Consider the following 109,587-nt stretch of genomic DNA (forward strand, 5'->3'; position numbering starts at 1 on the left):
TCTCACTTCGACTCGTTGCGTTACGCGAAGTAACCGCCGCGCTGTGGTCGATATCGGAAGTGTGCGAACCGCTGGCTCCCCCTGCCCGAAAGAACAACCGTTAAAAGTCGCCATCGGGTTCGTACGGATATGGCTGGAACTATCGAAGCGCTCGTCCCCGGCGGGCAGGCCAACCCCGGCCCGCCGCTCGGTCCCGAGCTCGGGCCGACGCCGGTGGACGTTCAGGACGTCGTGTCGCAGATCAACGAGGAGACCGCCGCGTTCGACGGCATGGAAGTGCCCGTCACCATCGAGTACGACGACGACGGCTCCTTCACGATCGAGGTCGGCGTCCCGCCGACGGCCGAACTGATCAAGGACGAGGCCGGCTTCGAGACCGGCTCCGGCGAGCCCCAGGAGGACTTCGTCGCGGACATGTCGATCGAACAGGTGAAGAAGGTCGCCGAGCAGAAGTCGACCGACCTGCTCGCGTACGACGTGAAAAACGCCGCCAAGGAGGTCGGCGGCACCTGCGCCTCCCTCGGCGTCACCATCGAGGGCGAGGACGCCCGGACGTTCGACGACCGCGTCGACGCCGGCGACTACGACGACGTCCTCGAAGCGTAACGCCGCGTTCGCGCCTTTTCGCTCCGTTCGTTTCTCACCGTCGCCTACATTACGGCCCCTTCCGCGGGCTCGGTCTCCGCCGTCTCGGTCGCGACCGGCCGCACGTCGGTCCACGTCCAGCCGATGATGGCGGCCGCGGCGACGATCGCGTAGAACTGTACGAAGAACCCGGCGATCGTCCCGACGACCGGAACGACCGAAAGCAGGCCGATCGCTACCGAACCGGCGAACACCACCGCGACGGCGGTGAGCCAGCCGACGGCGTACGCCCGCTTCGTGACGACGCTCCAGAGCGTGCCGACCGCGAAGCCGTCTCCGACGCGCCCCGAGTCGGCGACCGCGGCCAGCGCGGCCGGCGTCACGTAAACTCCGGCGAGCGAAACGACAAGCGCGACGACGACGAGCAGCAGCGCCAGTAACCCGCCGACCAGCCCACCGAAGAGGCCGCCGGCGCCGTTACCGGACCCGACGACGGCCGCGCCGATGCCGAACACGGCGGCGACCGCGAGGACCGCGAGCGGTAGCAGCGAATAGACGAACGTGACGGCGAACGCCTTCACCCCCTCAATGAGGAGGTCACCCCACGCCTCGAAAGCCGGCGGCTCGTCGTCGCCGTCGGCCGTCCCTCGGATAACGCGCGTGAGGTACCCGAGCACCAGGAACGAGGGGATCAGGAGCGGACTCGCGAGCAACAGCACTCCGCCGATCGCGACCGTCACGACGGCGTCCTCGCCGTCGCGCAGGTAGTTTGCTGATTCTGACAACATGGGTGATCCCCTATCACAACGCGCCGAGAGGTCTTAACGTCGTACGGTCGTTTCACCGGGAAACGCAGTCGTCGGTCCTGCTCGAATGTGTGAACGACGCGGACGGCGCCCACGGCGGTTTTATTTCCGAATCTTACTGATGGTCTGCTATGCCCGATCTCAATCCGATCGCCAAGCGCATCCACAACGTCCAACCTCGACCCGTCCGACTCACCCTCGACGACGGCGAGACGGGCGTCTTCGAGTTCTCCTCGACCGAGTTCTTTCAGCGGGAGTTCCGCGGCGAGGGCGTCCGCACCGACGGCGACGGCGACGCCGAGTTCCGGCTGATCACCTCGGACGACTACGAGTCCGTGCTGCTCGGCCGGTCTGGTCCCGACGAGGAGGGGTGGACGGTCGTCGGCGAGGTGGTCGAGGCCGCGCGCGCGGACGGCTGATCGTCGACCTCGCCGCACACCCCCGCTCCTGACCTCCCACTCACCGAACGACGGTAACGGGGACCTCGGCGCGGCGGACCACGCCCTCGGCGACGCTCCCGAGGAGGACCCGAGAGATCCCGGTCCGGCCCTGGCTCGCTAACACGACGTGGTCGAACGGTTCGCCGGAGGCGTCTTCTTCGCCGACCGGCTTCTCGCCGCCAGCCACGGCGAGGATCGTTCCCGTTGGCCGCCCGACCTCCAGTCGCGTCTCCACCTCGCGGTCGACCGCCTCGATCGCTTCGGCCAGGACTCGCTCGCCGCGCTGCTTGGCGCTGTCGTACCACTGGTCGGCGGCGCCGGGGAACCCGCCCTCCGCCCCCGTCGCCGAGTCGGCGGGGTTGATCACGTGTAGTGCCGTCAGCTCCGCGTCAGGCCACTCGGACGCCGCGAACTGGAGTGCCTCTCTCGCCTCCGTCGATCCGTCGATCGCAACGAGGATTCGTTTGGCCATGTGCGCGCTTCTCTCGCTCGGCTTAAAAAGGGCGGCGGCGGCTCCGACGCGGCGGTAATCGGGACCGAGTGCGCTCGCTCAATCCCCGTGTCGCGTCACGCACTCCGAGAGCCCGATCAGCTCCACCGGCTCGGAGTTGTCCGGGGAGTAGACCACCATCTGTCCCTTCTCCATGTACGGCACCTTCCCGGCGAGGTTGGCGGGGATGTTGACGCTGGAGATCGCGTCCTCGTCGCCGAGGTTCAAGACTATCTTGGTGTTGACCTGCTTGAACACGGACTCGGCCACGTCCTGCGGGTCCTGCGTGATGAGGAACAGGCCGAGCCGCTCCTTGCGGCCCTGCTTGGCCGCCTCCGTGAACTTCTGGACGACCTTCCGGGCCTGCACCGTGTCGGCGTCGGCGAGGAAGTTGTGCGCCTCGTCCATCCCGATGAGGAGGGGGGTCTCCTCGATCCGGTCGCTGTCGGGGTCGTTCGAGAGCTTGTCGTCGACGAGCAGCCCCGAGACCGCGAGCACGACTATCTCCTTCTGCCGGGAGGTCGGCAGGTGGTAGGTGGGAACCACGGAGAGCCCGCCGGGCCGGACAAGGGTGTGGTCCAGCTCCGTGATCGGCTTCGCGTCCTGGTCGAACACGCCGCCGGGGACGCCGCGGACCCGCCGTTTGACGGCGTCGAACGTCGCCTCGTGGACGCGACCGCTCTCGTCGAGCTCCTCTTTGAGCGCCGGATCGTCGAGGTACGAGAGGAACTGGCTGTAGGTCCCGTCGTCACCGTAGTCACGGAAGAAGCGGTTCAGCAGGGTCAACAGCGCGGGGTACTGGTTCTCGTTGAGCCCGGAGCCGGCGACGAGCCACGGCATGTCCCGCGCCAGCGAGAAGGGGATCGTGAACTCCACGCGCTCCGCACGGTGCCCCTCGCCGGGGTACGTCGCGTTCGCGGCCCGCGGCACCAGCGCGACGGTGTCGTCGTGGCCGCCGTGGGCGATCCCCTCGCGGTCGAGCCGCCGCGCGAAGTCGGCGTCGAGGTCGGGGTTGTCGTCGTGCATCTGCGCGTACTCGTCCTGCGGGTCGAACTGGACGACCGCCATCCGCGACTCCCGGCCGTCGCCGGTCGGGTAGGTGCGGTCCGAGTCGAGGTACTGCCGGAGCACGTTCTTGGAGGCGTGGGTCTTCCCCGATCCGGTCCCGCCGGCGACGAGGGTGTGCCGGAACGCGAGGGGGTCGCCGTCGGCGTAGTCGTCCTTCACCCGGTAGTCGACGGTGGGCGGCTCCGCGGCCGTCCGCACCTTCTCGCCGCCGACGGAGAGGTGGCCGAGGAAGACGCCGTCCTCGGGGATCTTCAGCCCGGTCTTGATCTCGGCGTCGTCGGAGGCCTCCTCGACGACCGCGCCCGGCTTCGGCACCCGGTCGGTCATCCGCCGCTTCATGTCGTCGCCGGAGCCGTACACGACCGACATCGGCTCCAGCTCGGCCATGAACTTGTAGTCGCGCTCGGCGAAGTCGTCGCGGCGCATCTGCCGGCGGGCGTGGATCTCGGTGGCGTCGTCCGACCGGAACTCCTGTGCGTACTCCAGCCCGGTGATCCGACAGAACAGTCGCTCGCCGTCCGGGTACGGGATCAGGAGGTACTTCCCGAGCCGGACCGCCTCGCGGTTCCCCGTCGTGACGAACGCCTTCAGCGTCGTCTCCTCGGCCTCCTCGGCCACGCGGAGCCCCTGCGAGACCGAGACGACGCCGAGCCCGGTGTCCTCGCCGGTCGGCTCCACGTCGTACGCGGCGAACTCGTCGTCGGACGAGGCCTCGCTGCCCTCGTCGATTGCTCCCCCGCCGTCGGTCGTGCCCGCGCCGCCGCGGTCGGCGTCACCGGGCTCGGCGTCACCGACTCCAGCGGTCGCCGGGGCGGCGTCGTCGGCGTCTCCGCCGCCGTCACCCTCGTCGTCGCCGAACTCGGTGAAGTCCTCCAGCGTCATGGCGGACCCACCGCGTCCCACGCCGAAAGCATTTCGGCCTCGGCGTCCGATTCGGGAGCGTCCTCACGGGCCCCTTTTGAGTCTCCGGACCGTATTGGTGACATGATACTCGTTCGCGGCAGCGGCGGCGGAACGGATCTCACCGGGACGGTGTTCGAGCGCGGTGAGGAGCCCCCCGCCTACAAGGGAGCACCCGACGAGGACGCCCCGTACGTCTGGGTGTGCGACTCCTTCTACGAGGTCGAGAGCGGCGGGTCCGCACTCCTCGTCGACGGCGAGGAGATCCGGGTCGCCTTCGAGGAGCCGATGCCCCGCGGGTTCGACACCCGCGATCAGGCCCTGGACGCGGCCAAAGAGCACGTCCGGACCCAGTTCGCCAGAATCGGCGTCGACCCCGACGGCGTCGAGGTCGAGGTGACGAAGGAAGATCCGGCCTGAGAGCGTCACTTCTCTCGACATCTCTGACTTTTCGTTTTCCCCGATTCCCCCGATTCCCCCGATTTCCCCGTTTTCCCGGTTCTCTTCGCGGCGTGGCTCGTGCGTCTCACGGCGTTCACAGCGACGGGAAGCGGCGTCGTCGCTACCGCGCCGTCGGCGCGCGAAGGGTGACCTGCAGTCGACCGACTACTCGAGGAGTGGAAGCGAAGCGATCGGTCACCGACGCGCGTTCGGCCCGCGCAGTGGCCCGCGACGGCCGAACTCGACGTGCCCGAGGCCCTCGGTACCGAGACGCTGCAGCCAGCGATGCCGCTACTCTTCGCCGCCGAGCGCCTCCTCGTCGTCCGCGTCACACACCCCGAGCGGGAGGCTCTCGGTGTGTGCGGCGTCGGCGTCGAGCCCTTCGTAGGCGTCGTCGATGAGCCGGACCAGTTGCATCTCGGGGCTCACACCGCGGGCGGCCGCGAGCGCGGCGAGCCGCTCGTACTGCTCGTCAGGCACGGACACCGTCCCGTCGTTCATACGCGCCGGTCCGACCCGGAAGTACAAAAACGTTGTTCGGAATTCGGCGCTACTGCCGCGTTTCGGACCGATTTCGCCCGGTAGGCCCCGAAACGTCTCATCCGGGTAGTCCCCACTCCTCGAAGCGGTCGAACAGGGCGCTCATCACCGTCGACTCCGCTCGTGAGAGGTGTTCCCACACGGTCGTCGACCCGAGATCGAGCTCCTCCGCGACGTTCTCGACGCCCACCCCGCCGCCGTGGTCGTAGTACCCCGTCGCGATAGCCGTCGCGAGCACCTCGCGCTGCCTGTCGGTGAGCCCGTCGAGGATGCCCGCAGCGGGCAGTTTCGAGGAGCGGTTAAGCGCGGCGAGTTCGACGTTGCGAGCGAGTTCGACGTCGTTTCCGCCGCGTTCGAGTCCGCGGATCAGCGCCGAGAGGTCGTCGTCATCTCCGAGGTACACCGTCCAGCGCTCGATCCCACCGGAGATGGTCGTACCCATTCGGTAGTGGACGCCGAGGTCCGCAAGCCGCTCGCCGATCCCCTCCCAGCCGTCGGTGTCGACGGTAAGCGCGACGTACGCGTGGCCCCCGGCGACCGGCGAGATCGGCTCCGCGGACACCACGGGGTCGGCGCGGCGGAACTCGGTCAGGAACGACTCGATATCGGCGGTCGGCCCCTGAAACTCCACGATCCGCTTTCGCTCCGTACCCGTACCGGTCATCGAGGAGACCGAGTTGAGCGTCACCTCCGGGTGGCGGGCGCTCACCTCCGACTCGGGGCCGCCGCGGTGGCGGACCCGTAACGTCACTTCACGCATGCGTGACCCGAGACCGCGGACGGTGAAACGAGTTCCGACAGCGCGCCAGCGAGGGGGAGAAACGCCCCGCGCGCTTATTGTACCGCGCTGCCAAGGCCGATCCGGATGCCCGACCGACCCTCCAACGGCGGGAGAGAGACGGAGCCTCCGACGGAGTCGGCGTCGCCGACCGTTGACCCCGAGGTCGACGGTTCCGAGGCCGACGGTTCCGAGGCCGACGGTCCCGAGGTCGACGGTCCCGAGGTCGACGACGAGGTACAGCGTCGCCTCCGGGAGGCGTACCTCAACGACGCGGAGCGCGAGCTGATCGCGACCGGTGTGCGGTCGTCGGACGATGAGGTCGTCGTGGAGTTCCGGACCCCGCACGGCGACGCGACCCATACTGAGCGGTTCCCCGCGCCGCGGAACGGCTCGCTGGCGGAGTCGGAGGCGTTCCTCGCGTTCCTCGAAACCGCCGGGGTCTCGCCGCTCGACGTCGACGAGCTCGTCGGCGCTCGGGTGCCGGCGACGTACGAGGGCGGCGAGTGGCGGCTCGACGAGTCGTACCTGTCCGCCGACGCCGAAAACGACGGCGACGCGGGGATCGACGGCGGCGGAGGAACCTCTCTCTCCGGCCCCCGATCGGCGTGGACGAGGGCGAGAGAGTGGCTCTGGACGTACCGCTACTGGCTGTTCGCGGCGATACTCGTCGGCGGCGAGCTGCTGTTCGTGGCGTTCGTCATCGTCCTGTACGCCTGATCTCGCCCGCCGGATGGGAGCGGCGGACGGCGGAGCCGCGCTACTCCTCTTCGAGGATCTCGCCCGCCTCATCGCGCTCGGCCTCCTCCACGTCGGCGCGCTTCCGGACGTCGACCCGGTAGTCGGTGAGGATGTCGCGGCCGAGGAGGAGCGGGTACTCCATGTGGCCGCGGTCCTCGACGCTCGCGGTGACGGTGTGCTGGTTGCCGCCGATACCGATAACGAGGTCGACGACGGGTCGGGCCTTCCCGCCCTTCATGCTGCCCGACTTGACTCGGGTCATGCTCTTGATCGGGCCGGCGCCGATCTCGGCGGCGAGCTGGGTGTCGATGCTGGTCCGGGTCGCGCCCGTGTCCGACTTCGCGAGCGCCTGCGTGGAGCCGGAGGTACCGGTGACGACGACCTCCTCGATGTAGCCGATCTCCGGCTGTTCGGTCGGGGTCGGCTTCGGCATCGGGGCACAGGAGGGCCGCGAATCGTCGAGCGTCGCCGAGATCCGCTCTACGTCGTCGTCGTCGACCTCGCCGTCGACCCTCTCGATCGCGAGCTTCGCGATGTGCGGCGCGGGGCTCGTACCGGTGGCCTCGTACAGCCCCTTGAACCCGGCCGTCGGGTTCACTTCGAGGACGTACCAGCCGTCGTACCCCTCGACGAGGTCGACGCCGGCGTAGTCGAGGTCCATCACGTCGGCCGCGTACAGCGCGGTCTCGGCCGCCTCCTCGGGCATGTCGTCGGTGGCGTCCTCGACCGCACCGCCGAGCGCGACGTTGGTCCGCCAGTCGCCCTCGGGCGCGTAGCGGTACATGGAGCCGATGATCTCGTCGCCGACGATGTACACGCGCAGGTCGCGGTGCTTCTCGTCGTCGCGGTCGATGAGCCGCTGGAGGAACGCCTGCCGGTTCCCCACCTTCGGGTTCACGCGCTCCGTGAGGTCGACCTTCCACGTCCCGCCGCCGTGCGTGCCGATCGCGGTCTTATAAACGCCGACCTCGCCGAAGCGCTCGCGCCCCTCGTTGAGTCGGTCGTTCGATAACGCGAGCAGCGCGTCTGGCACGCGGATGTTCCAGTCGGCGAGCGTCGCCGCGGTCGCGAACTTGTGGATCGACGCGAGCACGGCGTTCGGCTCGTTCAACATCGGTCGGATGCGCTCGAACGTGGTCGCCAGCCCGAGCAGCTCCGCGGGCTGATCCGTGTTCGAGAGCAGCAGCCGGTTCGCGATCACGTCGACGGCGGGCTCCACCGAGACCTCGCCGTCGTCGACGCTGATGGCGGCGTTCTCCTCGCGGAGCCACACCGGCTCGTGGCCGAGGTCCTCGACCGCGTTGCAGATCGCCTTCGTTTCCTTGCTGTTGTGCAGCGACAGCACTCCCACCCGTACCGGGTCCGAACTCATGGAGACACCTGCGCAGGCATTCGTAAAAGGTCGACCGATCGGTGTCGCTCTTCGGCGCACCGACCGGCGGGGCCGGAGCGCGGCCGACCCGCGGGTCGCCATATATATACCCGACGCCGTGCTCCGATTTGGCATGAGCGACGACCGGGTGTTCACCTATAACGGCGGCGCGGTGCCGCCGGGCGAGACGCAGAACATCCGCTACGGCATCAGCGAGACGTACCTCGGCGACCCGGTCCGGATCCCCGTGACGATCGTCAACGGCGAGCGCGACGGCCCCACCGCGTTCCTCACGGCGGCCGCCCACGGAGACGAGCTCAACGGCATCGAGGTCGTCCGCGAGGTCGCCCACGAGTGGGACCTCTCGCGGCTCGCGGGCACGCTCGTCTGCCTCCCCGTGCTCAACGTTCCCGGCTTCATCGCCCAGCAGCGCTACCTCCCCGTCTACGACCGCGACCTGAACCGGTCGTTTCCCGGGAAGGCGGGCTCGACCAGCTCGAAGCGGATGGCCCACCAGATCTACGAGAACTTCATCGCGCCCTGTGACTTCGGGCTCGACTTCCACACCTCCACCCGCGGCCGGACGAACATGCTCCACGTTCGCGGCGACATGACCGACGACGGGGTCCACCGCCTCGCGCTGGCGTTCGGCTCGAAGGTGGTCATCGACAGCGACGGCCCGAGCGGCACCCTCCGGGGCGAGGCGACCGACGACGGGATCCCGACGATCACGATCGAGATGGGCGAGGCCCACCGGTTCCAGCGCCCGCTCATCGACGACGCGCTCGCCGGCGTGCGCTCCGTCTTCGCCGAGTACGGGCTGCTCGACACCGACACGGTGCGCTGGCCCGGTTGGCGGACGATCGTCGCCGGCGCGGGCGAGAAGACGTGGCTCCGCGCCGACTCCGGCGGGATCGTCGACACGCACTTCGAGAGCGGATCGCTCGTCCGCGAGGGCGAGCGGATCGCGACGATCACCAACCCGTTCAAGGAGGACGCGGTGGGTGTCGAGGCGCCGTTCACCGGGCTGCTGATCGGCCTCTTGGAGAATCCGGTCGTCTACCCCGGAAACCCGCTGTGTCACCTCGTCGAGATCGACGAGTCGACGCGGCGCGCGATCGAGACCGGCGACGCGCCGAAGCCGGTGGGACGGCCGAACGCGGCGGACTGAAGGGGGGATCCGCGCGGTTCGCGACCGCGTCCTCGCGATCACGTCCGGTCGAGCCGTCCCCGAAATCCGAGCGCGGCCGCGGCGAGTACGGCGAAGAAGCCGGCGAGGAACGCGACCGGCTGGACCGCGATCCGCTGGGCGACGACGGCGCCCGGCTCTCGCTCGACGGTCCGGGTCCAGAACTCGTAGCGCTCGCCCTCGTACTCGACCACGAGGAGCCCGTCACCGAGTGAGGGACCCGTCGGGTACGACAGCGAGTCGACGCGCTCGTCCGAGTCCTCGACGCCGAACCCGCCATCCGCGGCGAGCGCGCGGTCGAACGCCGCCTGCGCCTCGGGGTCGAGGTCGGCGTAGTCGACCACGCCGTCGGCGGTCTCGTTCCCCTCGTCGGGCGCGTCGATTCCCGCCACGGGCGACCCGTCCTCGACCGGCTGGACGGTGTGGGTGTAGGCGGGGTCGGGCTCGCCGACCGGCACGGGGAGGTACAGCGGGTTCGCCATCAGGAGGACGCCGACGGCGAGGAGGCCGGCGACCGCGAGCCGGGTGCGCATGGGCGGGCTTCGGCGGGGGAGGATTTGAGGTTTTCCGCGGGGCGGCACCGCACACACGGGTGATTACCGACTACTCGATGTCGGGCGCCTTCTCGCCCGCGGGAACGACGATCTCGAGCCAGTTCTCCTCGGGCGGAAGCGGACAGGAGAACGTCTCGCTGTACGCGCAGAAGGGGCTGTACGCGAGGTTGAAGTCGATCGTCACCGCGTCGCCGTCGGCGAGTTCTCCCTCCGGCTCCAGCTCCATGTACCGCCCGTTGCGGTACGTCTGCTGGCCGGTCGTCTTGTCCCGGAAGGGAACGAAGATCGCGCCGTCGTCGCCCTCCTGCCGGTACCCCGCGAGGGTGTGCTCCCCGCCGCCGACCTCGAACGCGAAGGTGACGACCCGGAGGTACCGAACCGGGTTGCTCGCCGTGGTCTCCATCTCGACCGGCTCGGGGTCGTCGTGGACGGTGACGGTCGCCTCGGCCCGGTAGTCGGGGTCGGGCGCGAAGTAGTCGAGCCCGTCGAACTCGTCGCGGTGCTCGGGCGGGATCGGCGACTGCGGGTGCTCGGCGAAGAACTCGTCCTTCTCGCGGCGGTTCGCGCGGAGCCGCTCGGCGTAGTCGTCGCTCATGTCCGTGGGGAGGGCCGCCGGGGGTTTCAGGGTCGCGGTCCGGGGCGAGCGCCCGCGAAGGCGGCCCTCCTGCGCGACTGCCTCAAAACCGGGGCGAACGCCTCACAGCGCCTGCAGGTCGGCCAAACAGTCGTCGAGGTCGCGGGTCGAGGTCGCCAGCGAGAACCCGTCGACGCGGGCGAGGTCGGCGGCGTGGTCCCACAGGTCGCCGTCCTCGATCCCGTGGAGCACGACCGCGTTCGGCGTCGGACTCACGACTCGCAGCGCGACCAGCGGCGACTCGCCGCGGGTGACGCGGGTGAACACGAGCGCGCGGTTCGTCGACTGGCCGTACAGCCGGTAGAACTCCTCGCTCGACAGGCGGGTGATCGCCTCGATCGAGTTGATGACGGTGTGGCCGTTGACGTGGTCCTGCTCGCCGCGCACGATCTCCGTCGCGCCCATCGCCTCGTAGAACTCCTCTAAGGGGACCGCAGTCGAGTACTCCCGGAGGTCGTGGACGATGTCGCTCTCGAAGCCCGCGGAGAGCACGCGCGCATACTGGCGGAGTCGCCCGCCCCCCCGCCGCTCGTCGATGTCCAAGAGCCCCTCGACGGTCCGCCGGACGACGCCGATCCCCGGGCTCTCGCGGCGCCCGCTCTCGTAGTCCGAGACGACCGATGAGGAGACGTCGAGCTGGTCGGCCAGTTCGGTCTGGGAGACGTCGAAGTCGGTCCGCCACTTCCGCAGCGTCGCTCCGGGATCGTCGCTGAGCGTTATCTCGCCGGCGATCCGGCGGGAGAGCTCCTCGCGTGCGTCGCTCATGACCCGATCCGACGACCGAGCGCCGCAAAAGGCTACCGAAAGCGGGGTTCGTCGAACGTCGACAGCGCGGCGGAAGCGAGGCGCCGGACGACGTTACTCCACCGTTAGCGAGTAGACGATGACGCCGAACCCGATCGAGGTCAGCAGGCTGTTGATCGCGATCCCGACGGCCAGACTCGATCCGATGATCTGGTGGGAGACGCCGCCGATCAGCGCCCCGATGGTGACGATGCCGAAGCCGATACCGAGCGCGCGCAGCGAGGGGTTGCCGGTCCGGCCGTACGCCCGGAGCGCGTAGTAGGTGATGCTGCCACCGAGCGCCAGGATGGCGGTCTTTGCGACGATGATGAACAGGTTGATGTACGTATTCATGTTTCCTCGCGCAGCTCCGACCACAGGTCGGCCAGCCGTTCGTCCCGGGTGCGCTCCGGGCGCGTGAACTCGATGTCGAACTCGCGGGCGTCCCCTTCGTCGTCCTCCTCGTCGATCGAGACGGTCACCGTCTCGAACGAGACCGAGTAGCGGGTCGTGTGTTGCCCGTCGCGGCGGATGTCCGTCGACTCCGACAGCAGGGACGCCTCGGTGAGCAGCTCCAACTTCCGGTAGGTCGTCGACAGCGGGATGTCGCACTCCTCCGAGATGTCGCTGGCGGTCTTCGGTTCGGAGAGTGCCGAGACGATCCGCCGTGCGTCGTCGTCTGCTAGGGCGTTCAGCACGGTATCGACCGACGGCGGAGCTTCCTCGCGCGACGGATCCCGCACCATACGTGTTCGTTCGACCCCCGGTACTTAAACCATCGAGCTTCGGACCGGGCCGCGAGCCAGCGGTCCCCCGGATCTCCCGAACATCTTTTCCCCCTCGGCGTCCTCCGAACGCGTCCCGTTTTTGTGTGCGGATGTCGTATCCGGAGGAGATGGACTCGTGGAAGCGACGCGTCATCGGGTACTCAGCCTTCGTCCTCTCCGTGCTGGTCTTCACTGCGGTCGTCTACCGCTACGGGATGCGGGTGTACGAGGGGGACCCGCGCACGATGGTCGAGGCGCTGCGCTTCTCGATCGAGATGTTCACCACTACCGGGTTCGGCGGGGACTCGCCGTGGGAGAGCCAGCAGCTGAACGCCTTTATCGCCGTGATGGACCTCGTCGGCATGGTGCTCCTGATCGGCGCGCTGCCGGTCGTGGTGACGCCGCTCTTAGAGGAGGCCTTCTCGACGACCGCCCCTCGATCGCTGGACGAGGAGATGACCGATCACGTCGTCGTCTGTTCGGACACCTCTCGGTCGGCGGCGCTCATCGAGGAGTTCGACTCCCACGAGATACCGTACGTGATCGTCGAACCGGACGACGGCCGAGCGGTGCGGCTCCACGAGGCGGGCCGGACGGTGATCCGCGCGGACCCGGAGTCCACGGACGGGCTGGCTGCCGCGAATCTCGCCGACGCGCGGGCGCTGATAACGGACGTCTCCGACCAGGTGGACGCGAGCATCGTGCTCGCCGCGAAGGAGCTGTCGCCGGACGTGCGTGTCATCAGCGTCGTGGAGGACTCGGAGCGCGAGCGGTACCACCGGCTCGCCGGCGCGGACGAGGTGCTCTCCCCGCGGTCGCTGCTCGGAGAGAGCCTCGCCGCGAAGGTGACGACCGCCCTCCAGACCGACCTCGGTGAGGCGGTCGCGATCGGTGACTCCCTCCAACTTGCGGAGGTGTCGATCCCGCACGGGAGTTCGCTCGCCGGAACGACGCTGGCTGACAGCCGGCTCCGCGAGCGCGCCGGCGTCAACGTGATCGGAGCGTGGTTCAACGGCGAGTTCGACGCGGCGCCGCCGCCGGACGCGACGCTGTCGGCTGGAACGGTTCTGCTCGTCTCCGGGCGGCCGGACCAGTTGGAGCGTCTCGTCGAGCTGACGAACTCCGACACGCGGCGGTTCGGTGCCGGTGAGACCGTGGTCATCGGGTACGGACATGTCGGCAAAACCGTTGCCGAGACGGTCGCAGACGCGGACCTTCCCGTCACGGTCGTCGACCGAGAGGACGGCGAGGGCGTTGACGTGGTCGGCGACGCGACCGACCCGGAGACGCTGCGCGCCGCCGGTGTCGAGGCGGCGCAGACGGTCATGCTCGCGCTGCCGGACGACACCACGACGGAGTTCACGACGCTCGTGGTCCGCGATCTGGCGCCGAACACGCAGGTGCTCGCTCGGGTCGAGGAGGCCGCGAGCGTCCGCAAGATGCACCGGGCGGGAGCCGACTACGTGCTCTCGCTCGCGACCGTCACCGGGCGGCTGTCCGCTTCGACCGTCATCAGGGACCGCGACGTGCTCTCGCTTAACCAGCAGATCGAGGTCGTCAGGAGCCGTGTCCCGCGGCTCTCCGGGCGGGAGATCGGCCGAGCGAACGTTCGAGAGACGACAGGCTGCACCGTCATCGCGATCGAGCGGGGCGACGAGACAGTGACCGAGATCGGTCCTGACACCCGGATCGAGTCGGACGACGAACTCGTCGTCGTCGGCACCGATGAGGGGATCCGGGAGTTCGAGAGACGGTTCTCCTAACCGGTCGGCGGCGTGAGTCGGGGCCTCCGGCCGCCTTGTCGCCGGTCTTGACGGCCACATCGCCGACACGAGTCGAACGCTTCAAGTATTCGCTGGGTGTTCGTCCCTGTATGAAAGACCAGGGACGCTCCACGCGCAAGCGGACGGGCGGTCGACTCAAGCACGCCTCGAACAAGAAGCGCCACCAGCTCGGCCGCGAGCCCGCCGAGACGACCGTCGGCGAGACGCGCGTCCAGTACATAGACTCCCGCGGCACCGAGAAGAAGGTCCGCGCCCTCTCGACGAACGTCGCGCAGGTCGCCGCCGACGGCGAGGTAAGCGAGGCCGAGATCGAGAACGTCGTCGACAATCCCTCGAACGTCAACTACGCCCGCCGGAACATCATCACCAAGGGCGCCCTCATCGAGACGTCCGCGGGCCGCGCCCGCGTCACCTCCCGCCCCGGCCAGACCGGACAGGTCAACGCGGTCCTCCTCGACTGAACGGCTCCCGTTCGACGACGCCGATCGCTTTCTGAACCTATTTATCCGTTCGAGACGACGAGCCACGCGTGTACCTCGGCGTCGACGAGGCCGGCAAGGGACCCGTTCTCGGACCGATGGCGGCAGCGGCAGTGCTCGCCGACCCGTCGGACCTCCCGGCCGACGTGGACGACTCGAAGCGTCTCTCCTCGAAACGACGCGAGTCGATCGACGCCGCGATCCGGGGAGCCGACGCCGTCGGCGTCGGCGTCGCGTTCGTCGAACCCGCCGAGATCGACCGCCCGGACACGGACATGAACACGCTCACCGTGCGCGGGCAGGCGCGGGCGGTCCGAGCCGCGGTCGACGGCGGCGTCGACATCGACGAACCGATTCGTGTCGTCGCCGACGCGGGCGACACCAGCGAGGCGCGGTTCGCTCGGCGGCTCGGGGAGTTCATCGCGGACCCCGGCTCTGAGGTCGACGCTCCCCCCGCAGTCGACGTGTCGGCCGCCCACGGCGCCGACGAGGAGGACCCCCTCGTCGGCGCCGCGAGCGTCGTCGCGAAAGTGGCCCGCGACGGGCGGATGACGGACATCGACGCCGACTACCCCGCGTACGACGGCGTCGGGAGCGGCTACCCGAGCGACCCGACAACTCGGTCGTTCCTGCGTGCGTACGTCGACGACCACGGGACCGTCCCGGACTGCGCCCGCCGGTCCTGGGCGACCTGCGACGACGTGTTGGCGGCCGCCGAGCAGTCCGGATTGGACGAGTTTTAGCCGAGGCTCGGGGGCTCTCGACGACTTACACCAGTCCGGCAGCCACCGCGCTCACAGCGTTGATGAACGTCTCCCAGACGGAGAAGCCGGCGACGATGGAGAGCACGGTGTCGGCGCCGAAGAAGGCGAACAGCGCCGCGGACGCGAGGTGCGCCCGCCGCATGTCGAAGCGGTGGGCGAAGGTGTGGAAAAAGTACGCGTTCGCGAGGCTGATCGGGATGATCGCCAGCATCTCGCCGACCCAGATGGCGGAGGTCGCGCCGTACTGGACGGCCAGTCCGATCGTCACCAGCTGCGTTTTGTCGCCGAACTCGCCGGTGGCCATGAGTACGAAGATCGGGAGGAACCCTCCGAACGAGCCGGCGTAGCGGTCGAGCGGTCCCGGAAGCGTCACCGACTCCAGCGCGGCGAGCGTCGCGTCGTTCGGTTCCGGTTCGGCGGCTTCCGAGTCGTCGTCGGTGTCGGCGACTCGCCCCTGTTCCCGGTCCGGCATCGATCGGTACAGCAGGTACGCGAAGACGAAGAACAGCGCCGCGGTTACGGCGTCGAGCACGATCCCCGGCAACGCCGACTGCAGGGCCTGGCCGAAGGCGATCTCCACCGCGGTCCAACCGGCGAACGCCGATCCCGCGGCGGCGACGACCACCTTCGGGTCGTACCGCGTCGACAGCGCGGCGATCATGAACTGGACCTTCTCGCCCGGTAACACGGCCAACTGGGCCACGAACGCGACGATCAGTATCTCCGAGTAGGCGGTCATGCGTTCCCCTCTTCCCTCCGCTCGTCGGTCGGGATCGACCGCCCGAGCGCACTCGCCCACGCGACGGCCGTCGTCCCGGTTCGCGGGTCGGTCGAGCCGCTCAGCTCGAGGCGACCGTCGATCGTCATGGTCGAATTAGAGGAGTCTAAACTAATAATTTGTCGACTTTCAACTACCTGCGGCGAACCGAACGGCGCGGCGTTTCTCCCGCGTCGCCTCACCGGACCGTCAGCAGGCGGCGCAGGATGTCGCCGTACGCGGGGCGGGTGATCAGGACGCCGATCAGGACGCCGAGGATGGTGAAGATCGCGAACCCGGACAGGTCGCCGAGCGACAGCACCATCAGCGGCGACATCGCGATGATCGTGGTCGCCGCGGCCGCGCCGATCACCCAGAACGCGCGGCGGAACCGGGAGTCGAACACCTTTCGGGAGTTCACTTCGCCCTCGCTCATCACCTCGTCGGCGATGATCACGAGGTCGTCGACCCCCGTCCCGACGACGGCGATGAACCCGGCGATCACGGCCAACTCGATCGGATAGCTCAACAGCGCGGCGATACCGAGCAGCGCGTACACCTCCGCGAGCGCCGTGACGATCATCGGCAGCGCCACCGCGGGCTCGCGGTAGCGCAGGAACACCATACCGGCGACCGCGAACACCGCGAGGATTCCGGTCACCAGCGAGTAGTTCTTGTAGTTCTCTCCCTGTGACGCCGAGATGGACCGCGAGGTACCCTGTCCGCTGATGTCGAGGTCGGCCGGGAGCGCGCCGGCACGCAGGTTGATGGCGATCCGCTCGGCCTCGCTGAACTCGCTCGTCGTGAGCCGGAATCCGCCGTCGGTGGCCCACGAGCCGCTCGCCATGCTGTCCGCGAGTTCCGGGTCCATCCCGAAGGAGTTGACGACCTCGCCGTCGACGGTGAGCAGGAGGCACGGCTTGCTCACGTCGTCCGGGTTCTCGCTGTAGTCACACCGATCTCGGTTGGAGTTGTACGCCGAGTCGAACCCGCGGTCCGCGACCGCCTGTTGGAAGCTGTGGGCGGGCGACTGCTGCCCCTCCGGCGCGGTGTTCCGAACCGTCACCGGTACGTACGCTCCGGTTCCCCGATCGCTCTGGGCCGCGGAACCGAGCTCCGCGAAGTCGTCCTGCGTCAGCACCTCCTCTTCGACAGCGGTCCCGTTGTCGGTCGGGTACGCGATGTCGATCTGGACGGTCCCGCGTTCTTCGAGCAGGCTGGTCACGCTGCTTCGGTTCTCTCCGGGCACCTCGACGAGGATGAAGTACTCGCCGGTGAGCGACTGGACCTGCTGGACTGTCCCGCCGGAGAGCCCGGTCTGATCGATTTTGTCCTGGATGATCTCCTGTGCGACGTCGCGAGTCTCCTGAGTTACGCCGGAGCGAATGTCATCGTAGGCGTATCCCGAGGCGTCCATTGCCGCCCGGAACTGCGATTCGGTGACCGACGGCTCCGTGACGTCGACCGCGTTCTCCGCGGGCACCGCAGTGATATCGCTCGCCGAGGCGTTCTCAAGCTCGCCCGCGATTGCGCGAGCGACGTCGTCCGGCTGATCGCCGTCGAAGTCGACCTCGGTGGCGGTGTAGCCGACGAGCGGGGCCCGGACTCGGGTCCCGCCCGCCAAGTCCAGCCCGTACTGGAGGTTCGTGACGCCCTGTTGGGCCTCGGAAACGCTCTCGCCGGGGGCAGTCTGGGGACCGAACTGCGGCGCGAAAAGCGCCACCGTCGCGCCGATCACGACGACGACCAGAAGCAGGATCCGCCAGTTGTTCTTGATGGGTTCGAGCATTACTGTTTCACCCCCTCGAACTTGTACCAGCGAAGGAGCGAGACGTTCAGCAGGTACGTGTTCATCAGGTCGGCACAGAGCCCGACGGAGAGGATGATACCGATGTTTCGAAGGAGGTCGACCCCGAACAGCGCAGCGACGATCGCCATGACGATCATCGCCGCCATCGACGTGAGCGTCATCGTGACACCGGTCCGCATCGCGCGGCTCACCGACTCGTAGAAGTCGCCGGTTCGGCGCAACACGGAGTTGTTCAACAGGATGTCGGAGTCGACGCTGTAGCCGATGATCATCAGGAGCGCCGCGATCGTCCCGAGCGTCATCTGGATCCCGAGAAGGTTCATCACCGCGACGGGGACCACCAGGTCGGAGAACGCCGACGCGACGACCGCGAGCGACGGGACGAACGTCCGGAACAGCGCAAAGACAAGGACACTCATCCCGAGGAAGGCGAGCACGACGCCGAATATCGCGGTCCGAGCCGTGTCGGCCGCGAAGCTGGGTGACACCTGATCGATCGCGTTCGTGGACAGCCCGGCCTCCTCGGCCTGCGCGGACAGGTCGTTGGCCAAGCCTTCCGGGTCCTCGTCGGCCGCCCGGAACGTCACCACGTACACGTCGTCCGCGGGGATCGATCGGATCGAGTCGGGCTGCCGATCAAACGCGGTCTCGATCTGCTGTTCTACGTTGCCGCCGTCGTCGGCGATCCGGAGCTCCACGCCGCCCGTGAACTCCAACCCGAGATTCGCCGGCGCCCCCGTGACGAGGTACCACCCGCCGATGATCGCGAGCGCGAGAACGAGGACCGCGAGCGGGATCGCCACGAGCTGCCGGTTCGAGTACTCGGTGTAATTGACCTCCGGTACCTCGATCGCTACCATAAATACCGCTTCCTGCGCGGGCGCGAATAAGCCTTCTTACTCACCCGCGAGCGCGTTCCACCGGGCAGCCCGCACTCGCCTGCGGCCGGCCGCGAGGCGACAGGTCGCGCCCCAATAGCTTAGCCGACGGACGCCGTACCGCGACGCATGGAACCGACCGCCACTCGCGTCGTCCTCTCGTATCCTGAGGGACTCAGCGACTGGGGACGCGATCAGGTCGAGACGGATCGCTATCGGGGCTACTTCACTCGGGTTCTCGACGGTATCGCCGTCGGGGACACGCGCGAGGAGTTCGTCGACGTCGGCTGTTGCGGCGACAGCCTCGACGTGCCGTTCCGCGTCGAACGGATCGAGGTCGACGGCGACCCGGTCGACGCGGCGACCGTGACCGACGCGACGGCGATCGACTACGAGACGCGGTCCGGCGACGTCGACGGCGGCTGGCGCGTTCAGAGCGCGGCCGGGCCGTCGTGTGCGACCGGCGACCGGGAGTGACCCGGACTCCGTCCCGGACCTACGGCATGTACCGTACGCTGACCACGCCCGGCTCCGACCGGACCTCGACGCGGTTCACGCCGAGTCGGGCCGCCCGCGACAGCGTCGTCTCGCGGTCGTCGATGACGTCCGCGACCGCGTCCGCGGTGTCCGCTTCCGGCGGCGTCAACACGTGAACCTCGCCGACGCCCGCGCGCTCCTCGCGAGCGAGTTCGCCGGTCTCCGTCTCGGCCGCGAGCTCGCGCTCGTGGACGGTCGGGGGCTCCTCGCTCTCCTCGATCGAGAGGGACCGCCGGTCGGCGACCTCGACGACCCGATACGTGACCTCCATCGGCGGGTCGGGGGCGACGGTCGCCTCCACGGCGTCGTCGACCGCGAGCCCGGGGTTCGAGCTCAGCGTGTGTACCTGCCCGTCGCGGACGTCTTTCAGCACCGCGGAGTCGCTCTCGACGTGCGTGACGAGGAACGTGCTCTCCTTCTCGTCGGTCATTACCGGTCGTAGGCGGCCGAGCCTTTTCGGGGTTTCGAGCCGCGCTGCTCGCGGTTTCGGTCCGTCGGGTTCGAGCGCCGCCCCGAAACGGGTACCGGCGCGTCAGTCCCGGACGACCCGCGCGTCTCCGTCCTCGATGACCACGTCCAGCCCGTGTTCGTGAACGAACGCGGCGGTGTAGTCGGGAACGACGCGCTCGGCGGCGAACCGGGCGCGGAGCAGGGGGACGGCGTCGAGCAGGTCGTCGCCGTCGACCATCGAGGGGGACGACTCCAGGAACTCCACGTCGAGGTCGGCGTCGGCGCCGCGCGCCGCGAGCGCGGGGAGGCTCGGGTCCTCGAACGCGCCGTCGAAGTCGATGGGCGCGGTGAAGCCGGCGTAGTAGGTGCGCCCGCGAGTGGAGGGGCCGAGGACGACCTCGTTGGTCCGGAGCTTCATCGCGGCCGAGTCGATCACGGTCCGCGAGAGCAGCGGCGCCTGCGGGGTGACGACCGCGACGGAGTCGGCGTTCTCCTCCCGGAGCAGGTGGGTGACGGTGTTGCCGGCGCGCGAGCCGAACGACGACCCCACCTGCCGCTCGAACCGGACCTCCTCGGTACCGCCGAGGGTGTCGGCGACGAGCGTCCGCAGTTCGGCCTCGGGCGAGGTGTCGGTGCGGTGCTCGTCGGGGAGGTCGTCGTCGACGGGGTAGTTCACGAGGAGTTCGCCGCCGGAGCGGTCGACCGCGAGGACGGCGTCGCGGAACAGCGCCTCGTACAGGTCGGCGGCCTCGGCGGTCGACAGCGGCGTCGACTCCGCGATCCCGGTCGCGACGAGCCCCTCTCGGGGCGGCTTCGCAAGGACGGCGACGACGGTCATGTCTCGAACCGAGTCGCCCGCGCGACTTCAAGTCGCCGTTTCGGTCGCGGACGAAGAGGAGGCGCGGTCAACCGATCCACCGATCGGGAGCCGTTCAGGAGAAGTCGCGCCGCATCGCGATCTCGAACCACGGACACAGGCGGAGCTGCCGGTACAGCTCCGGGTTCTCGTGGAGGTGCTCGTAGTCGACCCACAGCATCCCGCCGATCTCGTCGTCGTCCGGATCGAGCGAGGTGTCGTCGAGGGTCACCTTCAGCACCGAGCAGACCTCCCACTCGACGCCCTCGTTAGGGTAGTAGCGCTTGTACTCGAACTTGTCCGTCACTCGGAGGTCGTCGTACTGGTCCGGGGTGATCCCCAGCTCCTCCTCTAAACGCTGTTCGGTCGCGTCCTCCTGCGACTGTCCCTCGACGGGGTGAGAGGCGACCGTCCCGTCCCAGTGGGCGTTCCAGAGCCGCTTGGTGGGCGCGCGCTGGGCCAGCAGGATCCGGCCGTCGGCGTCGTACACGAGGCAGGTGAACGCCCGGTGGCGGATCCCGTCGCCGGTGTGGGCGTCGAGCCGATTCACCGTCCCCCGCTCCACGTCCTCGGGGTCGACGGCGATCACGTCTTGGAGCGCGTTCTCGTGGTCCGTGTCGGTGCCGGCCTGACCGGCTGAATCGCCGGCCGCGGCCGCGTCCTCGGAGCTCATGCGAAGTAGGTCGGCCACCAGGGCTAATAAGCGTTCGATACGGCGTCCGCGATTCAGATCGGCGTATCCGTCGGCGGATCGGCCGGCGGATCGGCGCCTCGCTCCCCTTCGCCGCCGCCGTTCGCGGCCGCGGTCCGACGCGCTTAACCGCCTCCCGCGGCTACGTCGCGCGGATGAGTGACCCGGCGCTCGACGTCGTCGAGTTCGTGTTGACGACGCACCTCTACACCGAGAACCGCGACCTCGACGAGAACGACCTGCCGCCGCGCTTCCGGCAGGTGTTCTGGTCTGACGACGCCGTCGACGACGCACCGGGCGGCGTCGAGCGGCCGCTCAAGGCGACGAGCGAGACGACCCGCACCGCGACGGGCATCGACCACCCGTGGGACGCCGTCTCCGACCTGCTCTTCACGCAACGGACGGAGTTCTCCGGCGAAATATCGTTGACCCAGCCCGAGATGGCGCTGGAGTGGTACCGCGACCACGCCGACGACGAGCGGATCGCCCAGAATCCGACGATCGTCGCCGCGCTCGAGCTCGCCGAGGACCTCGACGCGCCCGTGACCCACGAGGCGGCGCGCGACGGCGTCCGGCCGATTCAGGCCGACCGCGTCTGGATCGACGCCCTGCTGGAGGAGTACTTCGACGAGGACGAGGACGGCGAGATGCTCGATCTCGTCAACGTGCAGGCCCCCGAGGAGATCGAGACGACGCTCGCGGACCTCGTGCTCACCGGCGACCAGGAGGGCGAGATACAGAAGATCGTGAAGGCGATCGAACACCGCGAGTATCTCGCGAGCATCGGGCTCCGCGAGATCGGGAAGCTCCTGTTCGTCGGGCCGCCGGGGACCGGGAAGACCACCGTCTCGCGGGCGCTCGCCCACGAGCTCGGCATTCCACTCGTCGAGGTGAAGATGTCGATGATCACGAGCCAGTACCTCGGCGAGACGGCCAAGAACGTCGAGAAGACGTTCGAGGTCGCCAAGCGGCTCTCGCCGTGTATCCTCTTCATCGACGAGTTCGACTCGGTGGCGAAGACCCGCCGCTCCGACGAGCACGCCGCCCTGAAGCGCGCGGTCAACACCCTCCTCAAGTCGATCGACGAGGTGTCGCTCGTGCGCGACGAGGTGCTCCTCATCGGCGCGACCAACCACCCGGACCAGCTCGACGCGGCCGCGTGGCGCCGCTTCGACGAGATCGTCAACTTCCCCAAGCCCGACCGCGACATGCGCGCGGACATCCTCCGCGTCGTCACCCGCGAGATGCAGATCGCCGACTTCGACCCCGACGAGGTCGCCGATCGGACGAGCGGGCTTACGGGCTCGGACCTCCGGATGGTGCTGCGTGAAGCGGTCCTCGGCGCGCTCACGGAGGACCGGATGACGATCACGCAGGAGGACGTGATGGAGGCCGTCGAGGACTTCGAGGAGCGGGATAACCTCAAGAACATGGACATGATCGACGGCGAGGGCGCGGAGGTGCTCGGCGAGACGGACTCGGGCGAGCAGGACCACACGCACGACGACGAGGGCGACGGCGCCGCGCACGACGACGAGGGCGACGGCGCCGCGCACGACCACGGCGCTCACAGCCACTCGCACGACTGACGCGCGGCTGAGCGAGCCTTTTTGCGTGGAGATTCGCGGGTGAGTCAGTCGATCCGGTTGCGGTCAGTACAGACGCAGCAGTGATCGATAGCGAGAGTGGGTGTTGCAGCTTGTCAGCAGTAATACAATATTTAAATAATGATGAACGGCTGCGACGATCGCTTATAAAGGACCCTGCGGTGGCGCGTGCCTGCGAGGCCGCTTCGCGGCCGAGCAGCACCGCGCGAGGGAGTCGCTGGCGGCGCCAGCCGCCAGCGACGAGGCTGGGGAGGCGTGAGGCTGCCGTGCTGTGCGGGGCGGGTGGGATTCAAAGGGGCAGCCGCTGAGAACGGCACAGGCGACGTAAGCACCGCAAGGAGCGAGTGAAACGAGCGACTGAGGAGCACAGCGAGCGTGCGCCGTTCTCAGCGGCTGGGGCTTTGGAAGTCGTCACCGCAGCGTCGTCGCCCGCTTATAAACAGCCGACGGCAACACCACTCGTTTACTTATAAACAACCACCGAGACAACTCGATATACGTACTCTCGCACTCGATCAAGAAGCAGTCTTCTTCCGCCCGGCTGTTTCAGTCCACTTCCACCTAAAGAACCGGGCTCAAACGCCCCCGACAGACCGACTTACGCGAACGTGTCGATGATCGTCCCGCTGTCCTCGCCGGTGGTGTAGTAGTAGCCGTTCTCCTCCGAGAGGGTGCCCCAGTCGGCCCAGCTCCCCTCGTAGTTGCGCACGTCCTCGAAGCCGAGCTGATCGAGGACGAACCAGCCGACTGACGCGCGGATCGCGGTCTGACAGTAGGCGACCGCCGTCTCGTCCGGCGAGAGGCCGGCGTCGTCGATCCACAGCGTCTCCAGCTCTTCGGGCGTCCGGAGCCGCCCGGCCTCGCTGTCGATGCTCTGGACGAAGTTGAGGTTGGTCGCGCCGGTGACGTGGCCGAACCGGTCGAGGTCGCCGCGCTCGTCGACGCCCCGATACTCCGCGGGCGAGCGCATGTCGAGGATCGGGACCGCGGCGCCCTCCTCGTCGACGTTGTCGGCGAGGAACTCACGCGTCGCCACCACGCCGGTGTCGACCTCGGCCTCGTACTCGCCTTCTTGGGCCTCGGGCGCCTCCGAGACGGTCTCGCCGCCCGCGGCGTCCCAGACGGAGAATCCGCCGTCGAGCAGGCTGACCCGCCCCTCGTGGCCGAGCGCGTTGAGCGTGTAGACCGCGTACGTCTCCCAGAGGTTCGCCTCCGCGCCGTACACCACCACGTCGTCGCCGCGTTCGATCCCCGCCTCCGAGAGCGTCCACGCGATCGCCTCGGGCGAGACCTCGAACCCGTCCTCGGTCTCCTCGGCGTAGGTGTCCAGCATCTCGGAGTCCGGGAAGTGGTACGCGCCGGGGATCCGGCTCTCGCCGAACGCCTCCTCGTCGCGGGCGTCGAGCAGGTGCACGTCGCCGAGGTTCGATTCGAGCCACTGGCTGTCGACGACGCCGTCGAACTCGGCGGCCGCGGGCGTCGTGTACGCCGCCGGCTCTTCGCCGTCGCCGTCGGTCGAGCCGAGACAGCCGGCCGTCGCCGCGAGCGCCGCGCCTGCCGAAGCCAACACCGATCGCCTGGAGGTCCGCGTGGATCTGTCGTCCATTCGATCGCGAGTTGCGGCGGGACCACGATAACCCTGTTAGTGGAGGCCCGTGTTACCGTCGGCTCCGACGAGGGCCGCGGCGGCGTCCCCGTCACCGGCCAGCCTTGCGACGCCGGACCCCTCACCGACGCCGGAACCCTCAACCGACTCTCACTCCCGCACGCCGGCGACCGTGTAGCCGAACCCGCGGTCGACGACCCGCGGGTCGAGCCCGGCGTCGGCGAACGCGGCGGCGAGGTCGTCCGGCGCCCGGAACCGCGACTCCATGCCGATCGCGTGCTCGCTCGCGACGAGGGCTCGGCCGAGCGGGTGCGTCGGGTCGAACTCCCGGATCACGAGCGCGCCGCCCGGGGCGAGCACGCGCGCCGCCTCCTCGATCGCGGCCGTCTGGTCCGGCAAGTGGTGGAACGCGTCGACGATCGTCGCGGCGTCGACCGACCCGTCGCGGAACGGGAGCCGCCCCGCGTCCCCGGCGACGCCCGAGAGCCCGCGGTGCTCCCGAGCGCGCGCTAACATCCCGAGCGAGGCGTCGACGACGGTGATATCGGGACCGGTCAGCGCGGCCGCGGCGCGCCCGGAGCCCCCGCCGACGTCGAGCAGTCGATCGATCGGACGGGTCGCGTGGGCGAGTCCCGCGGCCAGCGCCTCGCCGTCGGCCGGAGGCATGACGCGGTCGTACAGCGGGGCGATCCGGTCGAAGAAGCGAACGTCGCCGAGGCCGTACATGGCGGCGATCGGCGGCGCCAGTATTTAAAGGCGGGTCTCGACGAGCCCCCGTTCATTTATCCGGGCGAGCCGTACCGGTCGCCATGGAGTACGCGTTCCTCGGCGGCCCGGGATCGGGGGCGACGCTGCGGCTCGACTACCGGGCGTTCGCCTACGCGGGCAAGTTCGTCGTCGGCGCGCCGGGCAAGTCGGCGTTGCGGACCCCCGACGGCTCGCCGGCGGTTCCGGAGTGGGAGCCGGACGAGCCCCTCCCGTCGACCGTCGACGCGAGCGAGTTCGACGGCGACGTGGTCGCGGCGGTCTCCTTCTCGCCGGATCGGACCGAACCCAGTTGCTGCCGGCTCCGGTACGTCACCGTCCACGTGGCGCGCCGCGGCGAGGGGCTCGGGCCGCGGCTGATCGAGCGGACGGTCTCGCGGCTCGCGGCCGACGGGTACGACCGGGCGAAGATCGCGGTCAACAACCCGTTCGCCTACGCGGCTCTTTATAAGTGCGGCTTCGCGTACACGGGCGAGAAGACCGGGATCGCCGAGCTGGAACTTGCGCGCCCGGCGGACGAGCCGGTCGCGGGGAGCGATATCGGGGACGAGCGATACCGCGCGGGCCTGCGAGCCTTCCGCGACGCCGACCGCGACCTCGACCCGGTGGAGCGGGAGTTCATCGCGGCGCGGCTCGGGGAGCGCGGGAAGTAGCCGATCTGTCAGTTCAGCGCCCAGATCCCGTAGTTGAGCGCCGTCGCGAAACAGACCCACGCGAGGTACGGGACGAGCAGGAGGGCGGCCCGCCGGTCGACCCGGTCGAACGCGACCGTCGTCGCGACGACGAGCGGAAGCAGGAGCCCGAGGACGACGAGCCCGAGGTCGGCGCGTTCGAGTCCCCAGAAGACGGGCGACCACGCGACGTTGACGACGAGCTGGACGGCGAACAGCCCGAGCGCGATCCGGGCGTCGCGGGCGAGCCGCGTCGATCCGCCGGTAGGCTTCTCCCCCTCGCGCCCGCCGAGGTAGACGAGCGCGGCCGCGGCGCCGATCAGCGCGTACAGGATCGGCCAGGCGACGCCGAACGCCCAGCCCGGCGGGTAGTAGGCGGGCAGGTCGAGCGCGGCGAACCACGCGCTTTCGGTGGCGGTGAAGGGGACACCGACCGCGCCGATCAGGTTGACCGCGACCGCGGCGGCGACGACGAGCAGGGCGTCGCGGCGGTCGGGGAGGCGAGCGGCGGCGGAGGTGGACATGACCGCACGATACGCGCCCGAACGGTTTAAACCGACCACCGCGTGCCGCTATGGGTCCCTAAATCACGTCGTAGTCCTCCCGGAACGTCTCCAGCGTGGCCGCGAGCACGCCGATGACGATGGGACCGACGAACAGCCCGGTGAACCCGACGGAGTAGATCCCGCCGAACACCCCGAGGAGGATCACCGCCGGGTTCAGGTGGGCCTGTTGGTCGATGACGATCGGGCGGGCGTAGTTGTCCACCATCGCGATGACGAAGACGCCGTACAGCGCGAGCAACACCCCCGCAGTCACCTGATCGATCGCGACGAGGTACACGGCCGCCGGCCCCCAGACGAAGAACGCTCCGACCACCGGCACCAGCGCTAACACCGCCATCACGAACGTCCAGAAGACGACGTTGGGGATCCCGACCGCCCAGAGCCCGACCCCCGCGACCAGCGCCTGCAGCAGTGCCACGACGATGTGCCCGATCACGACTCCGCGGGTCATCGCGTCGACGCGGTCGACGAGGTCCGCGGTGACGTTCGACGGAAGCGGGCTCGTCTGGCGGAGCCACCGCACGAACGCCGGCCCGTCGAGCAGGGTGTAGTAGACTAAGAACAGCGCCAGCGAGAGCCCGACCGAGGCGCGGATCGCGGTGGTGACGATCCCTCCCACCCCGCCGAACAGCGTGTTGGCGAGCACCTGTCCGGCCGTCGCGAGCACCTCGCCGACCTCGACCTGTTCCCCGGTGAGCGCCGCGATCTCCGCCTCGATGGCCGCGACGTCGATGTCGGTGTTCCCCCGCGCGATCTCCGTGAGGTCGCGGACGAACACCCACGAGATGTACGCGAGCGGCAGGATGACGGCGACGATCGACGACAGAATCAGGAAGAGCGCGGAGAGCATGTTCCCCAGCCGGTGCGACACCGATTCGCGAACCCTGTCGGAGAGCGCCCGCCGGAGCCGCCGCGAGAGGCGGACGTGGAACGGGTAGAGGACGTACGCCAGGATCGCGGAGGCGACGACGTACTCGATGAACGGACTGATGACGAAGAGCGTCAGAAGCGCGACCGAGCCGATGAGGAGGAGGAGAAACGATTGCCCGCGGTTCATGTCGGCCAGTCACGCCGGTGAGTTATAAACGTGGGCGGCGGTCCGGCAGTATCGGTTCCGCCGCCGAACCGCGAACTCCCGTTCAGGCGCTCGCTTCGTCGTCGTCGAGTCCCGGCGCGACGGACGGGTCGACCTCGTCCGGCTCCTCCGTCTCGCCGCCGACGACCGTCTCGCCGTCGTCGGTCTCGACGTACACGTCGTCGGCGAAGCCGGCCAGCGCGTTCTCGTACTCCGCCGTCTCTAGCTTCTCGGGCGTCTCGGGGGCGTCGACGACGCCCTCCGCCGGCCGGAACTCGCCGAGCGGGTCGTCGATCGTGATCCCGTGGTCACCGAAGAAGGACTCGTAGCGTCGGTAGTGCGGCTCCAGCTCGTCGCCCGGGATCTCCATCATCTCCGTCCACCCGTGGTTGAAGAAGTCGAAGTTGGCCTGTACGTGGGTGATCTCTCGGGCCTCCGCTTCCGGGAAGCCGGCCTCCAAGGCGGCGACGTAGGTGTCCATCGTCGCGTCGAAAAAGCTGTCGAGGTGGTCGCGACGCTCCTCGCGGCGGTCCTCGTCGGCCTTGTTGAGGAAGATGCTCGTGTGGAGGTCGACGAGCTTGTCGTTGGCCACGTCGCCGACGACCGGCGTCGTCAACGCCTTCTTGGCGGCCCAGTGACGGATGTTCTGCCGGATCTTCATAACTCTCGTTAGAGAGCGACGGCCTTCAATCTGTGGCGAGGGCGATCCGCGTCTCGGCGTCCCGGAGACACCGGCCTCCTCCGACGAAAGCGTTATTGCGCGAACTGCCCAATACACGTGCATGACCGAGGCGACCCCCGACGACGACTGGGCCGCACAGATCGAGGTGCAGCGACGGGCGAAACGCGAGCACTTCCGCGACTCGGGGCGATCCCCGCTCCCGGCGTCGATGCGGGGCGACGCCTTCCCCGGGCTGGCGTACTTCGATCCGGACCCGAAGTACCGGTTCGTCGTCCCCCTTCACGAGCACGACGAGAAAGAGACCGTGACCATCGAAACGACCGCCGACGGCGAGCAGACGTACCGCCGCTGGGGGGAGTTCCGGTTCGAGGTCGACGGCGAGTCCGTGGCACTGCAGGCGTATCGGCCGACCGACGGCAGCGACCGCTTCTGGGTGCCCTTCCGCGACGAGACGAACGGCGAGACCACCTACGGCACGGGTCGGTACATCGACTTGGAGCCGGACCGCGATCGCGTCGACGGCGAGTGGGTGTTGGACCTCAACGTGGCGTACAACCCGACGTGCGCGTACAACCACGCGTACGAGTGCCCGCTCATCCCGACCGAGAACTGGCTGGACGTGGCCGTCGAGGCGGGCGAGAAGGACTTCCCCGCCGAGCCCGCCGGCGCCGACCACTGACGCGGGCCGGTTCCGCGCCGAGCGACTGTCGATCGCCTTTTCGAGCCGGCATTGCGGGAGATTCACAAAGCGGCACGCGCGGATGACAACCCACATTAACCATGAATCCGAACGCCCGCGTATGAGCGATTCGTACGTGATCATCGGTGACGGTATCGCGGGCGCGTCCGCGGCCGAGACGCTCCGCGAGGAAGCGCCCGACGCCGATATCACGGTTCTCACCGACGAGGGGGAGTCCCTCTACAACCGGATCCTGATCAAGGAGTACGCGAAGGGGAAACTCCCCGAGGCTCCGATCTCGATCCACCAGGAGTCGTGGTACGAGGACCACGACGTCGACCTCCGGCTCAACACGGTCGTCGTCGACATCGACGTCGAGAACGACGCGGTCCACACCCACGAGGGCGAGACGTTCGACTACGACTCCCTCCTGCTCGCGGTCGGCGGCACCCCGCAGCAGCTCCCGGTCGGCAACGCCGACGCCGACGGGATCCACCACTTCTGGACGTTCCAAGACGCCCGCAAAATCAAGGAGAGCGTCGAGGACGCCGATCGGGCGGTCATCGTCGGCGCCGGCCTCCTCGGCATCGACTTCGCGGCCATCTGCGGCGCGCAGGACGTCGAGGCGAAGTACCTGATGCGCGGCGACAGCTGGTGGCGCTACGCGCTCTCAGTCGAGGGCGCGGAGATCATGCACGACGCGATGCGCGAGCGCGGCGTCGAGCCCGTCTTCGACTCGGGCGTCGACCACTTCGAGGTCGACGACGACGGCCACGTCGAGGCCGCGGTCGACCCGCACGGCGAGCGCTACGAGTGCGACTTCGCCGGCGTCGCCATCGGGCTGGACTTCAACACCGAGCTCGTCGAAGACACGCCGCTGGAGACCGAGGACGGCATCGTCGTCGACGAGTTCATGCGCACCAACGTCGACAACGTGTACGCCGCGGGCGACATCACAACGTTCAACGACCTGGTCTTAGGCGAGCAGGCGAAGAACGGCTCGTGGGGATCCGCCAAGGAACAGGGGACGATCGCCGCCCGCAACATGGTCGAATACGGCAGCGAGGCGTTCGAGTGGGTCTCCTCGTACTCGATCACCCACTTCGACTTCCCGTTCCTCTCGTTCGGTCACCCGACGCTCGGCGAGGACTCAGTCGAGGCGACCACGGCCGAAGGCGAGTGGCGCCGCGTGGCCCTCAAAGACGGCAAGGTCGTCGGCGGCGTGCTTATCGGTGACCTCTCGCCGCAGTCGGCGTTCAAACAGCTCATGCGCGAGGGTCGTGACGTGAGCAACCAGAAGGGTCTCCTCATGGAGCCCGGCTTCTCCGTCGACGACCTCCCGGCCGCGACCGAACAGCAGTGAGCGACGCCTGAACGGGTCGGGAACCGCCGCTCGACCGGACCCCGCTCGTCCCGCCCGACGCGGCTGCGTCCGACCGGACCCCGCTCGTCCCGCCCGACGCGCCGGTCAGTAGGTTTTCACCGCTCGACGCCGTCCCTGTTTTTATATGACTCTGGAACCCGACGACGACAGCGAGTTCTCGCCGCCGGACGGCGAGTTCTTCGCGTCCGTCGTCGAGGGGAACGCGGACCCGATCGTCTCGATCGACGGGGAGGGATCGATCGTCTACGCCAACCCCGCCGCCGAAAACGCGCTCGGCTGGGACGTCGCGTCTCTCACGGGTCGTCGACTCGCCGACCTGATCTCGGACGAGACCGCCGAGCGGCGGGCCACCTCGCTCCGCGATCGGCTCGGCGACCCGGCGGGGCTCGTCGACGAGGCCGACGTTTCGGTGCCGCTGAAGACGGTCGACGGGGAGACGCGCACCTTTTCGGCGCGGTTCCACGCCCACGAGGTCGGCCGCGAGACCGTGTACTCCGGCGTGTTCCGCGAGCGGACCGCGGGAGACCTGGACCGCGAGCTCCGGACGTTCCGGAACCTCGTCGAACACGCGGGACACGCGATCTACGTCACCGACACCGACGGGACGATCGAGTACGTCAACCCGGCGTTCACTCGCCATACCGGCTACGAGTCCGAGGAGGTGATCGGGAAGACGCCGGCGGTTCTCAACTCGGGCGAGATGTCCGACGAGTACTTCGCGTCGCTGTGGGAGACGCTCCGCGCCGGCGAGGTGTGGAAAGAGAAGATCGTGGACCGGCGGAAGGACGGGAGCCGCTACCACGCCCACCAGACGATCGCGCCCGTGTTCGACGACGCGGGGGGCGTGTCTCGGTTCGTCGCCATCCAGACCGACGTGACGGAACGGAAGGCGGCCGAGGGGAAGTTGAAACAGTACCGCGACATCGTCGAGCGGCTCGACGACCCGATACTGTTGCAGGACCGCGACGGCACGTTCGAGCTGCTCAACGAGGCGGTGAGCGAGTTCGCCGGCGTCGCCCGCGAGGACCTGTACGGGGAGGACGAGACCGCGTTCATGGACGCCGAGACGGCCGCGGAGATCGACGAGCGGCGACGAGAGGTTCTCCGGGCGGAGGAGCCGGCCGGCTACGAGGTGTCGCCGTCGTTCGAGCGGAGCGGCCGCGAGGCGACGTTCAGCACTCGGCGGTACCCGTACTACGACGGCGACGGGGATCTCGCGGGGACGTTCGCGATCTGTCGGGACGTCACCGAGATCAAGGAGCGGGAGCTCGATCTGGAGCGGTTCAAACGCGCGGTCGACGGCGCCACGGATCTGATCGCCGCGGTCGACCGCGACGAGAGGTTCCTGTTCGCGAACGAGCAGTACCGGACGTACCACGGGATCGACGACGCGGACATCGCCGACCTCACGCTGTCCGGCGTCGTCGACGACGACCGCTACCCGGACGTGCAACGGCAGGTGGATCGGGCGCTCGCGGGGGAGTCGGTGGAGTACCGCGCGACGCGGACGCACCCCGGCCGCGGAACCAGAACGTTCGACGTGCGGTACTATCCGCTGAACGGTCCCGACGAGGGGGACGACAGCGTCGTCGGCGTCGTCGGGGTCCTCCGCGACGTGACGGACAGCGAGAACCGCGCGCACCAGCTCCGAGTCGTGGACCGCGTGCTCCAGCACAACCTCCGAAACGCGATGACCGTGATCCGCGGTCGAGCGCGGCAGATCGCCGCCGACGCGGAACCGCGCGAGGAAATCGCGGACGAGGAGCGGGCGACCGGAGGCGGCGACCCGATCGCGACGGCAGCCGACGACATCGTCGCGCGGGCCGAGACGCTGCTGTCGACGAGCGAGAAGGCCCACCAGATCACCGAGGTGTTGAGCGATCCGCCGGGGACCGAGCCGGTCGACATCGCGCGCACGGCCGAGACGCTCGCGGCCGAGGCCGGCGACGAGTTCCCCGAGGCGTCGGTGACCGCGTCGACGCCGGACGGGTCGATCCGCGCGTCGGCGACGGCGTGGATCGACCGAGCGATAGACGAGCTGGTCCGAAACGCGATCGTCCACCACGACCGCGACTCCCCGACCGTCGAGATCGCGGTCGCCGCGACCGATGACGACGTCGCGGTCACCGTCACGGACGACGGCCCGGGGTTGGTCGGGATGAACCGGGACGTGTTGGAGACCGGCGAGGCCGTCGACGCCCTCTACCACGGCAGCGGGCTCGGCCTCTGGCTCGTCTACTGGGTGGTCCAGCAGTCGGGCGGCGAGGCGACGGTCCGCGAGGCGGCGCCCCGCGGGACGGTCGTGGCGGTCACGCTCCCCCGGTCCGACCGGTAACGGGCCGAACAGCACGTGGCGACGGGTGCGTGTCCCGCGGCGGCCCGCGCCACCGATGGGTTTATCACGATTTACCATGTTGTTTGTTACCGTATGCCACTTCGAGAGACGGACAGGCGCATGCGGCTCCGGCGTACCGGAATCATCCCGTCCGACGCGCGGGTCCGCCACTACGACGAGCTCGACGAGGAGACGCAGGTGACCGTCCGGGAGCTTGCGGGGCGGCCCCAGACGGCACCGGAGGCCGACGATCTCGACGACGGCGACGTGGTGAAGTTCACCGACTACTACGAGGTTCGCGCGCGCTGAGCCGGTCGCGCGGTCGATCGTCCCGTCGGTCGTCGCAGTCGGTTCTCGCGAGACGCGAGCGAGCGCGGAAGCGAAGTTGTTTTCGCCCGCCGCGAGAACATCGATCCATGGACAGTGGCGGATCTACCGATATGACGCTGGCGTTCGAGTTGAAGGCGTTGAAGGCCCTCGCGGACCCCAACGACGTGTTCAACAACGCCCGGCAGTGGACGGAGTACGTCGGCGTCGTCAGCGAGAAGCCGACCTACGTCGTCACGAACTTCACCCGCAAGCACCGCGTACGCCAAGACTTCTTCTCGGGACCGCGCGGCGTCGAGGAGAGCTTGGAGAACATCGCCCAGCAGTTCGACACCGATCGACACGTGTTCGTCGGCGTCGACGAGGAGGACGAGGCGCTCGCCGAGGCGACCGGCTGGGAGTTCCTGCACGTCGAGGACGCGGCCGACGCCGCGGGCTGGACGCTCGCGACCGGAGAGTCCGAGACGGAAGCCGCCGAGGAGCCCTCTCGCGACGACTGGCCCTAGCGCGACGATTGGCCCCCTCGCGACGACGACTCCGAGACCGGCCGAACTCGCGGACCGTGTGGTCTCCCGCCACGTGATCGAGACCGCAGGGTGTTTTGACCGCCCCCGTCGAACGATCGGCCATGAGCGACCACGATCACGACGGCCATGACGATCACGACCACCACGACCACGACGCCGAATCGGTGGCGTTCGGTGTTGTGACGGTATCTTCCTCGCGGTCGCTGGACGACGACCCCTCCGGCGAGTACCTCGTCTCGGCGTTCGAGGACGCCGGCCACGAGATCGTCGTCCGCGAGCTAGTCCCCGACGAGTACGACAGCGTGCAGGGGACCGTCGACCGGCTCGCGCGCCGGAAAGACACCGACGCGGTCGTGACCACCGGCGGAACGGGAGTGACGCCCGACGACGTGACCCCGGAGGCCGTGAAGGGGTTGTTCGCCAAGACGCTCCCCGGCTTCGGCGAACTCTTCCGCCGGCTCTCCTACGAGGAGATCGGGACGCGCACGATCGGCTCGCGGGCGATCGCGGGAGTCGTCTCCGCCACCCCCGTTTTCTGTCTTCCCGGCTCGGAGAACGCGGTCCGCCTCGGCGCCGACGAGGTGATCCTCCCCGAGATCGGTCATCTCGTCGGACTCGCCGGACGGGACGTGGAGGACGAGGAGGACGAGATGGGTGACGTCGCGGGGACGGGCGACGAATCGTCCGATAGCGCCGGCTCGGCGGAGGCCGACGACACGGAGTAACGACGGTAACGGGACGGCGCGACTCCTTTTAAACCGACGCGAGGAAGTTCCGGATCAGGTCGTGGCCGGCCGCGGTCAACACGCTTTCGGGGTGGAACTGCACCGCCTCGATCGGGTGGTCGCGGTGCCGGATCCCCATCACGATCTCCTCGCCCTCGTGGTCCGTGGTGGCGGTTATCTCGAAGGCGTCCGGGACCTCGGTGGCGGCCAGCGAGTGGTAGCGACCGGCGCGGAACCCACGATCGAGCCCGGCGAACACCCCCTTACCGTCGTGGTCGACGGGGAACGCCTTGCCGTGGATCGGCTCCGGCGCGTGGCCGACCCTCCCGCCGTACTCGTAGACGGCGGCTTCGAGGCCGAGACAGACGCCGAGCGTCGGGACCTCCGGGGAGAGGTCGCGCAACACCGACATCGTCACGCCCACGTCGCGCTCGTTCTTCGGGTGACCGGGGCCGGGGCTGATGAGGATCGCGTCCGGATCCGCGTCCCGGATCTCCGCCAGCGGCGCGGTGTTCTTGAACACCTCGACGTCGACGGCTTCGCCGTCGAGCGGCTGGTCGGAGACGTACTCGACGAGGTTGTACGTGAACGAGTCGAAGTTGTCGACGACGACGACCTTCATTCGTCGACCTCCGTGCCGGCTGGGAGGGGTTCGTCCGCGGCGTCGGCGGAGGCGGAGTCATCCGTATCGCCGTCTCCGTCGTCCCCGCTGCCCTCTCGGATCCGGTCGATCGCGGTCAACGCGCCGTTCATCTTCTGTTCGGTCTCCTCGTACTCGGCGGCCGGGTCGGAGTCGGCGACGAGCCCGGCGCCGGCTCGGACGGTCACCGCGGTCTCGTCCGGGTCGCTCGCGCCCGCCGGCGACTCGTCGAGCGTCGCGGTCCGGATCACGATGGCGAAGTCGGCGTCGCCGGTCCACGCGTAGTAGCCGACGCCGCCGCCGTACGCCTCCCTGGGGGTCGTCTCCAGCGCCTCGATGATCTCCATCGCGCGCACCTTCGGCGCGCCGGTGAGCGTCCCCGCGGGGAACGTCGCGCGCGTCGCGTCGAAGGCGTCCGAATCGGCCGCCAGCGTCCCCGTCACGGTCGATTCGATGTGCTGGACGTGGCTGTACTTCAACACGTTCATGAACTCCTCGACGCGGACGGAGCCCGCCTCAGAGACGCGCCGCACGTCGTTGCGCGCGAGGTCGACGAGCATCGTGTGCTCGGCGCGCTCCTTCGGGTCTGCGAGCATCTCCCCCGCCAGCCGCCGGTCCTCGACCGGGCTCGTCCCCCGGGGGCAGGTGCCCGCGATCGGGTTCGAGACGATCCGGTCGCCCCGCACCGACACCAGCGTCTCCGGGCTCGCGCCGACGATGCTGCGGTCGTCGTGGCGCAGGACGTACATGTACGGCGAGGGGTTCACCTCGCGCAGCGCCGCGTACAGCCCCAGCGAGTCGACCTCGCCGCGGAGCTCGCGGCTCCGCGAGATCACGCCCTGATAAATGTCGCCGTCGAGAACGTGCCGTTTGGCGGTTCGGACCGCCTCCTCGTACGCCTCACGGGGGTCGGCGGACTCGTCGTCCACGCGGATCCCGTCGGGCGCGGGCGGGGACGCGTCCCGGAGTTCGGCGCCGACCCGCTCCGCCTCGGCGACGAGGTCGTCGTAGACGGCCGCGGGGTCGTCGTCGACGCCGACGACGGGGGTGAAGACGAGGTCGACGGTCCCCTCCTTGTCGTCGAAGACGACGGTCCGGGTCGTCAGCGCGAACTCGGCGTCCGGGAACTCGGTCTCGGGGCGCTCGACGCCGACTTCCTCCAACCAGAGGTCGTAGACCGCCTCGTACGCGAGGAAGCCGACGAAGCCGCCCGAGAGGATCTGCCGGTCGGTGTCCGGGAAGCCGCGCAGGCTCACGTCCGGGAACGCCGCGCGGATCCGGTCGATCGCGTCGCCGGCGTCGGGGCCGAGATCGGGCGCGGCGCCTCCCGTTCCGCCGTCCGCGCCCTCCCCGACGAACTCCGCCGCGGGGCCGAGCCGGGTCACGTCGGTCCGGTCGGGATGGACCGAGACGATCGCCTCGGGGTCGTAGCCGACGAACGAGTAGCGGGCGTGTTTGTCGGCGTCGCCGTCGGCGGTGAACGCCCCGTCGGGGTCGCTGGAGGCGACCTTCTCGCCGGACTCCAGGAGGAATCCGTACGGCCCCTCGCCGACCAGCGTCGCGTACGCCGCCAGCGGGGTCACGTCGGCGTCGAGCGACGCGGACGCGCGGACCACGACCGGCTTCTCGGCGTCGGCAGCGAGGTCGACGAACTCGGCCTTCGAGCGGTCGAGCGAGGGCGCCGGATCGGTCATGCTAGCTCCATCTCCCGGCCGGCGTTCGCCACGAAGCGGGCCACCGCGTTGTGGTCCTTCCGCCCGTCGGTGAGTTCGACGCCCGAGGCCACGTCGACCGCGAACGGATCGGCGGCGCGAACCGCTTCGGCGACGGTGTCGGCCGTGAGCCCGCCGGCGAGGACCACCGGCGAGGTGAGCCGGTCGGCGAGGTCGCCGGTCCGCTCCCAGTCGTGGGTCTCGCCGGTTCCGCCGGCGCCCGACTCGTCGGTCGAGTCGATCACGAGCGCGTCGGCGACCCGATCGAACTCCTCGGCGCGCGCCGGGTCGTCGGCGTCGACCGCGAGCAGCACCTTCCGCTCCGTCTCCGCGCGGATGTACCGGATCTCGTCAGGGGTCCACTCGCCGTGGAGCTGGACGGCGTCCGGGGTGGCCGTCCGCAGGAGTTCGACCGCGCGCTCGGCCGACTCGGGCATCGTGACGAGCGTCGCGGTGACGAACGGCGGCACGTCCGCGAGCAGCTCCGCCGCCGTCGCCGGGTCGACCTCGCGGGGGGAGTCGACCGGGACTTCGGTGATAACGCCGACCGCGTCGGCGCCGGCGTCGACCGCGGCGCGGAGGTCGGCCCCCTGCGTCAGCCCGCAGATCTTCACCCGCGCCATCAGTCGTCGTCCTCCGGGCCCGCTGTGGTCGAGGCGGGTGCGGAGTCGAGGGACGCCGCTTCGTCGTCGCCGCAAAGCGCCGAGAACTTCGCCGCGGCCGCGCCGGAGTCGATCGCCTCGGCCGCGCGCTCGACGCCCGCCGCGAGCGTGTCGGCCTCGCCGGCGACGTAGATCGCCGCGCCCGCGTTCGCCAGAATGAGCTCGCGTTTGGGGCCGGTGACGGAGCCGTCGACGATCCCGCGGAGGTCGGCCGCGTTCTCCTCGGGCGTCCCGCCCGCGACGTCCTCGATCGGGGCGCGGTCGAGGCCGAGGTCCTCCTCCGGAGCGATCGTGAACTCGGTCACCTCGTCGCCGACGACCTCGGCGGCGACCGTCTCGTCGTGGATCCCGATCTCGTCCATCCCGGCGCCGTGAACGACGAGAGCGCGCTCGACCGACATGTGCGCGAGCGATCGGGCGATCGTGGGGACCAGATCCGGGTCGTACACGCCGAGAACCTGCGCGTCGGCGCCGGCGGGGTTCGTGAGCGGGCCGAGCACGTTGAAGATCGTCCGCATCCCGACCTCCTTGCGCGGGCCGATGACGGCCTTCATGGCCGGGTGGAAGACGGGCGCGAGCATGAACCCGATCCCGTCCTGCTCGATCGCCTCCTCGACCGCCGGCGGCTCGGCCTCCACGTCGGCGCCCGCGACCTCCAGCACGTCGGCGCTCCCGGAGGAGGAGGACACCGAGTAGTTACCGTGCTTGGCGATCGGGACGCCGGCGCCCGCCGCGACGATCGCGGCCGTCGTCGAGACGTTGATGGTGTCGTGGTCGTCGCCGCCGGTCCCGCAGGTGTCGACGAGGGGCTCGCGGTCGGGCTCGATCGTGCGCGCGGCGTCGCGCATCCCCTGCGCGAAGCCGGCGATCTCGGCCTCCGTCTCCCCCTTCGCGCGGAGCCCGGCGAGCAGGGCGCCGATCTGCGCCTCCGTGGCCTCCTCGAAGACGAGCCGCGCGGCCTCGCGCGCCTCGTCGACCGTCAGATCCGCCCCGTCCGTCACGCGTTCGACCGTGTCGTTGATATTCATTGTGTACACCGATGTCGTGTTTCGCGTTGTGATGTACAAGTATGTACATCGGTATAACGCTGTCGCCCGGGCGAGAACCGATAGCACTCGACGAGGAGGGCGGGAGCGGGGAGAGGAGGAGAGAAAGAGAGAAGCGGAGCAGAGAGGAAGCGGAGCAGAGGGGAAGCGGAGCAGAGGGGAAGCGGAAGGGAGGGGAGTGGAGGAGGAGGGGCCGCGGGACCGGATCAGTCGTCGGCGACCGCGGGCTCGGGAGCGGCCGGCCGCTCCGGCTCGGTCGCGGGCGGCTCGGAGAGCGGCTGCCACTCCATGTCTCGCTCGTACTCGAACGCGCGGTGGTCCTGCGTGGGGTCGACAACCGTCAGCGAGAGCCAGTCGTTGTCCAGCAGTCGGGTGACCTCCTCCTGGTCGGCCAGGGCGTCGGTGACCTGTTCGACCGGCGCGTGGACCACCGTCGAGAGGCGGAGCGGCTGGTGGTACGGGTCGTCGTCGGCAGCCATCAGCGACTGGAGGGGGAGCCCGGTCATCAGGTCGCCGCCGTTGCCCTGGTAGACGCCGACGTTGCCGACGGGGTTCTGGGTCACCTTCGATCCGCTACCGTAGACCGCGTTATCGACCGTCGAGAAGTAGTACTGGGCGTTGATCCACTGGGTGACGACCATCGGTCCCGCGAAGATCGCTCCGAGCGCGTCGCCGTCGGGGTCGGTCGACCAGTCGTACGAGTGGAGGAAGGCGCGACCGTCGAGGTCGAGGTCGCTCGTCAGCTCTCGGGGGCCGACGACGAAGCCGGCGTTGCCCGCCAGTCCCCACTCGGGACGCGTCTCGGCCCAGTCGGCGGCGCGGCGTTCGGCGTCGTCGACGCCCTCCGACGCGTCGCCGCCCATCGACTCGACGCGCTCGGCGGCCGCGTTCCCGCGGGCCTCGTCGAGGTCCGCGCGCAGCCGGTCGAGGTCGTCCGCGTGGCTCTCGGGCACCTCGCCGTAGAGCTCGATCTCGTCGGTCGTCGTGTTGTGCTCGCCGGCGATGAAGACGGTGTCATCGGGCAGGTCGAAGCCGCGCTCGCGCAGCGCCGCCTTCACGTCGGGATCGGCGCAGATCGCCGCCAGCACGCGGGCGTTCGGCCCGCCGGGGTTGCCGGCGCACGCGCCGCAGTCCAGGCTCGAGTCGTAGGGGTTGTTCGTCGTCTCGCTCGCGTGGCCGACGAAGGCGACGAGCCGACCGAACTCCGTCCACCCCATCAGCTCGAAGGCGGTCGCGGCGTATTCGACCTTCTCCTCGTGGGTCAGCCCCACCGGGAGCCCGTCGGCGTGGGTGTGCTGGTGTTGGACGATCTGGTCGCAGAACTCGTGTGCGTCGGGCACCGCGTCGTCGGCGGTGTCTAACAGGTCGCGGACGCGACCGGGAACGAGCGTGCGAGCCGCGAGCGCCAGTCCGTAGCCGCTCCCGGCGTTCTCGACGAAGCCGAAGGCGCTTGCGGGGTTCGTCTTCAGCTTCTTGACGACTCCGCCCGCGACCTCGCGGACGCTCGACAACCGGTCGTGACGTTCCTGGGTGTCCCGGTCGGTCGGAACCTCGCTGACGCGGTGCTGCGCGTCGAGGATGGGCGGGCAGGCGTCGACCGGTACCTCGGCGTCGTACCCCTGATACTCCATCGGGACGCCGAAGAAGCCGGCGTAACCGTGGGTGTCGTATTCGCCGGTGGCCTCGATGTGACGCCGGATCACCTCCGAGCGGGTGTCGATACAGAAGACCAGCTGCGCGTCGGGGCGCTCGGACGAGCCGCTCTCGCCCCGCTCCCGGCTCTCGCTGGCCACGTGTTCGACGACCTCGGACCGGTAGCTCGCCTCCCACGCGCTCAGGAACGCCTCGGCGATCTCGTCGGTCGGATCGGAGCCGGGCGTGTCGGGACCGGTAGACGGCTCGATGTCGACGTCGAACCCGTCGCAGAGCGCGAGTCGGACCGCGAGGTACTCCGCGAGCGTGATCGGGTGGGCCGACTGCCACGCCCCCTCGTCGCCCGCGCGCTGCTTGATGAGGCCTGTCCATCCCGGGAGCGCCGCCAGCTGCTCCTCGAAGACCGGCACCCACTGGCCCTCCGGGTACGGTTCCAAGACGGCCTCGATGGCCTCGATCGGCGTCTCGGGAAGCGACGCGACGACTCCCGAATCGGGGATCTCGTCGTCGTGCGGGGCCATCTCGCGGAAGGCGGCGTAGAACCCGTCGCCGCGGTTCGGCATCGACCACGCGGCGTGCCCTTCGTCGAGGAAGGCCGACAGCCACTTCGTCAGCACGCGGTCGACTTCCTCGGCGTCGGTGTCGGTCTCGTCGTCCGGCGTCTCCGACTCGCCGTCCGGGACCGCCGACCCGACGCCCGTGTCCACGCGTTCGAGCAGCGTCTCCGGGTCGGCGTCGTAGCCGCGGTCGGCGAGTTCCGATTCGAGCGTCTCCGGGTCGATCCGGCCGTCGTCGAGCGCCGCCCGGAACGTCTCGCGGCTCGGGTACCCGCGGCCGCCGAGCAGGTCGGCCGCCTGCGTCACCGCCTCGCCGAACGGCATGTCTTCGAACCCCGAGAGGGGATTGGCGGTCACGAACGAGTGGATCGGCCAGACCGACCCGACCGTCGCCGCCGCGTCGTCGATACCGTCTTCGATGGTCGCGTCGTCGATACCGTCTTCGATGGTGGATTCGGAACTCATTGGGCTCCTCCGTTGTCGTACTCTTCCGCGTTCGTCAGCAGGGTGTCGGGCGACGGTTGACTCGCGTTCAGGAGCGCGACGTAGAGCCGCCGGCTGCGCTCGTGGACGCCCGCCTCGATCGCGACGTACGCGGCGAGGAAGGCGACGGCCACGAGGACGTGGAGCGCGGTCAGCTCTGTCGGCGCCGTGACGACCGGGAGTCCGGTCAGGAGCGTCGAGATTCCGTTATAAACGAGCGCATACAGGGCGATGGCGGGGAGGAAGACCAGCGGAATCGCCCCGTAGCGGACCGTCGCCGGAAGCGAGGTCTGCCGGACCGCCGAGCGCGCCGCATGGAGGGTGGTAAACACCACGAACAGGGCGAGCAGGAGGCCGCCGTCGGCGCTCGTTCCCTTCCCCGTCAGCAGGACGAAGGCCGCGCCGCCCGCCAGTCCGGTCACCAGCGTCGCGGCGACGTCGACAGCGCCGGAAACGCCCGTCGCGCGCCCAGCCTTTTTGTCCGGGGCCGTCCGCTCGACCCGTGCGCCCGAACTGAGGAACTGATACGCCTTATAAAACCCGTGCAGCACGAGATGGGTGATCGCGGCCCCGAAGAAGCCGAGCCCGGCCTGCATGATCATGAACCCCATCTGTCCCACCGTCGAGCAGGCCAGCTTGCTCTTGACGTCCGCCCGGACGGATTTGAGGAGCTTCCCGAGCAGCGCGCTGGCCGCGCCGACCGCGACGATCGCGAGCATGAGGGAGCCGTCGACGGTGACGACCGGCGCGAAGCGGAGGAGCAGAACGCCGCCCGCGTTGACGAACCCGGCGTGCATCAGCGCCGACGCCGGCGTGGGGGCGGTCATCGAGGAGAGCAGCCAACCGTGGAACGGGACGAGCGCGGACTGGATCATCGCCGCGAGGACGAGCGCGACGGCGGCGACGAGCCAGACCGGACCACCGAGGCCATCGGTGGCCGCGGCGATCCCGGAGACCGTCGTCGCGCCGGTCGCCCACCAGAGCGTCGCCAGCGCGACGCCGAGGAGCCCGCTACTCGCGAGGAAGTAGCGCCGAGCGACCGTCGCGGCCGCCTGCGCCTGCTCCCACCCGCTGACGATGCCGATCAGCCTCGCCATCGCGAGCCCCATCGCCAGCCACAGGGCCCCGAACAGAGCGATGTGGTCGGCCGCGACGAGCGTCATCACGACGGTCACGAACCCGAACACGGCGAGGAAGAACCTCGTCTCGTGGGCGCTCCCCGCCATGTAGCGGCGGGAGTAGCTGTGGACGATGCCGCCGAAGAAGGCGACGACCACCCACATCAGGACGGTGAGCCCGTCGACGGCGACCACGCCTGGGATCTCGGGTGCGAAACCGAATCGGACTCGAGCGACGAAGGCCGCGAGGCTCGTCGCGAACAGCGACCACGCGAGCCACGTGAGTGCGACGGGCACGAGCGACGAGTCCGCCGTCGTGTCCGGGAGCGCTCCGACCGTCGGTTTCGAGGTGCGTCCTGCCATCGTTCAATCCGTTCGACCGCTCTCGGCGGCCGACGCGAGTCGGCGGACCGATACTGGTCGTCTCTACACCCATCTGAGAACAGATTGCCTATTAAATCTACTCGTATTCACAAAACGTTCGTAAGAATGTCGTTAAAGAACATTATAGTTATGGGGGTCGTCGCGTTCGAACCCAAAGCGGCGCTCGTCGTCCTCGGTGGCGCCTCTGTAGGGACTCGCCCTCCCCGGCCTCCCCGGTCGACCCGGAACTGGCGATCGTCCGGCGCGAAACACCGGGGCGCCGAACGGACCTCGTCTACGAGTCGGTCTCGGCGTCGAACTCGCCGAAGGGCGTCGTCTCGTGGCTCCGTACGAGGACCTCGTCGGCGACCGTGAGACCCATGTCGAGGAGTTCCTGCGCGACGGGTGTGATATCGTCGTCCGACTCGCCGACCGCCGTCACGAGGAGGTTCTGTTCGCCGGTGACCAGCTCTTGGACCGAGATGACGCCGTCGATCTCGAGGATCTCCGGGAGCGTGTCGCCGCGCTCGGGTATCGAAGCGGTGCAGTAGAGCAACATCCGGAGCGGATACCCCGACTTCTGGTAATCGACCTCGGCGCTGTATCCCTTGATGACTCCGTCGGACTCGAGGCGCTGGATGCGCTTGCGGACGGTGCTGTCCGACGTACCGGTTCGCTCCGCGATGTCTCCGGACGACATGTTTCGAGCGTCCTCCTGTAACGCGTACAGGATCGCTCTGTCCACGTCGTCGATCGCTTCGTCGGCCATACTGACCGTGCGTGGCATAGCCACTTTATGTTTATATATCGCGTTTAAATCCGAGATCGATGCGGCGCTGACCGGTCTATGCGGTCGACGCGGTCTACGCGACGTCGAGGGCGGCCTCCCCGTCCGCCTCAACGACGACCACCGGGACCTCGGCGTCGTCGACCACGGTGTCGGTCGTGGAGCCGAACACGAAGCGCCCGACGGTCCCCGTCGTGGGGGCGCCGACGACGACGAGGTCGTAGTACGGCGACTGCTCGACGATCGCGCCCGCGGCCGACCGGTCCTCGACGAGCCAGCGGTCGACGCGGTCGAACCCCCCGAGGCGGTCGCGAGCGGCGTCGAGCAGCCGCTCGCCGGTCGCGGCGTACTCGTCGCTTTTGCCGTCCCCTCGCGCCGGAGCGTCGGCGGGGCTCCCGGCGTCGCTCTCGTCCGTCCCCGACGGACCGTCAGCGAGCGCGGCGTCGGTGGGGACGACGTGAAAGAGCTCGAGCCACGCGTCGGTCGCGTCCGCGATCTCCCGGGCCACGTCGACGGTCGCCCCCGAGTGCGGCCCGGGGCCGACCGCGACGAGGACCGAGGAGACGCGATCCGGACGCGCCGCGCGATCGGCCCCTTCGAGCGTCGCGTCGGCCGCGGTCGGCGTCGACGCGGTCGCCTCCGCCACGGTCGATTTGACGATCGGATCGCCGATCCCGGCGTCGATTCCCGCGGTCTCGTCGCTCATGCCGCCCGAACTCGCCTCTCCGTCGATCCCCGGGTCCGCCGCTCCGCCGCCTCCGCCCCCGTTGTCGGCGTCGCTCCCGTTCATACCGTTACCGTCAGACGTGCGTCTGATAAATCCCGTTGGTCGCGAACCAGACGTGTCAGTCGCGGAAGAACTCCTCGCGCTCGAACGGCTCGTCCTCGCCCTCGACGGCGACCACGTCGAGCGCGGTGACCCCGGCACCGACGCCGAGCAGACCCGCGAGGCTCGGCTCCGTCCGTCCCTCGTCGCCGGAGATAAGCTCCTTGATGTAGAGCCCGCCCTCGCCGTGGATCTCGACGGTCGCGTGCCGGGAGCCGTCGCGCTCGGCGGTCGCCTCGTACACGTCGCGCTCGCGCGTGATGCTCGCGCGACGGTGGTCCACCCGGTTCGGGGTGTACTGCTCGACGGTCGTCCCCTCAAGCTCCTCGATCGCGGCCGCGAGCGCGTCGGCGTCGACGTCGGCGTCGAACGCCACCTGCGCGCGGTAGCGCTTCGCGGCGTCGTGTTCCTTCACGCGCTCGACCATGTCGTAGGTCGCGAGCCGGAGGCCTTCGACCTCCACGGCGCCGTCGGCGAAGGCGTTGATGTCCGACTGGAGGCGTTCGACATCGACGCGCCGGCGGCGCGGCTCCTCGACCTCGACCACGAACGGGCGGCCGGTGCCGAGCATCAGGGCGTCCACGTCCTCGCGGCCCGCGCCGTGGAACGTCGCCTCCGTGCCGTCCATCACGTCCTCGACGATCGGCGCGGTGTACTCCTCGACGCTGTCGTCGTAGAGGTAGCCGGAGCCGCCGCAGTGGTCGCAGGGGTCCGCTCCCTGTCGCCCGGAGCCCTTGCACTCACGGCAGGGCCACTCGGTCTGGGGGATGTCCCGCTCCAGCTTTCGATACCGGCCGTACACGAACGTGGAGTTCACCTTCGCGTCGATCTCGTCTTCGGCCAGATCGATCGTGAACTGCACGTCCGGGCGGTCAAAGGAGACCTCCGCCCCCGTGAGCCGGCCGAACCGCTTGCCGACCTCGCGGTTGAATTCCGATTTAAACGGCTCGCCCGCGTCGTCGTCGAGGCCGGCCTCCTCGCGGAGCAGCGCCTCGTTCTCCTCGATCAGCGGCGGGGGGCGGGTGCCGACGTTGTAGGTGGCGAACTCGACGCCCTCGACCGCCTCGGCGGCGCGCTCGGCCCACTCTTCGAACTCGGTACAGCGCCCCTCGCACACCCAGCAGTCCGCCGTGTCGACCGACTCGTGGTCCTCGTCGTCGCGGAGCGCGAGGCCGGTCCGCAGCGCCGACCCCCGCTCGGCGTTCGACAGCCCGAAGCTCCGGTCGGCGACGAGGCGGCCGAGACACGCGTCGCACACCGGTCCCGTCCCGGTCGCTCGCGCCGCGACCTCGAGTACGTCCATACGGTCCCCAGCGTCCCCCGTGGTAATTGTCTTACTACATGGCGGGGCACGCGGTGCCGGCGGTCCCCCCAGCGGCTGCCTCCCGGCTCCCTCCCGGCCGACTTAAGGCGGTCCGCGTCGTTTCGCCGGGCGTGAACGAGTCGGCCTCGCGCGAGGAGAAGCTGGAGCTCGGCGTCGAGCTGTTGGCCCACCTCGAACACGAGGAGCTGGCGCTGCCGGACGCGATCGACCGGATCGAGACGGTGACGACGAGCCCCTCGCTCACCCGCGAGATCCTCGACGCCGCCGAGAAGCGCGGTGTCATCGAGCGCGAGAACGCCCGTCTCAGGGTACGGCGCGGCGGCACGTACGTGAACTACGAGAGCCAAGTGACCCAGCGCGAGGGGGAGTTCGAGTGCCGCCGCTGCGGGACGACGATCACGACCGGCCACTTCGTGCAGCTCGACGCCGGCGAACTCGGTCCCTTCGGCTCCTCGTGCATCCGGAAGGTGACCGGCCGCGACGGTGACGACGACTCCGGAACGGAGTAGCCGTTGCGGGTGATAGAACGGTTCACACGGCTTGTTGACCGAACTCGAATCGCTCGGTACAGCTTGCTCACCGAACGACTTCGAATCCGACCGAGGGGACGAACTGTCGCTACCTATCAACCGTGCGATGAAGAAATTTCGATCACGGTCGGAGAATCGATTACGGTTGAAATCGACCGCTCGCCTGCCGCTATACCTCAGCCACCTAATTCTTCAGGGTGAGAATCGGTCGAAACCCTTCGTTATCGGGACGGAAATCCAAGTGATTAATCCCCTATGCCAGAATAGCATCTCAGATGGAGGGGCTGTTGTTTCTGGGTGTCTTCGCCTGTCTAGCGGGCATCGCAGTCATCTTTCACACCGCTGTCCGGCAGAGGAACGCTCCCGCAGTAGTCAACGCGGGTGTGTCGTTTCTGCTGGTGTTCATTCCGGTTCTCGTCGATGTCCTTGCCTACTGGTTTTACGGAATCCGAGTGGGACTTACCCCGGAACTTCCACTGTGGATTGCCGTCACCGGTCTGTTTCACTCCTACGGTATGCTCGGTCCATACGACGATATCTCTTGGTGGGACCACCTCACCCATACGCTGTCGGCGGCACTAGTGGCAGCGTTGCTATATGCTGGCGTAATAGTCGCCCTCGAGTATACGCCAGTTTCGGCCGGAAACAGTCTGATCTGGGCCACTGTCGTGTTGGTAACGCTTCTGTCCGGAGTGTTCTGGGAGCTGATCGAACTTCTCGCGCGGGATCTCGGAAGGAAGTTTGACCTCCCACCTGTACTCGATCACTATGGCCGCCGGGATACGGTCTTGGACCTGTTCTTCGACGTTGTCGGCGCGGTGCTCGTCCTCGGTACCGACCTGCGGCTGTTCGTCCCGATGGCGGAGGTATCCCCCGAGACGACGGTAGCGGCGCTAGTCGTAGTCCTCGGTGGATTGGTGGTCGGATCACTCGTTATGTCGTTAATCGTCGTCGTCGAGCAAGCCGAGTCTAAAACGGAGACATACTCTGGTAGATCTGACTGATTCGGTGTCCAATTCGAGACTCGGTCTTCTGTAGTTCCTCAGTCTTTTTCGCAGTCATAATCGGAACGATCAGTTCGCAGGCGTATGCTCACGGCTGATTCTCCGAGTGACGAGCGGAACCAAACCCTCCCGAACGGTCTCGTGACACCCGGAGCGTTGTTTATAAGCGTCGTCCGACCCCTTTCTCCTCTATGACCGACGACCTCGACACGCCGGTGCTCGATAACCACCTCCACCTCGACCCGCGTCGCGGCCGCGGGATCGACGCCGTCGAGGACTTCGTCCGGCTCGGCGGCACCCACCTCCTCGTGGTGAACAAGCCGTCGTGGCACCTCGGGGTCGAGCCCGACGAGCCGGCCGACTTCCGGCCCGTCTTCGAGGAGACGCTCGACGCGGTCGCGGCCGCGAACGACGTGCTCCCGGGGCGCGCGTGGCCCGTCCTCGGCGTCCACCCGGGGCTGATCAGCCGGCTCGTCGACGAGCACGGGTTCTCGCCAGAGGCCGCCCGCGACCTGATGCAGGGCGGCTTGGAGGTCGCGAGCGAGTTCGTCGCCGACGGTCGGGCGCTCGCGCTGAAGTCGGGACGCCCGCACTACGACGTGAGCGACGCGGTCTGGGACGCCTCGAACGCGGTCACTCGGCGCGCGTTCGAGTTGGGCGCCGCGCTCGACTGCGCCGTCCAACTGCACACCGAGGCCAGCGAGGACCTCACCGATCTGGCCGCCGTCGCGGAGGAGTCCGGGCTCGATCCGACGAACGTCGTGAAACACTACGCGGAGGGGCGGCTCGCGGGGCCGACCCCGAGCGTGATGAGCGAGAAGGACCGGCTGGAGCGCGCGGCGGCGGCCGGCGAGCCGTTCCTGATGGAGACCGACTTCGTCGACGACCCCGAGAAGCCGGGGATGGTGCTCGGCCCGAAGACGGTCCCGCGCCGCGTCCGCTGGCTGCTGGAGGAGGGGTACGACGACGCGGTCCACGTCGCTCACGTCGAGACTCCCCGCGCCGTGTACGGGATCGACACCGAGGCGACGCTAGATCGAGACGCCTGAACCGCGACGCCCGAATCCCGCCGTCGGGCGGGTGAGACGCCCTCTCTCGCGACGATCGATAGGAAAGGCATTTGAGTAGTCCGGGCGACGTACCGCACATGACCGACGACGACGCCGTTGAAACGTTCTATACCGACGAACGCTGGCAGAACTGGCTCGACCGGCTGGAAGAAGAGGAGTTGGACCCCGAGAACGAGGACTCCGCGCGGCTCCTGTTGAACCTCCAGGACGACGCCGCGATCGCGGTCGTGAAGGTGCTCGCGGCGCTCGACGACGGGCGCATCGACGAGGACCGCGCGGTCGAGGAGATCCGCACCGTCCGCGACATCGTGCTCGCCGACGTGGAGTTCGACGACGAGGACAAGGTCATGCTGATCGACGGCGTCCAGACCTCGCTCGTCCCCGTCTTCTACGCGGCCGAGGAGTACGTCGTCGGCGGCGTCGTCGAGGGCGACGTGAGCGAGTTCGTGCGCGCGGCCGCCGACGCGGAGGCCGAGGACGACCTCGACGCCGCGCTCGGCTACGTCGTGCAGGCCGGCACCCGGGTCATCGACGGCGAGGAACTCGACATCGACCTCGTCGAGGACCTGGAGTACGGGCTCGTCTCCGAGTGGGTCAACGGGCTCGACTCGCTGCAGTCGGCCATCGAGGACCCGGAAGTCGTCGAGGAAGAGGACTGAGCGCGGCGGTCGGTTCGATCTCGCTTCTCTCGTTTCGTTCGTTCCCGGGAGCCGTCGGGCCATCGACCGGCCGCGGCGACGGATCGGGCCCGTCCGAGATGAACTGTTTTGAACTCGCGCGACGTTAGCGTCGTATGGCGTTCCCCGCGGCTGAAACGGCGATCGTACTGCTCGCCGTCTGGACGGCCAGCTCGTTCGTCCCGTTCGTGCCGAGCGGCGTCCTCGCGGCGCTGACCGTCGTCGGATACGCGTACACCACCGGCTTCACCGAGCCGGGCCTCGCCGTCCTGATCGCGCTCGTTCTCGTCTCGCTCCTGGCCTCCGCGGCGGAGCTGTTGGCGGGGACGCTCTCCGGGAGACTCGGTGGCGCATCGTCGCGAAGCGTCGTCGGCGGCGCGCTGGTGGGCATCGCGTTGCTGTTCGTGATGGGACCGATCGGCCTCGTCGTCGGGGTGGGCGGAACCGTCTTTCTCGGTAGCCTCTACGAGAACAGCGCCGAGCCGCGCGTCGCCGTCCGGCAGTCGGTCTACGCGGTGATCGGCGTCTTCGCCGGCCCGTTCGTACAGGCGGTCATACTGGCCGGCGTCACCGTCGGATTCGCGATTTCGATCTTATAAACACCGTCGATCGCTATCGGGACGCCGGCGAGAAACGGTGTCCGCGGGATTCCGATCCGTTACGCCGCCACGGCGAACAGCAGCAGGTTGTGGGCCGCGGGGCCGAGCCCGACGGCGGCCACGAACCCGAGGAGGAGGTAGCCCTCGGCGGGCGTCTCTCGGACGTACTCCGCGAAGAGCCAGACGACGGCGCTCGCGACCGCGAGCTTCACGAGCAGGAACACCCACCCCTCGCCGAGCACTGGGACCGGCGGGATCCAGCCGAACTCCAGCAGGACCCGCGAGACCGGCGTGCGCTCGCCGAAGCCGAGGTGGGTCGTCCCCACCGCGGTCGAGACGCCGTCGAGCGCGTGGCCGAACACCGCCAGGGCGCCGACGCCGCCGGTGATTCCGGTCTCGGGTCGGAGCCGCGTCAGACCGACCCAGGCGGCGCCCGCGATCGGGACCGCGAGCGCGAGCGCGAGCGTCGACCAGCGCGCGCCCGCCGGCGAGAGTCCGGTCGAGACCGCGACCGCGACGACCGGGGCGAGGAGGAGCGCGCCGCTCGCGGCGAGGGCGGCCGCCACCCGGTCCGGGCCGACGGCGTCGGCGACGAGCCACGCCGCGCCCGCCAGCGACCCGACCGTGAGGTAGACGGTCGGCGAGCCGGCAAGGGGGGAGAGGAGGGGCGGGAGCGCGTCGACGACGTAGAGGACGTGGGCCGCCGAGCCGAGCGCCATCCACGGGGCGAGCGCGAGCACGCGGCGACCGGTGACCCGCGGGCGACGTTGCCGGAGCGCGGCGACGACTCCGGCGGTCGCGAGTAGGACGACGACGAGGTAGGGCGCGGGCGGGAGGGTCGTACCCGCCGGGAGGAAGGGGAGACCGCCGGCCATTAGACGGACAGCACGGGCTGGCTGGCGTACAGGAGGACGTACTCGGCGGCCTTCCCGAGCACCTCGCCGGGGTCGCCGGAGACGGGCTCGCGCGGGACGACGATGAAGTCCGACTCGATCTCCTCGGCGGTGTCGAGGACGACGCTGCCGGGGTGGACCGTCTTCACCGTCGTGGAGAAGCCGTAGGCGATGGAGTTGCTGTGGGGGACGCCCGCCGCCTCCGCGCGCCGCGCCACGGAGTCGGTGAACGCCTCGGTGTCGTCGGCCACGTCGCTCTCGTCGACCACGCCGTGATCGATGGCGCGGACCACGTCCTCGTCGAGCACGTACAGGGCGTGGACGCTCGCGTCGTACTCGGCGGCGACGGCGATCGCGTAGTCGACCGCCTCGTGGGACTCCTCGCTGCCGTCCACCGAGACGAGGACGAGGTCGATGTCGAGATCGGTCATACGCGAGTCGTCGGCGGGGGAGGGCAAAAAGCCCGCCCTCTGCGGTCGGTCCCGCGGCCGGTCCCGCGGCTCGGCGAGCGACGGGGGCGGGCGACCGGTCGTCCGCCCGGTCGCCCCGTCCTCAGAACTCCGCGAGGTCGCGCTGTCCCGCCTCGCGCCGCTCGGACGGCGGGACGTTGGTGGCGACGATCTCGTCGACCTCGTCGCGGTTCCCCGCGTCGCTGTTGATCGCGCGGGTCGCGCCCTCGCGATCGACGCGGAACCCCGCCTCCGCGTACGGCTCGTACATCACGCCGCTGTTGCTGAGGACGACCCACACGCCCGCCTCGTCGAGTTCGGCCGCGGCGTCGAGCAGCCGGCGCTGGTCCTCGCGGTCGAACCCCTCGGCGCTGTACTCGTTGAAGCTCGCGGTCGCGCTCATCGGCTCGTAGGGCGGGTCGAAGTAGACCAGATCGCCCGGCTCCGCGGCGTCGAGGACGTACCCGAAGTCGCCGTTCCGGACCGTCGCGTCCGCGAGCGCGTCGCTCGCCCGTCGGATCCGGTCGCGCTGGACCCAGTCGGGGTTCGCGTACCGGCCGACGGGGACGTTGAACCCGCCGTCCGCGTTCTCGCGGTAGAGCCCGTTGTAGCAGGTGCGGTTGAGGTACAACAGCAGCGCGGCCTCCTCGAGCGGGTCGAACTCGCCCTCGTACGGTCGCCTGTTGAACCGCGCGCGCTGCTGGTAGTAGTAGCTCTCCACGTCGCGGCCTCGGGCGGTCTCCTCGGCGTACGGGAGGTCGGGGTCCGGGTCGGCGTCGGGATCGCCGAACGACTCCAGCCGCTCGATCAGCGCCTCGGGGTCGTCGCGCACCCGCTCGTAGAAGTTCACCAGCCGCGGGTTCGCGTCGTTGAGCGTCGCTCCCGGCGGTTCGAGGTCGAAGAACACGGCGCCGCCGCCGAGGAACGGCTCGTGGTAGCGGCCGTACGTCGCCGGAAACCGGGCGTACAACTCGTCGAGGAGCTGCCGCTTCCCGCCGGCCCACTTCAGTATCGGCTCGGCCATGCGATGTCTGGGGTCGCCCGCCGCGGCGTATAAACGTCTCGGGCGCGGCACGCGGGCAGTCCGCCGAGATCAATCGTCGGCGGGCTCTCCGTCCGGATTCGGGAGGTCGGCGACGTGGGCGGCCGCCTCCTCGAAGTTCGGCCCGGGCTTGATCGTTCCCTCCTCTCGGTCCCACTCGATGTACCCGGCCTCCTCCAAGGCGGGGAGGTGACTCTCGCGGAGCTCGGCGGCGATCTCGTCGGCCCGGCCGCGGACCTGTAAGTCCGCGACCGTCTCGACCGTTCCGTCCGCGAGCCCGGCGATAACTCGCTGGCGCGCTGGCGTCGCGACGGGTCTCGTCTGTTCGGAAGGGGCGTTGTGTGTCAGTGACATTGTCTGTTCGTATCTACAGAATGAATCGCGTCGGAATAAAAGTATGGGCCGCGGGAGCGGCGCTCTGGCTCGACGGGTGGCGAACATCGACGATCGGTGAGTACCGCCTATCCGACTCGCAGTCCGCGGTGAAGCGTGTAGCCGGGGACGAGCAGAAACAGGAAGGGAACTCCCGTGAGCGGGTGTGCTAGCAGGGAGCCGGCCGCGAGGATCAGGTACCCCTTGGCCGGCGGCGACCACGCGGTCCGGGTCCGCATCGCGTCGAGCTCCGCGGCGAAGGCGTACAGGAACCCGCCGGTGACCGCGAGCCACAGCGTCCCGGCGACGAGGGTCGCGGGGAGGGTACCGGCCGCATCGGCGAGCGCTCGGGGCACGCCCCGCTGTTCGGTCGCGTACGCCGGATCCACCAGCGCGTGGGCGACGATCGACGCCGGCAGGTACAGCGCGGCGACGACGACCGTCGTCCAGTAGGGGACGTTCTCCCGTCCGCCGGCCGCCGGTGTACGGGTCATGGACGATCCGTGGCGAGCAAACGGGAGAAGCCCTCCGGTCGCCGGCGGCTTCGCCGCCGGCGGTCCGAGGGACCTTCGGTCCCTCGCTACTCGCGCCCGAATGGCGCTCGGACGCGCGCGCCACCGCACCGCCGCGTTCATTTATAAACGATTGTCGCTATCGCTCGCTCTCTTTTAAATATCGTATCGTCACCGACGAACTGCAGTATGTACTCCCGGTATCGATCGCCGCTGTTCTGTAGTACCCGCAACCGGGTCAGAATGCGTCTCCGGTCGAGGGCTTCGAAAAGGCCGTTTTCCTTCCTCGCTCCAACCCCGTTTCAGACCCCGTAGGCGACCCGCTCGCCCACGTCGAGCCCGTTCGCGAGCGCGGCGTGCAGCCGCCCTTCGCCGGCGACCCAATCGCCGAGGACGTACAGCCCCTCCCGACGGGCGGCGTCGATCGGGCCGCGATCGACGCCCCCCTCCGGCTGCGCGTACCGCCATCCCTGATGGTCGGTCCACGCCGGATCCGCGAGCCGTTCGTCACCGATGATATCCGCGGCGTGTTCGGCCAGTTCTGCGACGTTCGCGGCCGGGTCCGCGTCGTAGCGCTCGACCGACCACTCGTGGTTCGCCTGCACGACGAGCAGGCTCTCGCCGTCGGGGACGTGGCCGGGCTTGCACTCCTCGCGGGAGATCCACCCGACCGCGTGTTCCTTGTCGGTGTTGACGAGGCCGTAGTAGGGGGCGTCCAGCGGGAACGGGTAGCGCAGGACCGCGGTCCAGACGGTGCGGTACGCCACGTCACCGACCGCGTCGACGAGCGCCTCGCGGACGGGAGAGTCCCACTCCGCGTCCCGGAGGAGCGCCGCGGTCTGGGGCGCCGGCGGATTCAACAGGAGGGCGTCGAACGGCCCCCGCGTCTCGCCGCCCGCGTCGTCGAGTTCCCACCGATCGCCGACCCGGCGGACCGTTTCGATCCGCGTCCGGCGGTGCACCGTCGCGTCGGTCCGGGCGAACAGCCGCTTCGCGATCTGGGTGAGCCCCCGTCGGTAGCTCCACTTGTGTTCGTCCGCGTCGCGGCCGGGCGAGACCTCGCCGTCGGCGTCGAAGACGTGGATCGGCTCCGCGACGTCCACGAGCCCCTCGCCGTCGAGCGTCTCCGTGATCAGCTCGACGACGCGCTCGTCGTCGGCCTTCAGGTAGTTCGCGCCGTAGTCGTACGTCAGATCGCCGTGTCGGCGGGTCGCCGCGCGGCCGCAGAGCCCGCCGGACTTCTCGAAGACCGTCACGTCCGCGTCCGGGACCGCGCCGTCGACGGTGAATGCGGCGGCGGCCGCCCCCGCGCCCGCGCCGACGATGCCGATGTGTGTCACTGTCGCACGAAGGGGACGCAGTCACTTAATCCGTCGCTCGGGGTCGTCCCGTCGTCGGTGTCGACCCGCTTCAGTCGTCGTCGGGACCGACGACCATCACGGGCGCCGAGGCGCCGCGCTGGACCCGGACCGGGAGCGGCTCGGGGTGGACGAGTCGGTCGAATCCGGTCCGGCGCGCCGAGCCGACGACGATCAGGTCGGCGTCGTGGGCGGCGGCGAAGTCGAGGACCTCCTCGCGGGCGGTGCCGTAGCGGAACCACTTCTCCACGTCGACGCCGGCGTCCGCCCCGCGCGCCTCGGCGTCCTCGACGAGCCGCTCGCCGGTGCGCTCGCGCCGCTCGACGACCATGTCCCACCCCTCGGTGTCGTCGACGACGTACAGCGCGTCGACGGTCGCGCCGTACGCCGCCGCGAGGTCGACGCCGGTCTCGACCGCGGCCCGCCCCGCGTCGTCGTCGCGGGTGACCACGAGGACGCGCTCGAAGCGGCCGGCGGCGGGCGGCTCGCCGGCGGGCGACTCGGGAGCGGACGATTCGATGGCGGGCGACTCGTCGGTCGTGTCGGCGGTGTCTCGGTCGGCGGACATGGGTTCGTGCTCTCGGCGCCCCGGAACGGGGGCGCCGCGGTTCTCGGTTTCACGTTGTACGGGGCGCCTCTTAACGATTTTCGACAGTATAGACGATTATCATTATTCATCCGCCAATACGATCGATCCGTCGAAATTCTCGAACGATAGATCGTCAAACGATTTCTTTCAGAAGGATCTCGTGAACTATCGTGAGGATTACTGTCGTCGAGCGACACAACTCGTTCGGGGGTCCGACGAGGGGGCAAGAACCTCCCCGACGGCGCGTTTTATTCCCGCGTGCCGACAGCGTCCGAACACGAACCGCCGGTCCGTCCGCCGGACCGGTCTCCGAGGCTCCCATGATCCACGACACGACCGGACGCGCGACGGACGGTGACGATGGCTGAGAACGGCGAGGGTCCTCCGTCCGACCCCGACGACGACGGCGTCGACTACGCGGGGCGAGCGTCCGAGATCCTCGGCTTCTCGCGCTGGTGGCAGATCGTCGCCGCGGCGGGGATGATGGCGGCGGTGAGTCCCTACCAGTACGTCTGGTCGTCGATCGAACAGCCGCTGGCCGAGAGCCTCGACATCGCCCTGCCGGCGCTCGGCGCGGTGTTCTCCTTCTACGTCGTCTTCCAGTCGCTCTCGCAGTTCCCCGCCGGGAAGTGGCGCGACAGCCGCGGGCCGGGCGCGCTCACGTTCCTCGCCGCCCTGCTCGCCGGCGGCGGGTACGTCGGGCTCGCGTACGCGACGACGCTCTGGCAGCTGTACCTGCTGTACTCGCTCGGAGCGATCGGCGTGGGGATCGTGTACACGGTCGCGGTCAACACCGCGGTCAAGTGGTTCCCCGACCGGACGGGGCTCACCACCGGCGTCGGGACGATGGCGTTCGCGGGCGGGAGCGCGCTCGTGGTCCCGTACGTCCGGGCGAACGACTCCGTGGCCGCCTACAGCGACGTGCTCCGGAACCTCGGGCTCGCCATCCTCGTCGTGACGCTCGTCGGCTCGTACCTCCTGCGGGACCCGCCGGACGACTGGCTCGGGCTGGAGGACCGGGAGGACGAGGGAGAGAACGGGGAGGGGGACGACGGCGACCTCGCGGCCTCGCTCCGCGGCCGCGCGTACACGACCCGCGAGATGCTCTCGACGTGGCAGTTCTGGCTCTTATACGCGATGTTCGTCGCGATGGCCGGGGCCGACCTGATCGTCATCGCCAACGTCGTGCGCTTCGCCGAGCAGTTCGGGCTGGCGGCGATCGTCGCGACCGCGTCGGCGACCCTCCTGCCCGTCGCCGCCGGCGTCTCGCGGATGATCCTCGGAGAAGTCTCCGACCGCTTCTCTCGCAGGCGCGTGATGGCCGTCTCGTTCGTGCTCGCCGGAGCCTTCCGGCTGGCGCTCATCGTCGCCGGGCGAGCCGAGGCCGGGGTCGCGTTCGTCGGGCTGGTGATGGCGGCGATGTTCTTCTCCTCGCCGCTGTTCGTCTACTTCCCGTCGGTGATCGCGGACTACTACGGGGCGCGGAACTCCTCCGGCAACTACGCGGTCCTCTACACCGCCAAGGTCGGCGGCGGGGTGTTCGCCGGCACCGTGACCGGCTACCTCGTCGCGACGGCCGGCTGGGTCCCGACGTTCGCGCTCGGCGGCGGGCTCGCGATCGCCGCGGGACTGGCGGCGATCCTGCTCCGACCGCCGAGCGGGTCCGGAGCGGCGGCTGACGCGTCGGCCGCGGCCGACTAGGACGCGGTAGACCCACCGCTCGTTCGCCCGCTCACCTACGCGTCAGCCATCGCGCGCTCGATCCGGCGCTTCAGGTCGTCGAGCCGGTCGCCGACGGCGCCGACCGTCGCCAGCACGGGGTACGTCGCGGAGAGGTCCTGATAGAGGTAGGTTGGAACGTCCATGTCCCCGTCGAGCGCGAGGTCGCGCTCGTGGGACGCGAGCTCCCGCTGGCGACGCGCGGCGATCCGGTCGCAGTCGTCGATCAGGGCCTCGGTCCGTGCGCGGTAGGCGTCGAGCGTCCCGAACCCGTCCTCGGAGAACTCCGTCCGCGCGGTCGACGCGACCTCGCTCCGGATCGGGGCGAGCCGGGCGGCGGCCCGATCGACCGATTCCGCCTCCGACTCGACGGCGTCGACGAACCGTTCGCGCCCCTCGATCGCGGTCTCGGCCGCGTCGAGCAGGGACCGCTTGCACTCGGCGTGGAACCGGGACCCCCGGGTGAGCGCGTAGGCGAGCTCGGGGCCGAACTCCTCGGCGACGCTCCGCTCGTAGGTGTCGTCGTACTCGGCCTCGTAGTGCGGGACGGACATCACCGTCTCCCGGTACGCGTCCCGCACCGCGACGAGCCCCGACCCCGCCGGCGGGCCCGACCCGGGGTCGCCGGCGGTCCCGGCGGATCCGATCGGCCCGGCCTCGGACCCTCCGGCGACCCCGATCGGTCCACCGCCGCCCGCGACTCCCCCGGCGCCGCCGTCGGTTCGGATCGGTTCCGACGGGACGGACGCGACGCGCCCGCGGAACGCGCGGAACGCCTCCCGCTCGTCGCAGGTACGACGGCGTTCGACACGGAGCGCCTCCCGCGCGCAGTCCAGCAGTTCCGGGCTCCCGTCCGCCGGCTCGATCGTCGTTGCCATACCGCATCGGTCGCGCACCGCTCCCGTAAACGCTTATAATAGGGGTACGAGCCGCGCGGGACCGGTGTGGAGCGCTCAATAGGGCTCCGGAGGCGAGTCGGCGCGTCGCGTCCGACGGGAAACGCACATCCGTGCGCCGCCCGTATCGCCGATCGATGGAGGTCGCGCTGATCACTGTCGGCGACGAACTGCTCGCGGGCGACACGGTGAACACGAACGCCAACTGGCTCGCCGCGGAGCTGAGCGACCGCGGCGTCGCCGTCGAACGGAGCCTCTCGGTGCCCGACGACCGCGCCGTCATCGCGGAGCGCGTCCGGGCGTACGCCGACGCGTTCGACGCCGTGATCGTCACGGGCGGGCTCGGCGGGACCCCGGACGACGTGACGATGGAGGCGGTCGCCGACGCGTTCGGCCGCGAGCTGTCCCCGACCGACCTGACGCGCGAGGCGGTCGAGCGGCGGCTGGCCGAGATCCGCGAGCGGCTCCCCGACAGCGACGTCGACGTGGACGTCGAGGCCGAGGCGGCGATCCCGACTGGAAGCCGCCCGCTCTTAAACGATCCCGGGCTCGCGCCGGGCTGCGTCGTCGAGGGCGTCTACGTCATGCCGGGGATCCCCGAGGAGCTGAAGGCGATGTTCGCGTCCGTCGCCGACGAGTTCGCGGGCGACCGGCGGTCGCGGTTCCTCTACACGGTCGAGCCCGAGTCGGACATCGTTTCCGCGCTGGAGGCGGCGGGCGAGCGCTTCGACGTCGCCGTCGGCTGTTACCCGGACCGCGAGGCGGAGCACAACCGCCTGAAGGTGACCGCGACCGACGAGAGCGCGCTCGACGAGGCGACCGCGTGGCTGCTGGCGAACGTCGACGCCAGCGAGACGCCGGTGCGGCGCGACTGGGGCGGCGAGTGACAGTGCGGGATTTATGACTCTCGGCGCCGCTACGTTCACGCGAACGGTCTTGGGACCCACAATGTCGGGGACGCACATCACCGGAGCGGCCGGAACCGCAGAGGGCGCGGCGAGTGTACGGCGATGACGGACTCCCTGCGCGGCTTCTTCGACGAGCTCGACGCCCCGAACCGGTCGCTCGTGGTCGTCAACCGGTCCGAACCGGACCCGGTTCGGAAGCTCCTCGACTCCCTCCTCGACGGCCAGTCGGTCGCGGTCAGCGAGCGCGACCTCCCGGACACCGACGCCGACGTCGTCCTCCTCGTCGAGGACGGAGCGGTGATCGCTCGCTCCACGCTCGACGAGCTGCTCGACTCGGTCCTCCTCATCAACTCCGACCTGTACAAGACCGGGGCGATAGACCTCGACGAGACCACGCTCCCGGACGTGCTCTCCGGGCTCGACGAGGTGCCCTTCCGGCTCCGCGGCTATCCGCACTCGGACAAGGAGAAGCTGCTGTTGATCGTCGTGTCCCGCGTCATCGAGCGCCTCGCGGCCGAAACGGGAGCCGGGACGCTTCGCGCGTCCTTCCAGCGCCTCTCCCGGATTCAGGACGAGCGCGGGACCCGCGAGGTGTACGAGACCGTCGGCGACAGCGGCGTCGACGTTCACGTCTACGGGATCGGAGACGCGGATCCAGCGGCATCGCTCCCGGTAACGGTCCACCGGGGCCGGTCACAGCCGTACCGGCGGTCGTGGTTCGTCGTCTTCACGCCGCCGGAGACGGACGCCGGCCGTCACGCCGCGCTCGTCGCCCTCGAAGACGAGCCGAACGTGTGGGACGGGTTCTGGACGTTCCGCCCGGAGCTGGTCTCCAGGATCGACCGCCACATCTCGACCGCGCTTTGAGGAGTCAGCCGAGCCGCCGAGCCGACGCCGTCCCGCCGCCTCACTCGTCCGGCAGCGCCGCCCGCGCGGACCGCCACCCCTCGAAGAAGGCGCCGGCCGGGTGGTAGTCGGGCTCGACGCCCGGCGGATCCTGTGCGACGAGGTCGCCGTCGGCGTCCGCGGGCAGCCGCTTCTCGTACCAGACCCCCGCCGGGCCGCGGAACAGGTCGGTCCGGACGAGGAACCGCCGGTGCCAGTTCCGCAGCCGGTCGGCCCCGTCGGCGTCGCCGCGGGCCGCCGCGCGCTCGGCGAGGGCGGCGGACGCGCCGATCGCCTCCGCGAGCGCCCAGCCGTACCGGTCCTCGACGATCGGCGAGCCGTCGGCAGCGTGGGTGTACACGAACCCGTTCTCCGCCCAACCGTGATCGACGGCGGCGTCGAACAGATCGCGTGCGCGGGCGTACCAGTCGGCGGTCGCGGTCGGGCCGTCCCCAGCTGCCGTTCCGTCGCCCTCCCCGCCCTCGTACCGGTCGAGCAGCGCGAGCAGTTTCGCCCACTCCGCGTGGTGGCCTGGCTGATACCCCGGCGGTCGGAACTGGTGGCGCGGCGCGTCCTCGTTGTACGCGAAGTCGTGCTCCCAGTCGGCGGTGTAATGCTCCCACAGCAGCCCGTCCGTGTGTGCGGCGAGGTCGACCGTGATCGCTTCGGCGATGTGGCGCGCGCGGTCGAGGTGTTCCGAATCGCCCGTCGCCTCGTAGGCGGCGAGGAACGCCTCGCAGGCGTGCATGTTCGCGTTCTGGCCGCGGTACGGCTCCCGCTCGGTCCAGTCGGCGTCGCAGTCGCTCCTGAGGAGCCCCCGGTCGTCGCGGAACCGGTCGTCGATCAGCGCTCGGGTCGCGTCGAGGCCGCGCTCGGCGCCCTCGATCCCGGCGTCGACCGCGCGGGCGTACGCCAGCAGGACGAACGCGTGGCCGTACGCCGACCGCGTCCGATCGACGGGTTCGCCGTCCGCGTCGACGACGAGACGGTACCCCCCGTCGTCGGCGCGGTGCGCCTCCCGGAGGAACCGCAGGCCGTGCTCGGCGGCGTCGAGACACCAGTCGGGGCCGTCGGCGAGCGCGCCGACCGCGAAGTTGGCGACCGACCGGCAGGTCGCGACGAGATGCCGGCGGTCCCCGGCGTATGGGTCGCCGGTGGTCGGGTGGAGCAGACGGTAGCCGCGGTCGGCCAGCGCGTCGGGGTACTGCACGCGAAGGACCGAGAGCAGCCGCGCCCGGTGCGATCGCGCCCGCGTTCGGACCGCCTCGCGTGTCGTCTCGTCCATCGGAGGCCGGTTGGGCCGCGACCGGGTAAAACCGGTGCGTTCCGCGCGCCGGTCGCGACGAGTCACCACTCGACGTACGCGAGGTACGCCGCGCCCTCGTACTCCAGCAGCCACGTCCCGTAGAAGTCGTCCTCCCGGATTCCGTCGTGCTCTCGGATCCGCTCGACCACCGACCGGAAGGCCTCGTCGTCCTCGAAGTAGGCGCCGTCGATCGACTCCTCGACGACATCGCGCTCGGCGTCCGAGAGCCCGGAGAGCACGAACAGGTACCGATCCCGGACCCGCTCGGCGAACGTCTCCACGTCGGGCGCTACCTCGGTCGCCTCGTACCGGTACTCGGCCTCCGGGGCGGTGCGCGAGTCGACCGCGACCCGGTACCGCTCCCCCTCGTGAACGAGCACGTCGTACTGCCGCTCCGGGACGAACACCGAGTCGTTCCCGACCTCTTCGGCGCTTCCGTAACCGACGCCGACGTCGTAGCCGTCCCCTCGGGGCGGATCCTCCTCGGAGAGGATCGGTTCGAGCCGGCGTCGGTCCGTCTCCGGGAGGTCCTCGAACGCGATCTCGCCCAGCTCCGGCGTCGCGTCTTCCGGGTCGAAGTCGACGAGCACCTCGTACACCGTCACCTCGCTGCTCGCGACCCGCGTCTCCGTGACCTCGTAGAAGGCCCCGTCGACCCGGACGGTGTCGGTGCGGTCGAACAGCTCGTACCGCCCGCGGCGCGTGGCCGACCCGTTTTCGATCGCCGACGTGACGAGTTCGTGCTCCTCCGAGTCGGGATCGGCGTTCATCGACACCTCGTCGGCGACATCGTCCGCGGTCGCCTCGTTCAGATCGAGGACGACGGAGGGGTGGCCGCAGCCGGCGAGACCGACGGAGAGGAGGGCGGTTCCGCTCGCGAGGAATCGGCGGCGTCGCATGCCGTACCTGACAGCAAGTCTGAACGAAAGCGTTGCGGTTCCGTGAGGTGTCGTGGCATCCGGGAAGTCGGCGGAGCACCGATCGGAACGCCGACCGATCCGTTATTTAAAAACTACCGGATGGATCCGGCAGTATCTCCTCATGGGTCGCCCCCGTCCTTCGATACGATGACGGCACAGGCGGCTCCCGCGTCGGGTCGGTCGTCGACGAGAGACGGCGTACAGTTCGCGACGGTCGAGGGGAGGGATGACCGCCGGCTCGCGTACGCGGAGTACGGAACGGAAGCCGGCTCCCCGGTGGTCTTCCTCCACGGAACGCCGGGCTCTCGACGGCTCGGGGAGCTGTTCGAGCCGACGGCGCGGGCCAACGACGTCCGGCTACTCGCGCCGGACCGCCCCGGATACGGGCGATCGGACCCGTGGCCCGACCGATCGATACGAGACGGCGAACGGATCGTCCGCGCCGTGCTCGACCGCGCTGGAATCGCCGCCGCGCGTCTCGTCGCGTTCTCGGGCGGCGCCCCGTACGCGTTCGCGGCCGCGGCGGGGCTACCGAGCCGAATCGACCGAGTGGACGTAGTCGCCGGCGCGACCCCACCGGAGTACGTTCACGAGCGTCCCGCGGTCCAGCGGGTGCTGAGCGGGATCGGATCGACGGCGCCCCCGGTGCTCGCCGCGCTGTTCCGCGTTCAGCGCTGGGTCGCACGGCGCCGCGATCCGTCGTTCGTCGCCGCCCAGTACACCACAGGAGACCCGACCGACGCCGTCTCCGACCGCGCGGCGGAGATCGTCCGGGCGGACTTCCTCGAGGCGCTCTCGCGACACCGCAGCGGGGCAGTCACTGAGTTCCGACAGGCCGCGGCGGAGTGGAACGTCGACTTCGGCGAGATCGACGCGCCGGTGCGGTTCCGGCACGGCGACGACGACGCGAACGTCCCGATCGCCGCCGTTCGGCGGTTCGCGGCGACGATTCCGACCGCCCGGCTGGAGGTGCTCGACGGGGCGGACCACCTCCAGACGCTGCTTCGTTCCGTCCCCGAGATTCTGACCGACCCTCGGTGACTCTCGCGAGCACGCGGGAAGCGGAGGGCGAAACACCGGATTTGAAGCGTCGACGCCAGAAATCGCGCGACGAGGAAATGAAACGCGTCCAGTTCGCGGCGACGTATCCGGAGCGCCTCGTCCATCCGCTTCACCGGCGGGTGATCGAGCCCGGGCCGGTCACCCGAGCCGAACTGTTGACGTGGAGCCCCACGGCGGACGCGACGACGCTGTTCTGGTGTGACGGCGACGCTGAGGCGACGGCGGCGGTCGTCGGGGCCGTCGACTCGCTCGTCGACAGCGAACTCGTCGAGGACGGGGACGGGACGTACGCCTTCCTCCGACAGGACGGCTACGAGTTCGCGCCGGCGGTGCTGGACGCGATCGCGGCCGCACGGGTGGTCTTCCTTCCGCCGGTCGCCTTTCTGGAGACCGGCGACGTGCGGTTCGAGGCGGTCGGAGAGGCGGCGGCGCTCGGCGCGTTCCGCGAGGCGCTCGCCGACCTCGGCGACGTCGCCATCGAGCGGGTCCACGAGTTCGAGCGGGCGGCGTCGCCGTCGCGGCTCACCGACCGGCAGCGGGCCGCGCTGGAGGCGGCGGTCGCGGCGGGGTACTACGAGATCCCCCGCGACGGGACGATCGCTGACGTCGCCGCGGCCCTCGACTGCTCGACGAGCACGGCCGGCGAACTGGTGCGGAAGGCCGAGGCAGCAGTGCTTCGAGAGTTCGTCGCGGCCGGCGACCGGGGCTGACGGGCGGCTCGTCGCTCTCCCACTTCCCCGTCGGAGACGCGCTTGTCTCGGAGGCGAACCGCAGCAGGTGCTCGATCAGTCCGCCCGGAGCGCGTCAGCGAGGTCGTCGGCCACGTCGGCGATCGCCTCGGTCGCCCGATCGACCTCGCGGAGCGTCATGAACCCGTGCACCTGGTCCGCGTAGTTCTCGTAGCGCGTCGGCACCCCGTCCCGGACCAGCTGCTCGGCGTACGCCCGCCCGCCGTCGCGGAGCGGGTCGAACCCGGCGGTGACGACCGTAGCTGGGGCGACGCCGGACACGTCGCCCGCGTTGGTCGGGTCGGCGTAGGGGTTGCGTCGGTGGAGCTCGTGGTCGTAGTAGCACTCCAGGAACCACTCCAGATCCGCCTCGTCGAGGACGATCCCGGCGTGCTCCTCGACCGACGGCTGGCCGGGCTCGACGCCGACGCCGGGGTACAGAAGCGCCTGATACGCGATCTCGGGGCCGTCGCGCTCGGCGGCCATGAGCGCGGCGGCGGCGGCGAGCGCGCCCCCTGCCGAGTCGCCGGCGACGGCCACCCGCCCGGTTCCCGCGATCGCGTCCGGGTTGGCGGCCGCCCACTCGACCGCCGCGTACGCGTCCGCGACCGCCGCGGGGAAGGGGTGTTCGGGCGCGAGCCGGTAGTCGACCGAGAGGACCGCGCAGCCGCTCTCCCGCGTGAGCTGGCGACAGAGCCAGTCGTGGGTCGCGACGCTCCCCAGCACGAATCCGCCGCCGTGGAAGAACGCGACCGTCGGAAACGGACCGTCGCCGTCGGGGAGGTAGAGCCGGACATCGAGGTCCCCCGCCGGTCCGGGGACCGTCCCGTCCGCGGTCTCCCCGACTGCGGGCGGATCCCGGTTCTGGACCCGCATCGCCGGTCCCGTGAGCAGCCGCGCGAGCTTCAGCCCCCACCGGCTGTGCGGGAGCGGGAACCGCTCCTGGCGCTCGATCGCCGCCTTCGCCTGCGGGTCGATCTCGTCCGCGTGCATGGTCGACCCTGTGGCGAGCCGAGAGTAAGCCTTGGGGACGCCGATCGGGTGAGAACCTATTTGGCGACGTGAGAGAACACACGGACACGAAGGGTCGACCCCGATTTCCCCCACGATGAGCAAGGACCAAGCGACCGCCGGTCCGGAGGAGACGAGCCCGCTAGAGGCGTTCCGGCAGTTCTTCGCCTTGGAGCGGGACGTGCTGGTGGTCTCGCTGGCGATGTTCGCGTTCAGTCTCGGCTTCCAGATGACGAACCGGTTCCTCCCGGAGTACATGGTGGCGCTGGGAGCGTCCGGGTTCGTCGTCGGGCTGTTCGGGACGTTCGGCAACGTCATCTCCGCGCTGTACCCGTATCCGGGCGGCGCGATATCCGACCGGATCGGGTCGCGGTACGCGCTGACGCTCTTCGGGCTGGTCTCGACCGTCGGCTTCGCCGTCTGGCTGGTCGCCCCGAACGTCGGGGCGGTCACCGTCGCGGGCGTGAGGATCGAACCGTGGGTCTGGATCTTCGTCGGGCTGGTGCTCGCGCAGGCGTGGAAGTCGTTCGGCCTCGGCGCGACGTTCGCCGTGGTCAAGCAGGCGACCGACCCGTCCCGGCTGGCGGCCGGGTTCGCGAGCACCGAGACGTTCCGACGCACCGCGTTCCTGATCGGCCCCGTCCTCGCCGCGGTCCTCATCGGCCTTCATCCGGCGTTCACCGTGAGCTTCCGGTACGTGCTCGCGGTGGCGGTCGTCTTCGGCGTCGTCGGGACGGTCGCACAACACGTCCTCTACGACGCGAGCGGTGACTCCGTCGGCGGCGGGCGGTTCGAGGGCGTCGATCAGATCCGGCGGGACCTCCGCGAGATGCCCGACTCGCTCCGACCGCTGCTGATCGGCGACACCCTCGTCCGGTTCGCGAACGGGATGGTGTACGTCTTCTTCGTGCTCGTCGTCACGCGGATCTTCTCGGTCGGGCTGGAGACGACGGTCGCGGTCGGCGGGTTCGCCTACGCCGTGGACCTCTCGCCGCAGGCGTTCTTCGGCTACCTGCTGGGCGTCGAGATGGTCGTCGCGCTGCTCACGATGGCCCCCGCGGCGAAGCTGGCCGAGCGCGTCGGGCTCAAGCCGGTCGTCGCGCTCGGCTTCTTCGTGTACGGCGCGTTCCCCGTCGTCCTCGTCTACGGCCCCGACCTCCTCTCGCCGGTCGTCTCGACCCAGGCGGCGCTGGTCCTCGTGTTCGCCTTCTCCGGGCTCCGGTTCGCCGGTCTCCCCTCGCATAAGGCGCTGATCGTCGGCCCCGCCGAACGGGGCGCCGGCGGCCGGGTCACCGGGACCTACTACCTGCTCCGGAACACGATCGTCATCCCGAGCGCCGCGATCGGCGGCTACCTCTGGGACTTCGTCAGCCCGGAGGTCGCCTTCACCGTCGCCGCCGTGATCGGCATCATCGGGACCGGCTACTTCCTCGTCTTCGGCGAGGAGTTCGAGGCGTACGCGTGATATTGCGAGGGTCCCGGGCGATAGCGAGAGTGGGTGTTGCAGATCACCGGTCGCGGTTCAGTATTTAAATAGGCGTGAGCGACGGCGACGATCGCTTATAAATGTACCCGGCTGTGCGGTGGCGCGCGCCTCCGAGCGGCCGCCAGCGGCGGCCACGAGGAGCGCGTGCGAGGTCGCCGGCGGCTTCGCCGCCGGCTGCCAGAGGGACCGAAGGTCCCTCGCTGGAGTCAGTCGCCCGGAGCGAAGCGGAGGGCGACTGACGAGGCTGGGGAGGCGTGAGGCTGCGGTGCTGTGCGGTGTAGGGTGGGACTCAAAGGGGCAGCCGGTGAGACGGGCGCACGGTCGCTGCGCTCCTCGGTCGCTCGCGTTGCTCGCTCCCTGCGGTGCTTACATCGCCTGTGCCCGCCTCACCGGCTAGGGCTTTGGAGGTATTCGCCGAGTTAGCAGCTACCTATAAGCGATCGTCGAGAACGTCACCGCCACGAAAACCGAAGTCAACGCCCGGGTATTACGCGTTCACGTGCGGTTCCCACCCCTCCCAGCGCAACAGCGTCTCGGCGCGGTCCGCGTCCGCCAACAGCACGTTCCGTCGGTCCGGGAGGGTGTCGTCCGCGATCTCTCGGGGAATCGCGAGCGTCCCGCTCGGCACGTCGTCGTCGCCGGCGACCGGGATGTGACCGCTGTCGACCTTCATCACGAGGGGGGCGTCGAGTCGCTCGACGCCCTCGCCGTCGGCGTACAGCTGCTCGTTGACGTGCTCGTGGTCGACCCGCTGAATGACGGCGCGCTCGCCGTCGTGGGGTTCCACGTACAGTTCCCCCAGGTAGTACCCGCTTGAGAATCGCTCGAACATTCTGTGCATGGTAATCTCTGGCACGACCATACATAAGTGTTTCTCGGACGGAATTAACCGCGATAATTAGGAGCAGTAACCGTCGGCGTCGCTGCAGAACCGATCGATCGCCCGCGCCAGTCACCCCCGCCGGAACCTCACTCCCCGTCCGATCGCCGCGCGACCTCGTGGCGTCCGAACCCGTACCGCAGCCGGTTCGCGAGCCGCCGCGAGAAGCGTCCCTCGTTCCGGGAGTCGAACCGCTCCGCGAGCGCCTGATAGATGATCGGCACGGGGACCTCCTGTTCGAGCGCCTCCTGCACCGTCCACGTGCCGGTCGAGCCGCCGGCGACGTGGTCCGCCACGTCGCCCAGATCCGACCCCTCCTCGCGGAACGCCTCCTCGCAGAGTTCGAGGAGCCACGAGCGGATCACGGCGCCGTTGTTCCACGTGCGCGCGACCGACTCCATGTCGAGGTCGTAGCGACCCTCGGTGAGCAGCTCGAACCCCTCGCCGTACGCCTGCATCAGCGCGTACTCCACGCCGTTGTGGACCATCTTCACGTAGTGGCCCGACCCCGACTCCCCCATGCGGTCGTGGCCGTCCGGCCCCGTTGCCACCGCGTCGAACACCGGCACGAGCGCCTCGTAGGCCCACTCGGGGCCGCCGACCATCAGCGAGAAGCCCTCCTCGGCGCTGGCGGGGCCGCCCGACGTGCCGCAGTCGAGGTACGCGGCGTCGGTCTCCTCGGCGCGCCGGACCGACGCCTGATACTGCGAGTTCCCGCCGTCGACGACCACGTCGTCGGCGTCGAGGTGCGGCCCCAAGTCCGCGAGCGTGGCGTCGACCGCGTCGCCCGCGGGGACCATGAGCCAGACGCGCTTTTCCTCCCCCAACCGGTCGCACAGGTCCGCGACCGAGTCCGCTGCCGTCGCGCCCGCCTCCGCCGCGGTCGCCGTCGCCTCCGCCGAGAGGTCGAACGCGACCACGTCGTGGCCCGCGTCGAGCGAGCGATTCACCACGATCTGCCCCATCCGCCCGAGTCCGATGACGCCGAGTTCCATGCGCGAGGGGTGGCGACCGGCCGCCGTAGTGGTTCCGGTTCGGTGGCCGACGCGGGACCCGCCCGCCGACCGGCGGGCCGACCCCCGGAACCGTTTTTGCGACGCTCCGCGACCGCGGCCTATGACACACGTTAACGAAGGAGACCTCGACTGGACCGACACGGATCGCGGAGAGGTCCGGTTCCGCCGGAAGCGGCTCGCCGAGGCCGCCGACGGCGACCGGATCGGCTGTAGCCTCTACGACCTCCCGCCCGGCGCGAAGTCGTGGCCGTACCACTACCACGCCGCCAACGAGGAGGCGATCTACGTCCTGTCCGGGAGCGCCACGCTGCGACACGACGGGGAGACGACCCGGATCGAGGCCGGTGATTACGTCGCGTTCCCGGCGGGCGAGTCGGGTGCCCACCGCGTCGTCAACGAGGGCGACCACTCCGTCCGGTACCTCGCGATGTCGACGATGACCGAGCCGGACGTGACGATCTATCCGGACTCGGACACCTTCGGCGTGTACGTCGGATCCCCGCCCGGCGGACGCGAGGAGCGGTCGCTGTCGGGCTACTACGAGATCGACGACGACGTCGACTACTGGGACATGTAGCCGTCGGCTTTCGGCCTCACTCGTTGACCTCGCCCTCGGCCGCGACCTCCCGCTCGCCGAGGTGCGCGCGCAGCGCGTCGACGTCCTTGTTGCCCGCACCGGTGTTCAGGAGGACGACGGTGTCGTCGGGGCCGAACTCGCCCGACTCCGCCAGCGCGAACGCCCCCGAGACGGCGGCCGCGCAGGTCGCGCCGACCTCCAGCCCCTCGGCCCGGGCGACCTCGATCGCGGCGTCGAATATCTCGCGGTCGGTCGTCGCCACCGCGCCCCCGTCCGACTCCCGGAGCGCGTCGAGGATGAGCGGGCTCGCGCCCGGGTCCGGGATCGCGATCCCGTTGCAGGCCGTGTCGATCTCGTCGTCCGGGACGGGCTCGTGGCGGTCGGCGCCCGACTCGGAGGCGTCGACGACGGGCGCACAGCCGGCCGCCTGCGCGGCGTACATCGGGACGAGCTCGTCGGTCCACCCCAGCTCTCGGACCTCTCGGGCGGCCTTGTGCATCCCGACGAGCCCGACGCCCCCGCCGGTGGGGTAGACGACGCCGTCGGGCGCCTCCCAGTCGAGCTGCTCGAGCAGCTCCAACGCCATCGTCTTCTTCCCCTCGTGGCGGTACGGCGTCACGAACGTCTTCGTCGAGTACCAGTCGGGGTGGTCCGCCATCGCCGCCGCGTACGCGCGCCCGGCGTCGCCGATCTGCGAGTCGCCGTCGACCGGGTCCGTCACGGTCAGGTCGGCGCCGTGGACCTCCGTCATGGCCTTCTGGGTGAACCCCGCCCGCGAGGGGAGGAACACGTGCGCGTCCAGATCCGCGCGGGCCGCGTACGCGGCCGCCGCCTGTCCCGCGTTGCCGGCGCTGTTCAGCGCGACCTCCTCCGCGCCGTGCTGGCGCGCGGCCGTCGTCGCCAGCGACTGCCCTCGGTCCTTGAACGTCCCCGTCGGGTTCGCCCCCTCGTCTTTCAGGAGGACCCGCCCCACGTCCATCGCGTCCGCGAGGGCCGGACACTCGACGAGCGGCGTCGCGCCCTCGCCGAGCGACACAGCCGCGTCTCGCGCGAACGGCAGCAGCTCCGCGTACCGCCACATCGACTCGAACGGGCGGTCGGCGAGGTCCTCGGGGGCGAGGTCGATCCGATCGAGGTCGTACGCCGGGTCGAGGATCCCGTCGCAGTCGGGACAGCGGTGCGTCGCGGTCTCCGGATCGAACGCCTCGCCGCAGTCGACACACGAGAGGCCTGTGAACGCGTCCGTCGTTTCCATGGGGTCGCAGTCGGCCGCCCGCGACTTCGGTCCACCGGTCCCGAGACCGAGTTCCGGTTCCGACGGACGGTTTCCCCGCCCGCTCTGACCGCCGAGCGCCGACCGATCGAGGTGTCCGTTTTAAACCCGAAACGAATGAAGGGATAAGGGGAGGGACCGACGGGTGCTACCTCCGCGTATGACACGACTGACGCTGCGGCTCGACTTCCCGAGCGGTTCGTGGCTCGGCGGCGCCTCCCGTGCCCATCCCGACGCGACGCTCCGCGCGACCGAGACGGTCGCCGCCGCGGAGGGCGAGGTGACCGCGCTCGCCGTCGCCGGGACCGACCGCGCGGCGACGGTGGAGGCGCTGCGCGAGCACGACCGCGTGGACCGGGTCGACGTCGTCGACCGGGCCGGGCCGGCGACGCGGCTCCGAATCGTCGCGCCCGCGCCGCCGTCGCACGTCGCGGCCGCGCGGGAGGTCGGGCTCCCGGTCGAGGTGCCCGTCGCGGTGACGGACGGGCGCGCGATCGTCGACGTCGTCGGCGACCGGTCCCGGCTCACCGCCTTCAGCCGGCGACTTACGGGCGAGGGCGTCACCGTGGGGATCGAGGCGAGCGACGCCGGCGGGGAGCCCGTCCTCACCGACGCCCAGCGGGCCCTCGTTCTCGACGCCGTCGCGGCCGGCTACTACGACACCCCGCGAGAGTGCACGCTCACGGAGCTCGCCGAGTCGCGCGACCTCGCCAAGTCGACGTGCAGCGAGACGCTCCACCGCGCGGAGGGACGGGTGTTACACCGGTTCGTGGACGGCGAGTTCGGCGGCGAGGCCCGCGGGGAAGGGGCCGGGAAAGCGACCGGTGACGAATCCGATCGGAGACGCGAGCGAGACCGAGCGGAGCCGGCCGGGATCGCCGCCTCGGAGCCGTGACGGCACTCGGCGGGTGACAGGGCGCGCGTCTTTTCGCCTCCGTCGAACTCCTCCGCAGAGACCATCGTCAGACCCGGTGTCAGACGATACAGGCATCGTGGCGGCCGATTACGGGAGCGAGTGTTGCGGTTCGGTGGTGACGAGACAGTGTTTAAAAGGGAGCGAGCGATGGCGACGATCGTTTATAAATAAACGCGGCGGTGCGGCGGCGCGCGCCTCCGCGTACTGCCGCGTGAGCGTTGCGTCGACGGCCCCTGATACATTCCGCCGCCCGGAGTCGTCGGTCCGACCGCGACCGCCCTCAGCAGGCGCAGTAGTAGTCGCGGTCGACGAACTCCGTCTCGAACAGCTTCGCGGCCGGTCCGGGGTCGGACGGGCGGTAGACCCCGGTCGTCAAGTTCCCCTCGCGCTCGAAGTCGCCGGCGACGAGGCGTCGCCAGTCGTCGGCCGACAGCTGGTCCCAGAACGCGTCGTCGCCGGCGAGCAGCGCGAGGTAGTCGCGGAGGTACACCCACCGCGTCGGCTCGGTCCCCGTCGACTCGTACTCGGCGTCGGTGACGGCGGCGTACGCCGCCATCGGGAGGTTCGCGCCCGCGGCGACCGGCATCCCGATCCACTTCCACGGTCGGGTGTTGACGTCGAGCAGGAGGAACTCCTCGCGCTCGTCGTCGTACACGAACTCCGCCTCGCTGATCCCGTGGTAGCCGGCGTCGTCGAGCACCGCCAGAGCGCGCGCCTCGATCTCCGGCTCGTCGGCCGTCTCCACCAGACAGGAGGTGCCGAACTGCTGGGGGTACCGCACCGCGGCGTTGCCGACGACCGCGAGCGCGTCGTCGACGCCCGAGGGGGGGACGTACGACGCGAGCGAGTGGTCCCGGCCGGTCGCGATGTCGACGCGCTTCTGGGCCATCACCGCGATCCCCTCCTCGCGGGCGGCCGAGACCGCGTCCGCGAACTCCTCGCGGTCGGCGACCTCCAGCACGTTGGTGCCGAACGCCTCCTCGAAGTCGCGCTTGAGCTCGGGTTTCACGACGAGGGGGAACCCGAGCGCCTCGGCTGCCTCGTCGAGGGTGGCGTCCGCCTCCGGCGCGCCCGTCGCCGCGTCCGCCGTCTCGGCGAGCCGGTACGTCTCGGGGTACGGCACGCCGAGCGACTCGCAGGTCGCGTACAGCTCGGACTTGTTCAACACGTCGTCGAGCGTGTCGATCCCGGCGAAGGGGAGCCGGACGCCCTCGGGGTCGGCCCGCGCGTACGCCAGGGCCCACTCGTCCATACAGCCGAACGCGACCGCCTCGCGGCCGATCGCGTCGACGACCGCCTCCACGTCCTCGCGGAACCCGTCGAGGTCGTCGAGCGGGTACGTCACCGCACCCGCGAAATCGACCGCGTCCGAGGGGGGCGCGAGCCCGTCGTGGCGGCGGGTGCCGTCGTTACCGTCGCTTGCGCCCCCGCTCGCGGCGTCGCTGGGGCGGTCGAGCGCGATCACGGGCACGTCGTAGGCGTCGAGCGCGCGGGCGACGGCGAGTCCGGTCGCGTGTGCATTGCTGACGAGGGCCGGCGGTCGGTCGAAGGAAACGTCCGCGAGCGCGTCGATCAGCGCCTCTGTCGAGCGGAACTGCTCTGCCATACCCCCCATCATCGGTCCGGGTACAAAGGCCCACCAGTACCGGCCCGGCGTGCCACTACCGGTGACGCGGGCGCTCGTCGCTGTCGGCGGCGGGCCGGGATCGCTCGGAGGAGACGAACCGGCGATATCCCCGACACAACGCGCTTTTACTCGCGTGTCGCCTCCGATCCGGTATGAGCGAGCGCGAGACCGAAGCCGACAGCGATGGCGGAGCCGAGGGAGGGCGAGGGATCGACGGCGAGAGCGAGACCGACGGCGACCTCCCCGACCGCGTCCGCCGCGCGTTCGCGGACCACGGCTCCTTCGAGCCCGCGGGCGACGGGGTCTGGACCGCGGAGACGACCCCCTTCGACGCCGAGGTGCGCGCCGAACCCGCGGCGGACGGCCGGGTCCGCTTCGCGGTGACCGTCCGGGTGCCGACCCTCTCCGCGACGGCGGCCGACGAGGTCGCCGACGTGGTCGAGGAGGGGTGGATCGAGACGTTCGAGCTTCGCGTCGTCGACGTGGGCGGGGTCACCCGCGGCGATCGCGAGTTCGACCCGACCGTCGAGGTCGGCGACGACGAGATCGAGATCGGCTTCGAGCTGACCGACATCAACGAGCGTCGCGGCGTCGACGATTCCGGCGCGCTGATCGACTTCGTCGAGGGGACCTACGTACAGGGCGTCATCCCCGGCTACGAGTACGCGGAGCCGCTCGACGCGCTGCTCTCCGCGGCGCGCCAGCAGGGGAACAGCGGCGGGTTCTAGGTCGCGGAACGAGCGGGCCTCGGGCCCGCCGACCGACGGGGACGCCGCGCGCCGGGCGATAGGGGCAAATGCCGGGAGCCCCTAGGTCGAGTATGCTCGCGCTGTTCGGGTTCGTCAGCCTCGTCGCCCTCGTGGCCTTCCACACGCTTATCGCCGGGGTGGCGACCCGTTTCTTTCGGCTCCGACTGAACACCTCGTGGGGGTCCGTCGTGTACACCCTCGTGTTGACCCCGATGCTGCTTTTGATCTCGATGCTGGTGTTCACCGGCGTCCTCAACGTCGGCATCGGGATCAACCTCGGCAGTCCGACGCTGGTTATCGCGCTGCTCGTCGCGCTTCCGGTCGTGCTCGGGGCCGCGATCGACTACCTCTACGTCCCCTCTCCGGACGACGTCGAACTGCCGGACACGGACGGGCGATAGCTCCGCGGGCTACTCGCCGACGAGCTCCGCCAGAGCCTCCTCGACCCGCGCGATGACCGCCTCGGGCGACCGCGAGGCGTCGACGCGGACGAATCTGTCCGGCTCGGCGTCGATCAGCCGCTCGTAGTTCTTCCGGACCGCGGCGAGGTAGCCGTCCTGCTCGAACTTGTTGGTCCGGCCCGCGCGCTCGGCGGCCTCGCGCGCGTCCAGGTCGAGGTAGACCGTCGCGTCGGGCGGCCGAGAGAAGGCCGCGTGGATCCCTTTTATATACTCCAGCGGGCGGTCGATGTCGACGTCGCTGGCGGCGAGCGTCGCCGCCTGATAGGCGAACCGGGAGTCGGAGTACCGGTCGGAGACCACGAGGTCGCCGTCGGCGAGGGCGGGCTCGATCGTCCCCGAGAGGTGGTCCGCGTGGTCGGCCGTCAGCAGGAACAGCTCCGCGAGCGGGTCGGCGTCGTCGGCCGCGATCGACCGGTCGACCGCCTCGCCGTACCAGCTGTCGGTGGGCTCGCGGGTGAACGTCGCGTCGGGGTAGACGTCGTGGAGCGCCTCCCAGACGGTGGTCTTCCCGCTGCCGTCGAGTCCCTCCAGCGTGATCAGCATGGTCGCGCTCCGGTACGACGAGAAATAAACGCGCGGGTTCCGACGGACTCCCTTTTTAGTGGCTCCGCGTGGAACCGCCGGCATGGCCGATACTCTTCGTCACACGTGTCACGTCCGCCCGCCGCGGAGGCGCCGATGGTAGACGTCGCGATCTCCGTCACGCGGGTGGTCGCGGCGCTCGTGTTGGTCGCCCTGAACGGCTTCTTCGTCGCCTCCGAGTTCGCGTTCGTCCGCGTCCGCTCCACCTCGGTCGAGCAGCTGGTCGAGGAGGGCCGCCCCGGTTCGGGGGCCCTGCAGGACGTAATGGGGAGCCTCGACGACTACCTCGCGGCGACGCAGCTCGGGATCACGCTCGCGTCGCTCGCGCTCGGGTGGGTCGGCGAACCGGCGATCGTGGCGCTGATCGAGCCGGCGCTCGGACCGCTGCTCCCCGCGAACCTCGTCCACCTCGTCGCGTTCGCGATCGGGTTCAGCATCATCACGTTCCTCCACGTCGTGTTCGGGGAGCTGGCGCCGAAGACGATCGCCATCGCGCAGGCGGAGCGCGTCGCGATGTTCTTAGCGCCCCCGATGAAGGTCTCCTACTACCTGTTCTCCCCCGGTATCGTCGTGTTCAACGGGGCGGCCAACGCCTTCACGCGCATGCTCGGCGTCCCGCCGGCCTCGGAGACGGACGAGACGATGGAGGAACGCGAGATCCGCCGCGTGCTCGCGCGCTCCGGCGAGGCGGGGCACGTCGCCGACGCCGAGGTCGAGATGATCGACGCCGTCTTCGAGCTCGACGACACCGTGGTCCGAGAGGCGATGGTCCCCCGACCGGACGTGACCAGCGTTCCGGCCGACGCGGACCTCGCGGCGATCCGCGCGACCGTGCTGGACGCGGGTCACACCCGGTATCCGGTGGTGGCGGCCGACGACGCGGACCGCGTGGTCGGCTTCGTCGACGTGAAGGACGTGTTGCGCGCGGGCGAGGAGGGCGACGAGTCGGTCACGGCCGCCGACCTCGCGCGCGATCTCGTGGTCGTCCCGGAGACCACGTCGCTGAGCGACCTCCTCGTGCAGTTCCGCGACGAGCACCGTCAGATGGCCGCGGTCGTCGACGAGTGGGGGGCCTTCGAGGGGATCGCCACCGTCGAGGACACGGTCGAGGCGCTCGTCGGCGAGCTCCGCGACGGGTTCGACGCCGCGGGCGGCGAGCACGCGGTCCGGAAGACCGGAGCGGGAGCCTACGAGGCCGACGGCTCGGTCTCGCTGTCCGTCGTCAACGACGCGCTCGGCACCGACTTCGACGGCGACGGGTTCGAGACGCTCGGCGGGCTCGTCCTCGACCGGCTCGGTCGCACCCCGGAGGCCGGGGATACGGTCTCGGCCGACGACTACGCCTTCGAGGTCACGGCCGTCGACGGCGCCCGCATCTCGACGGTCCGGATCGAGGAGGCCGGCGAGGCCGGTGACGGTGGCAACGACAGCGAGCGCAAGGGCGGCGAGTAAACTACCCCGCCCTACTCGCTCGCTTCGCTCGCTCCTTGAGGTCGGAGGCTCCACCTCGTATTATGCTGAGGCCGGTCGGCCCCCTACCGACCGCTTCCCCTCCGGCGCGAACCGCCGCGGCCCTTTTTATCCGCAGGCCGCGACTGTGGGCGTATGTTCGACCGCATTCTGTTCCCGACCGACGGCAGCGACGGGGCGAGCGCCGCGCTCGACCACGTCCTCGATCTGGCGGCCGACTACGACGCCACCGTCCACGTCCTCAACGTCGCCGACACGACCCACGACAGCGTCACGCGGATCGGCGGCGAGGTCGTGGACGTGCTCGAACGGGAGGGCGAAGAGGTCGTGGAGGCGGCCGCGGAGCGCGCCGCCGACAGCGGGGTCGAGGCGGTGACCGAGGTGCTGCAGGGCGGCGTCGCCGAGACGATCGTCACGTACGCCGAGGAGTACGGGATCGACCTCGTCGTCATGCCGACCCGCGGTCGCACGGGGTTCGACCGCCTGCTCCTCGGGAGCACCACCGAGCGCGTCGTCCGAGAGTCGACGGTGCCGGTACTCAGCGTCCGCCCCGACGGCGAGGTGATGCGGTATCCCTACCGGAACGTCCTCGTGCCGACCGACGGGAGCGCGCGCGCCGGCGACGCCCTCGATCGGGCGCTGGCGCTCGCCGACCGCGCGGGCGCGACGGTCCACGTCCTCTCCGTCGTCGACGTCGGGACCGTCGGGAGGGAGGGTTACTCGGGCGTGGACACGCTTGTCGAGGGCGCCGAGCGGACGGTCGCGGAGGCGGCGGCGACCGCAGAGGAGGCCGGCGTCGAGGCGGTCGAGGCGGTCGAGGTCGGGTCCTCCGCGGCGCGGGGGATCCAGTCGTACGTCGACGAGAACGACATCGATCTGGTCGTCATGGGGACGCAGGGGCGGACCGGCGTCGAGCGGTACCTCCTCGGGAGCGTCGCCGAACGCACCGTCCGCACGTCCCCGGTACCGGTGTTGACGGTCCCGGACCCGGACGACGAGGCGGGTGGCGAGGACTGATTCGGCCCCCGATCTCCACCTCGCGGTTCCGCCGATCCCGCTCCCCTCCATCACCGCCGCGTCTGACGCCGCGGTAGGTTTACGGGCGTTCCGTCCGACGGACTGTGCATGAGAGTGCTGGTTGCCGGCGGAACCGGATTCATCGGGTCGTACCTCTGTCGCGCGCTCGCGGACGCAGGTCACGAGGTGACGGCCCTCTCGCGATCGCCGAGCGACACTCCGGAAGGGGTCGTCTCCGCGACGGGCGACGTCACCGATTACGACTCGATCGCCGGGGCGGTCGAGGGACAGGACGCGGTGGTGAACCTCGTCGCGCTCTCGCCGCTGTTCGAGCCGAAGGGCGGGAACGTCATGCACGACCGGATCCACCGCGGCGGCACGGAGAGCCTCGTGCGCGCCGCCGAGGAGAGCGACGCCCAGCGGTTCGTCCAGCTGAGCGCGCTCGGCGCCGACCCCGACGGCGACACCGCCTACATCCGCGCGAAGGGCGAGGCCGAGGAGATCGTCCGCGAGAGCGGCCTCGACTGGACGGTCTTCCGTCCCTCGGTCGTCTTCGGCGAGGGCGGCGAGTTCGTCTCTTTCACCAAGCGGCTGAAGGGGATGTTTGCGCCCGGTGTCCCCCTGTACCCGCTGCCCGGCGGCGGGAAGACCCGCTTCCAGCCGATCCACGTCGAGGACCTCGTCCCGATGCTTGTCGCGGCGCTCGAAGGCGACGAGCACGTCGGCGAGACGTACGAGGTCGGCGGGCCGGAGGTCCTGACCCTGCGCGAGGTGACCGACCTCGTGTACGAGGCGGAGCAGAAGGGCGTCACGATCATCCCACTACCGATGCCGCTCGCCCGGATCGGGCTCGGCGTGCTCGGCGCCGTCCCGGGGTTCCCGATGGGGCCCGACCAGTACCGATCGCTGAAGTTCGACAACACGACCGCCGACAACGACGTCGGGGCGTTCGGCGTCGCCCCCGCAGAACTGACCACCCTCGGGGAGCATCTCGGGGTGGAGTGATGGCGGCGACCACCGCGGCGCCGCGAGCCCGATTCGGGGGACAGCGGCGCCCCGCGAGCGCCGACGCGAGCGCCGCCCGGGCGTTCGTGTCAGCGAGCGGAATATCAGGGGTAATAACGGCAACCGAAGGTTTAAATACGCGATCACGTTCTGTTCATTTCAAACGCGGAGGGAGCACACGATGAAACTTGCAATGATCGGATTCGGACAGGCGGGGGGGAAAGTTGTCGACAAATTCCTGGAGTACGACAAGCGGACGGGGTCGGAGATCGTCCGCGCGGCCGCGGCCGTCAACACGGCCAAGGCCGATCTCATGGGCCTCGAGCACATCTCCGAGGACCAGCGCGTGCTCATCGGCCAGTCCCGGGTGAAGGGGCACGGCGTCGGCGCGGACAACGAACTCGGCGCGGAGATCGCCGAGGAGGACATCGACGAGGTGCAGGGCGCCATCGACTCGATCCCGGTCCACGAGGTCGACGCGTTCCTCGTCGTCTCCGGCCTCGGCGGCGGCACCGGCTCCGGCGGCGCGCCGGTGCTCGCGAAACACCTCAAGCGGATCTACACCGAGCCCGTCTACGGGCTCGGCATCCTGCCGGGCAGCGACGAGGGCGGTATCTACACCCTCAACGCGGCCCGCTCGTTCCAGACGTTCGTCCGCGAGGTGGACAACCTGATGGTGTTCGACAACGACGCCTGGCGGAAGACCGGCGAGTCCGTGCAGGGCGGCTACGAGGAGATCAACGAGGAGATCGTTCGGCGGTTCGGCATTCTCTTCGGCGCCGGCGAGGTCCAGCAGGGCCAAGAGGTCGCCGAGAGCGTCGTCGACTCCTCCGAGATCATCAACACGCTCTCCGGCGGCGGCGTCTCCACGGTCGGCTACGCCGAAGAGGAGGTCGAAGAGCGCACCTCCGGCGGGCTGCTCTCGCGGCTCCGCGACGACAGCGGCGGTGACGAACTCGACAGCGCCCACACCACGAACCGGATCACCAGCCTCGTCCGGAAGGCGGCGCTGGGGCGTCTCACGCTCCCCTGTGAGATCGAAGGGGCCGAGCGCGCCCTGCTCGTACTCGCGGGGCCGCCGGAGTACCTCAACCGGAAAGGTATCGAGCGCGGCCGGAAGTGGCTCGAAGAGCAGACCGGCTCGATGGAAGTCCGCGGCGGGGACTACCCCTACCGCGGCGCCGGCTTCGTCGCGACCGTCATCCTGCTCGCGGGCGTCACCAACGTCCCGCGGATCAAGGAACTCCAGCAGGTCGCCATCGAGGCGCAGGACAACCTCGACGAGATCCGCGAGGAGAGCGACGAGAACCTCGACGACCTCGTCAGCGACGACGGCGACGAGCTCGAATCGCTGTTCTGAGGCGCTCCCTCCCGATGGAGGTCCTCGTTCCGTTTTCGACCGACCGCCCGAAGTCCCGACTCTCCACAGTCCTCACGCCCGACGAGCGCGCTCGGTTCGCGCGGGCGATGCTCCGGGACGTGCTCGATGCGATCGACGAGGCGGGCGGCGAACCGCGGGTGCTGGCGACCGGCGCGGTCGACGCCGATCTCCCCTGCCCGGCGACCGTCGACGACCGCTCCCTGACTGACGCGGTCAACGCGGCGCTGGACGAGAGACTCGGGGGCGGCGGGGAAGCGGGCGACGCCGCCGAGCGCGTCGCGGTCGTCATGGCCGACCTCGCGCTCGCCACGCCGGACGCCCTGCGAGACCTGTTCGCGGCCGGCCGCGAGGCCGAGATCGCGATCGCCCCCGGCCGCGGCGGCGGGACGAACGCCTTCGTCGCTAGCCACCCGGCGTTCCGAGTCGACTACCACGGCGCCTCCTACCTCGATCACCGCCGGATCGCCGACGATGTCGGCGCGAGCGTCCGCGTCGTCGACTCCCACCGGCTCGCGACGGACGTGGATGAACCGGCCGATCTCGCGGAGCTGCTGATCCACGCCGAGGCGGACGACGGCGACAGCAAGAGTCAGAGAGCGGCGCGCTGGCTCCGCGACGCCGGCTTCGCGCTCGACACGACGGACGGGCGGGTCGGCGTCGAGCGGGAGTAGCCGGGGAGTCGGGTCGGGCGCGAAGCCGGCGCGGTCAGATCCGCGACCGCGATCCTTTTTGAGTTCCCACCGAGAGTGACGAACGTGTTCGCGGCCGCCGAGGAGTACGGGATCGAGATCGAGCCCGACGCGGAGCGCGTCGAGCGGCTGCTCTCGGTCACCCCCGACGACGTCGAGCCCGCCGATCGGCTCACGTTCGCCCGGAACGTCTTCGTCCCGCTGACGACCGCGTGCCGGTACACCTGCACGTACTGCACCTACTACGACGTACCCGGGGAGGCGTCGCTGCTGTCGCCCGAGGAGGTCAGGCGGCGCTGTCGCGTCGGGGCCGACGCCGGCTGCACGGAGGCGCTGTTCACCTTCGGGGACGAGCCGGACGACCGGTACACCGCGGTCCACGACCAGCTCGACGAGTGGGGGTACGACTCGATCCTGGAGTACCTCTACCGAGCCTGCGAGATCGCCTTGGAGGAGGGGCTCTTACCCCACTCGAACCCCGGCGATCTCACGGAGGCGGCGTTCGCCGACCTCCGCGAGGTGAACGCCTCGATGGGCGTCATGCTGGAGACGACCGCCGACGTCGACGCGCACGGCGGCGGCCGCCGGAAGACCCCCGGCCAGCGGCTCAACACGATCCGCGCCGCGGGGCGGCGGGGCGTCCCCTTCACGACCGGTATCCTCGTCGGCATCGGCGAGGACTGGCGCGACCGCGCGGAGAGCCTGCTCGCGATCCGCGAGCTTCACGAGCGGCACGGCCACGTCCAGGAGGTGATCGTCCAGAACGTCGTCCCGAACGAGCGGTCGGACTTCGAGAGGCCCGATCTGGCGACGATGCGCCGGGTCGTCGCGATGGCGCGGGCCGCGCTCCCGTCCGAGGTGTCGGTGCAGGTGCCCCCGAACCTCTCGCCCGCGGCCGACCTCGTCGACTGCGGCATCGACGACCTCGGCGGCGTCTCCCCCGTCACCGACGACTACGTCAACCCGGACTACGCGTGGCCCGACCTCGACGGGCTCCGGGCGGTCGCCGACGCGGGCGGGATGCCCCTGCGCGAGCGGCTCCCGACCTACGCTCGGTTCCTTCCCGACGGTCTCAGGCCGGCCGGCGCCGCTCCCGCCCCGGGACCGTCGAACCGCGACGCGTGGCTCCCGCCGGCGGTCCGCGACCGGATCCGCGCGGACGACCCGCACGGGCGGCGGCTCCGGGGCGTCGCCCGGGGCGACGGCCCCCTCGATCCTCGGCCGGCGCGCGGCGACTGAAGTGAGGGGCGCGCGGCGACTGTGCCCGCCACTCTGCGCCGATCGAGCGCGGTGCCGAACGGAGCGATCGGTCCCGCAGAAACAACTGCGCTGCCAGTACCTTCTTTAAATACCCCTCCGAATGGGTGGACGATGCTACCACTACAGTTCGGACTGTCGGGACTGGCGGCGACGGCCGCCGGATTCCTGCTCACCGTGCTCCTGTTCGTCGTCGGGTTCACCGCCACCCTGTTGATCGGGAAAGCGGTCTTCGTGCCCGGCGTGGAGCGGGCGATCGAATCGAGAGGGTTAGAGGAGGCGGTCCGCAGTCTCGCGTCGAGCGTCGCGAACGCGGTCGTCTGGGTCGCCGCGGTCGCGATCGGGTTCACGATCGCCGGCTACGGCGCGTTCCTCTCGGCGTTCGCCGTCTTCGGCGGCGCCATCGCGCTCGCGGTCGGCTTCGCCGCACAGGACCTGCTCGGGAACTTCGTCGCCGGGATCTTCATCCTGAAGGACAAGCCGTTCGAGGTCGGCGACTGGATCGAGTGGGACGGCAACGCGGGCCGCGTCGAGGACATCGACCTGCGGGTCTCGCGCGTCCGCACCTTCGACAACGAGCGGATCACGGTACCGAACGGCGATCTGGCGAACAACGCCGTCACCAACCCGGTCGCCTACGAGACGCTCCGCCAGAAGTTCGTCTTCGGGATCGGCTACGAGGACGACATCGCCGAGGCCACCGACATCATCGTCGAGAAGGCCGAGGCGCACGAGGCGATCCTCGACGACCCCGCGCCCTCGGTGCGGGTGGTCGAGCTGGGCGATTCGGCTGTGGGACTGCAGTCGCGCTGGTGGATCGACGAGCCCGATCGCGGGGACTTCGTCCGCGTGCGCTCCGAGTACGTCACGGACGTGAAGGAGGCGTTCGACGACGCCGGCATCGACATGCCGTACGTCCACCGGCAGCTCACCGGCAGCGTCGAGGTCATCGAGTCGGTCGCGGCCGACGAGTAACGCGCGAGCGGGCGCCCGGTTCCGCTTTTTAAGTGCCGTCGCCGACGACCGCGCACTCATTCATGGGCGATCATCGGGACAGACGGAACCACTTTTCACTCACCACCCGAAGGTACCACTAATGAATCCCAGCGATTGGCGGGCGTACCTCGTGACGCAGGAGAGCCGATCGGCGGGTCGGGAGACGGCCGAGATCGTCGAGGCGGCGCTCGACGGCGGCGTCGACGCCGTCCAGATCCGCGAGAAGGGCCGGTCGGCACGGGAGCGCTACGACCTCGGTCGCCGGCTCCGCGGACTCACCGCCGACGCCGACGTTCCCCTCATCGTCAACGACCGGGTCGATCTGGCCGCCGCGGTCGACGCCGACGGCGTCCACCTCGGGCAGTCCGACCTGCCGGTCGCGGTCGCCCGCGACCGCCTCGGCGACGAGGCGTTCGTGGGCGTCTCGGCGTCGACGGTCTCGGAGGCGCGGGCGGCCGCCGACGCGGGCGCGGACTACCTCGGCGTCGGCGCGGTGTACGGGACCGACACGAAGGACGTGCCGGCGGAGACGAACGGGGTGGGCCCCGAGCGCGTCGCGGCGATCGCCGACGCAGTCGACCTCCCCGTGATCGGGATCGGCGGGATCGACGCCGACAACGCGGGCGCGGTCGCGGAGGCGGGCGCGGCCGGCGTGGCGGTCGTCTCTGCGATCACGGCTGCAGGCGATCCGCGCGCCGCGGCCGCGGAGATCCGGGAGGTGATCGGAGATGAGCGGTGAGCCGACCGACGGTTCGAACGACGCCCCGATCGGCGGCGCGCTCGTCGCCGGTTCCCTGTCCGCGGTCGAGACGGCCGCGCCGCTGGTGCACCACCTGACCAACGACGTGACGACGAGCGAGACCGCGAACGTCACGCTCCACTGGGGCGGGCTCCCGGTGATGGCCGACGCCCCGGCGGAGGCGGGCGACATGGCCGCCGGCGCGGACGCGGTCGTGATCAACACCGGGACGGCGTCGACGACCGACGTCGACGCCATGGTCGACGCGGGCCGACGCGCGAACGAGGCGGGCGTCCCGGTCGTGCTCGATCCGGTGGGGTACGGGGCCACGCCGCACCGCGTCGAGTCGGTCGGGAGGCTGCTGGACGCGGTAGCGTTCGACATCATAAAAGGGAACGCCGGAGAGGTCCGCGGGCTCGCCGGCGAGGAGGCGACGGTTCGCGGGGTCGAGTCCGTGGGTGGGAGCGACGCCGGCGTCCCGGAGGCGGCGCGGGCGCTCGCCGCGGAGACCGGGGCGGTCGTCGTCGCGTCCGGCCCGACGGACGTCGTCGCCGACGGCGAACGGGCGTACGAGCTGTCGGTCGGCCACGAGCGCATGGGCTCGTTCGTCGGGTCGGGCTGTATGCTCGCGAGCACGCTCGGCACGTTCTCGGCGGTCGTCGGGGGAGACGATGGAGGGGCGGACGCGACGACCGAGGCCGCGCTCGCCGCGTGCGCCGCGTACGGGTTCGCCGGGGAGCGCGCCGCGGCGGGCGACCCCGCGGGACCGGCGAGCTACCGGACGTCGTTCATGGACGCGGTGGCCGCGCTGGCGTCGGAACGACCGGCGCTCGACGTGGCGTCGCGGATCGAACGGGTCTGAACCTGACAGGAGTAGTCGGTCGTTTCGAGGGCCGCTTACCGCGTCGCCGCCTTCCACTCGCGGAGCCCGAGCCGCTCGCCGTTTAAGTCCTCGGCGGGCGCTTCGGTGGCGGCCCAGACGAACAGCGGCGCGACGCTCTCGGGGGCGCGGGCGCGCTCCTTCCCGGTGAGGTCGGTCGCGACCAGCCCGGGGTCGACGACGCCGACCGTCGCGTCGAGGTCGGCCGCGAACCCCCGCGCGACCCCCTCGGCGGCCGCCTTCGAGGCGGCGTACGCGCCCATCCCCGAGCGGGACTCGTGGGCGACGGCGCCGGAGGGGACGATAATTCGCGCCTCCTCGGCGAGGTGCGGGACCGCCTCCGTGATCGTCGCAAAGACCCCCCGGGCGTTGGTCCGCATCGTGTCGTCGTAGTCGGCGTAGCTCGCCTCGTCGATCGGGCTCTCGCCCGGTTCGCCGTGGAAGACCGCCGCGTTCGCGAACACCGCGTCGATCGGGCCGGCCTCTCGGGCGACGCCCTCGAAGAACCGCTCTAGGTCGAACTCGTCGCGCGCGTCGACGCGGGCGCCCCACGCGGCGCCGGCGTTCTCGTCCCCGTTCTCGTCCCCGCTCTCGCCCTCCTCACTCCCGCCCTCGTTCAGCGCCGCGACCGCCCGGTCGACCGCGTCGCCGTCGCGTCCGGAGACGGCGACGAACGCTCCCTCGTCGACGAACGCCTCGGCGACGGCCCGCCCGATCCCGCTCGTTGCGCCGGTGATCGCGACCGTGGGATCCATGTGGCGATCGGTAGGGCCGTCGCCGACTTAGGCGTACCCACTCGCCGCGTCTGGCCGGTATTTATACCGTTTCCGACCCTACGATCCGCCATGGACGTGGCCCCTGACATCGACGCCGTGGCCGGCGAGTCCGTCGTCGTGATCGGCGGCGGGTTCGGCGGCCTCTCGACCGCGTGTTACCTCGCGGACGCCGGCGCGGACGTGACCCTCTTGGAGAAGAACGAGCAGCTCGGCGGACGCGCGAGCCGACTGGAGGCCGACGGCTTCCGGTTCGACATGGGGCCGTCGTGGTACCTCATGCCGGACGTGTTCGAGCGGTTCTTCGGCCACTTCGGACGCGAGCCGTCCGACTTCTACGAGCTGGAGCGGCTCGATCCCCACTACCGGGTGTTCTGGAAGGACGGGGACAAGGTGGACGTGCTCCCCGACCGCGAGGCGAACAAGGCCCTCTTCGAGGAGTACGAACCCGGCGCGGGCGAGGCGTTCGAGGACTACCTGGAGGAGTCCGAGCGCACTTACGAGATCGGGATGGAGCATTTCGTGTACGAGGACCGCCCGCGGCTCCGCGACTACGTCGACACGGACGTGCTCCGGTACTCGTGGGGGCTCTCGCTGCTCGGCAAGATGCAGGGCCACGTGGAGAACTACTTCGATCACCCGAAGCTCCAGCAGCTGATGCAGTACACGCTCGTCTTCCTGGGCGGCTCGCCGACGAACACCCCCGCGCTGTACAACCTGATGAGCCACGTCGACTACAACATGGGCGTCTACTACCCCGAGGGCGGGATCGGCGCCGTCGTCGACGGGATCGCCGACCTCGGCGACGACCTCGGCGTGGAGTACGTCACCGACGCCGAGGTGACGGCCATCGAAGGGCGCCGCGGGGGATTTGCGGTCGACACGGTCGACGGCGAGCGCTACCTCTCGGATCTGGTCGTCTCCGACGCCGACTACGCCCACACGGAGCGGGAGCTGCTCCCGAAACACAAGCGGCAGTACAGCGACGAGTACTGGGAGTCGCGGACGTACGCGCCATCCGCGTTCCTGCTGTACCTCGGCGTCGAGGGCGACGTGCCGAACCTCGAACACCACACGCTGGTGTTGCCGACGGGGTGGGACCGCCACTTCGAACAGATATTCGACGACCCGTCGTGGCCCGACGACCCCGCGTACTACCTCTGTGTCCCCTCCGAGACCGACGACACGGTGGCGCCCGAGGGACACAGCAACCTGTTCGCCTTAGTCCCCATCGCGCCCGGACTGGAGGACACTCCCGAACTGCGCGCGGAGTACCGCGACCTCGTGTTGGACGACATCGCCGAGAACACCGGCACGGAGCTGCGCGACCGGATCGTCTTCGAGGAGACGTTCTGCGTCGACGACTTCGCCGACCGCTACAACAGCTATCGGGGGAGCGCGCTCGGGCTGGCGCACACCCTCCGACAGACCTCGCTGCTCCGACCGCCCCACCGCTCGGAGGCGCTCGACGGGCTCTACTTCACGGGGTCGACGACGACCCCCGGTATCGGCGTCCCGATGTGTCTCATCAGCGGACAGCTGACCGCCGAGGAGCTGTCGAAGACGGCGTGATCGGAGCCGTGAGCGACACCGACCGATCCGCGGGTTCCGGCCGACGCTCGATCGGCGACCTCCTCCGGTACCTGCTGGTGCTGTCGCGGCCGCGGTTCTGGTTATACCTCGCCGGCCCCGTCGCCGTCGGCGTCACCTACGGGATCGCCGACGTGGACGGGCTGTTCACGCCGGTCACGGTCGGGCTCGCGGCGTACTTCCTCGTGCCGGCGAACGTCTTCCTCTACGGCGTCAACGACGCCTTCGACGCCGACGTCGACGAACTGAACCCGAAGAAGGAGGGACGGGAGGCGCGCTGGCGGGGCGACCGTCTCGTCGCGCTCGGGGTGATCGCCTCGGGCGCCCTCGGGCTCGCCGCCTTCGCGATTACGCCGCGCGTCGCGTGGCCGTACCTCGCCGGCTTCCTGACGCTCGGCGCCGGCTACAGCGCCCCGCCGGTCCGGTTTAAAACGACGCCGCTCCTCGACTCCGTCTCGAACGGGCTGTACGTCCTGCCGGGCGCGGCCGCGTACGCCGCCGTTGCCGGGACGCATCCGCCGGCCGCGGCGCTCGCGGGCGCGTGGCTCTGGGCGATGGGGATGCACACCTTCTCCGCGATCCCCGACATCGAACCGGACCGCGCCGCCGGGATCCGGACCACGGCGACGCTGCTCGGGGAGCGTCGGACGTACGCGTACTGTCTCGCTTGCTGGGTCGCCGCTGCGGTCGCGTTCGCCGCGGTCGACCTCCGGCTCGGCGCGCTGCTGGGCGTCTACCCCGTCTTCGTCGCGTGGGTTGCTCGGTCTCCGATCGCGGTCGACCGCGCGTACTGGTGGTTCCCGGCGCTGAACACCGCCGTCGGCACCCTGCTGGCGATGGGCGGGCTCTGGCGCGTCTACCCGATCACGGAGGCGCTCGCGTGAGCGACCCGAATGGGTCGACCGGCTCGGCCGAAGGCGCCGCGGACCCGACCGCCTCGACGCCGGAACGACTCGACGCGCTCCGCGCCCGCCTCCCCGACACGCGCCGCGAGGCGGAGCGCCTGCTCGACCGGATCGTCCGCGAAAACCGATTCACCATCGCCGTGGTGTTCCCCCTCGTCGGTGCGGTCGCGCTCGTCGGCAGCGCGGAGGGGTGGGTGCCGGAGCCGCTCGCCTTCAACCCCTGGTTCGTGCTGTTCGGGGTGCTGGTGATGCGCTCGCCGCTCGCCGTCGGCGTGTTGCCCGTGGTCGACCGGCGGGCGGTCGGGTGGATCGGGGTCCTCGTCGCGTACACCTACGCGATCGAGCTGGTAGGCGTCGCCACGGGGTGGCCGTACGGGAGCTTCGAGTACACCGTGAGTCTCGGACCGATGCTCGGCGGGGTGCCGCTGGCGCTCCCCGTCTTCTTCATCCCGCTCGTGGTGAACGCCTACCTGCTCTGTCTCCTGCTTCTCGGTTCGCGGGCCTCGAACGGCTGGCTCCGGCTCGCGACCGTGATCGCCGCGGTGGTCGCGATGGACGTGGTGCTCGATCCCGGCGCGGTCGCGCTCGGATTCTGGAGCTTCGGCGGCGGCGCCTTCTTCGGCGTCCCCCTCTCGAACTACGCCGGCTGGGTGGTGTCGGCGACGGTCGCGGTGGTCACGCTCGACCGCGCGTTCGCGGGGACGACGCTCCGGGACCGGCTGCGCGACTGCGAGTTCATGCTCGACGACATGGTGAGCTTCGTGATCCTCTGGGGCGGCATCAACCTCTGGTACGGGAATCTGCTCCCCGCAGTCGTCGCGGTCGCGTTCGGCGTCGGACTCGTTCGCGCCGACCGGTTCGACGCGAGTCTGTTCACGCAGTGGCGGTGAGGCGGCGCGACTCGGGACCCCTTATATACGTCCCGCTCGTTCACGTACGTATGAGCGTTCGTGTCACAGATCACCGAGCGGAGGAGACCGAATGAGCGGGCTCGCGATCGAGTACGGCACCCACGAGCGGGTCCGGGAGATCGTCGACCGCCTGACCTACTGCGCCGAGCACGTCAGCCTCGCGTTCGACGGTTGGGACGAGCCGCACGTCAAGGGGCCGGGGATCTACTTCGCGGTCGTCGCCGACCGCGACTACGGCGACTACGCCGACCCGATGGGCGAGAACCGATGGCCCCGCGAGAGCTGCCCGACCGCGTTCGCGGAGGGCGAGTTCGTCGAGGCGGTCGAGTCGGTGAGCCGCCAGCAGGACGGCGGTATCGTCGTCGCGGTCGACGGCGAGATCGAGGCGCAGATGGTGCGCTTCCGGGACCTGGGCACCCGAAGCGAAGAGGCCGACCTGGTCGACGACGTGAGCTACGAGCCGTGGATGGGCTCGCGACACATGAGCGCGATCGAGACCTCGGTCCGGCCGGAGGTCGTGGCGACCGTGACGCTGAGCGAGGAGACGGGGCGAGTGAGCGTGTTCCGCGACGGCGACGCGACGTCGATGGAGCGCGACGACCTCGGCGGGCAGTGGCGCGCGGAGTGACCGACCCTCAGTCGTCGTCGATGATCCCCTCCGCCACGGCCATGTCGTCGACGCTCGGGTCCTCCGCGGAGCTCCGCAGGACGAACCGCTTGCGGATCAGGTCCGCGAAGTAGACGACGGTCCCCAGGATGAGCAGGGTGTCGCCGGGCATCCGCGCCCAGAACAGCGACTGGACGAGCGGCCGCTCGTAGAACGCGAGGGTGCGCGCCGCGGCGTAGCCCTCCGTGAACGCGACCTCCAGCTGGAGGAAGCCGACGGGGAGCACGGAGACGAACACCATCAGCGCGAGGCCGACGTTCCACAGCCAGAACGACGCCCGGAGCCACGAGCCGTCCCAGCGCTCGGGGTCGATCGACAGCTGGAGCATGTACGCCACCATCCCGAGCGCGAGGAAGCCGAACGCGCCGAACATCGCGGCGTGGGCGTGACCCACCGTGAGGTAGGTGCCGTGCTCGTAGTAGTTGATGAGCGGGAGGTTGATGAAGAAGCCGAGCACCCCGGCGCCGACGAAGTTCCACACCCCGCTGGCGACGATGAACATGAAGGGGAGCTTGTAGGGGAACCCGCCGGTCTCGGTCATCGCCCGGTACTGCCCGATCGCCTCGTACAGGATGAAGATCAGCGGGAGCAGCTCCAGCGTCGAGAAGACGCTCCCGATCGGCACCCAGTAGTCCGGCATCCCGATCCACCAGTAGTGGTGCGAGACGCCGATGACGCCGGTCCCCATAACGAGGAGCGCCTGCAGCATGACGGCCTTCTCGGCGCTGCGCCGCGTGAGGAGGTTCATCGAGACCAGGGTGAGCCCGATGATCGCGACGATGAAGAACTCGAAGGCGCCCTCGACCCACATGTGGACGACCCACCACCGCCAGAACTCGGTGACGGCCATGTTCGTCGTCGGCGTGAACATGAAGCCGGCGACGAACAGCAGGGTGATCGAGCCGCCCGCGTAGAGGATCATGTGCGCGAGCCCGTAGATCGGTTCCCGGTCGAGCAGCGGCTTGAGCCCCCGGATCGCGAGTATCGCCCAGAGGACGAACCCGACGAGCAGGCCGCCCTGCCACACCTTCCCGACTTCGAGGTACTCCAGCCCCTCGTTACCGAGGAGCCACCACAGCTGGCCGTCGAAGTAGCCGTTCGCGCCGAGCCAGATGCCGCCCATCCCGCCGACGACGACGGTCACTAACGCGCCGAGCAGGACGTTGACGTACGTCGACTGGCGCTTGGGCTCGTGACCGGTGAGGAGGGGCGGGAGGAACAGGCCGGCGCCGAGCCACGTCGACGCGATCCAGAGGATTCCCAGATCGATGTGCCACGTCTTCGCGATCGAGAAGGGGAGCAGCTGGAGGATGTGAATCCCGAACACCTCCTCGATCCCGAAGAACCCGGCCCGTTCGATGTAGAAGTGGGCCAACAGGCCCCCGAGCAACACCTGTGCCAAGAACAACCCGGCGGCGATCGGAATGAACCGGAGGGCGGCGCGCTGACTCGGGAAGACGCTCACGTCGCCCGGCTTCGGCACGGAGATACCCTCGGCGGACGGCTCGGGGAGCTTCACCGACTGGTAGAGGAGGATCGCCGCGCCCGCCGCGCCGACGAGGAGCACCATCGCGATCACGCTCCACGTCATCGCGGCGCCGGTCGCGTCGTTGCCGGCGGCCGGCGAGGGGGGCCACTCGTTCGTGAAGGAGTTGTCGCCGTCTGGCCGGTCGGTGTGGGAGAACCACGCCGTCCACAGCGCGAAGTCGGCGAAGTCCTCGGCCTCCTCCGTCGAGTCGATCATCTCGACCGGGACGCCGCGGTCGTGGTCGCCCTCGTGGTAGCGCTCGACGTACGTCTCGCGCACCTGCTCGTGGGCGTACGCCTCCGCGGCGGAGTACTGGACGGTGTCGCTCCCGTCGTGCGCGCTGTCGAGGTCGTCGCGGACGGTCTGGTCGACGGCCGCGCGCTCCGAGGAGCCGAGCGAGTCGTAACCGGCGCCGTACTCTTCCTGCGCGTAGTACTCGCGCATGTGCTCGGCCTTCAGATCGAGCGTCTCGGCGGTGTAGTCCTCGCCGTAGTACGCGCCGTTGCCGAGTATCGACCCGTGGTTCATCAGCCCGTACTGCTGGAACGCCGCCTTCCCGTCTTGGACCGTCTCCCCGGTGGCGATCGTCTCGCCGTCGGGTCCGACGACTTCCTCGGGGATCGGCGGCGCCTCCTGATACGCGAACCACGCCCCGGCGCCCATCACGACCAGATTGAGCAGGAACGCCGCGACGATGACCTTCGCGATCGTCTTGCGCGTGAGTTCCATCAGGTGGGCGTTACCCCCACACGGACTATCAGTTTGGCGGCAACATGTTCGGACGCTGTTCCCAGCGATTGACACCGCCCGCCGTCGCGGACGCTGCGGTCCCCGAGCGGCCGCGCGAGCCGACGCCGCGAACATGTTCGTGGCGTGGCTTACCGGGAAACGCGGCGTACGCGGAGATATGCCAACGACCAGCGAGGCGGCGGCGCCGGAATCGGAGAGCGCGCCGGAGTCCGCGAGCGCGCCGGAGACGAAAGCCGAGACCACGGTCACGGTGCGGTGTACCGGCCACGTCCGGACGGAGCTCGGGGAGTACGAGTTCGAGTACACGTTCGAGGGGGACACCCTCAGAGAGTTCCTCGACGAGCTGTTCGAGGAGTACCCGGAGCTACAGGAGATGCTGATCGCGGAGAGCGAGGAGGAGGCGACCCACAGCGGCTGGGCGCCGACGCCCGAGGAGCTGCCGGGGACGTGGACGAAGAACCCGGCCGGCGAGCAGACGATCGCGTACGCCCGGATCCTCGTGAACGGTCACTTCAACGAGAACGAGAAGGGGTTCGACACCGAGATCGAGGAGGGCGACCGGGTCGCGCTGGTGTACCCGTTCATGTTCTGCTGTTAGCCGGCGTCGACCGGGTGATGTGGAGTCGGAACTGAACTTTTGAGACGAGAGCGGCCGTCTTAGGCCTCGTAGCCCGCCATATCCATCACGGAGGAGAACTGCTCGGAGTCCGTGACGCTCTCGTAGACCATTCCGCCGATCATCCCGCCGGGGTAGGCGTTCCCGTTCATCGCGTGGTTCACCTTGTGGCAGTGGAGCGCGTAGACGCCCGGGTCGGCGCCGGCGGTGAACTCGATCGTCTTGCGCTCGGCGGGGGCGATCGGAATCACGTCCTCGCGGTGCCGGGCGGCCTCGGGGATGACCCCGCCGTCCTTCTCGACGACGGTGAAGCCGTGGTTGTGGGTGTGCATCGCGTGCGACTCGTAGCCGGCGTTGACGTAGTGGATCCGCACGCGATCGCCCTCCTCGACGATCAAGGGGGAGCCCTGTTCGGGGTGGAAGGTGTACGGCGCGGAGCGCCCGTCGACCGTGAACGCGTCCGGGTTGCGGTCGCGGTGGCTGAAGTCCACGTCGCCGCCGGCCATCGAGGCAGAGAGACGGGTGTCCCAGTCTTTGATCGTCATGAACGCCTCCTTGTCGGGGGCCTCGTACCCCTCCGGATCGACGCGGAGGATCCCGTACATCCCCATATCGAGGTGGTTCTGCGTCTGGTAGTGACAGTGGTAGAGGTGGGTTCCGGGCTGGTTCGCGGTGATCTCGTAGGTGTGCTCCTCGCCCGGCGCGACCTGCTGACCGGTCGTCGTCGGGACGCCGTCGTCCATCCAGCTCTTCGAGAGCCCGTGGACGTGGAAGGTGTGCGGGCGGTTGTGCTCGGAGTTGTCGTAGGTGATCTCCAGCTCGGTCCCCTCCGTGACCCGGAGCAGGGGTCCGGGAACGCTCGGGTCCGTGTCCGGCGTCTGCCACGCCCAGACCTCGGGCAGCTCCCACGGGCCGCCGCGCGTGTCCTCGCCGAGCAACTGGTGGCGACACGGGGTCGTGGACATCGTGATCGCCCCGTCCCGCTCGTCGAGGTCGATCGTCGTCCGCGGGGACGTGTACGGGTGGTCCGTCTCGACGCCCGTGGAGTCGCTCCCGGACCACTCCTCCGCCTGTTCGGCCACCGCTCCGGTGCCGGCCGCGTTCTCAGCGCCCGCCCCGGCGTCCGCGCGCGGGGCTCCACACCCCGCGATCCCGACGGTTCCGAGCGCCGCGGCCGCCGAGAGGAATCCGCGTCTGGAAGCCGTGCGCCGCCCGGTGTTGTCGCCGTCTCTCGTCATGCCCGAACATGAACGGGGGGAGTATATAAACCGGAATCCGGATCCACGGCCCGTGAGAACGCGGTCGGCGGTCGGTCGGTTTATATACTCGCGGTTCCGGCCGACGACCGCCTTTTATACCCGTGCGGCGCGATCCCCCGAAACGACCATGCGGATCGGCATCGTCTCCGACACCCACGACGACCTCGACGCCGTCGAGGCGGCCGTAGCGCTGTTCGAACGCGAGGGCGTCGACGCCGTCGTCCACTGCGGTGACTTCGTCGCCCCCTTTTCAGTGACCCCGTTCGACGTCGGTCAGGGCCCCGACGCCGGCGACGACCCTAAAGCCGACGCCGGCTTCGACTTCTACGCCGTCCGCGGCAACAACGACGGGGAGTGGGCGGTCGAGTCGACCGTCGACGCCTTCGGCACGTACCTCGGCGAGGCGGGGACGCTCTCGCTCGGCGCCGGCGACGCTGGCGACGGCGCCGTCGACGTCGCCGTGACCCACGGCACGAGCGGGGTCGTCGTCGACGCGCTCGTCGACTGCGGCGACTACGACTACGTGTTCCACGGACACACCCACGCGCACGGCGTCGAGGACCGCGACGGCACGGTGCGGGTGAACCCCGGCGGACTCCCGATCCCCGTCGACGGCGCGGACGACGCGTTCCGGGTCGCGGTCCTCGACACCGACGCCGATGGCGGATCCGCGGACCCCGACGCGGTGACGCACTACGAACTCGACGTGTAGGACCCCGGACGATCGAGCCGGGAGGCGAGCGAGCGGACCCGACACACGGAACGCACAAACGCGTGTTTGTTCCTCCGTTGACCTTTTGAGGAGTCCACGCGGAGTCTCCGTATGGACAGACGCGCGTTCCTCCTTCGGGCGGCCGGGTCGGCCGAGGCCTGCGGCGGGCTCGCCGGCTGTGCCGACCTCGTCGATGCCGGCGGCGAGGGAGGGGTCGCGGAGCGTGACCCGCCGGAGCGCCCCGACGACCTCGGGCCGGAGTCGGTCGCGGAGTACGTCGCCGCGTACGAGGAGGTCCACGCGCACAACCGTCACGCGGCAGCGGGAGCGACCGAGGTGGCCGTCGACGCCGCCGCGACCTTCGATCACGCCTCCGGTGACGACCACTACGCGACCGCACAGCACGCCGGGTCGGTGTACCACGAGAACGACGAGGGGACCCGCTCCGTGGGCGACCTGTACGCCGACCCGGTCCCGTACTTAGTGACCCCGGACCGGACTCTGCGGCTGGACGTGCGGCGGCGAGCGGTCGAGACCGACGACCGAGGCGACGACGACACCGCCTCCGACGCCGAGCGCGCCTCGCCTCCGCTCGGCGTCCGCCTCCTCAACGTCACCGATGAGGCGCGCGAGCTCGCGCTGACCGCGACACGGCGGGCGACCGCCGACGGCGACACGGAACCCGACGAGACGGTCGCCGGCTTCGACGTCGCGATCGACCCGGAGACCGCCGTCGAGGTGCGATCGATCACGGACGTGCGCGGCGGCTACCGCGTCACCGCTCGCATGGAGGACGACGGTGTGACCGGGCAAAGTCGGATCGGGGTCGGACTCCCGAGCGCGGACCGAGGCCCGAACGTCGACGTGGTGGTCGACGGGGACGGGGTCTCGACGCGGCACCTCCCCTCGTTCGAAGGGATCTGAGTCGGCGGTACGCAGAGACGACTCCCTCAGGCGTCGGAGTCCGCGGGCTCGACCCCGCGGAACTCGAACCGCGCGCCGCCGTTTGCGGCGTCGACGAGGTCGAGGGTCCACCCGTGCGCGTCGGCCACCTCGGCGACGATCTTCAGGCCGAAGCCGGTCCCTTCCGGGTCGGTCGAGACGCCGGCGTCGAACACCTCGTCGCGGCGGTCGTCGGGAATTCCGGGGCCGTCGTCTTCGACGTAGAAGCCCTCGCCGTCGGGGAGGGAGCCGACTTCGATCCGCACCGATTCGCCGACGTGAGCGACCGCGTTGGCGAACAGATTCTCGAGGGCCTGTCGCAGCCGGCTCCGGTCGGCGCGGAGCCGGGTGTCGTCGGCGACGACGAGCTCGGCGGCCGCGGTGTCGACGCCGTCCCAGCACTCCTCCGCCAACGCCGCGAGCGACACCGCTTCGGTCTCATCGATGGCGGCGCCCTGTCGCGCGAGCGTGAGCATATCCCCCACCAGCGACTCCATTCGGTCGAGCGAGCGGGCGACGGTGTCGATCTCGGTCAGGTCCTCGTGCTCCTCTCGGAGGCGCTCGCGTATCACTTCGAGATTCCCCGTCGCGACGTTGAGCGGGCTTCGGAGGTCGTGAGAGACGAGGCTGGCGAACTCCTCCAGCCGGTCGCGCTCGCGGGCGATCTCCCGTTCCCGGACCCGGAGCTGACGCTCCCGCTCGATCCGAACGAACACCATCGTGACGGTGGCGGCCCAGAGGCGCGCGACGGCGAGGTCGGACTCGTCGAACGCGTTCCGCTCCGTGGCCCCGATGTTGATGACCCCGTACCGGCCGAGGGGGAGGATCAGTTCGCTCCGGATCGGTGAGTCCGGGTTGTGGCGCTCCGGTTCGGCGTGCGTGTCCGCCACGTAGGCCGGGTCGCCGGAGTCGAACACCCTCCACGAGATGCTAGACGAGCCGGGACCGAAGGTCGGGTGGTCGCCGACGGTCTCGTCGGCCGCGTCGGTCCAGACGACGGGATCGAGTACGCCGCGGTCCTCGTCGTACAGCCAGATCGCCGCGATCGGGTGGCCGAGGACCTCCTCGACGTACTCGACCGCCGCCTCCGCGGCGAACTCCCGATCGGTCGTCTTCAGCAGGTCCTGCGTCGCCTCGTGGAGCGCCTCCAGCGTCCGCGTCCGGCGGTGGAGATCGGCCTGCTGAGCGCGCTCCTCCTTGACGTCGACGATCGTGGCGACGAGGTACGTCTCGCCGTCGTGGTCGAACGGACCGAGGCTGAGCGTCACGGGCACCTCGCTCCCGTCCGCGCGCCGCGCGTGCAGGTCCAAGCTCGCCGCCATCGAGCACGGCTTGGGGTCGACGACGTAGCGGTGAAGCTCCTCGCCCGCCGCGCCACCGCTGGGGTCGTACAGCAGCGCTTCGAAGTCGGTCCCTTCGATCTCGGCCGGGGCGTACCCGAGGACGGCCTCGACCCGCTCGTTGCCGGCCCGGACGACACCGTCACCGTCGACGATCACGACCGCGTCCGGAATGCCGTCGAGAGCCTCCGGGAATCGATCCATCGCTACTCCTCTGTCGGCTCGTGAACGTGCCCGCACTCGGGACACCGGACCTCCTCGCCTCGGAGGTCGGCCGAGGAGGCGCGCACCTCGCGCATCACCTCGCTGATCCGGTCCTCCGCCTCAAGCTCGTCAGCGACGGCGAGGTCGACGCCCTCGACCTCCAGCAGGAACTTGGCGACCTCCGTCACCTCGTACATCATCTCGTCTAAGTCCTCCGCGGTGAAGAAGCCGGACATCGCGCCGTAGAGGAACGTCGCCCCGGCCTTCGTCACCTTCTCCTCGAAGGAGTACCGCGCCTGATTGACCGCCTGCGGCGTGTACGTGTCGGTCATGAAGGGGACCAGCTCGGGGAGGTTCTCGCCGATCTTCGTCATCTCGACGCCGGTCTCGGTGCGGAAGTCGGCACAGAGCCGCGCGATCGCCCACTCCCGGGCCGTGATGTACGTCCGGTCGCGGAGGAACTCGTTGACGCGCTCGTAGCGCGCCCCGTCCATCTTCTTGAACCGCTCGTACTTGCGGACCTCCGGCGGTACGTCGCCGTCGGTCTCGTCGGCCGTCGCGTTCGTCCCCTGTTCGTCGGACGATACCTCCCGGGCCGTCTCGTCGCTCGACCGGGGATCCGACGCGCCGTCCCCGTCTGCGTCACCGGCCTCCGGAGGGGATCGGTCCGCGGCGGACTCGTCGGTTCCGTCGGCCGAGTCGGCCGCGGGACCGGTGTGATCGCTCATACGTCTGAAACTCCGCGGGCGGGCAAAAGTGTTGTCGGTGGTCGCTGCGGTCGCGTCCGGGACCAGTACGCCGTCGTCGAACGCGGCCGGGATCGAGTCGTCCATTCGTCGGCGGAGGACCGTACGACGGAGCGAACGCGGCCGGCCTCACGATCGGTCGACGCGGAGACGGCCCGACCGCCGACCCGAACACCGTCGGGCGTCCCGGAGATCCATTTTTATATCGTCGCGTGGAGGGATGCCACATGAAGGTGCTTTGCGGGATCGGCGGCAGCGACGACTCGTTCCGCGCGCTCGACCGGACCGTCGAGCGGGCGGCGGTCGCGAACGACGACCTCACGGTCGCGGTGGTCGAGAACCCGGACTCGTCGATCGACCCGAACGAGATCGTGAGGCGTGCCGAGTCGGCGGTCGAGGAGGCGGGGATCGACGCCGAGGTCCGGTTGGTTGATGGCGATCCGGGGAGCCGGCTCGTGGAGATCGCGGAGACGGAGGAGTTCGAGGAGATCGTCCTCGGCGGCGGACACACGAGCCCGATGGGGAAGATCACGATCGGGTCGATCGCCGAGTTCGTACTGTTGAACGCCAAAACGTCCGTCACGCTGGTCAGATGAGCGATCGAGGATACCCCGAGGCGGTGGCCGACGAGTTCCTCGCTCCTCCCACCGAGTTCACGGATCGGGAGGGGCGAACCGTCGAGATCCGTCCCTACGAGGGCACCGAGGAGGGGTACGAGGCGCTCGTCGAGATGTACGACGACTTCGATCCGTCCGACCGCGCGCAGGGGATTCCGCCGGGCGGCGAAGAGCGGATCCGCGAGTGGTTAGACGCGATCCTCGACGACGACTGCCGCAACGTGATCGCGTGGTGCGGCGACGAGGTCGCCGGACACGCGACGCTGGTGCCCGACGGCGACGCCTACGAGTTAGCGATATTCGTCCATCAGGAGTACCAGCGCGCCGGCATCGGCACGCACCTGATCCGCGGGCTGCTCGGCCACGGACAGGCCGAAGGGGTTCAGAAGGTGTGGCTCACCGTCGAGCGCTGGAACCGCGCGGCCGTCTCGCTGTACAAGAAAATCGGGTTCGAGACCTCCAACGCCGAGAGCTTCGAACTGGAGATGGGGCTCCGGCTGAATCCGGATGCGGATTCGGAGGCCGCCTCGGACGAGAACGAGGGGGACGAATAGGGGTACAGGAGTCGTCCGCGGCGTTGCCGGGAGTCTGCGCGGCGGTACGGGGAGTCCGCGCGGCGGTACGGGGAATCGCGTAGCGTTGGCCGGGATCTTCAAGCCTTTACGTGCGGCGGGCGAGCGCTCCGGTATGAGTCATCGGATCCTTCTGTTAGGGGCGCCGGGCGCCGGAAAGGGCACGCAGAGCGCGAAGCTCGCCGAGGAGTACGGCGTCGAGCACGTCACCACCGGCGACGCGCTCCGCGCGAACAAGGACATGGAGACCGAGTACGGCACGCCGCGCTCGTTCATGGAGGCCGGCGAACTCGTCCCGGACCCGGTCGTCAACGAGATCGTCGAGGCCGCGCTGGCGGACGCCGACGGCTTCGTGCTCGACGGCTACCCGCGCAACCTCGACCAGGCGGAGTACCTCTCGGAGATCACCGACCTCGACGCCGTGATCTACCTCGCCGTCGACGCGGAGGTGCTCGTCGACCGACTCACCGGTCGTCGGGTCTGCGACGACTGCGGCGCGAACTTCCACGTCGACTTCCAGCCGCCCGAGGAGCCGGGGGTCTGCGACGAGTGCGGCGGCGAGCTGATCCAGCGCGACGACGACACCGAGGAGACCGCCCGCGAACGGCTCGACGTGTTCTACGAGAACACCGAGCCCGTCATCGAGCACTTCCGCGACGAGGGCGACCTCGTCGAGGTCGACGGCGAGGCGACCCCCGACGAGGTCTTCGAGCGTATCAGCGACGTTCTCGACGAGTAGGGGTCGAACGGTCGCTACCGGGTCGGGTCGTCGCGACCGAGATCGCGCCGGCGACCGGGTCGCCGGCGATCCTGCAAGGTTCTTAACCGTCCGCCGACAACCGGGCGGTAATGAGCAAGGTCGAACGGAGAGTCCGCTCGCTGGTCAGCGGGGACGGCGAGATGCGAGACGCGGTCGAGGTCGTCCTCGATAACGCCACTGACGGCGAGGTCCAGTGGGTCGACGTCCGCGATGAGATCACGAGCGGGCAGTGGGGCCGGCTCATCGAGAAGGAGATCCTCGTCGACGGCGACACCGGCTTCGCGCTGGCGGACCGCGACGCCATCGAGGAGGGGCTGGAGGACGACGACGACCCGACCGGCAGCGACGTCGACACGCCCGAGACGACCACTTGGACCAAGTGGGACAAGATCGCCGCGGTCGCGACGCTGGGCGCGTTCGTCGGCTACGCCGTCAACCCGGTCCGCAACGCGATCGCCGGCGCCTTCGACGTCGTGTTGGGACCGCTCCTCAACCTCGTTCCCTTCTACGTCGTGGTCATGGTGATCGCGCTCGCGACGGGGCTGTACTCGACGCTGCTGCGCGCGGGGCTCATGGACATGGAGAAGATGAGCGCGTACCAGGACCGGATGAAGGACATCCAGGACCGCCGGAAGGAGGCCAAGGAGCGCGACGACCAGGAGGCGCTCGACGCCATCCAAGAGGAGCAGATGGACGCGATGGGCGACCAGCTCGGCATGTTCAAAGAGCAGTTCCGCCCGATGGTGTGGATCATGTTCCTCACGATCCCGGCGTTCCTGTGGATGTTCTGGGTGATCGGCTACCGCGGTTCCACCGCCGCGTACCCCGACATCGCCGCACAGGAGCTCGTGGTCCCGCTCGCCGGCACCGTCACGTGGGACACGGGGATCGTCGGCCCGATCCAGATGTGGATCGTCTGGTACTTCCTGTGCTCGATGGCGTTCACCCAGCTCGTCCAGAAGAGCCTCAACATCGAGATGTCGCCGTCGACGTCGTAAGGCGCGCTCGAACCTCGTTCGACCGTTTTTCTCGCAGTCCGATGCGTCGGTACAGTGAAAACTGGTTGATGCCGGGAGTAGGTATATCGGTGCGGTTGATTGGTCGTTTATAAGTCGGGTCGCGGTGTTGCCGTCGGCTGTTTATAAGTGGTCGACGACGTTGCGGTGAACGCATCCAAAGCCCCAGCCTCGTCGGCCGGCCTCCGCTTCGCTCCGGCCGCCCGACTCCAGCGCGGGATCGAAGGTCCCACTGGCAGCCGGCGCGCAGCGCCGGCGACCTCGCGCGTGCGACTCGCGCCCTGCGGGCGCTCGTCGGCACGCGCCACCGTCGTTCATTTATAAGCGAGTGCGTTAGGGAGCAGCTACAGACGCACCTTTTAGGTCGCGGGGGGTCGGCGTTCGGGTATGATCGACAGGCTGCTCGGGCGCGCCGAGCTGAAAGAGCGGATCGAGGAGCTGGAGGAGGAGAAGCGCCACCTCGAACGCCGCGCCGAGGCCGAGGAGGAGCGCCGGTCCGACGCCGTCGCCGACCGCCAGCGCGCCGAGGAGCGCGTCAACGAGCTCGAACACCGAATCGAGTCGCTGGAGGAACGCCTCGATCGCACCGAAGGCGAGGAGGAAGAGTCGATCGAGTTCCGGCGCGTCAGCGACCTTCGTAGCTCCCGGTTGACCGACGCGCTCGGGCGCTTCCGGGCGGTCGAAAGCGACGACCCCGAGGGGCTCCTCACCGCGTTCGTCCCGGACGAGGACGCGGTGCCGTCGAGCGTCGCGGAGTGGTTCGGCGACCGCACGGCGCTCGTCCGGCGGGCGGCTCCCGCGGTGGTCATCGCCGACGACACCGGGGCGGTGAGCGCGGCGCTGACGCCCCCGATCGAGCCGGCGCCGTTCGACCGGTGGGACGACGAGTTCCGGCTCGACGACTCGTGGTTCCGCCCGACCGGACGGGTCGCCTTCGCGCTCGTCCGGTCCGACACCTTCGCGCTCGGCGTCTACGAGGGCGACGAGCGGGTCGAGTTCGAGGGGTTCACCTCCGACGTGAAGGAGGCCCACTCGAAGGGCGGCTTCTCGCAGGGCCGGTTCGAACGCCGGCGCGAGGGCCAGATCGACGACCACCTGAAGAAGGCGACCGCGGCGCTGGCGGGTCTCGACGACCGCGACCCCGACGCCGCCCCCCCGATCGACCGGACGATCGTCGTCGGCGAGCGCAGCGTGCTCGGCGAGGTCCGCGAACACGCCGACGTCACCGACGTCTCCGACGCGACCGGGAAGCCGCGGGACGCGCTCGACGACGCGTTCCGCGACTTCTGGATGACCCGGATCCGCGCGATCTGAGGCTCGGGGTCGCGAACGGGCCGACGAGTCGGGATCGATGACACTTCAAGGAGCGTATAACTAACCCCTCTCACCGGTATTCGTCGCACGGAGGGACCTGTCACACGCTCCCTCCCCCCTAATTCTCGAAGCGTCCGGCGTCGCGTCGAAAGCCCCGACGCGACGCCGGATTCGTGTCAACGTGTCCACGAACAGCTCTATGTTCGGCGCGCGCGGTACGATACGTATGAATCGGCCCGAGTCGTCGACCGGCGTTCGAGCCGCCGTCGGCGCGTTCTCGCTCGTCGCGCTTCTGCTCGTCGCGCTTCTGCTCGTCTCACCGACGGCGGCCGGGGTCGCTTCCGTCTCCCTCGGCGAGGCGAACCCCTCCGTCGAGTCGTTCTCGGGGAGCACCGACGCGGGTCCGGCGGCACAGACTACCGGAGACGACGCCGACGTGATCCGACTGCGAAGCGAACTGGCTCAGACCGACGAGCGCGGGACGGTCGGCGTCACGACGCGGGCCGAGATCCCCGATCGGGTCACGGAGCTCGAAGTGGCGCTGCTCAGCGTCGACGCCGACGCCGACGTCGAGGCCGACGGATTCGTCCCGGCCGACGACGCCGGGGCCGGCGAGTCGGTCTGGACGTGGGACGGCGAGACCGCCGACCCCTCGCTCGCCTACGCGATCGACGCGAACGACACGGTCGAGGGGAAGGGGCCCCTCGCGGCCGACGGCACCTACCGCTTCGTCGACGCGGGCGAGTGGGCGCTCGTGCGGACGCCCCGCGTCCGCGCCGCGTGGTCGTACACGGGGCAGTACGAGGGGCAGGTCCGACTCGATCGCGAGACCGTCGTTCCCGGCGAGGGCGTCGCCTCGCGGTCGATGGCGTTCCTCGGGCCGCACGAGGAGTACGTCCGCGAGGCCGCGGGCCAGCGGTTCCGGCTGATCGTCCCCGACGCCGCGGACCCGGTCGCGTCGCCCGACGAGGTGTTCGATGTCTTCGCGGACGCGTCGACCGCGCTGCAGGTCGGCGCCCGCGACGAGACGGTGGCCGCGTTCGCGGCCCCCACGGGCGAGGTGTCGTGGGCGGTTCGCGGGCTCCAGACCGGCGACGCGGACCTGTGGGTCAGAGACGAGGAGCCCGCGGGTACGGCGGCGGACGTCTGGACCCACGAGTACGTCCACACCCGGCAGGCGTACCGCACCGAGGCGAGCGGTCGGTGGATCACGGAGGCGAGCGCGACCCACTACGCCGCGCTGTTCGCGCTCGAACGCGGCGCCGCCGACTTCGGCGAGTTCGAGGCCACGTTAGCGCGCGGCGAACGTGAGCCCGACGCCTCGGCGGTGCTCTCCGACCCGGACACGTGGGAGGGGAACCCCGACTACACGAAGGGCGCGCTCGTCGCCGGCGAGATCGACCGTCGCCTCCGCGCCGAGACCGACGGCGCCGCGTCGCTGGCGACGGTCCTCCGCGAGCTGAACGAGGCCGACGGGCCGGTCACCAACGGGGACGTCCTCGACGCGGTCGAGGCCGCGGCCGCCGAGGGCGTCGACGACGCGACCGCGGCCGAGGTCCGCGCCGACGCCGAGCGCCTGACGACGACGCGGGCGACCGCCGAGACGTGGGACCGGGACGCCCACGCGGCGGCGTTCGGCGAAACTCCCGCGCAGGTGGGATTCGAACTCGCGGACGACGGGGTCCGGGCGACAGGCGAGTACCGGGACCGGACCGTCGCCCGCGACCCCGTCGAGTTGGTGGCCGGCGAGTCGCTCGAAACGGCGGTCGTCGCGTCCAACACCGGCGGCGCCGCCGGGAGCTACGACCTGTCGCTCTCGGTCGACGGCGAGCCGGTCGAAAACAGGTCGGGGACGCTCGACGCCGGCGCCGAGACGGTCGAGCGCTTCGAGCACCGCTTCGAATCCGCCGGGGAGTACGAGGTCCGGATCGGTAGCGAGCGCCTGATCGTCGCCGTCTCAGAGGCCGCGCGACCGAGCGTCCGCGGCGTCTCGACCGACCGCGACCGCGTCGCCGCCGGCGAGACGATCGTCGCGACCGCGACCGTCGACAACGACGCGAGCGTGCCCGCAGGCGGGGAGATCGAGTTTCGAATCGACGGCGAGACGGCCGCGACCGCGCCGGTCCGACTGGACGCCGGCGAGGAGGCGACGGTCGAACGCGAGATCGAACTCGGCGGCGGTGGGTCGCTCGGCGGCGACGAAGACGTGACCGTGAGCGTGGTCGGCCCGGTCGACGAGGCGTCGACGACGGTGGCCGTCGAGGGCGACGTCCCGATCTCGGTCGACGGCGCGCCCGGATTCGGTCCGGCGGTCGCCCTCGTCTCGGTAGTCGTCGCGACTGTGGCGCTCACGCGTCGCGGTCAGCGGGGGGAATAAGCGGATGAGGGAGGTGGTTTAAAAAGGCGCGTCGGGTCCCTCGTCGGCGTCTTCTGTCGGGTCCGTCTCGCCGTCTGCTCCGTCGGTCGCCGTCGGGACCAACTCGCCGGCGTCGCGCTCCCACGCCTCGATGCCGCCGCGGAGGCTCTCGACGCGCGCGTCCTGCGTTCCCGCGTAGCTCCCGATCAGCTGGGCCGCCTGCCGGCTGGCGACCCCGTGGGGACAGACGGTGACGATCCGCGCGGCGCCCTCAAGCTCCGCGACGCGGGTCGTCAACTCCGGGAAGGGGATACACTCGCTGCCGGGGACGTGTCCGCGGTCGAACGCGCGCCGATCGCGGATGTCGACGATCCGGAGGGTCTCGTCGGCGTCAGCGTCGGCGTCGGTTCCTCCGCTGTCATCGAGCAGGACCGCCAGCTCGTCGGGATCGATCTCGCCGTCCATCAGGGGAGCGGGCAGAGGCTCGCCGTGATGACGGCGCGCTCGTCGGTGTCGTTCCTGGCGCCGTGGACGGTCCCGCGCTCGTTCAGGACGACCGCGGGCGCCGCGAGCGACTCCTCTTCCCCCCCGCGAACGAGGGTCGGCTCGCCTTCGAGGACGTGGAAGACGTTGGTGGCGTCGCCGTGCTCGTGCGGCTCGACGGTCGCGCCCGGCCCGAGCGCGAACGCCTTGACGAGCACGTCGTCGGTGACTGCCAGTTCCGCCGTCTCGACCTCTCCGGCGCCGGGTGCGAGCCCGTCGACGGCGTCCGCGTATCGATCGATCGTCATACCGGTTCGTCGCCGGCGTCGATATAAAAGGCGTTTGGCGGGACTGCGGGCGCGGGTGCGGGCGGACGCGCCACCGGCGACCTACTCCCGCGCGCCCGGCGGCAGCGGGTCGGCGTGGTCGGCGATCGCCTCGGCGACGCGGTGCGGCTCCTCGTGGACGGCCCAGTGGGTCGCCGTGTCGAGGACGAGGAGCCGCCCGTCGGTACAGCGCTCGACGCTCTCGCCGGCCAGTCGCTTCGCGAGGAAGCGGTCCTTCGCTCCCCATATCACGAGCGTCGGGACCTCGACCGTCTCGGTCGCCGGCGTCGGGCGGTCGCGGACGACCGCCCGGTACCAGTTCACCATCGCCTCGAACGCCCCGTCGCGGCTCCACGCCCGGCGATAGCGCCTGAAGTCCTCGTCGCCGAACGTCCCCGGATCGCTCGACGCCCGGAGCCCCCGGACGGCGAGGCGCCAGTCCCCGGCGCTGGCGACCGCCTCGGGGAGCTTGGGGAGTTGGAACGCGAGCACGTACCAGCTCTTGAGCCGCTGGTCCCACGAGTTCCGGAGGGCGCGCTCGAAGACGGTCGGGTGCGGCACGTTGACCGCGACGAACTCCGAGACGCGGTCGACGTGGTGGAGCGCGAGCCACCACCCCACCGCGGCGCCCCAGTCATGGCCCGCGACGGCGGCGGTCTCGCGGTCGTACGCGTCGATCAGTCCCACCACGTCCCGCGCCAGCGCGTCGATCCGGTAGTCGCTCACGGCGGGCGGCTTCTCGGAGAGGTTGTAGCCGCGCTGGTCGGGGACGACGACGCGGTAGCCCGCGTTGGCGAGCGGTGCGATCGCCTCGTGCCAGCCGTACCAGAACTCCGGGAAGCCGTGGAGCAAGACCAGCAGCTTCCCGTCTTCCGGGCCCGCCTCGACGACGTGGAGCCGAACGTCGCCGGTGTCGACCGCCCGCGACTCCCCCGGCACTCCTTCGGGGACCTCGTCCGACGGAACGATCTCGTCGAGCGCTCCGACCCCGAGGCGTCTGGCCTCGGCCGGCTCTCCCTCGCGGCTCGCTTCAGTCGGCGCGTCGCTCATAGTCCCTCTCGGATCGCGAGCGCCAAATACCTACGTTCCGTCGAGAGAGTCGTCGAATCCCCCGTCGCCTCCGGAACCGAAATCCTCAAGCCGCTGGCAGTCCGCTGTCGGGTATACTAGTGATCCTGACGTTCGGCCCGACGAGTCGGCGGGCTCTCGCCGGCCCTTCGACTCTGCGGGCGCCCGCATCTCGTTCCGTTCGGGAGCGGGATCCGACGCGACCGGTCGGGCCGAGCCGCGGTTCGGCGACGTCAGAACCCGCTTTCGCATAATATGGTATCGGACACGTCGACCTCGGACACAACTGCATCGACCTCGTCGTCGGATTCGACCGATTCGGACTCGACCGATTCGGATTCGGCCGGACCGGACTCGACCGATTCAAATTCGACAGGCTCGTCCTCGGCGTCGGATGGATCGGTCTCTAACGTGCTCCTCGTCACGATCGACTCGCTCCGGGCGGACGCGATCGCCCCCTACGACGGCGATCGGTACTCGCCGGTACTCTCGGAGCTGGCCGACGACGGGACCGTCTTCGACCGGTCGTTCGCGACCGGCAACTGGACGCCCTTCTCGTTCCCCTCGATCCTCGCCTCAGAGCCCGTCTTCGCTCGGAGCGGCGATATCGGCGTGAAAGGCTCTCGGACGCTCGCGTCGGTGCTCTCCGAGGCCGGGATCGCCACCGGCGGCTTCAACGCGGCCAACGGCTTCCTCACCTCCCACTGGGGGTATCCGGAGGGGTTCGACGAGTTCGAACCGTTCGTCACAAGCGTGGGGTCGAGCCGGTACAGCCGGTACCTCGCGGCGCACCCGACGGTCGAGGCGTGGATCCAGCTCGTCACCTCGCCGTTCCGCCGTCTCGGCTCCAAGATCCGAGGGAACAGCGACGACCGACCGTTTCTCGACGCGTCGCGGATGTTCGACGTCGAGGACGCCGCCACCGACTTCGTCGACGACGCCGACGACCCGTTCTTCCTGTGGGTCCACTACATGGACACGCACACCCCGTACGTCCCCGCGCCGCGGTACATCCGCGAGGTCTCGGACGGGCTGGTCGGCACCCACCGGATGCTCCACGCCCACACGCGCACGAGCCTCGGTTGGGAGGTCGGCGAGCGGACCCTCCGCGAGCTCCGGACCCTGTATCAGGCGACGGTGCGACAGGTCGACGCCAGCGTCGGACGGCTCCTCGACAACCTCGAGGCGGCCGGGATCGCCGACGAGACCGCGATCGTCGTCGCCGGCGACCACGGCGAGGAGTTCCAGGAGCACGGCCACCTCGCGCACTACCCGAAGCTGTACGACGAGCTGATTCGAGTGCCGCTCATCGTCAACGTCCCCGGCGAGGACGGCGGCCGTCGCGTCTCCGAACACGTCGGGCTCGACGCGATTCCACCGACCGTCGCCGACCTGCTCGGCGTCGAGTCGCCTCCGGAGTGGCGCGGCGAGTCCCTCGCGTCGACGGTCAGGGACGGCGAGTCGCCCGATCATGACCCGGTCGTCTCCGTCACCGTTCGGGGTGAGGAGGTGACCGAACAGCCGATCCCGCGGTCGCTCTCCGACGGCGACCTCCTCGTGAGCGTCCGCGACGCCGAGTGGACGTACATCGAGAACGCGGACACGGGGGAGACGGAGCTGTATCACCGGTCGTCGGACCCGACCCAGCAGGAGGACCTGTCGGCGGATCCGTCCGCCGAGGCGCTCGCGGTCGTCGAGCGGTTCGCGCCGGTCGCCGCGGACCGTGTCGCGGAGCTCCGCGACAGACAGGCGGACGCGGAGGCGGCCGGCGACGGCGAGGGCGGGGACGACGAGGTCGACGAAGACCTCGAGGCCCGCCTCGAAGCGCTCGGCTATCGGTGATGATCCGAGCCGTTCTCAGGAACCTCACGACCGGGCCGATCGCGGTCCAGATGCGCCGGTTCGTCGTCGTCGGCGCGTCGACCGCGGCGATACAGATGGGGCTGTTGTGGCTGTTCGTCGATTTCGCCGGACTGAACTACCTGATCGGCGCCACCATCGCGATCGAGATCACGATCGTCCTCTCGTACGTGCTCAACAACGCGTGGACGTTCCAAGCGAGTCAGAACACGGGCACCGCCGAGTACCTCGGCGGCCTGCTCAGGACGAACCTCGTCCGCGGGACGGCGATCCCGATCCAGCTCGGCGTCCTCTACGCGCTCGTGGAGTGGGCGAGCGTCATGTACCTCGTCGCCAACGCGGTCGCCATCTTCCTCAGCGGGCTCTATCGGTTCGTCCTCGATCGACATTGGACGTGGGGGTGACCGCGGACCCACCGGGACACGACAGACCGTTCAAAAGGGGAGCCGCGGCTCGATGCGAGCGACGAGATCCCTGACCGCCTCCTGTTTGTAGTACCCGACGATCGACGCGAGGACGACCACGGCGATGAGCGCGAGCCCGGAGAGGAACCGTCCGCCTGCGATCTCGTTACCGGCGTAGACGGTGAACACGTACGCCGGCAGCCGGCCGACGCTGATCACGGCGATGAAGGTGGGGAGCTTCCACTTCGTGAGGCCGCTCAGGAAGCAGATGGCATCGTCCGGGAGGCCGGGAATGATGACGAACGCGAACAGCCCCGGGACGCCGACGGTGTCGACGAAGTCGTCGAAGCGTGCGACCACGTCCTCGTGGATCACGTCCTCGACGAACGACCGGCCGTACCGCTTCGCGAGCGAGAAGGCGACCGCGCTGCCGATTAACACGCCCGCGAGGCTGTAGACGGTGCCCCAAAAGGAGCCGAACAGGTAGCCCGCGACGAGGGCGACGACCTGTCCGGGGATCGGGGCGACGACGACCTGGAGGGCCTGAATGGCGATGAACACGAGGGGGGCGAGGACGCCGAACTGCCGGAGCCACACGCGCAGGGCCTCCGCGTTCGTGATGAAGCCCGCGTACTCGCGGACGAGGAAGTAGAGGGCGGCGAACGCGACGGCGGCGGCGACGAGTGCGAGGATCCCTCGCCGCCGGTCCGACGCCGAGGCGAAGAGTTTCATTCGTGTTACACCCGGCCAGCGGTGGACTTGAAGCTTGTCAATGTCGTAGTCGCCGAGATCGACGCCTCGGTTCCCCTCACGTCGCTCGCAGGAGCCGGGGGCGGTCAGTCGACGACCGCCGCTAGCCGATCGAAAGTTCGAGAGCGCTGGACTGGCGCTGAGCGATCCCGGTCGCAGCCTCCATTCGCCTCGCCACGTAAGACTGCCTTAACTGACACCGGGCAAATCTAAGACTGTCTTAAGCCACATTGGGGAGATATAACAATTGCTCTCGGTCGGGTTGAGTACCCATGTCCGGCCGCAAGACCGCCGTCATCTGGGTTTGTGCTGTCACCGTCTTCGCAGCGGTGACCCTCCCGGGAGGAGTCGGCATCGGGATCTCCGCTGCCGCGGCCAACGCCGAGTTTCAAGTCCTGGATGCCGACCTCGCCGAGGAAGCGATCGCTGAAGGCGAAACCGTCACGGTCACGGCGAATATCGAGAACGTCGGCGATGAGACGGGAACGTTCACGGCCGATCTCGAGGAGGGGGACGAGGTCATCAACACCAAGGACGTCGATATCGGACCGAACAAGACGGAAACGGTCGAATTCACCGAGCAGTTCGATACGGCGGGAACGTACGATCTCAGCGTCGACGGCGAGCCGGCTGGAACCCTCACGGTCTCCGAACCTGCGGCGTTCGAGGTGTCGGACGCGGGGTTGGACGACGACACCATCTTGGCGGGCGACACCGCAGTCGTGTCCGCCGAGGTGGCAAACGTCGGCGGCGGCGAGGGGACGTTTACAGCCGGGCTCCGCGCGACGAGCCAAGACGGCACCACCGAGACCGTCGACACGCGGTCGGTGACGCTTGCGGGCGGTGACTCGCGATCGATCGAGCTACGCGGAACCTTCGAGCAGCCCGGCGAGTACGACGTACAGGTCAACGAGACGGCTGCCGGCACGCTGACGGTCGGGTCGCCGGCCGATCCGACCGTCACGGACGCGACGCTCGAGGAGGACGTGGTGTCCGAGGGTAGCGGGGTCACGGTCACCGCCACGATAGAGAACACCGGCGATCGCGAGGGGAGTCTGTCAGTGACGGTGGCGGCCGACGGGGCGGACAAAGCCACCGAAGAGCTGACGGTCGGCCCCGGAGAGCGGCGCACGGAACGGTTCACCTACACCGCGACCGCGGACGGTGAGTACGAGATCACTGTTAACGGCGCGTCTGCCGGGACGCTCACCGTGACCCAACCGGCGACGTTCCGAACGACGAATGCGGACGTCGAGCCGGACACGATGTTCGAGGGCGAGTCAGCCGAGGTGACCGCGACCATCGTGAACGTCGGGACCGAGACGGGGACACACACCGCGACCCTGGTCGTCGACGGCGAATCGGTCGAGAGCCAGGAGCTCGTCATCGGTCCCGGCGACGGCGACACGGCCGCGTTCTCGCCGACGTTCGAGACGGCGGACGAATACGCGATCGCCGTTAACGACGAACCGGCGGGGACGCTCAGCGTGCTCGAGCCCGCGGACATCTCGGTCCGCGACACCGCCCTGGAACCAGAGGAGATCACCACTGGCGAGTCCGCCGCGGTGACCGTCGAGATCGGGAACGACGGCGACGTGGACGGCGAGTTCACGACGCGACTTCGGAACGGCAACGACACGCTCGATACCGACACTCGGACTGTCGGTCCCGATGCGAGCGAGACCGTCCGGTTTAATCGGACGTTCGAGACGACCGGCGACTACGATCTCACCGTCAACGGCGACCCCGTGGGCACGCTTACTGTGCTCGAACCGGCCGACGTCTCGCTCGGAGAGACGGGTCTCGCTCCCGAGTCAGTCGAGGTGAACGAGTCGGTGGAACTCACCGTCGAACTGCGAAACGACGGCGAGGCGACGGGTCAACGAGACGTCGACATCGCACTCGGTGACGGCACCGTCATCCAGCGAACGGTGGCCGTGCCCGAAAACGGGACGACGCTGACGATCAGCCACGCGTACAACGCCACCGGCGAGTACACAGTCGCGGTCGACGACACGGCCGTTGCCAACGCAACCGTTGTCGAACCGCGGGACAACACCGGCTCTGGTGGCGGCGGAGGACCGTCCGGATCCTCGGGCTCGTCGGGCTCTTCAGGGTCGGGCTCGTCGGGCTCTTCAGGGTCGGGCACGACGGGCGGTGTGGAGCCGACCGTGGTCCGGTCTGAATCGGACGAGGCCGTCACCGCCGTCGTCGACGGCGCGGGCGACGGGCGATACGATATCGCGGTGGATCTTGCCGGCCCGTCGGACTCACGGCCCGCCGTGTCGGTCTCCTCGGCCGCGGTGGACCCGGCTGGTGACCGAGCGGCGTTCGAGACGACGATCGGACGCCCGACGGCCGAACCTGACGGTC

Annotated in this window: 114 protein-coding genes (1 of these 114 running past the window's edge); 57 read left to right on the forward strand and 57 right to left on the reverse strand. The window is 69.7% G+C overall.

From position 1 onward, the window contains the following. Positions 1-129: 129 nt before the first annotated feature. The gene (locus FGL94_RS07020; protein WP_099255597.1) at positions 130-606 is read left to right on the forward strand and encodes a 50S ribosomal protein L11; all 477 of its coding nucleotides are present in this window, start codon (positions 130-132) and stop codon (positions 604-606) included. Between the two features lie 44 nt (positions 607-650). On the opposite strand, the gene FGL94_RS07025 is transcribed toward FGL94_RS07020, so the two are convergent. Then, a complete protein-coding gene (locus tag FGL94_RS07025) occupies positions 651-1,373 on the reverse strand; it encodes a DUF4013 domain-containing protein (RefSeq protein ID WP_144922634.1) in 723 nt (240 codons plus the stop codon). A gap of 149 nt (positions 1,374-1,522) precedes the next feature. Here FGL94_RS07025 and FGL94_RS07030 point away from each other — a divergent pair, with 149 nt between their 5' ends. Beyond that, positions 1,523-1,810 (forward strand): transcriptional regulator, encoded by a 288-nt coding sequence (locus tag FGL94_RS07030; RefSeq protein WP_144922637.1) that lies wholly within the window; start codon positions 1,523-1,525, stop codon positions 1,808-1,810. 40 nt (positions 1,811-1,850) lie between these two features. Here FGL94_RS07030 and FGL94_RS07035 read toward each other — a convergent pair whose 3' ends face one another. Together FGL94_RS07035 and FGL94_RS07040 are read right to left on the reverse strand one after the other, a co-directional pair. Continuing rightward, the gene (locus tag FGL94_RS07035; protein ID WP_144922639.1) at positions 1,851-2,303 is read right to left on the reverse strand and encodes a universal stress protein; all 453 of its coding nucleotides are present in this window, start codon (positions 2,301-2,303) and stop codon (positions 1,851-1,853) included. A gap of 78 nt (positions 2,304-2,381) precedes the next feature. Further along, positions 2,382-4,271, reverse strand: coding sequence for an ATP-binding protein (locus FGL94_RS07040; protein WP_144922641.1), 1,890 nt, complete (start codon positions 4,269-4,271; stop codon positions 2,382-2,384). 102 nt (positions 4,272-4,373) lie between these two features. On the opposite strand from FGL94_RS07040, the gene FGL94_RS07045 reads away from it, so the two are divergent. Next, positions 4,374-4,709 (forward strand): DUF7113 family protein, encoded by a 336-nt coding sequence (locus FGL94_RS07045; RefSeq protein WP_144922644.1) that lies wholly within the window; start codon positions 4,374-4,376, stop codon positions 4,707-4,709. A gap of 312 nt (positions 4,710-5,021) precedes the next feature. Here FGL94_RS07045 and FGL94_RS07050 read toward each other — a convergent pair whose 3' ends face one another. Beyond that, positions 5,022-5,231 (reverse strand): hypothetical protein, encoded by a 210-nt coding sequence (locus FGL94_RS07050; RefSeq protein ID WP_144922647.1) that lies wholly within the window; start codon positions 5,229-5,231, stop codon positions 5,022-5,024. Between the two features lie 97 nt (positions 5,232-5,328). After that, positions 5,329-6,030 carry a helix-turn-helix domain-containing protein gene (locus tag FGL94_RS07055; protein ID WP_144922650.1) on the reverse strand — a complete coding sequence of 234 codons (702 nt, stop codon included), beginning with the start codon at positions 6,028-6,030 and terminating at the stop codon, positions 5,329-5,331. A 105-nt stretch (positions 6,031-6,135) separates the two neighbouring features. On the opposite strand from FGL94_RS07055, the gene FGL94_RS07060 reads away from it, so the two are divergent. Then, on the forward strand, positions 6,136-6,768 hold the full coding sequence (locus FGL94_RS07060) for a hypothetical protein (RefSeq protein WP_144922653.1): 633 nt from the start codon (positions 6,136-6,138) through the stop codon (positions 6,766-6,768). Between the two features lie 40 nt (positions 6,769-6,808). Here FGL94_RS07060 and FGL94_RS07065 read toward each other — a convergent pair whose 3' ends face one another. After that, a complete protein-coding gene (locus tag FGL94_RS07065) occupies positions 6,809-8,161 on the reverse strand; it encodes a putative ATP-dependent zinc protease (protein ID WP_186313355.1) in 1,353 nt (450 codons plus the stop codon). A gap of 133 nt (positions 8,162-8,294) precedes the next feature. On the opposite strand from FGL94_RS07065, the gene FGL94_RS07070 reads away from it, so the two are divergent. Then, on the forward strand, positions 8,295-9,332 hold the full coding sequence (locus FGL94_RS07070) for a succinylglutamate desuccinylase/aspartoacylase family protein (protein WP_144922656.1): 1,038 nt from the start codon (positions 8,295-8,297) through the stop codon (positions 9,330-9,332). A gap of 38 nt (positions 9,333-9,370) precedes the next feature. Here the strand turns inward: FGL94_RS07070 and FGL94_RS07075 are convergent, their stop codons facing one another. The 5 genes from FGL94_RS07075 to FGL94_RS07095 all read right to left on the reverse strand — a co-directional run bounded on the left by FGL94_RS07075 (position 9,371) and on the right by FGL94_RS07095 (position 12,067). Then, positions 9,371-9,883 carry a hypothetical protein gene (locus FGL94_RS07075; protein WP_144922659.1) on the reverse strand — a complete coding sequence of 171 codons (513 nt, stop codon included), beginning with the start codon at positions 9,881-9,883 and terminating at the stop codon, positions 9,371-9,373. 70 nt (positions 9,884-9,953) lie between these two features. Next, the gene (locus FGL94_RS07080) at positions 9,954-10,499 is read right to left on the reverse strand and encodes a DUF1684 domain-containing protein (RefSeq protein WP_144922661.1); all 546 of its coding nucleotides are present in this window, start codon (positions 10,497-10,499) and stop codon (positions 9,954-9,956) included. 102 nt (positions 10,500-10,601) lie between these two features. After that, positions 10,602-11,303, reverse strand: coding sequence for a helix-turn-helix domain-containing protein (locus FGL94_RS07085; protein ID WP_004046634.1), 702 nt, complete (start codon positions 11,301-11,303; stop codon positions 10,602-10,604). Between the two features lie 93 nt (positions 11,304-11,396). After that, positions 11,397-11,675, reverse strand: coding sequence for a DUF7521 family protein (locus FGL94_RS07090; RefSeq protein ID WP_144922664.1), 279 nt, complete (start codon positions 11,673-11,675; stop codon positions 11,397-11,399). Next, positions 11,672-12,067 carry a winged helix-turn-helix domain-containing protein gene (locus FGL94_RS07095; protein ID WP_144922668.1) on the reverse strand — a complete coding sequence of 132 codons (396 nt, stop codon included), beginning with the start codon at positions 12,065-12,067 and terminating at the stop codon, positions 11,672-11,674. The genes FGL94_RS07090 and FGL94_RS07095 overlap by 4 nt, the downstream gene beginning before the upstream one ends. Before the next feature lie 149 nt (positions 12,068-12,216). Here FGL94_RS07095 and FGL94_RS07100 point away from each other — a divergent pair, with 149 nt between their 5' ends. From FGL94_RS07100 to rnhB, 3 genes are all read left to right on the forward strand, one after another. Then, on the forward strand, positions 12,217-13,851 hold the full coding sequence (locus tag FGL94_RS07100; RefSeq protein ID WP_144922671.1) for a potassium channel family protein: 1,635 nt from the start codon (positions 12,217-12,219) through the stop codon (positions 13,849-13,851). A gap of 110 nt (positions 13,852-13,961) precedes the next feature. Beyond that, positions 13,962-14,333, forward strand: coding sequence for a 30S ribosomal protein S8e (locus tag FGL94_RS07105; protein WP_144922674.1), 372 nt, complete (start codon positions 13,962-13,964; stop codon positions 14,331-14,333). A 68-nt stretch (positions 14,334-14,401) separates the two neighbouring features. Continuing rightward, positions 14,402-15,094, forward strand: coding sequence for a ribonuclease HII (rnhB, locus tag FGL94_RS07110; protein ID WP_144922677.1), 693 nt, complete (start codon positions 14,402-14,404; stop codon positions 15,092-15,094). Positions 15,095-15,119: 25 nt separating this feature from the next. Here the strand turns inward: rnhB and FGL94_RS07115 are convergent, their stop codons facing one another. From FGL94_RS07115 to secF, 4 genes are all read right to left on the reverse strand, one after another. After that, positions 15,120-15,854 (reverse strand): TMEM165/GDT1 family protein, encoded by a 735-nt coding sequence (locus FGL94_RS07115; RefSeq protein ID WP_144922680.1) that lies wholly within the window; start codon positions 15,852-15,854, stop codon positions 15,120-15,122. Continuing rightward, complete coding sequence (locus FGL94_RS18780) at positions 15,851-15,982, reverse strand: hypothetical protein (protein ID WP_277752610.1); 132 nt, start codon at positions 15,980-15,982, stop codon at positions 15,851-15,853. Before FGL94_RS18780 ends, FGL94_RS07115 begins: the two co-directional genes overlap by 4 nt. Positions 15,983-16,071: 89 nt before the next feature. Further along, complete coding sequence (locus FGL94_RS07120) at positions 16,072-17,661, reverse strand: preprotein translocase subunit SecD (RefSeq protein ID WP_144922683.1); 1,590 nt, start codon at positions 17,659-17,661, stop codon at positions 16,072-16,074. Further along, on the reverse strand, positions 17,661-18,542 hold the full coding sequence (secF, locus tag FGL94_RS07125) for a protein translocase subunit SecF (RefSeq protein WP_144922686.1): 882 nt from the start codon (positions 18,540-18,542) through the stop codon (positions 17,661-17,663). Before secF ends, FGL94_RS07120 begins: the two co-directional genes overlap by 1 nt. A gap of 147 nt (positions 18,543-18,689) precedes the next feature. Here secF and FGL94_RS07130 point away from each other — a divergent pair, with 147 nt between their 5' ends. Next, positions 18,690-19,037 (forward strand): hypothetical protein, encoded by a 348-nt coding sequence (locus tag FGL94_RS07130; protein WP_144922689.1) that lies wholly within the window; start codon positions 18,690-18,692, stop codon positions 19,035-19,037. Between the two features lie 19 nt (positions 19,038-19,056). On the opposite strand, the gene FGL94_RS07135 is transcribed toward FGL94_RS07130, so the two are convergent. The 3 genes from FGL94_RS07135 to FGL94_RS07145 all read right to left on the reverse strand — a co-directional run bounded on the left by FGL94_RS07135 (position 19,057) and on the right by FGL94_RS07145 (position 21,076). Further along, positions 19,057-19,527: a DUF5812 family protein gene (locus FGL94_RS07135; RefSeq protein WP_144922692.1), complete on the reverse strand. Its 471-nt coding sequence runs from the start codon at positions 19,525-19,527 to the stop codon at positions 19,057-19,059. A 102-nt stretch (positions 19,528-19,629) separates the two neighbouring features. Beyond that, on the reverse strand, positions 19,630-20,385 hold the full coding sequence (locus FGL94_RS07140) for a DUF2064 domain-containing protein (protein ID WP_144922694.1): 756 nt from the start codon (positions 20,383-20,385) through the stop codon (positions 19,630-19,632). A 94-nt stretch (positions 20,386-20,479) separates the two neighbouring features. Beyond that, positions 20,480-21,076, reverse strand: a complete 597-nt coding sequence (locus tag FGL94_RS07145) for an NUDIX hydrolase (protein WP_144922697.1) — start codon at positions 21,074-21,076, stop codon at positions 20,480-20,482. Positions 21,077-21,249: 173 nt separating this feature from the next. Here FGL94_RS07145 and FGL94_RS07150 point away from each other — a divergent pair, with 173 nt between their 5' ends. Further along, positions 21,250-22,683: an ATP-binding protein gene (locus FGL94_RS07150; protein ID WP_144922700.1), complete on the forward strand. Its 1,434-nt coding sequence runs from the start codon at positions 21,250-21,252 to the stop codon at positions 22,681-22,683. Positions 22,684-23,299: 616 nt separating this feature from the next. On the opposite strand, the gene FGL94_RS07155 is transcribed toward FGL94_RS07150, so the two are convergent. Then, on the reverse strand, positions 23,300-24,307 hold the full coding sequence (locus FGL94_RS07155) for a sulfurtransferase (RefSeq protein ID WP_186313356.1): 1,008 nt from the start codon (positions 24,305-24,307) through the stop codon (positions 23,300-23,302). 150 nt (positions 24,308-24,457) lie between these two features. Beyond that, positions 24,458-25,033: a class I SAM-dependent methyltransferase gene (locus FGL94_RS07160; RefSeq protein WP_144922703.1), complete on the reverse strand. Its 576-nt coding sequence runs from the start codon at positions 25,031-25,033 to the stop codon at positions 24,458-24,460. An 83-nt stretch (positions 25,034-25,116) separates the two neighbouring features. On the opposite strand from FGL94_RS07160, the gene FGL94_RS07165 reads away from it, so the two are divergent. After that, positions 25,117-25,725, forward strand: a complete 609-nt coding sequence (locus FGL94_RS07165) for a GNAT family N-acetyltransferase (RefSeq protein WP_144922706.1) — start codon at positions 25,117-25,119, stop codon at positions 25,723-25,725. A gap of 8 nt (positions 25,726-25,733) precedes the next feature. On the opposite strand, the gene FGL94_RS07170 is transcribed toward FGL94_RS07165, so the two are convergent. The 3 genes from FGL94_RS07170 to FGL94_RS07180 all read right to left on the reverse strand — a co-directional run bounded on the left by FGL94_RS07170 (position 25,734) and on the right by FGL94_RS07180 (position 28,045). Next, positions 25,734-26,267 (reverse strand): TspO/MBR family protein, encoded by a 534-nt coding sequence (locus FGL94_RS07170; protein ID WP_144922709.1) that lies wholly within the window; start codon positions 26,265-26,267, stop codon positions 25,734-25,736. A 58-nt stretch (positions 26,268-26,325) separates the two neighbouring features. Then, positions 26,326-27,366 carry an AI-2E family transporter gene (locus FGL94_RS07175; RefSeq protein ID WP_144922712.1) on the reverse strand — a complete coding sequence of 347 codons (1,041 nt, stop codon included), beginning with the start codon at positions 27,364-27,366 and terminating at the stop codon, positions 26,326-26,328. A gap of 82 nt (positions 27,367-27,448) precedes the next feature. Then, a complete protein-coding gene (locus FGL94_RS07180) occupies positions 27,449-28,045 on the reverse strand; it encodes a DUF6149 family protein (protein ID WP_144922715.1) in 597 nt (198 codons plus the stop codon). Positions 28,046-28,166: 121 nt separating this feature from the next. Here FGL94_RS07180 and FGL94_RS07185 point away from each other — a divergent pair, with 121 nt between their 5' ends. The 6 genes from FGL94_RS07185 to FGL94_RS07210 all read left to right on the forward strand — a co-directional run bounded on the left by FGL94_RS07185 (position 28,167) and on the right by FGL94_RS07210 (position 34,043). Next, positions 28,167-28,745 carry a DUF1684 domain-containing protein gene (locus FGL94_RS07185; protein WP_144922718.1) on the forward strand — a complete coding sequence of 193 codons (579 nt, stop codon included), beginning with the start codon at positions 28,167-28,169 and terminating at the stop codon, positions 28,743-28,745. A 121-nt stretch (positions 28,746-28,866) separates the two neighbouring features. Continuing rightward, positions 28,867-30,108 (forward strand): NAD(P)/FAD-dependent oxidoreductase, encoded by a 1,242-nt coding sequence (locus FGL94_RS07190; protein ID WP_144922721.1) that lies wholly within the window; start codon positions 28,867-28,869, stop codon positions 30,106-30,108. A gap of 145 nt (positions 30,109-30,253) precedes the next feature. Then, positions 30,254-32,464, forward strand: a complete 2,211-nt coding sequence (locus FGL94_RS07195; RefSeq protein WP_144922724.1) for a PAS domain S-box protein — start codon at positions 30,254-30,256, stop codon at positions 32,462-32,464. A 93-nt stretch (positions 32,465-32,557) separates the two neighbouring features. Then, the gene (locus tag FGL94_RS07200; protein ID WP_241659143.1) at positions 32,558-32,773 is read left to right on the forward strand and encodes a hypothetical protein; all 216 of its coding nucleotides are present in this window, start codon (positions 32,558-32,560) and stop codon (positions 32,771-32,773) included. A gap of 107 nt (positions 32,774-32,880) precedes the next feature. Continuing rightward, the gene (locus FGL94_RS07205) at positions 32,881-33,297 is read left to right on the forward strand and encodes a DUF7124 domain-containing protein (RefSeq protein ID WP_144922727.1); all 417 of its coding nucleotides are present in this window, start codon (positions 32,881-32,883) and stop codon (positions 33,295-33,297) included. Between the two features lie 122 nt (positions 33,298-33,419). Continuing rightward, positions 33,420-34,043, forward strand: a complete 624-nt coding sequence (locus FGL94_RS07210; RefSeq protein ID WP_144922729.1) for a MogA/MoaB family molybdenum cofactor biosynthesis protein — start codon at positions 33,420-33,422, stop codon at positions 34,041-34,043. Positions 34,044-34,071: 28 nt separating this feature from the next. On the opposite strand, the gene trpG is transcribed toward FGL94_RS07210, so the two are convergent. The 9 genes from trpG to FGL94_RS07255 form a co-directional block, all read right to left on the reverse strand. Further along, the gene (gene trpG / locus FGL94_RS07215) at positions 34,072-34,665 is read right to left on the reverse strand and encodes an anthranilate synthase component II (protein WP_144922732.1); all 594 of its coding nucleotides are present in this window, start codon (positions 34,663-34,665) and stop codon (positions 34,072-34,074) included. Next, positions 34,662-36,377: an anthranilate synthase component I gene (trpE, locus tag FGL94_RS07220; protein ID WP_144922735.1), complete on the reverse strand. Its 1,716-nt coding sequence runs from the start codon at positions 36,375-36,377 to the stop codon at positions 34,662-34,664. The genes trpG and trpE overlap by 4 nt, the downstream gene beginning before the upstream one ends. After that, entirely contained in the window at positions 36,374-37,018 is a 645-nt protein-coding gene (locus tag FGL94_RS07225) for a phosphoribosylanthranilate isomerase (protein WP_144922738.1), read from the reverse strand. The genes trpE and FGL94_RS07225 overlap by 4 nt, the downstream gene beginning before the upstream one ends. Continuing rightward, complete coding sequence (trpD, locus tag FGL94_RS07230) at positions 37,018-38,085, reverse strand: anthranilate phosphoribosyltransferase (RefSeq protein ID WP_144922741.1); 1,068 nt, start codon at positions 38,083-38,085, stop codon at positions 37,018-37,020. Before trpD ends, FGL94_RS07225 begins: the two co-directional genes overlap by 1 nt. A 224-nt stretch (positions 38,086-38,309) precedes the next feature. Continuing rightward, entirely contained in the window at positions 38,310-40,778 is a 2,469-nt protein-coding gene (locus FGL94_RS07235) for a DUF2309 domain-containing protein (RefSeq protein ID WP_144922744.1), read from the reverse strand. Further along, complete coding sequence (locus tag FGL94_RS07240; protein WP_144922747.1) at positions 40,775-42,277, reverse strand: proton-conducting transporter transmembrane domain-containing protein; 1,503 nt, start codon at positions 42,275-42,277, stop codon at positions 40,775-40,777. The genes FGL94_RS07235 and FGL94_RS07240 overlap by 4 nt, the downstream gene beginning before the upstream one ends. A gap of 295 nt (positions 42,278-42,572) precedes the next feature. Continuing rightward, complete coding sequence (locus FGL94_RS07245; RefSeq protein ID WP_144922751.1) at positions 42,573-43,046, reverse strand: Lrp/AsnC family transcriptional regulator; 474 nt, start codon at positions 43,044-43,046, stop codon at positions 42,573-42,575. A 94-nt stretch (positions 43,047-43,140) separates the two neighbouring features. Continuing rightward, on the reverse strand, positions 43,141-43,854 hold the full coding sequence (locus tag FGL94_RS07250) for a universal stress protein (RefSeq protein ID WP_144922754.1): 714 nt from the start codon (positions 43,852-43,854) through the stop codon (positions 43,141-43,143). Between the two features lie 55 nt (positions 43,855-43,909). Further along, the gene (locus tag FGL94_RS07255) at positions 43,910-45,193 is read right to left on the reverse strand and encodes a tRNA pseudouridine(54/55) synthase Pus10 (protein WP_144922757.1); all 1,284 of its coding nucleotides are present in this window, start codon (positions 45,191-45,193) and stop codon (positions 43,910-43,912) included. Positions 45,194-45,324: 131 nt separating this feature from the next. On the opposite strand from FGL94_RS07255, the gene FGL94_RS07260 reads away from it, so the two are divergent. The 5 genes from FGL94_RS07260 to FGL94_RS07280 all read left to right on the forward strand — a co-directional run bounded on the left by FGL94_RS07260 (position 45,325) and on the right by FGL94_RS07280 (position 49,094). Further along, positions 45,325-45,723: a DUF5830 family protein gene (locus tag FGL94_RS07260; protein ID WP_144922760.1), complete on the forward strand. Its 399-nt coding sequence runs from the start codon at positions 45,325-45,327 to the stop codon at positions 45,721-45,723. Between the two features lie 296 nt (positions 45,724-46,019). After that, entirely contained in the window at positions 46,020-46,748 is a 729-nt protein-coding gene (locus FGL94_RS07265; protein ID WP_144922763.1) for a hypothetical protein, read from the forward strand. 191 nt (positions 46,749-46,939) lie between these two features. Beyond that, the gene (locus FGL94_RS07270; RefSeq protein WP_144922765.1) at positions 46,940-47,797 is read left to right on the forward strand and encodes a TatD family hydrolase; all 858 of its coding nucleotides are present in this window, start codon (positions 46,940-46,942) and stop codon (positions 47,795-47,797) included. Between the two features lie 98 nt (positions 47,798-47,895). Then, entirely contained in the window at positions 47,896-48,477 is a 582-nt protein-coding gene (locus FGL94_RS07275; protein WP_144922768.1) for a DUF2150 family protein, read from the forward strand. A gap of 134 nt (positions 48,478-48,611) precedes the next feature. Next, the gene (locus FGL94_RS07280; RefSeq protein WP_144922771.1) at positions 48,612-49,094 is read left to right on the forward strand and encodes a DUF456 domain-containing protein; all 483 of its coding nucleotides are present in this window, start codon (positions 48,612-48,614) and stop codon (positions 49,092-49,094) included. 59 nt (positions 49,095-49,153) lie between these two features. Here FGL94_RS07280 and FGL94_RS07285 read toward each other — a convergent pair whose 3' ends face one another. The 7 genes from FGL94_RS07285 to FGL94_RS07315 form a co-directional block, all read right to left on the reverse strand. Continuing rightward, a complete protein-coding gene (locus tag FGL94_RS07285) occupies positions 49,154-49,969 on the reverse strand; it encodes a DUF63 family protein (RefSeq protein ID WP_144922774.1) in 816 nt (271 codons plus the stop codon). After that, on the reverse strand, positions 49,969-50,418 hold the full coding sequence (locus FGL94_RS07290; RefSeq protein ID WP_144922776.1) for a universal stress protein: 450 nt from the start codon (positions 50,416-50,418) through the stop codon (positions 49,969-49,971). Before FGL94_RS07290 ends, FGL94_RS07285 begins: the two co-directional genes overlap by 1 nt. Positions 50,419-50,539: 121 nt before the next feature. Further along, the gene (locus FGL94_RS07295) at positions 50,540-51,460 is read right to left on the reverse strand and encodes a DNA adenine methylase (protein WP_144922780.1); all 921 of its coding nucleotides are present in this window, start codon (positions 51,458-51,460) and stop codon (positions 50,540-50,542) included. A 69-nt stretch (positions 51,461-51,529) separates the two neighbouring features. Further along, positions 51,530-51,832 carry a hypothetical protein gene (locus tag FGL94_RS07300; protein ID WP_144922783.1) on the reverse strand — a complete coding sequence of 101 codons (303 nt, stop codon included), beginning with the start codon at positions 51,830-51,832 and terminating at the stop codon, positions 51,530-51,532. 107 nt (positions 51,833-51,939) lie between these two features. After that, positions 51,940-52,344 (reverse strand): abortive infection protein, encoded by a 405-nt coding sequence (locus tag FGL94_RS07305; RefSeq protein WP_144922786.1) that lies wholly within the window; start codon positions 52,342-52,344, stop codon positions 51,940-51,942. A gap of 320 nt (positions 52,345-52,664) precedes the next feature. Continuing rightward, a complete protein-coding gene (locus tag FGL94_RS07310) occupies positions 52,665-53,702 on the reverse strand; it encodes an NAD(P)/FAD-dependent oxidoreductase (protein WP_144922789.1) in 1,038 nt (345 codons plus the stop codon). A gap of 70 nt (positions 53,703-53,772) precedes the next feature. Next, positions 53,773-54,288 (reverse strand): universal stress protein, encoded by a 516-nt coding sequence (locus FGL94_RS07315; protein WP_144922792.1) that lies wholly within the window; start codon positions 54,286-54,288, stop codon positions 53,773-53,775. A 381-nt stretch (positions 54,289-54,669) separates the two neighbouring features. Between FGL94_RS07315 and FGL94_RS07320 the strand changes: the two genes are divergently transcribed. Next, the gene (locus tag FGL94_RS07320) at positions 54,670-56,010 is read left to right on the forward strand and encodes an MFS transporter (protein WP_144922795.1); all 1,341 of its coding nucleotides are present in this window, start codon (positions 54,670-54,672) and stop codon (positions 56,008-56,010) included. Between the two features lie 35 nt (positions 56,011-56,045). Here FGL94_RS07320 and FGL94_RS07325 read toward each other — a convergent pair whose 3' ends face one another. Then, positions 56,046-56,906: a DUF7260 family protein gene (locus FGL94_RS07325; protein WP_144922798.1), complete on the reverse strand. Its 861-nt coding sequence runs from the start codon at positions 56,904-56,906 to the stop codon at positions 56,046-56,048. A 155-nt stretch (positions 56,907-57,061) separates the two neighbouring features. Here FGL94_RS07325 and FGL94_RS07330 point away from each other — a divergent pair, with 155 nt between their 5' ends. Next, positions 57,062-57,811, forward strand: a complete 750-nt coding sequence (locus FGL94_RS07330; protein WP_144922801.1) for a competence/damage-inducible protein A — start codon at positions 57,062-57,064, stop codon at positions 57,809-57,811. Positions 57,812-57,934: 123 nt separating this feature from the next. After that, positions 57,935-58,699, forward strand: a complete 765-nt coding sequence (locus FGL94_RS07335) for a DICT sensory domain-containing protein (protein ID WP_144922804.1) — start codon at positions 57,935-57,937, stop codon at positions 58,697-58,699. 40 nt (positions 58,700-58,739) lie between these two features. On the opposite strand, the gene FGL94_RS07340 is transcribed toward FGL94_RS07335, so the two are convergent. Both FGL94_RS07340 and FGL94_RS07345 read right to left on the reverse strand, forming a co-directional pair. Continuing rightward, the gene (locus FGL94_RS07340; protein WP_144922807.1) at positions 58,740-60,002 is read right to left on the reverse strand and encodes an AGE family epimerase/isomerase; all 1,263 of its coding nucleotides are present in this window, start codon (positions 60,000-60,002) and stop codon (positions 58,740-58,742) included. Positions 60,003-60,064: 62 nt separating this feature from the next. Further along, entirely contained in the window at positions 60,065-60,922 is an 858-nt protein-coding gene (locus FGL94_RS07345) for a hypothetical protein (protein WP_144922810.1), read from the reverse strand. A 168-nt stretch (positions 60,923-61,090) separates the two neighbouring features. Here FGL94_RS07345 and FGL94_RS07350 point away from each other — a divergent pair, with 168 nt between their 5' ends. Continuing rightward, positions 61,091-61,984, forward strand: a complete 894-nt coding sequence (locus FGL94_RS07350) for an alpha/beta fold hydrolase (protein ID WP_144922813.1) — start codon at positions 61,091-61,093, stop codon at positions 61,982-61,984. A gap of 77 nt (positions 61,985-62,061) precedes the next feature. After that, positions 62,062-62,715 (forward strand): helix-turn-helix domain-containing protein, encoded by a 654-nt coding sequence (locus tag FGL94_RS07355; protein ID WP_144922816.1) that lies wholly within the window; start codon positions 62,062-62,064, stop codon positions 62,713-62,715. A 75-nt stretch (positions 62,716-62,790) separates the two neighbouring features. Here the strand turns inward: FGL94_RS07355 and FGL94_RS07360 are convergent, their stop codons facing one another. Then, on the reverse strand, positions 62,791-63,726 hold the full coding sequence (locus FGL94_RS07360) for an alpha/beta hydrolase (protein WP_144922819.1): 936 nt from the start codon (positions 63,724-63,726) through the stop codon (positions 62,791-62,793). A 115-nt stretch (positions 63,727-63,841) separates the two neighbouring features. On the opposite strand from FGL94_RS07360, the gene FGL94_RS07365 reads away from it, so the two are divergent. Then, a complete protein-coding gene (locus FGL94_RS07365) occupies positions 63,842-65,209 on the forward strand; it encodes an MFS transporter (protein WP_144922822.1) in 1,368 nt (455 codons plus the stop codon). 508 nt (positions 65,210-65,717) lie between these two features. On the opposite strand, the gene FGL94_RS07370 is transcribed toward FGL94_RS07365, so the two are convergent. Further along, on the reverse strand, positions 65,718-66,062 hold the full coding sequence (locus FGL94_RS07370) for a DUF5802 family protein (RefSeq protein WP_144923751.1): 345 nt from the start codon (positions 66,060-66,062) through the stop codon (positions 65,718-65,720). Positions 66,063-66,199: 137 nt separating this feature from the next. Further along, positions 66,200-67,105, reverse strand: coding sequence for a phosphogluconate dehydrogenase (NAD(+)-dependent, decarboxylating) (gene gnd / locus FGL94_RS07375; RefSeq protein ID WP_144922825.1), 906 nt, complete (start codon positions 67,103-67,105; stop codon positions 66,200-66,202). A 121-nt stretch (positions 67,106-67,226) separates the two neighbouring features. Between gnd and FGL94_RS07380 the strand changes: the two genes are divergently transcribed. After that, complete coding sequence (locus tag FGL94_RS07380) at positions 67,227-67,703, forward strand: cupin domain-containing protein (RefSeq protein ID WP_144922828.1); 477 nt, start codon at positions 67,227-67,229, stop codon at positions 67,701-67,703. Between the two features lie 16 nt (positions 67,704-67,719). Here FGL94_RS07380 and FGL94_RS07385 read toward each other — a convergent pair whose 3' ends face one another. Next, entirely contained in the window at positions 67,720-68,958 is a 1,239-nt protein-coding gene (locus FGL94_RS07385; protein ID WP_144922831.1) for a threonine synthase, read from the reverse strand. A 178-nt stretch (positions 68,959-69,136) separates the two neighbouring features. Here FGL94_RS07385 and FGL94_RS07390 point away from each other — a divergent pair, with 178 nt between their 5' ends. Then, positions 69,137-69,871: a helix-turn-helix domain-containing protein gene (locus FGL94_RS07390; protein ID WP_144922834.1), complete on the forward strand. Its 735-nt coding sequence runs from the start codon at positions 69,137-69,139 to the stop codon at positions 69,869-69,871. A gap of 301 nt (positions 69,872-70,172) precedes the next feature. Here FGL94_RS07390 and FGL94_RS07395 read toward each other — a convergent pair whose 3' ends face one another. After that, positions 70,173-71,498 carry a carboxylate--amine ligase gene (locus FGL94_RS07395; RefSeq protein WP_144922837.1) on the reverse strand — a complete coding sequence of 442 codons (1,326 nt, stop codon included), beginning with the start codon at positions 71,496-71,498 and terminating at the stop codon, positions 70,173-70,175. A gap of 173 nt (positions 71,499-71,671) precedes the next feature. Between FGL94_RS07395 and FGL94_RS07400 the strand changes: the two genes are divergently transcribed. Both FGL94_RS07400 and FGL94_RS07405 read left to right on the forward strand, forming a co-directional pair. Beyond that, complete coding sequence (locus tag FGL94_RS07400) at positions 71,672-72,247, forward strand: DUF5813 family protein (RefSeq protein ID WP_144922840.1); 576 nt, start codon at positions 71,672-71,674, stop codon at positions 72,245-72,247. Between the two features lie 92 nt (positions 72,248-72,339). Further along, positions 72,340-72,669, forward strand: a complete 330-nt coding sequence (locus tag FGL94_RS07405; protein WP_144922844.1) for a hypothetical protein — start codon at positions 72,340-72,342, stop codon at positions 72,667-72,669. A gap of 9 nt (positions 72,670-72,678) precedes the next feature. Here FGL94_RS07405 and tmk read toward each other — a convergent pair whose 3' ends face one another. Next, a complete protein-coding gene (gene tmk / locus FGL94_RS07410; protein ID WP_144922847.1) occupies positions 72,679-73,272 on the reverse strand; it encodes a dTMP kinase in 594 nt (197 codons plus the stop codon). A 135-nt stretch (positions 73,273-73,407) separates the two neighbouring features. Here tmk and FGL94_RS07415 point away from each other — a divergent pair, with 135 nt between their 5' ends. From FGL94_RS07415 to thiM, 9 genes are all read left to right on the forward strand, one after another. Then, complete coding sequence (locus tag FGL94_RS07415) at positions 73,408-74,763, forward strand: hemolysin family protein (protein WP_144922851.1); 1,356 nt, start codon at positions 73,408-73,410, stop codon at positions 74,761-74,763. A gap of 153 nt (positions 74,764-74,916) precedes the next feature. Next, positions 74,917-75,798, forward strand: a complete 882-nt coding sequence (locus FGL94_RS07420; protein WP_144922854.1) for a universal stress protein — start codon at positions 74,917-74,919, stop codon at positions 75,796-75,798. 108 nt (positions 75,799-75,906) lie between these two features. Then, entirely contained in the window at positions 75,907-76,803 is an 897-nt protein-coding gene (locus FGL94_RS07425; protein WP_144922857.1) for a complex I NDUFA9 subunit family protein, read from the forward strand. A 181-nt stretch (positions 76,804-76,984) separates the two neighbouring features. Then, positions 76,985-78,163, forward strand: a complete 1,179-nt coding sequence (locus tag FGL94_RS07430) for a tubulin/FtsZ family protein (protein WP_186313357.1) — start codon at positions 76,985-76,987, stop codon at positions 78,161-78,163. Between the two features lie 14 nt (positions 78,164-78,177). Next, positions 78,178-78,855: a 2-phospho-L-lactate guanylyltransferase gene (gene cofC / locus FGL94_RS07435; protein ID WP_144922859.1), complete on the forward strand. Its 678-nt coding sequence runs from the start codon at positions 78,178-78,180 to the stop codon at positions 78,853-78,855. Positions 78,856-78,939: 84 nt separating this feature from the next. Further along, on the forward strand, positions 78,940-80,112 hold the full coding sequence (cofG, locus tag FGL94_RS07440) for a 7,8-didemethyl-8-hydroxy-5-deazariboflavin synthase subunit CofG (protein ID WP_144922862.1): 1,173 nt from the start codon (positions 78,940-78,942) through the stop codon (positions 80,110-80,112). 132 nt (positions 80,113-80,244) lie between these two features. After that, positions 80,245-81,105 carry a mechanosensitive ion channel family protein gene (locus FGL94_RS07445; protein WP_144922865.1) on the forward strand — a complete coding sequence of 287 codons (861 nt, stop codon included), beginning with the start codon at positions 80,245-80,247 and terminating at the stop codon, positions 81,103-81,105. A gap of 121 nt (positions 81,106-81,226) precedes the next feature. Further along, positions 81,227-81,865 carry a thiamine phosphate synthase gene (gene thiE, locus FGL94_RS07450; RefSeq protein ID WP_144922868.1) on the forward strand — a complete coding sequence of 213 codons (639 nt, stop codon included), beginning with the start codon at positions 81,227-81,229 and terminating at the stop codon, positions 81,863-81,865. Further along, positions 81,855-82,727, forward strand: a complete 873-nt coding sequence (thiM, locus tag FGL94_RS07455; RefSeq protein ID WP_144922871.1) for a hydroxyethylthiazole kinase — start codon at positions 81,855-81,857, stop codon at positions 82,725-82,727. The genes thiE and thiM overlap by 11 nt, the downstream gene beginning before the upstream one ends. 35 nt (positions 82,728-82,762) lie before the next feature. Here thiM and FGL94_RS07460 read toward each other — a convergent pair whose 3' ends face one another. Beyond that, entirely contained in the window at positions 82,763-83,500 is a 738-nt protein-coding gene (locus FGL94_RS07460; protein ID WP_144922874.1) for an SDR family oxidoreductase, read from the reverse strand. A gap of 90 nt (positions 83,501-83,590) precedes the next feature. Between FGL94_RS07460 and FGL94_RS07465 the strand changes: the two genes are divergently transcribed. The 4 genes from FGL94_RS07465 to FGL94_RS07480 all read left to right on the forward strand — a co-directional run bounded on the left by FGL94_RS07465 (position 83,591) and on the right by FGL94_RS07480 (position 87,552). Beyond that, positions 83,591-85,090: a phytoene desaturase family protein gene (locus FGL94_RS07465; RefSeq protein ID WP_144922877.1), complete on the forward strand. Its 1,500-nt coding sequence runs from the start codon at positions 83,591-83,593 to the stop codon at positions 85,088-85,090. Beyond that, positions 85,087-85,992: a prenyltransferase gene (locus FGL94_RS07470; RefSeq protein ID WP_144922880.1), complete on the forward strand. Its 906-nt coding sequence runs from the start codon at positions 85,087-85,089 to the stop codon at positions 85,990-85,992. Before FGL94_RS07465 ends, FGL94_RS07470 begins: the two co-directional genes overlap by 4 nt. Then, complete coding sequence (gene cruF / locus FGL94_RS07475; protein WP_144922883.1) at positions 85,989-86,903, forward strand: bisanhydrobacterioruberin hydratase; 915 nt, start codon at positions 85,989-85,991, stop codon at positions 86,901-86,903. Before FGL94_RS07470 ends, cruF begins: the two co-directional genes overlap by 4 nt. A 91-nt stretch (positions 86,904-86,994) precedes the next feature. Next, positions 86,995-87,552 (forward strand): diadenylate cyclase, encoded by a 558-nt coding sequence (locus FGL94_RS07480; RefSeq protein WP_144922886.1) that lies wholly within the window; start codon positions 86,995-86,997, stop codon positions 87,550-87,552. Positions 87,553-87,559: 7 nt separating this feature from the next. Here FGL94_RS07480 and FGL94_RS07485 read toward each other — a convergent pair whose 3' ends face one another. Continuing rightward, the gene (locus tag FGL94_RS07485; RefSeq protein WP_144922889.1) at positions 87,560-89,848 is read right to left on the reverse strand and encodes a nitric-oxide reductase large subunit; all 2,289 of its coding nucleotides are present in this window, start codon (positions 89,846-89,848) and stop codon (positions 87,560-87,562) included. 178 nt (positions 89,849-90,026) lie between these two features. Here FGL94_RS07485 and FGL94_RS07490 point away from each other — a divergent pair, with 178 nt between their 5' ends. Next, positions 90,027-90,467: a MoaD/ThiS family protein gene (locus FGL94_RS07490; RefSeq protein WP_144922892.1), complete on the forward strand. Its 441-nt coding sequence runs from the start codon at positions 90,027-90,029 to the stop codon at positions 90,465-90,467. A 59-nt stretch (positions 90,468-90,526) separates the two neighbouring features. Here the strand turns inward: FGL94_RS07490 and FGL94_RS07495 are convergent, their stop codons facing one another. Then, positions 90,527-91,723: a multicopper oxidase domain-containing protein gene (locus FGL94_RS07495; protein ID WP_144922895.1), complete on the reverse strand. Its 1,197-nt coding sequence runs from the start codon at positions 91,721-91,723 to the stop codon at positions 90,527-90,529. 148 nt (positions 91,724-91,871) lie between these two features. On the opposite strand from FGL94_RS07495, the gene FGL94_RS07500 reads away from it, so the two are divergent. Next, positions 91,872-92,456: a metallophosphoesterase gene (locus FGL94_RS07500; RefSeq protein ID WP_144922898.1), complete on the forward strand. Its 585-nt coding sequence runs from the start codon at positions 91,872-91,874 to the stop codon at positions 92,454-92,456. Positions 92,457-92,567: 111 nt separating this feature from the next. Then, complete coding sequence (locus tag FGL94_RS07505) at positions 92,568-93,380, forward strand: hypothetical protein (RefSeq protein ID WP_144922901.1); 813 nt, start codon at positions 92,568-92,570, stop codon at positions 93,378-93,380. Between the two features lie 26 nt (positions 93,381-93,406). On the opposite strand, the gene FGL94_RS07510 is transcribed toward FGL94_RS07505, so the two are convergent. Then, positions 93,407-94,942, reverse strand: a complete 1,536-nt coding sequence (locus FGL94_RS07510; RefSeq protein ID WP_144922904.1) for a PAS domain-containing sensor histidine kinase — start codon at positions 94,940-94,942, stop codon at positions 93,407-93,409. A 2-nt stretch (positions 94,943-94,944) separates the two neighbouring features. Continuing rightward, positions 94,945-95,670: a DUF5806 family protein gene (locus FGL94_RS07515; protein ID WP_144922908.1), complete on the reverse strand. Its 726-nt coding sequence runs from the start codon at positions 95,668-95,670 to the stop codon at positions 94,945-94,947. Positions 95,671-95,915: 245 nt separating this feature from the next. On the opposite strand from FGL94_RS07515, the gene FGL94_RS07520 reads away from it, so the two are divergent. The 6 genes from FGL94_RS07520 (at position 95,916) to FGL94_RS07545 (ending at position 102,344) form a co-directional block, all read left to right on the forward strand. Beyond that, entirely contained in the window at positions 95,916-96,284 is a 369-nt protein-coding gene (locus tag FGL94_RS07520; RefSeq protein WP_144922910.1) for a universal stress protein, read from the forward strand. Then, on the forward strand, positions 96,281-96,859 hold the full coding sequence (locus FGL94_RS07525) for a GNAT family N-acetyltransferase (RefSeq protein WP_144922913.1): 579 nt from the start codon (positions 96,281-96,283) through the stop codon (positions 96,857-96,859). The genes FGL94_RS07520 and FGL94_RS07525 overlap by 4 nt, the downstream gene beginning before the upstream one ends. Before the next feature lie 133 nt (positions 96,860-96,992). Next, positions 96,993-97,616: an adenylate kinase gene (locus tag FGL94_RS07530; RefSeq protein ID WP_144922915.1), complete on the forward strand. Its 624-nt coding sequence runs from the start codon at positions 96,993-96,995 to the stop codon at positions 97,614-97,616. A 110-nt stretch (positions 97,617-97,726) separates the two neighbouring features. Further along, positions 97,727-98,635: a DUF106 domain-containing protein gene (locus FGL94_RS07535; RefSeq protein WP_144922918.1), complete on the forward strand. Its 909-nt coding sequence runs from the start codon at positions 97,727-97,729 to the stop codon at positions 98,633-98,635. A gap of 405 nt (positions 98,636-99,040) precedes the next feature. Then, positions 99,041-99,967 carry a Vms1/Ankzf1 family peptidyl-tRNA hydrolase gene (locus FGL94_RS07540; protein WP_144922921.1) on the forward strand — a complete coding sequence of 309 codons (927 nt, stop codon included), beginning with the start codon at positions 99,041-99,043 and terminating at the stop codon, positions 99,965-99,967. Between the two features lie 226 nt (positions 99,968-100,193). Continuing rightward, entirely contained in the window at positions 100,194-102,344 is a 2,151-nt protein-coding gene (locus FGL94_RS07545) for a hypothetical protein (RefSeq protein ID WP_144922924.1), read from the forward strand. 18 nt (positions 102,345-102,362) lie between these two features. On the opposite strand, the gene FGL94_RS07550 is transcribed toward FGL94_RS07545, so the two are convergent. The 3 genes from FGL94_RS07550 to FGL94_RS07560 all read right to left on the reverse strand — a co-directional run bounded on the left by FGL94_RS07550 (position 102,363) and on the right by FGL94_RS07560 (position 104,182). Next, positions 102,363-102,788: a rhodanese-like domain-containing protein gene (locus tag FGL94_RS07550; RefSeq protein WP_144922926.1), complete on the reverse strand. Its 426-nt coding sequence runs from the start codon at positions 102,786-102,788 to the stop codon at positions 102,363-102,365. Further along, entirely contained in the window at positions 102,788-103,114 is a 327-nt protein-coding gene (locus tag FGL94_RS07555; protein WP_144922929.1) for a cupin domain-containing protein, read from the reverse strand. The genes FGL94_RS07550 and FGL94_RS07555 overlap by 1 nt, the downstream gene beginning before the upstream one ends. A gap of 81 nt (positions 103,115-103,195) precedes the next feature. Further along, a complete protein-coding gene (locus FGL94_RS07560; RefSeq protein WP_144922931.1) occupies positions 103,196-104,182 on the reverse strand; it encodes an alpha/beta fold hydrolase in 987 nt (328 codons plus the stop codon). 273 nt (positions 104,183-104,455) lie between these two features. On the opposite strand from FGL94_RS07560, the gene FGL94_RS07565 reads away from it, so the two are divergent. Both FGL94_RS07565 and FGL94_RS07570 read left to right on the forward strand, forming a co-directional pair. Beyond that, positions 104,456-106,042, forward strand: coding sequence for a sulfatase (locus tag FGL94_RS07565; RefSeq protein WP_144922934.1), 1,587 nt, complete (start codon positions 104,456-104,458; stop codon positions 106,040-106,042). Next, positions 106,042-106,464 carry a GtrA family protein gene (locus FGL94_RS07570; RefSeq protein ID WP_144922937.1) on the forward strand — a complete coding sequence of 141 codons (423 nt, stop codon included), beginning with the start codon at positions 106,042-106,044 and terminating at the stop codon, positions 106,462-106,464. The genes FGL94_RS07565 and FGL94_RS07570 overlap by 1 nt, the downstream gene beginning before the upstream one ends. Positions 106,465-106,494: 30 nt before the next feature. Here FGL94_RS07570 and FGL94_RS07575 read toward each other — a convergent pair whose 3' ends face one another. Next, on the reverse strand, positions 106,495-107,196 hold the full coding sequence (locus FGL94_RS07575; protein ID WP_144922940.1) for a TVP38/TMEM64 family protein: 702 nt from the start codon (positions 107,194-107,196) through the stop codon (positions 106,495-106,497). Between the two features lie 290 nt (positions 107,197-107,486). Here FGL94_RS07575 and FGL94_RS07580 point away from each other — a divergent pair, with 290 nt between their 5' ends. Next, positions 107,487-109,587: the 5' portion of a CARDB domain-containing protein gene (locus FGL94_RS07580; RefSeq protein WP_144922943.1), read on the forward strand. The gene runs 653 nt beyond the window's last position; only the first 2,101 of its 2,754 coding nucleotides appear in the window; its start codon is at positions 107,487-107,489; its stop codon lies beyond the right edge, outside the window.

This window comes from Halorubrum salsamenti, from assembly GCF_007671685.1.
In the GTDB taxonomy this organism is placed as follows: Archaea; Halobacteriota; Halobacteria; order Halobacteriales; family Haloferacaceae; genus Halorubrum; species Halorubrum salsamenti.

Bases quoted from the DNA above. Each gene is read 5' to 3' on its own strand.
- FGL94_RS07020 (WP_099255597.1), top strand. From the start codon at position 130: ATGGCTGGAACTATCGAAGCGCTCGTCCCCGGCGGGCAGGCCAACCCC.
- FGL94_RS07025 (WP_144922634.1), bottom strand. From the start codon at position 1,373: ATGTTGTCAGAATCAGCAAACTACCTGCGCGACGGCGAGGACGCCGTC.
- FGL94_RS07030 (WP_144922637.1), top strand. From the start codon at position 1,523: ATGCCCGATCTCAATCCGATCGCCAAGCGCATCCACAACGTCCAACCT.
- FGL94_RS07035 (WP_144922639.1), bottom strand. From the start codon at position 2,303: ATGGCCAAACGAATCCTCGTTGCGATCGACGGATCGACGGAGGCGAGA.
- FGL94_RS07040 (WP_144922641.1), bottom strand. From the start codon at position 4,271: ATGACGCTGGAGGACTTCACCGAGTTCGGCGACGACGAGGGTGACGGC.
- FGL94_RS07045 (WP_144922644.1), top strand. From the start codon at position 4,374: ATGATACTCGTTCGCGGCAGCGGCGGCGGAACGGATCTCACCGGGACG.
- FGL94_RS07050 (WP_144922647.1), bottom strand. From the start codon at position 5,231: ATGAACGACGGGACGGTGTCCGTGCCTGACGAGCAGTACGAGCGGCTC.
- FGL94_RS07055 (WP_144922650.1), bottom strand. From the start codon at position 6,030: ATGCGTGAAGTGACGTTACGGGTCCGCCACCGCGGCGGCCCCGAGTCG.
- FGL94_RS07060 (WP_144922653.1), top strand. From the start codon at position 6,136: ATGCCCGACCGACCCTCCAACGGCGGGAGAGAGACGGAGCCTCCGACG.
- FGL94_RS07065 (WP_186313355.1), bottom strand. From the start codon at position 8,161: ATGAGTTCGGACCCGGTACGGGTGGGAGTGCTGTCGCTGCACAACAGC.
- FGL94_RS07070 (WP_144922656.1), top strand. From the start codon at position 8,295: ATGAGCGACGACCGGGTGTTCACCTATAACGGCGGCGCGGTGCCGCCG.
- FGL94_RS07075 (WP_144922659.1), bottom strand. From the start codon at position 9,883: ATGCGCACCCGGCTCGCGGTCGCCGGCCTCCTCGCCGTCGGCGTCCTC.
- FGL94_RS07080 (WP_144922661.1), bottom strand. From the start codon at position 10,499: ATGAGCGACGACTACGCCGAGCGGCTCCGCGCGAACCGCCGCGAGAAG.
- FGL94_RS07085 (WP_004046634.1), bottom strand. From the start codon at position 11,303: ATGAGCGACGCACGCGAGGAGCTCTCCCGCCGGATCGCCGGCGAGATA.
- FGL94_RS07090 (WP_144922664.1), bottom strand. From the start codon at position 11,675: ATGAATACGTACATCAACCTGTTCATCATCGTCGCAAAGACCGCCATC.
- FGL94_RS07095 (WP_144922668.1), bottom strand. From the start codon at position 12,067: ATGGTGCGGGATCCGTCGCGCGAGGAAGCTCCGCCGTCGGTCGATACC.
- FGL94_RS07100 (WP_144922671.1), top strand. From the start codon at position 12,217: ATGGACTCGTGGAAGCGACGCGTCATCGGGTACTCAGCCTTCGTCCTC.
- FGL94_RS07105 (WP_144922674.1), top strand. From the start codon at position 13,962: ATGAAAGACCAGGGACGCTCCACGCGCAAGCGGACGGGCGGTCGACTC.
- FGL94_RS07115 (WP_144922680.1), bottom strand. From the start codon at position 15,854: ATGACCGCCTACTCGGAGATACTGATCGTCGCGTTCGTGGCCCAGTTG.
- FGL94_RS18780 (WP_277752610.1), bottom strand. From the start codon at position 15,982: ATGACGATCGACGGTCGCCTCGAGCTGAGCGGCTCGACCGACCCGCGA.
- FGL94_RS07120 (WP_144922683.1), bottom strand. From the start codon at position 17,661: ATGCTCGAACCCATCAAGAACAACTGGCGGATCCTGCTTCTGGTCGTC.
- secF (WP_144922686.1), bottom strand. From the start codon at position 18,542: ATGGTAGCGATCGAGGTACCGGAGGTCAATTACACCGAGTACTCGAAC.
- FGL94_RS07130 (WP_144922689.1), top strand. From the start codon at position 18,690: ATGGAACCGACCGCCACTCGCGTCGTCCTCTCGTATCCTGAGGGACTC.
- FGL94_RS07135 (WP_144922692.1), bottom strand. From the start codon at position 19,527: ATGACCGACGAGAAGGAGAGCACGTTCCTCGTCACGCACGTCGAGAGC.
- FGL94_RS07140 (WP_144922694.1), bottom strand. From the start codon at position 20,385: ATGACCGTCGTCGCCGTCCTTGCGAAGCCGCCCCGAGAGGGGCTCGTC.
- FGL94_RS07145 (WP_144922697.1), bottom strand. From the start codon at position 21,076: ATGAGCTCCGAGGACGCGGCCGCGGCCGGCGATTCAGCCGGTCAGGCC.
- FGL94_RS07150 (WP_144922700.1), top strand. From the start codon at position 21,250: ATGAGTGACCCGGCGCTCGACGTCGTCGAGTTCGTGTTGACGACGCAC.
- FGL94_RS07155 (WP_186313356.1), bottom strand. From the start codon at position 24,307: ATGGACGACAGATCCACGCGGACCTCCAGGCGATCGGTGTTGGCTTCG.
- FGL94_RS07160 (WP_144922703.1), bottom strand. From the start codon at position 25,033: ATGTACGGCCTCGGCGACGTTCGCTTCTTCGACCGGATCGCCCCGCTG.
- FGL94_RS07165 (WP_144922706.1), top strand. From the start codon at position 25,117: ATGGAGTACGCGTTCCTCGGCGGCCCGGGATCGGGGGCGACGCTGCGG.
- FGL94_RS07170 (WP_144922709.1), bottom strand. From the start codon at position 26,267: ATGTCCACCTCCGCCGCCGCTCGCCTCCCCGACCGCCGCGACGCCCTG.
- FGL94_RS07175 (WP_144922712.1), bottom strand. From the start codon at position 27,366: ATGAACCGCGGGCAATCGTTTCTCCTCCTCCTCATCGGCTCGGTCGCG.
- FGL94_RS07180 (WP_144922715.1), bottom strand. From the start codon at position 28,045: ATGAAGATCCGGCAGAACATCCGTCACTGGGCCGCCAAGAAGGCGTTG.
- FGL94_RS07185 (WP_144922718.1), top strand. From the start codon at position 28,167: ATGACCGAGGCGACCCCCGACGACGACTGGGCCGCACAGATCGAGGTG.
- FGL94_RS07190 (WP_144922721.1), top strand. From the start codon at position 28,867: ATGAGCGATTCGTACGTGATCATCGGTGACGGTATCGCGGGCGCGTCC.
- FGL94_RS07195 (WP_144922724.1), top strand. From the start codon at position 30,254: ATGACTCTGGAACCCGACGACGACAGCGAGTTCTCGCCGCCGGACGGC.
- FGL94_RS07200 (WP_241659143.1), top strand. From the start codon at position 32,558: ATGCCACTTCGAGAGACGGACAGGCGCATGCGGCTCCGGCGTACCGGA.
- FGL94_RS07205 (WP_144922727.1), top strand. From the start codon at position 32,881: ATGGACAGTGGCGGATCTACCGATATGACGCTGGCGTTCGAGTTGAAG.
- FGL94_RS07210 (WP_144922729.1), top strand. From the start codon at position 33,420: ATGAGCGACCACGATCACGACGGCCATGACGATCACGACCACCACGAC.
- trpG (WP_144922732.1), bottom strand. From the start codon at position 34,665: ATGAAGGTCGTCGTCGTCGACAACTTCGACTCGTTCACGTACAACCTC.
- trpE (WP_144922735.1), bottom strand. From the start codon at position 36,377: ATGACCGATCCGGCGCCCTCGCTCGACCGCTCGAAGGCCGAGTTCGTC.
- FGL94_RS07225 (WP_144922738.1), bottom strand. From the start codon at position 37,018: ATGGCGCGGGTGAAGATCTGCGGGCTGACGCAGGGGGCCGACCTCCGC.
- trpD (WP_144922741.1), bottom strand. From the start codon at position 38,085: ATGAATATCAACGACACGGTCGAACGCGTGACGGACGGGGCGGATCTG.
- FGL94_RS07235 (WP_144922744.1), bottom strand. From the start codon at position 40,778: ATGAGTTCCGAATCCACCATCGAAGACGGTATCGACGACGCGACCATC.
- FGL94_RS07240 (WP_144922747.1), bottom strand. From the start codon at position 42,277: ATGGCAGGACGCACCTCGAAACCGACGGTCGGAGCGCTCCCGGACACG.
- FGL94_RS07245 (WP_144922751.1), bottom strand. From the start codon at position 43,046: ATGGCCGACGAAGCGATCGACGACGTGGACAGAGCGATCCTGTACGCG.
- FGL94_RS07250 (WP_144922754.1), bottom strand. From the start codon at position 43,854: ATGAACGGGAGCGACGCCGACAACGGGGGCGGAGGCGGCGGAGCGGCG.
- FGL94_RS07255 (WP_144922757.1), bottom strand. From the start codon at position 45,193: ATGGACGTACTCGAGGTCGCGGCGCGAGCGACCGGGACGGGACCGGTG.
- FGL94_RS07265 (WP_144922763.1), top strand. From the start codon at position 46,020: ATGGAGGGGCTGTTGTTTCTGGGTGTCTTCGCCTGTCTAGCGGGCATC.
- FGL94_RS07270 (WP_144922765.1), top strand. From the start codon at position 46,940: ATGACCGACGACCTCGACACGCCGGTGCTCGATAACCACCTCCACCTC.
- FGL94_RS07275 (WP_144922768.1), top strand. From the start codon at position 47,896: ATGACCGACGACGACGCCGTTGAAACGTTCTATACCGACGAACGCTGG.
- FGL94_RS07280 (WP_144922771.1), top strand. From the start codon at position 48,612: ATGGCGTTCCCCGCGGCTGAAACGGCGATCGTACTGCTCGCCGTCTGG.
- FGL94_RS07285 (WP_144922774.1), bottom strand. From the start codon at position 49,969: ATGGCCGGCGGTCTCCCCTTCCTCCCGGCGGGTACGACCCTCCCGCCC.
- FGL94_RS07290 (WP_144922776.1), bottom strand. From the start codon at position 50,418: ATGACCGATCTCGACATCGACCTCGTCCTCGTCTCGGTGGACGGCAGC.
- FGL94_RS07295 (WP_144922780.1), bottom strand. From the start codon at position 51,460: ATGGCCGAGCCGATACTGAAGTGGGCCGGCGGGAAGCGGCAGCTCCTC.
- FGL94_RS07300 (WP_144922783.1), bottom strand. From the start codon at position 51,832: ATGTCACTGACACACAACGCCCCTTCCGAACAGACGAGACCCGTCGCG.
- FGL94_RS07305 (WP_144922786.1), bottom strand. From the start codon at position 52,344: ATGACCCGTACACCGGCGGCCGGCGGACGGGAGAACGTCCCCTACTGG.
- FGL94_RS07315 (WP_144922792.1), bottom strand. From the start codon at position 54,288: ATGTCCGCCGACCGAGACACCGCCGACACGACCGACGAGTCGCCCGCC.
- FGL94_RS07320 (WP_144922795.1), top strand. From the start codon at position 54,670: ATGGCTGAGAACGGCGAGGGTCCTCCGTCCGACCCCGACGACGACGGC.
- FGL94_RS07325 (WP_144922798.1), bottom strand. From the start codon at position 56,906: ATGGCAACGACGATCGAGCCGGCGGACGGGAGCCCGGAACTGCTGGAC.
- FGL94_RS07330 (WP_144922801.1), top strand. From the start codon at position 57,062: ATGGAGGTCGCGCTGATCACTGTCGGCGACGAACTGCTCGCGGGCGAC.
- FGL94_RS07335 (WP_144922804.1), top strand. From the start codon at position 57,935: ATGACGGACTCCCTGCGCGGCTTCTTCGACGAGCTCGACGCCCCGAAC.
- FGL94_RS07340 (WP_144922807.1), bottom strand. From the start codon at position 60,002: ATGGACGAGACGACACGCGAGGCGGTCCGAACGCGGGCGCGATCGCAC.
- FGL94_RS07345 (WP_144922810.1), bottom strand. From the start codon at position 60,922: ATGCGACGCCGCCGATTCCTCGCGAGCGGAACCGCCCTCCTCTCCGTC.
- FGL94_RS07350 (WP_144922813.1), top strand. From the start codon at position 61,091: ATGACGGCACAGGCGGCTCCCGCGTCGGGTCGGTCGTCGACGAGAGAC.
- FGL94_RS07355 (WP_144922816.1), top strand. From the start codon at position 62,062: ATGAAACGCGTCCAGTTCGCGGCGACGTATCCGGAGCGCCTCGTCCAT.
- FGL94_RS07360 (WP_144922819.1), bottom strand. From the start codon at position 63,726: ATGCACGCGGACGAGATCGACCCGCAGGCGAAGGCGGCGATCGAGCGC.
- FGL94_RS07365 (WP_144922822.1), top strand. From the start codon at position 63,842: ATGAGCAAGGACCAAGCGACCGCCGGTCCGGAGGAGACGAGCCCGCTA.
- FGL94_RS07370 (WP_144923751.1), bottom strand. From the start codon at position 66,062: ATGTTCGAGCGATTCTCAAGCGGGTACTACCTGGGGGAACTGTACGTG.
- gnd (WP_144922825.1), bottom strand. From the start codon at position 67,105: ATGGAACTCGGCGTCATCGGACTCGGGCGGATGGGGCAGATCGTGGTG.
- FGL94_RS07380 (WP_144922828.1), top strand. From the start codon at position 67,227: ATGACACACGTTAACGAAGGAGACCTCGACTGGACCGACACGGATCGC.
- FGL94_RS07385 (WP_144922831.1), bottom strand. From the start codon at position 68,958: ATGGAAACGACGGACGCGTTCACAGGCCTCTCGTGTGTCGACTGCGGC.
- FGL94_RS07390 (WP_144922834.1), top strand. From the start codon at position 69,137: ATGACACGACTGACGCTGCGGCTCGACTTCCCGAGCGGTTCGTGGCTC.
- FGL94_RS07395 (WP_144922837.1), bottom strand. From the start codon at position 71,498: ATGGCAGAGCAGTTCCGCTCGACAGAGGCGCTGATCGACGCGCTCGCG.
- FGL94_RS07400 (WP_144922840.1), top strand. From the start codon at position 71,672: ATGAGCGAGCGCGAGACCGAAGCCGACAGCGATGGCGGAGCCGAGGGA.
- FGL94_RS07405 (WP_144922844.1), top strand. From the start codon at position 72,340: ATGCTCGCGCTGTTCGGGTTCGTCAGCCTCGTCGCCCTCGTGGCCTTC.
- tmk (WP_144922847.1), bottom strand. From the start codon at position 73,272: ATGCTGATCACGCTGGAGGGACTCGACGGCAGCGGGAAGACCACCGTC.
- FGL94_RS07415 (WP_144922851.1), top strand. From the start codon at position 73,408: ATGGTAGACGTCGCGATCTCCGTCACGCGGGTGGTCGCGGCGCTCGTG.
- FGL94_RS07420 (WP_144922854.1), top strand. From the start codon at position 74,917: ATGTTCGACCGCATTCTGTTCCCGACCGACGGCAGCGACGGGGCGAGC.
- FGL94_RS07425 (WP_144922857.1), top strand. From the start codon at position 75,907: ATGAGAGTGCTGGTTGCCGGCGGAACCGGATTCATCGGGTCGTACCTC.
- FGL94_RS07430 (WP_186313357.1), top strand. From the start codon at position 76,985: ATGAAACTTGCAATGATCGGATTCGGACAGGCGGGGGGGAAAGTTGTC.
- cofC (WP_144922859.1), top strand. From the start codon at position 78,178: ATGGAGGTCCTCGTTCCGTTTTCGACCGACCGCCCGAAGTCCCGACTC.
- FGL94_RS07445 (WP_144922865.1), top strand. From the start codon at position 80,245: ATGCTACCACTACAGTTCGGACTGTCGGGACTGGCGGCGACGGCCGCC.
- thiE (WP_144922868.1), top strand. From the start codon at position 81,227: ATGAATCCCAGCGATTGGCGGGCGTACCTCGTGACGCAGGAGAGCCGA.
- thiM (WP_144922871.1), top strand. From the start codon at position 81,855: ATGAGCGGTGAGCCGACCGACGGTTCGAACGACGCCCCGATCGGCGGC.
- FGL94_RS07460 (WP_144922874.1), bottom strand. From the start codon at position 83,500: ATGGATCCCACGGTCGCGATCACCGGCGCAACGAGCGGGATCGGGCGG.
- FGL94_RS07465 (WP_144922877.1), top strand. From the start codon at position 83,591: ATGGACGTGGCCCCTGACATCGACGCCGTGGCCGGCGAGTCCGTCGTC.
- FGL94_RS07480 (WP_144922886.1), top strand. From the start codon at position 86,995: ATGAGCGGGCTCGCGATCGAGTACGGCACCCACGAGCGGGTCCGGGAG.
- FGL94_RS07485 (WP_144922889.1), bottom strand. From the start codon at position 89,848: ATGGAACTCACGCGCAAGACGATCGCGAAGGTCATCGTCGCGGCGTTC.
- FGL94_RS07490 (WP_144922892.1), top strand. From the start codon at position 90,027: ATGCCAACGACCAGCGAGGCGGCGGCGCCGGAATCGGAGAGCGCGCCG.
- FGL94_RS07495 (WP_144922895.1), bottom strand. From the start codon at position 91,723: ATGACGAGAGACGGCGACAACACCGGGCGGCGCACGGCTTCCAGACGC.
- FGL94_RS07500 (WP_144922898.1), top strand. From the start codon at position 91,872: ATGCGGATCGGCATCGTCTCCGACACCCACGACGACCTCGACGCCGTC.
- FGL94_RS07505 (WP_144922901.1), top strand. From the start codon at position 92,568: ATGGACAGACGCGCGTTCCTCCTTCGGGCGGCCGGGTCGGCCGAGGCC.
- FGL94_RS07510 (WP_144922904.1), bottom strand. From the start codon at position 94,942: ATGGATCGATTCCCGGAGGCTCTCGACGGCATTCCGGACGCGGTCGTG.
- FGL94_RS07515 (WP_144922908.1), bottom strand. From the start codon at position 95,670: ATGAGCGATCACACCGGTCCCGCGGCCGACTCGGCCGACGGAACCGAC.
- FGL94_RS07520 (WP_144922910.1), top strand. From the start codon at position 95,916: ATGAAGGTGCTTTGCGGGATCGGCGGCAGCGACGACTCGTTCCGCGCG.
- FGL94_RS07525 (WP_144922913.1), top strand. From the start codon at position 96,281: ATGAGCGATCGAGGATACCCCGAGGCGGTGGCCGACGAGTTCCTCGCT.
- FGL94_RS07530 (WP_144922915.1), top strand. From the start codon at position 96,993: ATGAGTCATCGGATCCTTCTGTTAGGGGCGCCGGGCGCCGGAAAGGGC.
- FGL94_RS07535 (WP_144922918.1), top strand. From the start codon at position 97,727: ATGAGCAAGGTCGAACGGAGAGTCCGCTCGCTGGTCAGCGGGGACGGC.
- FGL94_RS07540 (WP_144922921.1), top strand. From the start codon at position 99,041: ATGATCGACAGGCTGCTCGGGCGCGCCGAGCTGAAAGAGCGGATCGAG.
- FGL94_RS07545 (WP_144922924.1), top strand. From the start codon at position 100,194: ATGAATCGGCCCGAGTCGTCGACCGGCGTTCGAGCCGCCGTCGGCGCG.
- FGL94_RS07550 (WP_144922926.1), bottom strand. From the start codon at position 102,788: ATGGACGGCGAGATCGATCCCGACGAGCTGGCGGTCCTGCTCGATGAC.
- FGL94_RS07555 (WP_144922929.1), bottom strand. From the start codon at position 103,114: ATGACGATCGATCGATACGCGGACGCCGTCGACGGGCTCGCACCCGGC.
- FGL94_RS07560 (WP_144922931.1), bottom strand. From the start codon at position 104,182: ATGAGCGACGCGCCGACTGAAGCGAGCCGCGAGGGAGAGCCGGCCGAG.
- FGL94_RS07565 (WP_144922934.1), top strand. From the start codon at position 104,456: ATGGTATCGGACACGTCGACCTCGGACACAACTGCATCGACCTCGTCG.
- FGL94_RS07570 (WP_144922937.1), top strand. From the start codon at position 106,042: ATGATCCGAGCCGTTCTCAGGAACCTCACGACCGGGCCGATCGCGGTC.
- FGL94_RS07575 (WP_144922940.1), bottom strand. From the start codon at position 107,196: ATGAAACTCTTCGCCTCGGCGTCGGACCGGCGGCGAGGGATCCTCGCA.